At 61.8% G+C, this 114219-nt stretch carries 105 protein-coding genes, 1 tRNA gene and 2 pseudogenes (1 of these 108 running past the window's edge); 38 read left to right on the top strand and 70 right to left on the bottom strand.

Annotation, left to right across the window (positions count from 1 at the left end; all coding sequences use genetic code 11):
* Both BM110_RS07520 and BM110_RS07525 read right to left on the bottom strand, forming a co-directional pair.
* Positions 1-1100, bottom strand: the 5' end (the start) of a protein-coding gene (locus tag BM110_RS07520; protein ID WP_093512991.1) for an ABC transporter permease. 1363 nt of this gene lie to the left of the window's left edge; the window shows 1100 of its 2463 coding nt (coding positions 1-1100); its start codon is at positions 1098-1100; its stop codon lies beyond the left edge, outside the window.
* Between the two features lies 1 nt (position 1101).
* Positions 1102-1770 carry an ABC transporter ATP-binding protein gene (locus BM110_RS07525; RefSeq protein WP_092244575.1) on the bottom strand — a complete coding sequence of 223 codons (669 nt, stop codon included), beginning with the start codon at positions 1768-1770 and terminating at the stop codon, positions 1102-1104.
* Positions 1771-2045: 275 nt separating this feature from the next.
* Between BM110_RS07525 and BM110_RS07530 the strand changes: the two genes are divergently transcribed.
* From BM110_RS07530 to BM110_RS07540, 3 genes are all read left to right on the top strand, one after another.
* Positions 2046-2723 (top strand): lipopolysaccharide core heptose(II)-phosphate phosphatase PmrG, encoded by a 678-nt coding sequence (locus BM110_RS07530; RefSeq protein ID WP_172963369.1) that lies wholly within the window; start codon positions 2046-2048, stop codon positions 2721-2723.
* 174 nt (positions 2724-2897) lie between these two features.
* Complete coding sequence (arnT, locus tag BM110_RS07535) at positions 2898-4553, top strand: lipid IV(A) 4-amino-4-deoxy-L-arabinosyltransferase (protein ID WP_093512996.1); 1656 nt, start codon at positions 2898-2900, stop codon at positions 4551-4553.
* On the top strand, positions 4553-6073 hold the full coding sequence (locus BM110_RS07540; RefSeq protein ID WP_093512998.1) for an ArnT family glycosyltransferase: 1521 nt from the start codon (positions 4553-4555) through the stop codon (positions 6071-6073). The genes arnT and BM110_RS07540 overlap by 1 nt, the downstream gene beginning before the upstream one ends.
* A gap of 8 nt (positions 6074-6081) precedes the next feature.
* Here BM110_RS07540 and BM110_RS07545 read toward each other — a convergent pair whose 3' ends face one another.
* The 3 genes from BM110_RS07545 to BM110_RS07555 form a co-directional block, all read right to left on the bottom strand.
* Complete coding sequence (locus BM110_RS07545) at positions 6082-6795, bottom strand: AAA family ATPase (protein WP_078049345.1); 714 nt, start codon at positions 6793-6795, stop codon at positions 6082-6084.
* Positions 6795-7538, bottom strand: a complete 744-nt coding sequence (locus BM110_RS07550; RefSeq protein WP_093513000.1) for an ABC transporter permease — start codon at positions 7536-7538, stop codon at positions 6795-6797. Before BM110_RS07550 ends, BM110_RS07545 begins: the two co-directional genes overlap by 1 nt.
* 755 nt (positions 7539-8293) lie before the next feature.
* On the bottom strand, positions 8294-14503 hold the full coding sequence (locus BM110_RS07555) for a non-ribosomal peptide synthetase (protein ID WP_093513003.1): 6210 nt from the start codon (positions 14501-14503) through the stop codon (positions 8294-8296).
* Between the two features lie 487 nt (positions 14504-14990).
* On the opposite strand from BM110_RS07555, the gene BM110_RS07560 reads away from it, so the two are divergent.
* Both BM110_RS07560 and BM110_RS07565 read left to right on the top strand, forming a co-directional pair.
* Positions 14991-15782, top strand: a complete 792-nt coding sequence (locus tag BM110_RS07560) for a helix-turn-helix transcriptional regulator (protein ID WP_093513005.1) — start codon at positions 14991-14993, stop codon at positions 15780-15782.
* A complete protein-coding gene (locus tag BM110_RS07565) occupies positions 15782-17233 on the top strand; it encodes an efflux transporter outer membrane subunit (RefSeq protein ID WP_093513007.1) in 1452 nt (483 codons plus the stop codon). The genes BM110_RS07560 and BM110_RS07565 overlap by 1 nt, the downstream gene beginning before the upstream one ends.
* On the opposite strand, the gene hpaA is transcribed toward BM110_RS07565, so the two are convergent.
* Positions 17160-18020 (bottom strand): 4-hydroxyphenylacetate catabolism regulatory protein HpaA, encoded by an 861-nt coding sequence (gene hpaA, locus BM110_RS07570; RefSeq protein ID WP_093513009.1) that lies wholly within the window; start codon positions 18018-18020, stop codon positions 17160-17162. The two genes, BM110_RS07565 and hpaA, sit on opposite strands and share 74 nt — an antisense overlap.
* 128 nt (positions 18021-18148) lie before the next feature.
* Between hpaA and BM110_RS07575 the strand changes: the two genes are divergently transcribed.
* From BM110_RS07575 to hpaI, 8 genes are read left to right on the top strand one after another with little or no spacing between them, the layout of a single operon-like run.
* Positions 18149-18814, top strand: coding sequence for a fumarylacetoacetate hydrolase family protein (locus BM110_RS07575; RefSeq protein WP_092244544.1), 666 nt, complete (start codon positions 18149-18151; stop codon positions 18812-18814).
* Entirely contained in the window at positions 18811-19581 is a 771-nt protein-coding gene (locus tag BM110_RS07580) for a fumarylacetoacetate hydrolase family protein (protein ID WP_093513011.1), read from the top strand. The genes BM110_RS07575 and BM110_RS07580 overlap by 4 nt, the downstream gene beginning before the upstream one ends.
* 5 nt (positions 19582-19586) lie before the next feature.
* The gene (hpaE, locus tag BM110_RS07585; protein ID WP_093124948.1) at positions 19587-21047 is read left to right on the top strand and encodes a 5-carboxymethyl-2-hydroxymuconate semialdehyde dehydrogenase; all 1461 of its coding nucleotides are present in this window, start codon (positions 19587-19589) and stop codon (positions 21045-21047) included.
* Between the two features lie 47 nt (positions 21048-21094).
* A complete protein-coding gene (hpaD, locus tag BM110_RS07590; RefSeq protein WP_093513013.1) occupies positions 21095-21952 on the top strand; it encodes a 3,4-dihydroxyphenylacetate 2,3-dioxygenase in 858 nt (285 codons plus the stop codon).
* Between the two features lie 15 nt (positions 21953-21967).
* The gene (locus BM110_RS07595) at positions 21968-22360 is read left to right on the top strand and encodes a tautomerase family protein (protein ID WP_092244535.1); all 393 of its coding nucleotides are present in this window, start codon (positions 21968-21970) and stop codon (positions 22358-22360) included.
* A 46-nt stretch (positions 22361-22406) separates the two neighbouring features.
* Positions 22407-23711: an MFS transporter gene (locus tag BM110_RS07600; RefSeq protein WP_093513015.1), complete on the top strand. Its 1305-nt coding sequence runs from the start codon at positions 22407-22409 to the stop codon at positions 23709-23711.
* Positions 23712-23722: 11 nt separating this feature from the next.
* The gene (hpaH, locus tag BM110_RS07605; protein ID WP_093513017.1) at positions 23723-24526 is read left to right on the top strand and encodes a 2-oxo-hept-4-ene-1,7-dioate hydratase; all 804 of its coding nucleotides are present in this window, start codon (positions 23723-23725) and stop codon (positions 24524-24526) included.
* Between the two features lie 16 nt (positions 24527-24542).
* Positions 24543-25343: a 4-hydroxy-2-oxoheptanedioate aldolase gene (gene hpaI / locus BM110_RS07610; RefSeq protein ID WP_092244525.1), complete on the top strand. Its 801-nt coding sequence runs from the start codon at positions 24543-24545 to the stop codon at positions 25341-25343.
* Between the two features lie 123 nt (positions 25344-25466).
* Here the strand turns inward: hpaI and hpaR are convergent, their stop codons facing one another.
* A complete protein-coding gene (gene hpaR / locus BM110_RS07615; RefSeq protein ID WP_092244522.1) occupies positions 25467-25889 on the bottom strand; it encodes a homoprotocatechuate degradation operon regulator HpaR in 423 nt (140 codons plus the stop codon).
* Between the two features lie 207 nt (positions 25890-26096).
* Here hpaR and BM110_RS07620 point away from each other — a divergent pair, with 207 nt between their 5' ends.
* From BM110_RS07620 to BM110_RS07630, 3 genes are read left to right on the top strand one after another with little or no spacing between them, the layout of a single operon-like run.
* The gene (locus BM110_RS07620) at positions 26097-27395 is read left to right on the top strand and encodes an NAD(P)/FAD-dependent oxidoreductase (protein ID WP_093124456.1); all 1299 of its coding nucleotides are present in this window, start codon (positions 26097-26099) and stop codon (positions 27393-27395) included.
* A gap of 30 nt (positions 27396-27425) precedes the next feature.
* Positions 27426-27791 carry a cupin domain-containing protein gene (locus BM110_RS07625; protein ID WP_093124459.1) on the top strand — a complete coding sequence of 122 codons (366 nt, stop codon included), beginning with the start codon at positions 27426-27428 and terminating at the stop codon, positions 27789-27791.
* A 13-nt stretch (positions 27792-27804) separates the two neighbouring features.
* The gene (locus BM110_RS07630) at positions 27805-28626 is read left to right on the top strand and encodes a molybdenum cofactor biosynthesis F family protein (RefSeq protein ID WP_093124462.1); all 822 of its coding nucleotides are present in this window, start codon (positions 27805-27807) and stop codon (positions 28624-28626) included.
* A gap of 134 nt (positions 28627-28760) precedes the next feature.
* On the opposite strand, the gene feaR is transcribed toward BM110_RS07630, so the two are convergent.
* The 3 genes from feaR to BM110_RS07645 all read right to left on the bottom strand — a co-directional run bounded on the left by feaR (position 28761) and on the right by BM110_RS07645 (position 31844).
* Positions 28761-29702 carry a transcriptional regulator FeaR gene (gene feaR / locus BM110_RS07635; protein ID WP_092244508.1) on the bottom strand — a complete coding sequence of 314 codons (942 nt, stop codon included), beginning with the start codon at positions 29700-29702 and terminating at the stop codon, positions 28761-28763.
* Positions 29703-29815: 113 nt separating this feature from the next.
* Positions 29816-30382 (bottom strand): DUF3156 family protein, encoded by a 567-nt coding sequence (locus BM110_RS07640; protein ID WP_093124466.1) that lies wholly within the window; start codon positions 30380-30382, stop codon positions 29816-29818.
* Entirely contained in the window at positions 30345-31844 is a 1500-nt protein-coding gene (locus BM110_RS07645) for an APC family permease (protein ID WP_092244502.1), read from the bottom strand. Before BM110_RS07645 ends, BM110_RS07640 begins: the two co-directional genes overlap by 38 nt.
* A gap of 217 nt (positions 31845-32061) precedes the next feature.
* Between BM110_RS07645 and BM110_RS07650 the strand changes: the two genes are divergently transcribed.
* The gene (locus BM110_RS07650; protein WP_093513021.1) at positions 32062-33384 is read left to right on the top strand and encodes an alginate export family protein; all 1323 of its coding nucleotides are present in this window, start codon (positions 32062-32064) and stop codon (positions 33382-33384) included.
* A gap of 32 nt (positions 33385-33416) precedes the next feature.
* On the opposite strand, the pseudogene BM110_RS07655 reads toward BM110_RS07650, so the two are convergent.
* Both BM110_RS07655 and BM110_RS07660 read right to left on the bottom strand, forming a co-directional pair.
* Positions 33417-33896: pseudogene (locus BM110_RS07655) on the bottom strand (flavin reductase family protein); the annotation flags it as partial.
* 57 nt (positions 33897-33953) lie between these two features.
* On the bottom strand, positions 33954-35123 hold the full coding sequence (locus BM110_RS07660) for a p-hydroxyphenylacetate 3-hydroxylase oxygenase component (protein WP_093513024.1): 1170 nt from the start codon (positions 35121-35123) through the stop codon (positions 33954-33956).
* 236 nt (positions 35124-35359) lie between these two features.
* Between BM110_RS07660 and BM110_RS07665 the strand changes: the two genes are divergently transcribed.
* Positions 35360-36847 (top strand): aldehyde dehydrogenase family protein, encoded by a 1488-nt coding sequence (locus BM110_RS07665; RefSeq protein ID WP_093513026.1) that lies wholly within the window; start codon positions 35360-35362, stop codon positions 36845-36847.
* Positions 36848-37021: 174 nt separating this feature from the next.
* Here BM110_RS07665 and BM110_RS07670 read toward each other — a convergent pair whose 3' ends face one another.
* The 6 genes from BM110_RS07670 to BM110_RS07695 form a co-directional block, all read right to left on the bottom strand.
* On the bottom strand, positions 37022-37954 hold the full coding sequence (locus tag BM110_RS07670) for a pyridoxamine 5'-phosphate oxidase family protein (RefSeq protein ID WP_093513028.1): 933 nt from the start codon (positions 37952-37954) through the stop codon (positions 37022-37024).
* A 79-nt stretch (positions 37955-38033) separates the two neighbouring features.
* Complete coding sequence (locus BM110_RS07675) at positions 38034-38918, bottom strand: LysR family transcriptional regulator (protein ID WP_093513030.1); 885 nt, start codon at positions 38916-38918, stop codon at positions 38034-38036.
* Positions 38918-39838: a LysR family transcriptional regulator gene (locus BM110_RS07680; RefSeq protein ID WP_092244481.1), complete on the bottom strand. Its 921-nt coding sequence runs from the start codon at positions 39836-39838 to the stop codon at positions 38918-38920. The genes BM110_RS07675 and BM110_RS07680 overlap by 1 nt, the downstream gene beginning before the upstream one ends.
* Before the next feature lie 91 nt (positions 39839-39929).
* Positions 39930-40550, bottom strand: a complete 621-nt coding sequence (locus BM110_RS07685) for a glutathione S-transferase family protein (RefSeq protein ID WP_092244478.1) — start codon at positions 40548-40550, stop codon at positions 39930-39932.
* A 113-nt stretch (positions 40551-40663) separates the two neighbouring features.
* The gene (gene fetB, locus BM110_RS07690; protein WP_071492141.1) at positions 40664-41455 is read right to left on the bottom strand and encodes an ABC transporter permease; all 792 of its coding nucleotides are present in this window, start codon (positions 41453-41455) and stop codon (positions 40664-40666) included.
* The gene (locus BM110_RS07695) at positions 41452-42129 is read right to left on the bottom strand and encodes an ABC transporter ATP-binding protein (RefSeq protein WP_093513032.1); all 678 of its coding nucleotides are present in this window, start codon (positions 42127-42129) and stop codon (positions 41452-41454) included. Before BM110_RS07695 ends, fetB begins: the two co-directional genes overlap by 4 nt.
* 131 nt (positions 42130-42260) lie before the next feature.
* Between BM110_RS07695 and BM110_RS07700 the strand changes: the two genes are divergently transcribed.
* The 4 genes from BM110_RS07700 to BM110_RS07715 all read left to right on the top strand — a co-directional run bounded on the left by BM110_RS07700 (position 42261) and on the right by BM110_RS07715 (position 45850).
* Positions 42261-43337, top strand: coding sequence for an aldo/keto reductase (locus BM110_RS07700; protein WP_092244472.1), 1077 nt, complete (start codon positions 42261-42263; stop codon positions 43335-43337).
* Between the two features lie 52 nt (positions 43338-43389).
* Positions 43390-43632 carry a hypothetical protein gene (locus BM110_RS07705; protein ID WP_058426121.1) on the top strand — a complete coding sequence of 81 codons (243 nt, stop codon included), beginning with the start codon at positions 43390-43392 and terminating at the stop codon, positions 43630-43632.
* 150 nt (positions 43633-43782) lie between these two features.
* Positions 43783-44979, top strand: coding sequence for a DUF1835 domain-containing protein (locus BM110_RS07710; RefSeq protein ID WP_093513034.1), 1197 nt, complete (start codon positions 43783-43785; stop codon positions 44977-44979).
* A gap of 46 nt (positions 44980-45025) precedes the next feature.
* Positions 45026-45850, top strand: coding sequence for a 5'-nucleotidase, lipoprotein e(P4) family (locus BM110_RS07715; RefSeq protein ID WP_093513035.1), 825 nt, complete (start codon positions 45026-45028; stop codon positions 45848-45850).
* Between the two features lie 16 nt (positions 45851-45866).
* On the opposite strand, the gene BM110_RS07720 is transcribed toward BM110_RS07715, so the two are convergent.
* Positions 45867-46151, bottom strand: a complete 285-nt coding sequence (locus BM110_RS07720) for a hypothetical protein (RefSeq protein WP_092244463.1) — start codon at positions 46149-46151, stop codon at positions 45867-45869.
* A 19-nt stretch (positions 46152-46170) separates the two neighbouring features.
* Entirely contained in the window at positions 46171-46659 is a 489-nt protein-coding gene (locus tag BM110_RS07725; RefSeq protein WP_092244460.1) for an Hcp family type VI secretion system effector, read from the bottom strand.
* 184 nt (positions 46660-46843) lie between these two features.
* Here BM110_RS07725 and BM110_RS07730 point away from each other — a divergent pair, with 184 nt between their 5' ends.
* Positions 46844-47758 (top strand): Ssp4 family T6SS effector, encoded by a 915-nt coding sequence (locus BM110_RS07730; RefSeq protein ID WP_093513037.1) that lies wholly within the window; start codon positions 46844-46846, stop codon positions 47756-47758.
* A 78-nt stretch (positions 47759-47836) separates the two neighbouring features.
* Here BM110_RS07730 and BM110_RS07735 read toward each other — a convergent pair whose 3' ends face one another.
* Positions 47837-49171, bottom strand: coding sequence for an LLM class flavin-dependent oxidoreductase (locus BM110_RS07735; protein ID WP_139220312.1), 1335 nt, complete (start codon positions 49169-49171; stop codon positions 47837-47839).
* A gap of 298 nt (positions 49172-49469) precedes the next feature.
* Here BM110_RS07735 and BM110_RS07740 point away from each other — a divergent pair, with 298 nt between their 5' ends.
* Positions 49470-49847: a c-type cytochrome gene (locus tag BM110_RS07740; protein ID WP_093513039.1), complete on the top strand. Its 378-nt coding sequence runs from the start codon at positions 49470-49472 to the stop codon at positions 49845-49847.
* Between the two features lie 3 nt (positions 49848-49850).
* Here BM110_RS07740 and BM110_RS07745 read toward each other — a convergent pair whose 3' ends face one another.
* The 28 genes from BM110_RS07745 to BM110_RS07880 form a co-directional block, all read right to left on the bottom strand.
* Entirely contained in the window at positions 49851-50285 is a 435-nt protein-coding gene (locus tag BM110_RS07745; RefSeq protein ID WP_093513041.1) for a RidA family protein, read from the bottom strand.
* 11 nt (positions 50286-50296) lie between these two features.
* Entirely contained in the window at positions 50297-51880 is a 1584-nt protein-coding gene (locus BM110_RS07750) for a flavin monoamine oxidase family protein (RefSeq protein WP_092244450.1), read from the bottom strand.
* A gap of 12 nt (positions 51881-51892) precedes the next feature.
* On the bottom strand, positions 51893-52816 hold the full coding sequence (locus tag BM110_RS07755; protein WP_071492149.1) for an ABC transporter substrate-binding protein: 924 nt from the start codon (positions 52814-52816) through the stop codon (positions 51893-51895).
* 18 nt (positions 52817-52834) lie between these two features.
* On the bottom strand, positions 52835-53608 hold the full coding sequence (locus BM110_RS07760; RefSeq protein WP_092244447.1) for an amino acid ABC transporter ATP-binding protein: 774 nt from the start codon (positions 53606-53608) through the stop codon (positions 52835-52837).
* Positions 53601-54566, bottom strand: a complete 966-nt coding sequence (locus BM110_RS07765; RefSeq protein ID WP_092244444.1) for an amino acid ABC transporter permease — start codon at positions 54564-54566, stop codon at positions 53601-53603. The genes BM110_RS07760 and BM110_RS07765 overlap by 8 nt, the downstream gene beginning before the upstream one ends.
* Positions 54567-54582: 16 nt before the next feature.
* Entirely contained in the window at positions 54583-56976 is a 2394-nt protein-coding gene (locus tag BM110_RS07770; RefSeq protein WP_093513043.1) for a TonB-dependent receptor plug domain-containing protein, read from the bottom strand.
* Between the two features lie 1088 nt (positions 56977-58064).
* Complete coding sequence (gene gspD / locus BM110_RS07775) at positions 58065-60176, bottom strand: type II secretion system secretin GspD (RefSeq protein WP_092250485.1); 2112 nt, start codon at positions 60174-60176, stop codon at positions 58065-58067.
* 5 nt (positions 60177-60181) lie between these two features.
* Positions 60182-60700 (bottom strand): general secretion pathway protein GspN, encoded by a 519-nt coding sequence (locus tag BM110_RS07780; RefSeq protein ID WP_092250482.1) that lies wholly within the window; start codon positions 60698-60700, stop codon positions 60182-60184.
* The gene (gspM, locus tag BM110_RS07785; RefSeq protein ID WP_092250479.1) at positions 60697-61299 is read right to left on the bottom strand and encodes a type II secretion system protein GspM; all 603 of its coding nucleotides are present in this window, start codon (positions 61297-61299) and stop codon (positions 60697-60699) included. Before gspM ends, BM110_RS07780 begins: the two co-directional genes overlap by 4 nt.
* Positions 61274-62263 carry a type II secretion system protein GspL gene (locus tag BM110_RS07790; protein ID WP_092250476.1) on the bottom strand — a complete coding sequence of 330 codons (990 nt, stop codon included), beginning with the start codon at positions 62261-62263 and terminating at the stop codon, positions 61274-61276. The genes gspM and BM110_RS07790 overlap by 26 nt, the downstream gene beginning before the upstream one ends.
* Positions 62260-62961: a general secretion pathway protein GspK gene (locus BM110_RS07795; RefSeq protein WP_093513046.1), complete on the bottom strand. Its 702-nt coding sequence runs from the start codon at positions 62959-62961 to the stop codon at positions 62260-62262. The genes BM110_RS07790 and BM110_RS07795 overlap by 4 nt, the downstream gene beginning before the upstream one ends.
* Positions 62958-63527, bottom strand: a complete 570-nt coding sequence (locus BM110_RS07800; protein WP_093513048.1) for a prepilin-type N-terminal cleavage/methylation domain-containing protein — start codon at positions 63525-63527, stop codon at positions 62958-62960. The genes BM110_RS07795 and BM110_RS07800 overlap by 4 nt, the downstream gene beginning before the upstream one ends.
* Positions 63524-63856: a type II secretion system protein gene (locus BM110_RS07805; RefSeq protein ID WP_058427615.1), complete on the bottom strand. Its 333-nt coding sequence runs from the start codon at positions 63854-63856 to the stop codon at positions 63524-63526. Before BM110_RS07805 ends, BM110_RS07800 begins: the two co-directional genes overlap by 4 nt.
* The gene (locus BM110_RS07810) at positions 63853-64278 is read right to left on the bottom strand and encodes a GspH/FimT family pseudopilin (protein WP_092250470.1); all 426 of its coding nucleotides are present in this window, start codon (positions 64276-64278) and stop codon (positions 63853-63855) included. Before BM110_RS07810 ends, BM110_RS07805 begins: the two co-directional genes overlap by 4 nt.
* Positions 64279-64285: 7 nt before the next feature.
* On the bottom strand, positions 64286-64675 hold the full coding sequence (locus BM110_RS07815) for a type II secretion system protein GspG (protein ID WP_010209194.1): 390 nt from the start codon (positions 64673-64675) through the stop codon (positions 64286-64288).
* A 13-nt stretch (positions 64676-64688) separates the two neighbouring features.
* A complete protein-coding gene (gene gspF, locus BM110_RS07820) occupies positions 64689-65885 on the bottom strand; it encodes a type II secretion system inner membrane protein GspF (protein WP_093124534.1) in 1197 nt (398 codons plus the stop codon).
* A complete protein-coding gene (gspE, locus tag BM110_RS07825) occupies positions 65882-67543 on the bottom strand; it encodes a type II secretion system ATPase GspE (protein ID WP_371914786.1) in 1662 nt (553 codons plus the stop codon). The genes gspF and gspE overlap by 4 nt, the downstream gene beginning before the upstream one ends.
* Before the next feature lie 529 nt (positions 67544-68072).
* Positions 68073-68864 carry a Fe(3+) dicitrate ABC transporter ATP-binding protein FecE gene (gene fecE / locus BM110_RS07830; protein WP_092250461.1) on the bottom strand — a complete coding sequence of 264 codons (792 nt, stop codon included), beginning with the start codon at positions 68862-68864 and terminating at the stop codon, positions 68073-68075.
* A 4-nt stretch (positions 68865-68868) separates the two neighbouring features.
* Positions 68869-69837 carry an iron chelate uptake ABC transporter family permease subunit gene (locus BM110_RS07835; protein ID WP_093513052.1) on the bottom strand — a complete coding sequence of 323 codons (969 nt, stop codon included), beginning with the start codon at positions 69835-69837 and terminating at the stop codon, positions 68869-68871.
* Positions 69834-70823 carry an iron-dicitrate ABC transporter permease FecC gene (fecC, locus tag BM110_RS07840; RefSeq protein ID WP_093513054.1) on the bottom strand — a complete coding sequence of 330 codons (990 nt, stop codon included), beginning with the start codon at positions 70821-70823 and terminating at the stop codon, positions 69834-69836. The genes BM110_RS07835 and fecC overlap by 4 nt, the downstream gene beginning before the upstream one ends.
* A 2-nt stretch (positions 70824-70825) precedes the next feature.
* Entirely contained in the window at positions 70826-71740 is a 915-nt protein-coding gene (locus BM110_RS07845) for a Fe(3+) dicitrate ABC transporter substrate-binding protein FecB (RefSeq protein ID WP_371322062.1), read from the bottom strand.
* Between the two features lie 127 nt (positions 71741-71867).
* Entirely contained in the window at positions 71868-74258 is a 2391-nt protein-coding gene (locus tag BM110_RS07850) for a TonB-dependent receptor (protein ID WP_093513056.1), read from the bottom strand.
* Positions 74259-74343: 85 nt separating this feature from the next.
* Positions 74344-75954, bottom strand: a complete 1611-nt coding sequence (locus tag BM110_RS07855) for a gamma-glutamyltransferase family protein (protein ID WP_093513058.1) — start codon at positions 75952-75954, stop codon at positions 74344-74346.
* A 35-nt stretch (positions 75955-75989) separates the two neighbouring features.
* The gene (locus BM110_RS07860; RefSeq protein ID WP_071492168.1) at positions 75990-76769 is read right to left on the bottom strand and encodes an amino acid ABC transporter ATP-binding protein; all 780 of its coding nucleotides are present in this window, start codon (positions 76767-76769) and stop codon (positions 75990-75992) included.
* Between the two features lie 2 nt (positions 76770-76771).
* Entirely contained in the window at positions 76772-77548 is a 777-nt protein-coding gene (locus BM110_RS07865) for an amino acid ABC transporter permease (protein WP_058426249.1), read from the bottom strand.
* 12 nt (positions 77549-77560) lie between these two features.
* The gene (locus BM110_RS07870) at positions 77561-78367 is read right to left on the bottom strand and encodes an ABC transporter substrate-binding protein (protein ID WP_071492170.1); all 807 of its coding nucleotides are present in this window, start codon (positions 78365-78367) and stop codon (positions 77561-77563) included.
* Positions 78368-78432: 65 nt separating this feature from the next.
* Positions 78433-79104: a GntR family transcriptional regulator gene (locus BM110_RS07875; protein ID WP_093513060.1), complete on the bottom strand. Its 672-nt coding sequence runs from the start codon at positions 79102-79104 to the stop codon at positions 78433-78435.
* Positions 79105-79368: 264 nt separating this feature from the next.
* Entirely contained in the window at positions 79369-80259 is an 891-nt protein-coding gene (locus BM110_RS07880; RefSeq protein ID WP_071492172.1) for a LysR family transcriptional regulator, read from the bottom strand.
* A gap of 165 nt (positions 80260-80424) precedes the next feature.
* Between BM110_RS07880 and BM110_RS07885 the strand changes: the two genes are divergently transcribed.
* From BM110_RS07885 to BM110_RS07900, 4 genes are all read left to right on the top strand, one after another.
* Positions 80425-81507, top strand: coding sequence for a 4-oxalomesaconate tautomerase (locus BM110_RS07885; RefSeq protein WP_071492173.1), 1083 nt, complete (start codon positions 80425-80427; stop codon positions 81505-81507).
* Positions 81508-81550: 43 nt separating this feature from the next.
* Positions 81551-82864, top strand: a complete 1314-nt coding sequence (locus tag BM110_RS07890; protein WP_092250441.1) for a dicarboxylate/amino acid:cation symporter — start codon at positions 81551-81553, stop codon at positions 82862-82864.
* Positions 82865-82992: 128 nt separating this feature from the next.
* Positions 82993-84297: a CitMHS family transporter gene (locus tag BM110_RS07895; RefSeq protein WP_092250438.1), complete on the top strand. Its 1305-nt coding sequence runs from the start codon at positions 82993-82995 to the stop codon at positions 84295-84297.
* Positions 84298-84388: 91 nt separating this feature from the next.
* Positions 84389-85642, top strand: coding sequence for an OprD family porin (locus tag BM110_RS07900; RefSeq protein ID WP_093513062.1), 1254 nt, complete (start codon positions 84389-84391; stop codon positions 85640-85642).
* A 540-nt stretch (positions 85643-86182) separates the two neighbouring features.
* On the opposite strand, the gene BM110_RS07910 is transcribed toward BM110_RS07900, so the two are convergent.
* On the bottom strand, positions 86183-87118 hold the full coding sequence (locus BM110_RS07910; protein ID WP_092250429.1) for an AraC-like ligand-binding domain-containing protein: 936 nt from the start codon (positions 87116-87118) through the stop codon (positions 86183-86185).
* A 547-nt stretch (positions 87119-87665) separates the two neighbouring features.
* On the opposite strand from BM110_RS07910, the gene BM110_RS07915 reads away from it, so the two are divergent.
* From BM110_RS07915 to BM110_RS07945, 7 genes are all read left to right on the top strand, one after another.
* Positions 87666-88733 carry an aliphatic aldoxime dehydratase gene (locus BM110_RS07915; protein ID WP_093513064.1) on the top strand — a complete coding sequence of 356 codons (1068 nt, stop codon included), beginning with the start codon at positions 87666-87668 and terminating at the stop codon, positions 88731-88733.
* Positions 88730-89599, top strand: coding sequence for a transporter (locus tag BM110_RS07920; RefSeq protein ID WP_092250424.1), 870 nt, complete (start codon positions 88730-88732; stop codon positions 89597-89599). The genes BM110_RS07915 and BM110_RS07920 overlap by 4 nt, the downstream gene beginning before the upstream one ends.
* A 118-nt stretch (positions 89600-89717) precedes the next feature.
* Positions 89718-91232, top strand: coding sequence for an amidase (locus BM110_RS07925; protein WP_092250421.1), 1515 nt, complete (start codon positions 89718-89720; stop codon positions 91230-91232).
* 80 nt (positions 91233-91312) lie between these two features.
* Positions 91313-91915 (top strand): nitrile hydratase subunit alpha, encoded by a 603-nt coding sequence (gene nthA, locus BM110_RS07930; RefSeq protein ID WP_092250418.1) that lies wholly within the window; start codon positions 91313-91315, stop codon positions 91913-91915.
* Between the two features lie 41 nt (positions 91916-91956).
* The gene (gene nthB / locus BM110_RS07935; RefSeq protein ID WP_071492183.1) at positions 91957-92619 is read left to right on the top strand and encodes a nitrile hydratase subunit beta; all 663 of its coding nucleotides are present in this window, start codon (positions 91957-91959) and stop codon (positions 92617-92619) included.
* Complete coding sequence (locus tag BM110_RS07940; RefSeq protein WP_093513066.1) at positions 92616-93896, top strand: GTP-binding protein; 1281 nt, start codon at positions 92616-92618, stop codon at positions 93894-93896. The genes nthB and BM110_RS07940 overlap by 4 nt, the downstream gene beginning before the upstream one ends.
* Positions 93897-93921: 25 nt before the next feature.
* Positions 93922-95562, top strand: coding sequence for an AMP-binding protein (locus BM110_RS07945; RefSeq protein WP_093513068.1), 1641 nt, complete (start codon positions 93922-93924; stop codon positions 95560-95562).
* Between the two features lie 103 nt (positions 95563-95665).
* Here the strand turns inward: BM110_RS07945 and BM110_RS30075 are convergent, their stop codons facing one another.
* The 11 genes and pseudogenes from BM110_RS30075 to thrS all read right to left on the bottom strand — a co-directional run bounded on the left by BM110_RS30075 (position 95666) and on the right by thrS (position 104650).
* Positions 95666-96103 (bottom strand): methyl-accepting chemotaxis protein, encoded by a 438-nt coding sequence (locus BM110_RS30075; protein WP_371322063.1) that lies wholly within the window; start codon positions 96101-96103, stop codon positions 95666-95668.
* A 99-nt stretch (positions 96104-96202) separates the two neighbouring features.
* Positions 96203-96979 (bottom strand): annotated as a pseudogene (locus tag BM110_RS30080) (PAS domain-containing protein); the annotation flags it as partial.
* Between the two features lie 215 nt (positions 96980-97194).
* Positions 97195-97271 (bottom strand) — tRNA-Pro (locus BM110_RS07955).
* Between the two features lie 90 nt (positions 97272-97361).
* Positions 97362-97718, bottom strand: coding sequence for a MerR family transcriptional regulator (locus tag BM110_RS07960; RefSeq protein WP_010209127.1), 357 nt, complete (start codon positions 97716-97718; stop codon positions 97362-97364).
* On the bottom strand, positions 97699-98001 hold the full coding sequence (gene ihfA, locus BM110_RS07965; protein WP_002553164.1) for an integration host factor subunit alpha: 303 nt from the start codon (positions 97999-98001) through the stop codon (positions 97699-97701). Before ihfA ends, BM110_RS07960 begins: the two co-directional genes overlap by 20 nt.
* Positions 98002-98004: 3 nt before the next feature.
* On the bottom strand, positions 98005-100383 hold the full coding sequence (pheT, locus tag BM110_RS07970) for a phenylalanine--tRNA ligase subunit beta (RefSeq protein ID WP_093513070.1): 2379 nt from the start codon (positions 100381-100383) through the stop codon (positions 98005-98007).
* Positions 100384-100409: 26 nt separating this feature from the next.
* Positions 100410-101426: a phenylalanine--tRNA ligase subunit alpha gene (gene pheS / locus BM110_RS07975; protein ID WP_003192486.1), complete on the bottom strand. Its 1017-nt coding sequence runs from the start codon at positions 101424-101426 to the stop codon at positions 100410-100412.
* A 108-nt stretch (positions 101427-101534) separates the two neighbouring features.
* Positions 101535-101891, bottom strand: a complete 357-nt coding sequence (rplT, locus tag BM110_RS07980) for a 50S ribosomal protein L20 (RefSeq protein WP_002553161.1) — start codon at positions 101889-101891, stop codon at positions 101535-101537.
* 30 nt (positions 101892-101921) lie between these two features.
* Positions 101922-102116 carry a 50S ribosomal protein L35 gene (gene rpmI, locus BM110_RS07985; protein WP_002553160.1) on the bottom strand — a complete coding sequence of 65 codons (195 nt, stop codon included), beginning with the start codon at positions 102114-102116 and terminating at the stop codon, positions 101922-101924.
* A 60-nt stretch (positions 102117-102176) separates the two neighbouring features.
* The gene (gene infC, locus BM110_RS07990; protein WP_169850653.1) at positions 102177-102728 is read right to left on the bottom strand and encodes a translation initiation factor IF-3; all 552 of its coding nucleotides are present in this window, start codon (positions 102726-102728) and stop codon (positions 102177-102179) included.
* On the bottom strand, positions 102728-104650 hold the full coding sequence (gene thrS / locus BM110_RS07995; RefSeq protein ID WP_093513072.1) for a threonine--tRNA ligase: 1923 nt from the start codon (positions 104648-104650) through the stop codon (positions 102728-102730). Before thrS ends, infC begins: the two co-directional genes overlap by 1 nt.
* Before the next feature lie 367 nt (positions 104651-105017).
* Between thrS and BM110_RS08000 the strand changes: the two genes are divergently transcribed.
* Positions 105018-105332 carry a hypothetical protein gene (locus tag BM110_RS08000; RefSeq protein ID WP_016978147.1) on the top strand — a complete coding sequence of 105 codons (315 nt, stop codon included), beginning with the start codon at positions 105018-105020 and terminating at the stop codon, positions 105330-105332.
* A 289-nt stretch (positions 105333-105621) separates the two neighbouring features.
* The gene (locus BM110_RS08005; protein WP_003234260.1) at positions 105622-105834 is read left to right on the top strand and encodes a cold-shock protein; all 213 of its coding nucleotides are present in this window, start codon (positions 105622-105624) and stop codon (positions 105832-105834) included.
* A gap of 73 nt (positions 105835-105907) precedes the next feature.
* Here the strand turns inward: BM110_RS08005 and BM110_RS08010 are convergent, their stop codons facing one another.
* Together BM110_RS08010 and BM110_RS08015 are read right to left on the bottom strand one after the other, a co-directional pair.
* A complete protein-coding gene (locus BM110_RS08010) occupies positions 105908-106228 on the bottom strand; it encodes an I78 family peptidase inhibitor (RefSeq protein WP_092250399.1) in 321 nt (106 codons plus the stop codon).
* Between the two features lie 143 nt (positions 106229-106371).
* Complete coding sequence (locus tag BM110_RS08015; RefSeq protein WP_071492213.1) at positions 106372-106680, bottom strand: hypothetical protein; 309 nt, start codon at positions 106678-106680, stop codon at positions 106372-106374.
* Between the two features lie 170 nt (positions 106681-106850).
* On the opposite strand from BM110_RS08015, the gene BM110_RS08020 reads away from it, so the two are divergent.
* Positions 106851-107063, top strand: a complete 213-nt coding sequence (locus tag BM110_RS08020; RefSeq protein ID WP_010209115.1) for a hypothetical protein — start codon at positions 106851-106853, stop codon at positions 107061-107063.
* 24 nt (positions 107064-107087) lie between these two features.
* Here BM110_RS08020 and BM110_RS08025 read toward each other — a convergent pair whose 3' ends face one another.
* The 7 genes from BM110_RS08025 to BM110_RS08055 are packed head-to-tail and all read right to left on the bottom strand — an operon-like array spanning position 107088 to position 114052.
* The gene (locus BM110_RS08025; protein WP_093513074.1) at positions 107088-108116 is read right to left on the bottom strand and encodes a nucleoside hydrolase; all 1029 of its coding nucleotides are present in this window, start codon (positions 108114-108116) and stop codon (positions 107088-107090) included.
* A 25-nt stretch (positions 108117-108141) separates the two neighbouring features.
* Positions 108142-108546 (bottom strand): D-ribose pyranase, encoded by a 405-nt coding sequence (rbsD, locus tag BM110_RS08030; RefSeq protein ID WP_071492190.1) that lies wholly within the window; start codon positions 108544-108546, stop codon positions 108142-108144.
* Positions 108543-109460, bottom strand: coding sequence for a ribokinase (gene rbsK, locus BM110_RS08035; RefSeq protein ID WP_093513076.1), 918 nt, complete (start codon positions 109458-109460; stop codon positions 108543-108545). The genes rbsD and rbsK overlap by 4 nt, the downstream gene beginning before the upstream one ends.
* Before the next feature lie 23 nt (positions 109461-109483).
* A complete protein-coding gene (locus BM110_RS08040) occupies positions 109484-110506 on the bottom strand; it encodes a LacI family DNA-binding transcriptional regulator (protein WP_092250393.1) in 1023 nt (340 codons plus the stop codon).
* A gap of 3 nt (positions 110507-110509) precedes the next feature.
* Positions 110510-111487: an ABC transporter permease gene (locus tag BM110_RS08045; protein ID WP_017528200.1), complete on the bottom strand. Its 978-nt coding sequence runs from the start codon at positions 111485-111487 to the stop codon at positions 110510-110512.
* Positions 111484-113037 carry a sugar ABC transporter ATP-binding protein gene (locus tag BM110_RS08050; RefSeq protein ID WP_071492193.1) on the bottom strand — a complete coding sequence of 518 codons (1554 nt, stop codon included), beginning with the start codon at positions 113035-113037 and terminating at the stop codon, positions 111484-111486. Before BM110_RS08050 ends, BM110_RS08045 begins: the two co-directional genes overlap by 4 nt.
* Positions 113038-113095: 58 nt before the next feature.
* Complete coding sequence (locus BM110_RS08055) at positions 113096-114052, bottom strand: sugar ABC transporter substrate-binding protein (RefSeq protein ID WP_092250390.1); 957 nt, start codon at positions 114050-114052, stop codon at positions 113096-113098.
* Positions 114053-114219 lie beyond the last annotated feature (167 nt).

A 114219-nucleotide genomic window follows, 5' to 3' on the forward strand; every position in this document is an offset into this window, starting at 1 on the left:
AAGGGCAGGCGCGCCGCCCGCCACAGGCTGCCGGCACCGGCGAGCACCGCACCGAGCAGGCTCAAGCCCAGCCCCGCGCCCCACCACCACGGGCTGAGGCTCAACTGTCCCGGTACTTCAGCGCCATACAAGCCACGCAGGCTGGCGGCCACATCGGGCAATAGCAGACTGGCCAACAGGTAGCCGCTGGCGACGCCCAGCACACCACCGAGCAGCGAGAGCACGCCCAATTCCACGCTCAAGCTCACAATCAGCAGGCGCACGCTGACCCCACACGCGCGCAACGTGCGCAGCAGCCCGCGCCGTTGCTCCAGGGCCAGGCCGATGGCGGCATGCACGATGAACAGCCCCACCACGAAGGACAGGAAGCCCAGCGCGTCGAGGTTCAGGTGAAAGCTCTCGGTGAGGCGAGCGAGGTTATTGTCCTCGCCTTGCTTGAGTTGCAACCCGGCGGGCGGCGTGGGTTGGCTGGCCGCGAACGCCTTGTCCACCAGCAGCCGCGACAGGCGCTCAGGCATCTGCAGCACGGGCTGGGCGAAACCGATGTCGGTGAGCAACAGGCCGGGCGCCATGTCTGCTTGGGCTTGCAGCGGCGGCAGGGGGTGACCGCTCAGGGTGGTTGGTTGCTGGCCTTCGCGCAGCCCCAAGGCCTGCAAGGTCTGCGGCGCGATCCAGGTACGCCCCGGCGGATCAAAAAACGCGAGCATCTGCGCCTGGCTCAAGCGCTGCCCTGCCACGGCGCCGCTGCCGGGCAACGACAACGGATCGATGCCCATCAACTGCAGGCGTACATCCTCCTGCCCCTTGAGCTGTACCCGCCCCTGTACCACCGGAGACACCGGCCAACCAGCGCGGCGCAATTGAGCGAAGACCGCCTGGGGGAAACTCGCCCCGTCCGGCGCACCGAGGCTGGCCTGGGGTTCGCCGCCGATCAATTGGCTGGCGCGGGCATAGCTGTCACGCGCCTGGCTGTTGAGGGCTTGCACGCCGATCAACAGCGCGGTCGCCAGCCAGAGGCCGGTGAGCACGCTGAAAAACTGCACGGGATGCCGTCGCCAGTGGCTGAGCAATGCGCGCAAGGTCCACTGAAATACCGCCATCTCAGGCGGCGCCTGCGGCTAGGACGCGCCCACGCTGCAACACCACCTGGCGGTCCAGTCGTGCAGCGATGCGCGGGCTGTGGGTGACCATCAACAGGCTGGTGGGGCTGTCGCGCAAGAGGTCCAGCAACAGTTGCAGCACTTCGTCGCTGGTCGCCTCGTCCAGGTTGCCGGTGGGCTCGTCGGCCAACAACAGGCCCGGGCGTGACGCCAATGCGCGCCCCACCGCCACCCGTTGCTGCTGGCCGCCGGAGAGTTGTTCCGGGTAGCGCTTGAGCAAATCCCCCAGGCCCAGGCGCTCGACCAATTGCGCCTGCCACTGCGGGTCAAAGCGCCCCGCCAGCCGCGCCTGGAACGCCAGGTTATCCTCGACCCGCAAGCTGCCGATCAGGTTGAACTGCTGGAACACCAGACCGATTTCGGTACGTCGCCAATGGGCCAGTTGCGCTTCGCTCAGTTGGTCAAGGCGCTGCTCGCCCACCTGGATGCTGCCGCCATCCACACGGTCGAGCCCGGCCACCAGGTGCAGCAAAGTGCTCTTGCCGCTGCCCGACTCGCCCATCAGCGCCAGGCTGCTGCGCCGGCCCAGGTGCAGATCGACACCGGCCAACACTGCCAAAGGCCCCTGGGGGGTGGCATAGCTTTTGGTCACACCTTGCACCTGCAACATGACAACACTCGTTTGATGGGCGGCCATCGAGAATAACGGCTACCGCCCAAGGCCACGCAAATTTTTCACATGGATTTCACCGGCTGCCCACCCGCGCCTCTTTAAATTACCCACCAAGCATCACTTGTCGGCAACTTGTTAGTTGCCCTTTTTCACAACTTTTTACATGCAAGGTGTTCAGCGAAAAGACAGCCGTCGTGTGACAGCCTCTGGTCCCACTAAGGACATTCGCTAAAACGTTGCGCCTAACTAATACAACACTGCCAACAATGCCCATGGTGAATGAAGTGGTTGACCTTACCCTGACCAAACCGCGCTCGCCCCGGGACTTTTTCAAGCGTTTGCAACGACTCTGGCTGGGACTTGCGGTGGTTGGCCTGCTGCTGGTTTGCAGCCTGTTCTGGCCGGCGTCGCCACGGGACCTGGGCATCGGCGACCGCCTGCTGACCTCGCAAGTGATGCCGCTGTGGCGCGACGGCGACCTGATCGTACTGGTGCGCCATGAAGAGCGCTGCGACCGCTCCACCAACCCGTGCCTGGGCCCGGTGGAAGGCCTCACAGTGCACGGCAGCCAACAGGCCGAAAAGCTCGGCAACGCCTTTAAATCCATGGGGATGGACACCAGCGATGTGCTTGCCAGCCCGGCTATCCGCACGGCGCAGACCCTACGTTTCATGTTCGACAAAAACGAGCTGACCTCGGGCCAACAGGCCATCTGCGGCACGGCCATGGGCGAGGAATTGCTCAGTCAAAAGACCCCCGGCCGCAACCTGGTGTTCGTCACCCACAGTGGTTGCATCGCCGACTTCGAAAAAACCCAGGGCTTCCCCCATGCCACATTCCCCGAATACGGCAGCGCATTATTCGTGCAGGCATTGCCCAACGGCAAATTGAAGATCCTGGGCATCGTCAACAACCCGGATTGGCCTGCCGCGCTAAAACAGACTCACTAACTTACCCGCCGCCCTGTTCAGCAAAAAGACAGCCCTGTTCTGGCATGTTTAGTTGCGCCTTTTAAATAAGGACATCATGAATATTTTCTGCAATTGCGTGAACGCTGTGACTTTTCCAACTATTAATTCATTACTTGAAACCTACATCACTGAGCGTCAGGGAGCGACGTTTGCATGACCCGACTAAAATCCCTGACGGTATTACTGCTGGCCTTCGTTGCGTTTTACCTGCTGCCCCTGGGCCTGCACGGCCTGTGGACCCCGGACGAAACCCGCTACGCCCAGATCAGCCAGGAAATGCTCCAGAGCGGTAACTGGGTGGTGCCGCACTTCATGGGCATCCGCTACTTCGAAAAACCCGCCGGCGGCTACTGGTTGATTGCCCTGGGCCAGGCGGTGTTTGGTCAAAACCTGTTCGGCGTGCGCATCTCCTCGGCGCTGACCACCGGCTTGAGCGTGCTGCTGGCCTACCTGATCGCCCGTCGCCTGTGGAACGACCCGCGCAAGAGCTTCGCCTGTGCCCTGCTCTACCTGAGCTTCGGCCTGGTGGCCGGGCAGGCGGGGTACTCCAACCTCGATCCGCAATTCACGCTTTGGGTCAACCTGAGTCTGGTAGCCCTGTGGTTTGCCCTCGATAGTGCCACGCTGCGCGGCCGCCTCTGGGCCTGGGTCATCGTGGGCCTGGCCTGCGCCATGGGGTTCATGACCAAGGGCTTTCTGGCCTTGGCGCTGCCGGTGCTGATTGCCGTGCCGTACATGCTCTGGCAGCGTCGCCTGGGCGAGTTGCTGCGCTATGGCCCGTTGGCGATGGTGGTCGCAGTACTGGTGTGCCTGCCATGGGCGCTGGCCATCCACCTTCAGGAACCCGACTTCTGGCGCTTCTTTTTCTGGAATGAACACATTCGCCGCTTCAGCGCCTACAACGCGCAGCATGTGCGGCCCTGGTGGTTCTTCCTGCCGATTATCGCCGTGTCCAGCCTGCCGTGGGCGGGACTGCTGCCGACGACTCTGCGCAAGACCTGGCAGGAAAAGCGCCAGCCGGCGATCACGTTCCTGGCGTTGTGGCTGCTGCTGCCCCTGGGCCTGTTCAGCTTGAGCAGAGGCAAGCTGCCGACCTACATCATGCCGTGCCTGCTGCCCCTGGCCTTGCTGATGGGCCATACGCTGATCGACCTGGTCAAGCAGGGTAAAGCCCGCACGATCTGCCTCAATGGCCTGTTCAACTTCATGATCGGCATGGCGGCCATGATCGGCCTGATCTACCTGCAAATCGCCCGGCCGCTGTACAGCAACAGCCACGCCGAGATGTTCAGCTTGTCCCTGGCCTTCATTGTGCTGCTGGTGTGGATTCTCGCCAACCTGCTGCAAGTGATTCGCCCGCTGACGCTGTGGGCGATGCCTGCACTGGGCATCGGCCTGCTGGTGATCCTGTTGCCGGCGAGCATGCCGTCATGGATCGCGGACAACGAAATGCCCGACCAGTTTGTGCTTGAACACCTGGAAGAACTGCAACAGACCCACGCCCTGCTCAGCAACGAACTGGGCGGTGCCAGCGCCCTGGCCTGGCGCTTGAAACGACCGGAAGTCGCGTTGTATGACACCGAGGGCGAGCTGCGCTACGGCTTGCAGTACGCAGGCTCGGTGCAGCGCAAAGTGGAACTGGACGGGGTCCAGGCCTGGCTCAAGGACGCGCGCCAGCACGGCTCGGTGGGCGTGCTGCTGCGGGTCAACAGCACCAGTGAAATGCGTGAAGCCGGGCAACTGCCGCCAGGCGGTAAACGTTACTACAAGGGTTATCTCGAGCTGATCATCTATCCGAGCCTGCCCTGATGACGACTGTGTGGAAGAGCGAACGCGGCGCCCTGCTGCTATTGCTGGGCGTCACCGCGCTGCTGCTGCTCACCGGCCTCGGCGCACGCGACCTGTGGGGCCCGGAGACCCGCTGGGCGAACATCGCCTTGCAGATGCTGCAAAGCGGTGACTACTTCGACCCCTATCTCAAGGGCACCCCCTATTACGACAAGCCCCTGCCCTCCTACTGGCTGATCACCGCCACGGCCCACCTGATGGGTGGCCTCGGGCCGTGGTCACTGCGCTTGCCCTCGGTGATCGGCGCCTGGCTGAGCGTGTGGCTGGTCTACCTGCTCGGTGAGCAACTGATGCGCAAAGGCACCGGGCTGATCGCCGGCTGGATGCTCGCCACCACCTTCTACTTTCTGTTCTGGGCGCGGGTGGCCACGGCGGATGTGCTGACGGTGTGTGGCGTGCTGGCCGCGGTCTGGTGGTACTGGCGTGGACCAGAGGACACCCGGCTGGGTCGCTATACCGTGTTTTTCCTGTTACTGGCCGTGACCTCGCTGTTCAAGGGCTTGATCGGCTTTGTGCTGCCGGGCCTGGTCCTGCTGCCGCACCTGCTCGGCGAGCAGCGCTACAAGCAGCATCTCAACCTGCGCCTGGTGCTCGCCCTGCTGATCGCCACCGCGGTGTATGCCGTGCCGTTCGTGCTGTCGCATGTCTACGGTGCGCCGACCTATGGGCAAAGCGGCCTGGCCCTGGTATTCCGCGAAAACGTGGTGCGATTCTTCGACCCCTTCGACCACATGGGGCCGATCTACACCTACCTGATCTACCTGCCCGCCTACACCCTGCCGTGGCTGCCGTGCTGGCTGCTCGGCCTGTGGCTGGCGCTGCGGCACTGGCGCCAGACCCCGCCCAACGTGCGATGGCTGGTGTGGGGCCTGGGCCTGTTGTTTGTGTTCTTCACCGCCAGTGGCAGCCGGCGCAGCTACTACGTGTTGCCACTGGTGCCCTTCGCTCAGTTGCTCGGCGCCTGGTGGCTCAGCGAACGCCTGCAAGCCAGGCCCGCCAGCCGGCCGCGCTGGTACAAAGGGTTCGCCTGGGCTGCGGTGTTGATGCTGCTGGTCATTGGCGTGGCCTATCCATGGAGCAACGGTAATGGCGGCGTCACCCGCCTGGCCGAGGATGTGCGTACCGAAGCGGTCAAAAGCGCACCTTGGGATGAGTGGCAAATGGTGCTGGTGGAAGTAGACAACAAGGTGCCGATGTACCTGCAAAACAGTGGCGAGCCGTTCTACTACGTGGCCGAGACCCAGGACTTCCCGCGCCAGGGCGACAGCGCGGCGTTCATGGCCTGGCTGCAGAAAACCAGCGGCAAGGCCTTCGACCCGCAGCGCACGATCATCGTCACGCAGTATTCCAAGGATGATCCGACGCCGTTGGCGTACCTGGGCGCGGATCACCAGGTCATCACCACCCAGCCGGACAATGGCGAGCGTTTGTTTCAAAAACGGCAGGACGGCAACGTGGCGTTCGTTCCCTTGCCTGAATAGAAGCGGTCTTATCCTTTTGGCAGGCTGGCGGCATGGATAAATGCCTCATCCAGGCTTTGGGCGTCGTAGGCGCCCATGAAGCCTTGCGCATCAGTGAAACGGTTGAATCGCCTTTGGCTCAGCATGTAAAAGTCATCGCAATGCGCGACGATTTCATCGACGTTGTGTGATGAAACCAACACCGCGACACCCTCTGCCGCCGCCCCCTCCAGACAACGCCAGATGTGATAACGAAACTCTGGATCCACACCCGCCGTGGGTTCATCCAGTATCACCAGGTCCGCGTTGGCGCAGAGCAGGGACAACGTAAAAAACCAACGCTTTTCCCCATAGCTGCAGAGTGCGGATTTTTTGTTCCAGATCTCGCAGTAACGCTCTGCGATGCCGGGGCTCCATTTTTCGATTTTGTCGAGTGCATGTTGTTGGGTGACCCTGGTGTCGGAGCAAAACAGCATGGTCATTTTGAAGATGTCGAACATGCGAAATACAGGGGGCGTGCTGATGATCTGTGACAGGTACAGCAGCTTGGAAAAGGCGCTGTTTATTTCACCACCCTCTCTTTTCTTCAGGCCGCACAGCACATCAAAAAAGGTGGTTTTGCCGGAGCCGTTTGGGCCAAGAAGGCCTGATATGGAGCCGGCAGTGACTGTCAGAGAAGCCTTATGAAACACGATATGAGTTCCATATCTGACGTCAAGAGAGTCTACGAGAAGCCTTGCCATCAATAACGACTCCAAACAGGATTAATTAATAAATAACGACACATCACTAAAAACAAAAACACAAGTGAAATGGCAACAACCCAGAAAACCAAACCGCATTCAACCACGCCGTCCAACAGAATCTTATTCGCCCACCACATCGGGTTAAAAAAACCGACAATAGCTAAGGCGGGACTCACTGGCCCCATACTGATAATCCCGAGAGCCAACATCGCAAGGGACAAAATTGAAAAGAGGGTGCTCGTATTTTGAAAGCCTAATGGGACAAGCGTCAGCAACAGCGCGGGTATAGAAAAAAGAAGAAAGCAAACATAAAATCGCCCTACGATCACAAGATACTCCGCGACATCAAACTCCCCTGAAAAAATTCGGGTGAGCATATAAAATACGGAGCAATACAATATTGAAACAACTGAATATGCAGAAAACTGCCCAATCAAAAAAACAACCTTCGTACGATCCGTATAAACAAAAGACCGAAGAAAACCACTTTCCCTTCGACCAACTATGTAAAAGGCAAGCCCGAACAGTGCAACATTTGAGGAAACAAAGGCGTAAAACCATGAAGTCTTCGAAAGGTAATCCACAGCCTCACTACTCAGTGGCGCACGCGCGTAGGTAAGCAAATAATAGGTAACCACTGGAGATATCACTGTCCAAAATAATGCAACAGGTTCTCTGAGTTGTTCCTTTATGAATAACGCCGCTAGCAAAGCCGGCCTCGATACGAAATAAAAGTCCATGATTGACCTCACGAAAACGGGACCATCATGCCTAGTCTAGAGCTGAGCATCGACGACTCAAGCTTCTGCGAATACTGAATTTACTTTTCTGTCGATGGAGGCTCTATTATGGAGTTATGGCAGGCCCCGCCTCCCCCATTACACCTGCCGCCCCACCACATCCTCCATTACCACCGCACCCGCCTTGAATGCCTGACGCACCTGCATTACCGGAGTACGGGTTGAACCTTTCTTCACTTTCGAAACTATAAACAAGCGCTCCGAACGTTTCACTGTTCATCTCAAATCTCCAGCTTTGTGCATACATTGACTTTAAGCTGCCCTTCATCAAGCAATAAAACCAAATCTAGTCCAGCGTGAGAATATCGCAACAACAATAAAATCTTATGTGGGAAATATAACTACTAGATTTAGGAAATTTCACTCACGAACTTCGGAAGATCAACCATTGCCAAAAACATCAGGACCCTCACCAACCGCGCTTCAAAAAATCATTCCATGTAAATTTAACACCTTAAAAATTATCCAACTAATCGAAAAATCCAACACCACCGCAGGTATATCTTGCAAAACGGAACTTATTCCTACAGACGTGAAAAAAAGAACCCGACAAACGGCACTGCATAATGCTAAAGACCTGCTCTCTGCGCGACGCTAACGCCGACTTCGCTCATCCATGTAATGACTACAAAAGCAGCGTATCTACGATGCGAAGCGAGTCGCTCTTGATCTTGCTTTCGATCTGAGGCGCCCCGTCAAATCCGCCGCCGCCGCCCCAACTGCGGAATAGCCGCCTGAGGCACCTCCACCCGCTGCACCTGCGTCAACACACACCCAGCCAGTTGCGCCACCGTCGGATGACTGAACAACGCCCGCGCATCCACCTCCACCCCCGCCTTGCGCATCCGCGCCACCAGGTTCACCGCCAACAACGAATGCCCCCCCAACTCAAAGAAATGATCGTGTCGCCCCACCCGCTCCAACTTCAGCACCTCAGCCCAGATCCCGGCCATCAAGCTCTCCACGGCTCCGACCGGCGCGGCATAGGCTCGGCTCACCACCGCCCCCAACCCCGGCTCCGGCAAGGCCTTGCGGTCGAGTTTGCCCGCTGGGTTGAGCGGTAATTCGTCGAGCTGCACAAACGCCGCCGGCACCATGTATTCCGGCAATTGCTCCAGCACATGGGCGCGCAACGCATCCGGGCTCGGCGCCTCGGCACGCGCGGTGAAGTACGCCACCAGGCGTTCATCGCGAATCAACACCGCCACTTCACGCAACGCCGGATGCACCAGCAGCCTTGACTCGATTTCCCCCAGTTCCAAGCGCACACCGCGCAGTTTGACCTGGAAGTCGTTACGCCCGAGGAACTCCAGATTGCCGTCAGGCAGGTAGCGCACCAGGTCGCCAGTGCGATACAGGCGATCACCGACCACGAACGGGCTGTCGATAAAACGCTCGGCGGTCATCTGCTGCAGCCCCAGGTAACCCCGCGCCACGCCGACCCCACCGATGTGCAACTGACCGCTCACGCCCATGGGCGCCGGCGCATCGTGCTCATCCAGCACATACAGGCGCGTGTTGTTGATCGCCCGCCCGATCGGCAACTGCAATGCCGGCACCGGCGCGCCGGGTTCCAGGGTCCAGGCGCTGCTGTCCACCGTGGCTTCGGTGGGGCCGTAGACGTTATGCAGGCGCACCTTGGGCAAGCGCGCCTGCACGCCACGAGCCAGGGCTTCGGTGAGTTCGCCACCACCGCACAGCACATCAGTGAGGCTGGTACACAGCGCTGACTCTTCCAGCTCAAGGAACTGCTGCAACATCGCCGGCACGAACTTGATCACCGTGATCTTCTGCTCGCGAATCAGCTGCGCCAGATAGGCCGGTTCGCGATGACCATCGGGCCGTGCCAACACCAGGCGCATGCCGTTGGTGAGCGGCCAGAACAGCTCCCACACGGAACCGTCGAAGCTGAACGGCGCCCGCTGCAACAGCGCGCCGCCCTCGGCATTGGGGCACAGCTGCGAGCCCCAGTGCATCAGGTTGCCGAGGCCACGGTGTTCGATCATCACGCCCTTGGGCGTACCGGTGGAGCCCGAGGTGTACATCACGTAGGCCAGGTTGGCCCCGCTCAGCCCTGGCACCAGCGGGTTGCCGACAGGTGCCTGGCTCCACGCGCAGTGGTCGAAGTCGATCACCGGGATCGACACGTCACCCGGCACGTCACGGGTGGCGGCGTGTACCAGCAGCGCCACCGGTTGGCTGTCGTGGAGCATGTAGGCCAGGCGCTCGCGCGGATAACCCGGGTCCAGCGGCACATAGGCGCCACCGGCCTTGAGGATGGCCAACAGGCCCACCACCAGCTCCAATCCACGCTCGACGCACAGCGCCACGCGGGCGTCCGGCTGCACACCGCGCTCACGCAGATGGAAGGCCAGTTGGTTGGCGCGTTCGTTGAGTTCGCGGTAGGTCAGTTGCAACTCGCCGGCCTGCACGGCGATGGCATGGGGGATATGCCGTGCGTGGGCTTCGAACAGCGCCTGCACCGTGAAGGTGTCGGGGTAGTCGGTGTCGGTCGCGTTGAAGTCCACCAGCAGGGTTTTCAGCTCGCCGGCGGGCAGTACCTGAACGTCGCGCAAAGGTGTCTGTGGCGCCTGGTCCAGCGTGTCCGCCAAGTTGATCAGTGTGGTTTCGAGGTAGTCGAGCAGCCGACCGGCGCCAATTTGCTGCGGCGCCTTGGCCTTGATCCGGAAACCGTTGACCGTGTCGTCCACGGTCAGCATCAGCGGGTAGCTGAGGATGTCCTCACTGCTGAGCAAGGCAATGCCCGGCACCAGGGTCAGGTCACGCTCGGCGTCGGTGTGGCGGTAGTTGAGCAGGCTGTTGAACAATGGCGACGCACCGCTGCAACGCTGGGCCAGCGCCAGGGAGGCTTGTTCATGGGCAAGCAAGGCACTGAGGCGTGCGTGGGTATGCGTGAGGGCTTCGGTCACCGTGCGCCCGGCCAGGCGCACCCGCAGCGGCAGGGTGTTGATGAACATGCCCAGGGCGCGATCGGCACCCTCGCCCGCCTGCAAACGGCCGAGCAGCACGGTGCCGAAGACCACGTCATCGCGGCCGGCGATACGGCTGAGCACCTGGGCCCAGGCCAGGTGGAACAGACTGGCGGTGCTCACTCCCATACCACGCGCCTGGGCAAGCAAACGTTGATTGAGGCTGTCACTCAAGCCACGTTCGGCTTCTTCGGTGTGCGCCCGATCCGCCTGGCGCTCCTGGAGACCGAAGGCCAGGGTCGGCTCGTCGACATCGCCCAACTGCTCGCGAAAGAACGCCTCGTGCGCCGCTTGACGTGCCGGCGAACGGGCTTGCACCACCACATTGCGATACGGCACCGACGCCGGTAGTTGCGCCTGTTGGCCGAGCAAGTGAGCGCGGATTTCCTGCATCAGGAGGGTGGTCGAGGTGGCGTCATTGACCAGGTGATGGAAACGCAGCCGCGCAACCCAACGCGAGTGCTGCGGCTCTTCGGCATAGTCCAGGGCCATCAGCGGCGCCTGGCGCAAATCCAGCGGCGCGGGGTCCTCGCGCAGCGGTTCAACGCGCAATTGCGCCTGGCACCACACCACTTGCATCGGTTGCTCCAGGGCTTCCCACACCAGGCTGGTGCGCAGGATATCGTGGCGGTTGATCACTTGTTGCAGGGCCTGGGCAAACGCGTCCAACTGCTCGCGCTGCGCAAAGCTGAACAGCGCCTGCTGCTGATACGGATCGCGCTCATCGGTGATGTGGTGGTAGAGCAAACCTTCCTGCAACGGCGCCAGCGGGTAGATGTCCTGCACATTGGCCACGCCGCCGGGAATGCTCGCGACGATCAGATCAAAACTGGCAGGGTCGAGTTCGGCCAGGTCGGGGGCGTCCACATCGCTGAGCTCACTTGCCGCCGCCAGGGCCGCCAGGGTCGGCTGGCCGAACAGCACCTGCACATCGGCATGCAACCCGACCTGGCGCATGCGTTGCACCAATTGCACGGCCAGCAACGAATGCCCGCCCAGTTCGAAGAAGTGGTCGTGGCGCCCAACCTGCTGCACCTGCAACAGCTCGGCCCAGATCTGCGCCAGTACGCTTTCCACGCCGAGGTGCGGCGCCTCATACAAGCGGGTGACGAACGCCTCTTGGGTCGGTGCGGGCAACGCCTTGCGATCAAGCTTGCCGTTGGCGGTCAGGGGCAACGCGTCCAACTGCATGTAGGCGGCTGGCAGCATGTAGTCGGGCAGCGATGCTTGCAGGTGGGCGCGCAAGGCTTCTATCGGCACAGCTTCACGGGGGACGAACCAGGCCAGCAACTGCCCTTCGCGGGCTTGCACCACGGCGTCCTGAATATGCGGATGCGTGGCCAGGGCCGTTTCGATTTCGCCCAACTCAATGCGCACGCCACGGATTTTCACCTGGTCGTCATTGCGCCCCAGGTACTCAAGGTTGCCGTCCGGCAGCCAGCGTACCAGGTCGCCGGTGCGGTACATGCGCCCCTGAGTAAAGGGGTCGTCGAGGAATCGCTCGGCACTGAGCTCGGGACGCTTGAGGTAACCCCGCGCGATGCCCTGGCCGCCCACGTACAGCTCGCCTGCCACCCCGATGGGCAGCGGCCGTTGCTGCGCGTCCAGCACATACACCCTGGCATTGGCGACAGGCGCGCCGATATGCAATGGCCGGCCGACGGCCATGGGGCCGGAGGTGGCGACCACCGTGGCTTCGGTAGGGCCGTAGTTGTTGATCACGGCGAAGGACTGCGCCTGGGAGAAAGAACGCAGTCGGTCGCCGCCGATCAGCAGAGTGCGCAGGGTCGGGTGGTGCAGGCCCTGGCTGAAGGCGTATTCGGCCACGGGCGTCGGCAGGAAGCAGACGTCCAGCGGCTGTGCCCGCCACCAACCGAGCAGCGCGTCGATGTCTTCGGCGCCATCATGGGCGGGCGGCAGGTGCAGCGTGGCGCCCACGCACAACGCCGGCCAGACCTCCCAGGCCATCGCATCAAAACCGAAACCGGCGACGCTGGCGGTGTGGCTGCCGGCATGCAGGTCGAAGGCCCGGCAGTGCCAGTCCACCAGGTTCGAGACGCTGTGGTGCTCGACCATCACGCCCTTGGGCAAACCGGTGGAGCCGGAGGTGTAGATCACGTAGGCCAGGTGAGAGGGGCTGACCGCGACGCGAGGGTTGGTGCCCAGGTGGAAGGTCGGGCGGTCGAGCTGGATCACCGGCACCGTCAACTGAGGCAAACGATGCAGCAAATCGTGCTGGGTCAGCACCACCACCGGGTCGCTGTCTTGCAGCAGGTAATTCAGGCGCTCGGCGGGATGGGCCGGGTCCACTGGCACGTAGCAGGCGCCGGACTTGAGGATCGCCAGCAAACCCACCAGCGTATCCAGACCACGCCGCGCCAGGATCACCACCCGGTCGTCAGGCTGCACGCCGCGCTCCAGCAGTTGATGGGCCAGCGCGTTGGCCTGCTGGTTGAGTTGGGCGTAGCTCAGGTGCCGCCCCTGGTACACCGCCGCCACGGCGTCCGGTGCGCGCGCGGCCTGGGCTTCGATGCGCGCGTGCAGGGTGTGTGGCTGGGTGACAGGCTGGGCGGTGGCGTTCCATTGCTGCAACCGCGCCTGCTCGGCGGGTGTCACCAGGGAAAAATCGCTGATCGTCAGCGCGGTGTCTTCCAGCCCCTGTTCCAGCAGCCAGGTCAGGCGCTGCGCCAGGGCCGCCACTTCATCGTGCTGGAAGTACGCCTCGTTGTAGACGCAATGCAGGCAAGCGGTGTCCTGGTAGCGATTGCTGCGCAGGTGGAGGGCCAGGGGCAGCGGCTCGTGGTGGTTGGACACTTTGACCGCACGGGCCACTGTCGTGCCGTAGCGCAGTTCATGGTCGTCCTGCTCGAAGGACACCGACAGGTCGAACAGCTGGCCGCGGTCGCTGCGACGCAGGCCCAACTCACGGTTCATCTCGCTGAGGGGGAAACGCTGGTGGCGGAAGTCCTGCTTGAGCTGGTCGCGCACCCCACGCACCACCCCGCTGAACGGCGACTGCTCATCAAACTGCAAGCGCACGGCGCTGACCTGGGTGAACAACCCGACGGTGGAGCGGAACCGTGCATTGGAACGGTTGAGAATCGGCACCCCCACCACCCATTCCTCGCGTTGGGCGGTGCGGGTGAAATACACATACAGGGCCGCCAGCAGTACATGAAACGCCGACGCCTGGTAACGGTTGGCCACCTGTTCCATTCGGTTGAGCAGTGCCACCGGAAACGCCTGCGCCAAGGTATTGCTCGCGGCCTTGGCCGTGTGCCGTGGGGTCAGCAGCGGCTCCGGAATCAAGCGGTATTTGTCCAGCCAATAGGCGCGGTCGCGGGCATAACGGGCTGACGCGTGGTAGTGCTGGTCTGCGTCGATAAAATCGATGTAGGAAGGCGCCGGCGAGTCCGGTTGTAGGCCTTGCGCCAGGGCCGTGTACAGCTGCGCGAGGGATTGCAGCATCTGGCCGAAGCCCCAGCCATCGAGGATCAGGTGATGCGCCTGGGTGCCGAGGCGGTAGTGATCGTCGTCGAGCTTGACCAGGAAAAAGCGGAACAACGGCGCACCCTGCATCGCATAAGGCAGGGCCATTTGCGCCTGCATCAGGGCGTGGCTCGCGGCCTGCGGATCGCAAGCCTTGGAAACGTCATGGAGCGCCAGGTCCACAGCCAAGGTGGCAGCGAAGGTCTGGCGAGGCAGGCCGTCGGCGTCGCTGTGCAGTTGCGTGCGCAACGCGTCGTGCCTGGCCACCAGGCATTCAACGGCGCGCTGCATCAGGCCGGGGTCAATGGCGCCGGCAAAGTCCACATAACCACCGATGTTGTACAGCGGCGAGTCGCCTGCGCGCAGTTGGTCGAGCCAGATGTCCTGCTGGGCGGCGGTAAGGGGGAAGCTGGGTGAATGCTTCATAAGATCCTTCTCATGGAGGTCAGGCACTGGCCGCGCAGGGGTGCCCATTACGACGAATGGGCCGGATTGGAGCATGGGGGCCAGGGGCTGTCTGTCACCCTAAACCCGGACATCCGAATGGATAGACCGGGCTTGGCTGATGGTTCATTGCTGAAACGATTAAAGAGTTGTAGGACATTGGCTATATCTGGCCGATGCTTTTTTGTGCGAACGCTTTCTAAAGATAATATTTTACTTATCTATCAAAGAGTTACTTAAACATAAAAATCTCCATTGGCTATTCGTAGTGGGAATTACCTCTCAGAAACGTCGAATTAATGACGTGGTTTTTATGGCAGGTTATGTCCCTCGTTTCCGCTACATACGTAGGACAAATCCACTGGCTAAATACACGTTCGAATACCGACTCTGGTGTGTGAGCAACGGATCGCCCCGCAGAGGCCCAGAGGGTCTGTACACGGTTTTCGATATCAAGGATGAGAAGGCTATGAGTTTGACCAGCAGTATTGCCAACACCCAAAGCCCCCATTTCTACGCCGAAATGGGCGAGTTGATTGCCAGCAGTGGCCACCCGGGCTTTGCCGCCCACATGCTGCACCTGGTGGACAAGTGGGTGCCGATCCACCTGGTGGATCTGAGCGAATGGACCCTCGACGAGCTACGCGACCGTGTGCTCGATATCAAGCTGCTGGGCAGCGCCGGCCAGACGCAGGACCTGCCGCCCCTGGCCCTGAACTCCATGGACGACCATCCGCTGTTGCGCGAAATGCTCGGCATGCAGGACCCGCTGCTGATCCAGTTGAAAGCCAAGGCCAACAGCACAGACCCGCGTGACACCTCACACCAGTGCAATCTGGTGTCGCGCCAGGGCAACCGGCGCTGTGTGATTTCGTTTTATCGCCCGCCGACCCAGCGCGGGTTTTCCCTGGCCGAGTTGTCGTTTCTCAAGTGCCTGTCGGACACCCTGCTGCCGTTGATCGAGTGCCACGCCCAGAGCCTGCGCCAGGCACCGCACACCGAGGTCGAACCGGCCCACACGTTGCTGGAGCAATCGCAATTGCAACGTGAGTTCTACAAGCGCCTGTCCCTGGGCGACATCACCTTGTCGGCGCGCGAGCAAGAGGTGTGCCTCGGCTTGCTGACCGGCGGCACCGTGCCGCAGATCGCGGAGAAACTCAGCGTGAAGAACAGCTCCATCGAAACCTACCTCAAGCGCGCCGCTGCCAAGTTGGGCGTGAGTGGAAGGCACGGTCTGGCCAAGTGGATGGTGGGCGCCTGATGCATAAATTGAGTACCTTTGCGATGGCCTGGATGCTTGGCGGCTGTTCGCTGATCCCGGACTACCACCGGCCTGCGGCGCCCGTGCCTGCGCAGTATCCCCAGGCTGGCGTGTATGCGCTGGCGCAGTCCGGCACATCGGACTGGCAGCAGCTGTTCCACGACCCGGCGCTGCAAGGGTTGATTGGCGATGCGCTGGTCAATAACCGCGACTTGCGCGTGGCTGCGTTGAACGTCGAGGCGTTCCAGGCGCAGTACCGTATCCAGCGTGCCGATCTGTTCCCGGCGGTGTCCGCTACCGGCGCCGGCCAGCGTCGGCGTGTGCCCGGGGACGTGACCGGCACCGGCAAGGCCGCCATCACCTCCAGCTATTCCGCGACCCTGGGCATCAGCGCCTATGAGCTGGACCTGTTCGGCCGCATCCGCAGCCTCAGCGAACAGGCCATGCTCTCCTACCTGGGCACCGAAGAGGCGCGGCGCAGTGCTCAATTGAGCCTGGTCGCCAACGTCGCCAATGCCTACCTGACCTGGCGTGCCGACCAGGAATTGCTGGCCCTGGCGCGGCAAACCCTGGTGGCCAACGAGCATAGCCTGCGCCTCACCAGCCGCAGCAAAACCGCCGGCAAAGCCTCGGCGCTGGACGTGGTGCAAGCCACCACCAGCGTCGAAAGCACCCGCGCCAGCGTGGCCCGTTATGAGCGCCAGGTCGCCCAGGACCTCAACAACCTCGCCCTGCTGGTGGGCGGCCCGGTGGACGAACAATTGCCGTCGCGTCCACTCGCCGCCGACCTGGTGGCCCGCGTGCCGGCCGGCCTGCCCTCGGACTTGCTGCAACGCCGCCCGGATATCCTCCAGGCCGAATACCAGTTGCGCGCCGCCAACGCCAATATCGGCGCGGCACGTGCAGCGTTTTTCCCGTCGGTGAGCCTGACTGCCAACGCCGGCAGCGCCAGCACCGAACTGTCGGGGCTGTTCAAGGGCGGCTCGGGCAGCTGGACGTTCCAACCGCAGATCAACCTGCCGATCTTCAACGCCGGCAGCCTGCGCGCCAGCCTCGACTACGCCAAACTGCAAAAAGACATCGGCGTGGCGCAGTACGAAAAATCGATCCAGACCGCCTTCCAGGAAGTCGCCGATGGCCTGGCGGCGCGGCAGACCTATACCGACCAGTTGGAGGCGCAACGGGATTTCGTCGCGGCCAACCAGCAGTATTACAACCTGGCCGAGCATCGCTACCGCAGTGGCGTCGACAGCAACCTCACCTTCCTGGATGCGCAACGTACGTTGTTCAGCTCGCAACAGGCGTTGATCGTCGACCGCCTGGCGCAACTGGTGGCGGAAGTGAAGTTGTATACAGCGCTGGGCGGCGCGTGGGACGTCAGCGCAAGCCCGACTGCCGCAGCCGATACTCCCCCGGCGTCATCCGCGCATACCGAAGGAAAAACCGGCTGAAATACGCCGGGTCCTTGAAGCCCAGCTGGTAGCAGATCTCGTTGGCGGAACTGCCGGTGAACAGCAACAGGCGCTTGGCTTCCTGCATCACACGTTCCAGGATCAGGCGCTTGGACGGCAGGTCGGCCAGGCGCCGGCACACCTCATTGAGGCGCGCCTCGGTCACGCCAATCCCCTCGGCGTAACGCGCCAGCCGCCAGTGCTCCAGATAGTGGGCCTCGATCAGTTCATTGAAGCGATGGAAGATGCGCAGGTCTTCGTGCCGGGTCGGGCGCGCGGGCAGTGAGTGGGCGCACAGGCGCAGCAGGCGAATCATGATCAGGCGCGTGAGGCTGTCCAATGCGGCGGCGCGCCCTGCCCGCTCGGCGTTGATCTCATCGTTGAGTTCTTCGAACAGCTGATCCAGGCCTTGGTCACCTGCGTTCAGCGCCACGCAGGCTGCGCCGGAGGCCAGGCTGGGATCAGCGTCGATCAATCCCCACACCAACTGCTGGCGCACGGTCAGCACATGCCCATCGGCATCCGCCTCGGTGACAAAGGCGTGGGGCACCGTGGGCGGCGTGAGGAAGAACATCGGCCCGGACTCCACGAACTGGCGGTCATCCAGGTACACCCGTACCGCGCCGCTTTTCACATAATGCACCTGGAAAAACCGGTCATGCCGATGCACGGGCATGTTGCGCCCGAAAAAACCCGCCAGGTTGCCGAGCTTGTCGTAATGCACCTCGGCATCGCTGTAACGCTGGTCGTAGACCTGCCCGATGTTGATGTTGGGGATCGGCTGCACGGTGCCCTCTTCTTGTTGTTTTGATGCTGCCTGATTTTGCCACGCTTGACGGTAGTTAACATATTAATTATAACGTTAACACATTAACGAACTGCCTATGCAGCAGTCGCCACCGCCAGGAGAAACGCATGAGCCGTACCCTGCATGATGTTGCCAGCGGCACCCTGTTCGGCGTTGCGCTGAACTACCAGGGCCTGCTGGACCAGCATCTCGCCGCCTTCCAGCAGGCGCCCTACCAGAAGCCGCCGAGCAAGCCGGTGTTGTTTATCAAAACCCCGAATACGCGCAACGAGCAGGGTGGCGTGGTGCTGCACCCCCAGGGTGAACGCCTGCAACCCGGCCCCGCTCTAGGCGTGGTGATCGGCCAGCTCGCCAGTCGTGTCAGCCTGGAAAATGCCATGGCCCATGTGGCCGGCTATGTGGTGGTGAATGAATTCAGCCTGCCGGAAGACAGCTACTACCGCCCCGCCGTGAAAGCCAAGTGCCGCGATGGTTTTTGTGTCCTCGGACCGCAGTTGATCCCTCGGGACCAAGTCGCCAACCCCGGTCAACTGAGCCTCAAGCTGTGGGTCAACGGCGAACTGCGCCAGGAAAACACCACGGCGAATTGGGTGCGCGATATTGCGCAACTGCTCGCCGAAATCAGCGAATTCATGACCCTGCACCCCGGCGATGTGCTGATCACCGGCACCCCCGAAGGCCGCGTGGATGTGCTGCCGGGCGACAGGGTAGAAGTCGAGATCGACGGCGTGGGCCGTCTGCTCAATCACATTCAAGCGGAGACTCAAGCATGAAACACGCCCGTATCCGCTTTAAAGGTGACGTGCACGCCGTTCAGGTGCAAGCCGACAACGCCGTGCGCCTGAGCGATGGTCGCCTGCTCGCCGAAGACCAGGTGCAATGGCTGCCACCGGCCACCGGCAGCATGTTCGCCCTGGGCTTGAACTACGCCGACCACGCGGCTGAACTGGCCTTCACCCCACCCACCGAACCCCTGGCCTTCATCAAGTCCGTCGGCACCTACACCGGCCACCGCCAGGTCACTTGGCGCCCGGACGACGTCGCCTACATGCACTACGAGTGCGAACTGGTGGCGGTGATCGGCAAGACCGCGCGCAACGTCAAGCGCGCCGACGCCCTGGACTACCTGGCCGGCTACACGGTGTGCAACGACTATGCGATCCGCGACTACCTGGAAAACTACTACCGCCCCAACCTGCGCGTGAAAAACCGCGATGCCACCACCCCGGTCGGCCCGTGGATCGTCGATGTGGCCGATGTGCCCGACCCGGGCAACCTGACCCTGCGCACCTGGATCAACGGTGAACTGCGCCAGGAAGGCAGCACCCGCGACATGATTTTCGACATCCCGTACCTCATCGAATACCTGTCCAGTTTCATGACCCTGCAACCCGGCGACATGATCGCCACCGGCACGCCCGAAGGCCTGGCCGACGTGGTGCCCGGCGATGAAGTGGTGGTGGAAGTCGAAGGCGTGGGCCGCCTGGTCAACCGGATTGTCAGCGAGGCGGAGTTTTTCTCCGCCCGGAAAGAGGCGTGAGCAGCATGATCAAACACTGGATCAACGGCCGTGAGGTCGAAAGCAAAGACACCTTCATCAACTACAACCCGGCCACCGGCGAGGCGATTGGCGAAGTCGCCAGCGGCGGTGCCGAGGAAGTGGCCCAGGCCGTAGCGGCCGCCAAAGCGGCATTCCCGAAGTGGGCCAACACCCCGGCCAGGGAACGCGCACGCCTGATGCGCAAGCTCGGCGAACTGATCGAACAGAACGTGCCGCACCTGGCCGAACTGGAAACCCTCGACACCGGCCTGCCGATCCACCAGACCAGGAACGTGTTGATCCCCCGCGCCTCGCACAACTTCGATTTCTTCGCCGAAGTCTGCACGCGCATGGATGGCCACAGCTACCCGGTGGACGATCAGATGCTCAACTACACCCTGTACCAGCCGGTGGGCGTGTGCGGGTTGGTGTCGCCGTGGAACGTGCCGTTCATGACCGCCACCTGGAAGACCGCGCCGTGCCTGGCGTTGGGTAATACGGCGGTGTTGAAGATGTCGGAGCTGTCGCCGCTGACCGCCAATGAACTGGGGCGCCTGGCGGTGGAAGCCGGGATTCCCAACGGCGTGCTCAACGTGATCCAGGGCTACGGCGCCACCGCCGGTGACGCGCTGGTGCGGCACCCGGATGTGCGTGCCATTTCGTTCACCGGTGGCACCGCTACCGGCAAGAAGATCATGCAGACCGCCGGCCTGAAAAAATACTCCATGGAACTGGGCGGCAAGTCGCCGGTGCTGATCTTCGAGGATGCCGAGCTTGAGCGCGCCCTTGATGCGGCGCTGTTCACCATCTTCTCCCTGAATGGCGAACGTTGCACCGCCGGCAGCCGCATCTTTATCCAGGAAAGCGTCTACCCGCAGTTTGTCGCCGAATTCGCCGCCCGCGCCAAACGCTTGATCGTCGGTGACCCGCAGGATCCGAAGACCCAGGTCGGCTCGATGATCACCCAGGCCCACTACGACAAGGTCACCGGCTATATCAGGATCGGTATCGAGGAAGGCGCCACCCTGCTCGCCGGCGGCCTGGAACGCCCGGCCAACCTGCCGGCGCACCTGAGCAAAGGCCAGTTCATCCAGCCGACCGTGTTTGCCGATGTGAATAACCGGATGCGCATTGCCCAGGAAGAAATCTTCGGCCCGGTGGTGTGCCTGATCCCCTTCAAGGACGAAGCCGAGGCCCTGCAACTGGCCAACGACACCGAGTACGGCCTGGCCTCCTACATCTGGACCCAGGACATCGGCAAGGCCCATCGCCTGGCGCGCGGGATCGAAGCCGGCATGGTATTTATCAACAGCCAGAACGTGCGCGACCTGCGCCAGCCATTTGGCGGGGTGAAAGGTTCCGGCACCGGGCGTGAAGGCGGCCAGTACAGCTTCGAAGTGTTTGCCGAGATCAAGAACGTGTGCATTTCCATGGGCAGCCATCACATTCCGCGTTGGGGTGTTTAACCCCCGCCAAGGCGCTCCAACAACAATAATGAACCTGGAGAATCATCATGGGCGAAGTGGTCCTGGCAGCGAAGATCTGCCACGTGCCGTCGATGTACCTGTCGGAACTGCCCGGCAAGCATCACGGCTGTCGCGAAGCGGCGATTGCCGGTCACAAGGAGATCGGCCGGCGCGCCCGCGAATTGGGCGCCGACACGGCGGTGGTGTTCGACGTGCACTGGCTGGTCAACAGCGGTTACCACGTCAATTGCGGCGAGCGGTTCCAGGGCACCTACACCAGCAACGAGCTGCCGCACTTCATCAAGAACATGGAATACGCCTACCCCGGCTGCCCCGAGCTGGGCGCGTTGATCGCCGCCGAGGCCAACCTGGCCGGCATGCGCAGCATGGCCCATGACATCCCGAGCCTGGAGCTGGAATACGGCACGCTGGTGCCCATGCGCTACATGCACATGGACGTGCCGGAGGATGAGAAATTCAAGGTCATTTCCATCGCCGCCTGGTGCGCCTGGCACCGCCTCGAAGACAGCTTCGCATTCGGTGCCGCCGTACGCCGGGCAATCGAAAAGAGTGACCGCAAGGTGCTGGTGCTGGCCTCAGGCTCCTTGTCGCACCGTTTCTCGGACGACCGCCAGGCGGAGGCGAATATCCACACCTGGACCCGCGAGTTCGACAAGCAAGTGGACCTGCACGTAGTGGAGATGTGGAAGCAGGGCCGCTTCAAGGAGTTCTGCGCGATGCTGCCGGACTACGCCGAGCACTGCTTCGGCGAAGGCAAGATGCACGACACCGCGATGCTCCTGGGGCTGCTCGGTGGGCCGGATTACGCCAGGCCCGCCGAGATCATCACGCCGCCGTTCGGCAGTTCGGGCACCGGCCAGGTCAATGCGATTTTCCCCCTGTAGAACCGGGAGCACCCCATGCCGCACTTTATCGCCGAGTACACCGACAACCTCGAACCACAGGCCGACCTGCCCGGTCTGTTTGAAAAAATCCACCGCGTGCTGGGCGACAGTGGCGTGTTCCCCCTCGGGGGTATTCGCAGCCGTGGCGTACGCCTGGACACCTGGCGCATGGCCGATGGCAAGCACGACTACGCCTTTGTGCACATGACCCTCAAGGTCGGCCATGGCCGCGACCTGGCCACGCGCCAGGCGGTGGCCGAAACGGTGTTCGCGGTGATCACCGCGCACTTTGCCGAGTTGCAGGCGCAACGTTTGCTGGCGCTGTCATTCGAGATGGTCGAGCTGCACCCGCAACTCAATTTCAAGCAGAACAATGTGCATGCGTTCCTGAACAACCCGGCGGGGTAAAACCCGCTGCTCTCCTCACGGCCTCTCAGACAAAAAGTACAACATCATGAGCACAGCCCACTCCACCGCCAGCCGCGTGCTGGCCGAGCACGACCGTACCCATCGTTCAGTGACGTGGCGCCTGCTGCCGCTGTTGCTGGTGTGTTACCTGTTCGCCCACTTGGACCGCATCAATATCGGCTTCGCCAAGATGCAGATGAGCAGCGACCTGCAGTTCAGCGACACGGTCTACGGCTTCGGCGCCGGGCTGTTTTTCATCGCCTATGCGCTGTTCGGCGTGCCGAGCAACATGGCCCTGGACCGCGTCGGCCCCAGGCGCTGGATCGCCAGCCTGATGGTGATGTGGGGCCTGTTGTCCACCGGCATGCTGTGGGTGGAGAGCGCCCGTGGTTTCTACGTGCTGCGCTTTTTGCTGGGGGTGGCCGAGGCCGGTTTTTTCCCGGGCATCCTGGTGTTTCTCAACCGCTGGTACCCGGCTCGCCGCCGCGGCCAGGTCACCGCGTTGTTCGCCATCGCGGTGCCCATGGCCGGGGTGTTGGGCGGGCCGTTGTCCGGGGCGATCCTCGAACACTTCCACGATGTCGGCGGGATGCGTGGCTGGCAGTGGATGTTCCTGATCGAAGGCCTGCCCGTGGTGCTGCTGGGGCTGGTGGTGCTCAAGTGGCTGCCGGACGGCTTCGACGCGGTGCACTGGCTGACCGCCGAGCAAAAACACCAGTTGCGCGACCAACTGCGCAGCGAGGAACAGCGCAAGACCATCACCTCGTTCGGCGCCATCCTGCGCGACCCGCAGGTATGGCTACTGGTAGCGGTGTACTTCGCCGTGATGCTGGCAGTGAACACCCTGGCGTTCTGGATGCCCACCCTGATCCACGGCGCCGGCATCGGCCGCGACAGCCAGGTCGGCCTGCTCAGCGCCGTGCCCTACCTGGCCGGGTGCTTCTTCATGATTGGCTGCGGGCGTTCCTCCGACCGCCATCGCGAACGCCGCTGGCACCTGTGCGTGCCACTGCTGATGGCGGCGGTCGGGATCGCCGTGGCCGGCCTGGCGCCGGGCAATCCGCTGTTGGTGATGGGCGGGCTGGTGGTTGCCGGCACGGGCGCCAGTGCCGCCCTGCCGATGTTCTGGCAACTGCCACCGGCGTATCTATCCACCACCACCCAGGCCGCCGGCATTGCCATGATCAGCTCCTTCGGCAGCGTCGCCGCGTTCCTCGCGCCGTACCTGATCGGCTGGATGCGCGACGCCACCCAGAGCGCCAGCCTGGCGCTGTACGTACTTGCCTTGTTCATCGCCCTCGGCGGCCTGCTGGTGCTGCGCACCCACGCCGCCATCGTCAACCCAGACTAGAGACCGTTGCCATGCTCGACTCCCAGCAGATCCTTGATGCCGCCCTCCGCCTGGACCGCGCCGAACGCAGCCGCGAACAAGTGCGCCAGTTTTCCCTCGACTATCCGAATATCACGATCGAAGATGCCTACACCATCCAGCGCGCCTGGGTCGCACTGAAGATCAAGGGCGGGCGCACTCTCAAAGGCCACAAGATCGGTCTCACCTCACGGGCCATGCAGGTCTCGTCGAACATCACCGAGCCCGACTACGGCGCCCTGCTCGATGACATGTTTTTCGACGAAGGCAGCGACATTCCCTTCGAACGCTTCATCGTGCCGCGAGTGGAAGTGGAGCTGGCGTTTATCCTCGGCAAACCGCTCAAGGGGCCCAACTGCACGGTGTTCGATGTGCTCGACGCCACCGAGTGGGTGATCCCCGCGTTGGAGATCATCGACGCGCGCATCCAGCAGGTAGACCCGCAGACCAACGCGACGCGCAAGGTCTTCGACACCATCTCCGACAACGCCGCCAACGCCGGCGTGGTGCTGGGTGGCCGTGCCGTGCGGTCGACCGAGATCGACCTGCGCAAGGTGCCGGCGGTGCTGTACCGCAATGGCGTGATCGAAGAGTCCGGCGTGTCGGCGGCGGTGCTCAACCACCCGGCCAAAGGCGTGGCCTGGCTGGCGAACAAACTGGCGCCGTATGACGTGACCCTGCTGCCGGGGCAAGTGATCCTCGGCGGCTCCTTCACCCGACCGGTCGCGGCCCGCCCTGGCGATACGTTCCATGTCGACTACGACCTGCTTGGGTCGATTGCCTGCCGCTTCATCTGAACCCTGGAGGATTGCCATGGACCTGCCCATCAACCGCTTCAAACAACGCTTGCACAGTGGCGAGGTGCAAATTGGCCTGTGGCTCGGCCTGGCCGACGCCTATTGCGCAGAGCTGGCCGCCAATGCCGGTTTCGACTGGCTGCTGATCGACGGCGAACACGCGCCCAATCACCTGCACGGCATGCTCGGCCAGTTGCAGGCCATCGCGTCCTACCCCAGCCAGGCACTGATCCGCCCGGTCATCGGCGACAGCGCATTGATCAAGCAACTGCTGGATATCGGCGCCCAGACGCTGCTGGTGCCCATGGTGGAAAGCGCCGCCCAGGCTCGTGACCTGGTACGTGCCATGCGGTACCCGCCCCAGGGCATGCGCGGTGTCGGCAGTGCCCTGGCGCGGGCGTCGCGCTGGAACAGCATCCCCGGCTACCTGGATCAGGCGGACGAACAGATGTGTCTGCTGGTGCAGATCGAAAACCGCGAAGGCCTGGCGAACCTGGATGAAATTGCCGCCGTCGAGGGCGTGGACGGTGTGTTTATCGGCCCGGCGGATTTGAGTGCGTCGCTGGGGCACCGGGGCAATCCCGGGCATGCGGATGTGCAGGCGGCGATCGAGGATGCGATCACACGCATCGTGCAGTCGGGCAAGGCGGCGGGGATACTCAGCGCAGATGAAAACCTGGCGCGGCGCTACATTGAGCTGGGCGCGACCTTTGTCGCGGTGGGCGTGGATACCACTGTATTGATGCGTGGGTTGCAGGCGCTGGCGGGGAAATTCAAAGGCACGCCCACGGCCGGCCACAGTAGTGGCGTCTACTGAGATCTTATGTGGGAGGGGGCTGGCCCCGATAGCAGTGGTTCAGCCAAACATCTGGTGACTGACACACCGCCATCGGGGGCAAGCCCCTCCCACATTTTGCTCGGTGGGGACTCAGCTGTTACCTCAGCGGTTGATGTTCTTCAAGTCATCCAGCAGACCCAGCAGGGTCTGCAACTTCTCTTCGCCAAACTGATCCTGCAACCGCTGGTAGTTGGCCTCCATGCACTGGCTCATCGACTCGAAGCTGGCCTTGCCCTTGTCAGCCAACGTCACCAGTACCCGGCGCTGGTCCTGCTCGGCCTTGCGCCGGTGCACCATGCCGGCGGTTTCCATGCGCACCAGCACGCCGGTCATGCTCGGCTTGAGGATGCAGGCCAGTTCCGCCAACTGGTAAATCTCCAGTTCACCGTATTGCTCGAGGATGCGGATGATCCGCCATTGCTGTTCGGTCAGGCCGTGTTCATTCAGGGACGGACGGAAAAAACTCATGGCGGCTTCGCGGGCTTGCAGCAAGGCCAGGGTCAGGGATTGTCGAGGTTTGGACATAGGGATCAGGGTCACGAAGTATTTAGTTAATAATTTAACGAAACTCTAACATTCCCTGCCGGCGAGCGCGCTATAACTTGTCGAGCGCACCGCCCATGGCGCGCTGAATCAAATGCCTGGGCACGCAGGGTCAAGACTTCCATCCTGCCATGGCACCTAATGGAGGCATCCGCTTCAGAGCCTTCCTTCACTTTTTCAGGCTGCGCCATGATCAACATCGAAACCCCTACGTATTACACCGCCACCAAGAAATACAACCTTAGCTTCCCCACCCTGGAACAGGACATCGACGCCGACGTGGTGGTGATTGGCGGCGGTTTTTCCGGCATCAACACGGCCCTGGAACTGGCGGAAAAAGGCATCACCAACATCGTGGTGCTTGAAGCGCGCTACCTGGGGTTCGGCGGCACCGGCCGCAACGGCGGGCAGATCATGGCCGGTATCGGCCATGACCTGGAGAAGATCAAGAAGGACGTGGGCGAAGACGGCCTGCGCCAGGTGTTCGAGATCAGCGACCTGGGCGCAGACATCATCAAGAACCGCATCGCCAAGTACAACATCGACGCAGACTTCTGCCACGGCTACGGCTACATGGGCTTCAATGCCCGCCAGGAAAAAACCCTGCGCGCCTGGGAAAAGGACTTCAAGTCGATCAACAGCCAGCACGAAATCCGCTTTCTCGGCGGCGCCGACGTGCAACAGATCATCGGCTCCAAGGCCTACAGCAGTGCCCTGCTGCACATGGGCGGCGGACATGTGCATTCGCTCAACCTGCTGCTGGGCGAAGCCACCGCGCTGGCCGGTCATGGCGTGCGGATTTTCGAGAACAGCCCGGCGCTGGAAGTCAGCTACGGCGAACGCATCACCGTGCGCACCGGCCGTGGCTCGGTGCGCGCGAGCAAGCTGCTGTGGGCCTGCGACAGTTTCCTCAACAAGCTGGAGCCGGAGCTGCACCGTTCGACCATCAACACCTACGCGTTCCAGATGATGACCGAGCCGTTGTCAGAGGAGCTTATCCAGCGCATCAGCCCGATTCGCGGGGCCTACAGCGATATTCGCCCGGTGATCGATTACTACCGCGTCACCCAGGAAAACCGCCTGTTGTTCGGCGCGGCCACACCCTTGGTAGAGCATATTCCCGGTGACCTCAAGGCCTGGAACCGTCGACTGATGCTGAAGATTTTCCCCTACCTCAAGGACGTGAAAATCGACCTGGCCTGGGGCGGCCCCATGGCGTGCAGCCCCAACCTGTTCCCGCAGATCGGCACCTTGCCGGGGCGCAGCAACGCGTTTTTCGTGCAGGGCTATTCCGGTTTTGGCGTGACCCCGAGCCACATCATCTGCAAGGTCCTGGCCGAAGGCATGAGCGAAGGCTCGGCGCGCTACGACCTGGTCAGCTCGATTCATCGCCCGACCATCATCGGAAAGGACGCGATCCGCCCCTTGCTGCTGACGGCGGGCAAATCCTGGCACCAGCTTTCCGGTTACTGGAACGGGCGCCGCTAACCGCATTATTTACTCAACTGGAGAACTGCCATGCCCCTTACCACCCTCAAGCATAACGTCCAACTCTCGGAACTCGACCCTTGGGGCACCGTGGCCGACCTCGGCTCCGAGATCCTCGAAGGCCAAGTGCGTGCTTTCGGCAAGATGACCTTCGGCGCGCCCACCGACCCGGTCAGCAGCGCTTACTTCGGCACCACCCAGGGCAAGTTCCGCATGGTCTACCCGTTCGCCGAGCAGGCCACGGTGGTCACCGGCGAAGTGCTGCTCACCGACGAATCCACCGGCCAGTCCACGCGCTACAAGGCCGGTGACAGCTGGTTCGTGACCAAGGGCACGCCGGTGTTGTGGGAAGTGCTCAGCGAAAGCTTCGTCAAACATTACTTCGCCGTCGTGTAAGGGAGGGGTTGGCATGACAAGTTCTCCCGACTGGATCACCGTAGGCGCACTGGCTGACGGTTTCGCCCCGGACGCCTTTATCCTGCCCAACCTGGCCGAGCTGGCGGGCCAGGCCTTCACCTTGTACTTCGCCAATGGCTGGCAGATCGAACACCGTTTCGAGCAGGACCGCCTGGCCTGGCGCGCCGCCGATGGCCACTCCAGCGGCAACGCGCCTTACCGCGCCACCTCGATTCGCCCGGGCCTGTACCTGGTGGACTTCATCAAGCACGAGGCCGGGCATAGCTGGTCGATCAGCCTGGTGCTGGACACACCGAACGCCTCGTTCACTGCCGTGATCGGGCGCCTGCCGGATCAGGCCCAGACCCACGAAGGCCTCTACCACCGCGCCCTGGCCGGCAAGCCACTGAGCTCGGTGGAGGTCGACTTCCTCCACGGCAGCCTCGACCGCCCGTGGCAGGCCGGCCACTGCCTGCATGCGCCCACCGCCGAACTGGTGGGCCTGCGCAACCAATACCGCTACAGCCCCAGCGAAGTCTACGAGCACATCTATCTCAACGAGCGCTTCTACGCCTGGCAATGCCTCAAAGGCGTGGAGCAAGGCCTGTGCGACACCGACCGCTGCCATTACTACAAGATCGCCGACCAGCTGTACCTGTTCGTGTGGCAGGAGAAGATCGTACCGACCCTCGGCCTGGTGCTGATCGACCTGCAGCAGCACCGCAGCGACGGCAAGATTTTCGGCTATGCCGGTGCATCCTTCGATGCGCTGTCGAACTTCCCCATCAGTTCGTATTGCCAGGTGCTCAACCGCACGGAGTATCCCGATGACTGAGCCGCGCACGGTCTAAATGTGGGAGGGGGCTTGCCCCGATAACAGTGTGTCAGTCACCACAGGCTTGGCTGAACCACCGCTATCGGGGGCAAGCCCCCTCCCACATTTGATCTCCTTTGTTTTGAAGATCCCGTTTATGCCCCCACCGCCTGCATCCGGCTTGAGCGGAAATCCTTCGGCGACACCTCGAACTGCTTCTTGAACGACCGGCTGAAGTGCGCCGAGTCGGTAAAGCCCCACTTATAGGCAATCGAGGTGATCGACTCGCTGCGCAGGCACGGGTTGGTCAGGTCATCCGCGCTGCGCTTGAGCCGCGCACGCTGGATGTAGCGGCACACGCTGTCGTCCTGTTCTTCGAACAGACGGTACAGGTGGCGCACCGAGATATTCAGCCGGTTGGCCAGACCGATCGGGCTGAGCCCCGGCTGGCTCAGGGATTCATCGATGACCTTCTGCACATAGCTGCGCAGGTTACTGCCCTGCAACGCTGCCAGGCCCTCGCGACACTCGTCGCCCTGCTCCAGGGCCGAACCCAGCAGTGACACGAAGGCCGTTTGCAGCGCCTCCACTTCACCCGCGCCGTCTGCGGTGTCGTCCTTGCACAGTTGATCCATCAGCACATGCAGCATGCGTCCGCAGGCTTTGGTCGAGGAGATCTTGGCGAAAGCCCGTGCGTCGCCGCCCAGGTGCTTGCACACCTGCGGGCGCGAGAGTGACAACGAGGCGTGTTCGATCAAACCGAAGGGGGTGATTTCGATGGAGCCCACCGAGTCCATCAACAACATCTCGCCAGGCGCCAGGTGCAGGGTCTGGCCGTTCTGCGCGATCTGCGAATAGCCGCTGCGTTGGCTGACCAGGAAACAGTCCTGGTCGTTGTCATGGTCGGCGTGGTGCGCCGGGCGTTTGATCAGCCCGGCATTGGTGCGCAGGATGGCCACGCCGCGCGGCAAGTCTCGGATCTCGCCGATGAACAGCGAGCGGTTGAACGCCAGTTCCGTCTCGAAATAACCGCACGCGGCGCGCAGCTCGCGGTTCCAAGTGTCCAGCCCGTCGTGTGCATGCTGTGGGATGCTCATGGGGTGTCTCCGCAATGGCTTCTTTTTGTTGTTCTGATGCAATAGTTAACATGTTATCTATATGCACGCAACAACAACCTGTGTACCCATTGCGCAAGCACTAATGATGCCAATCAGAGGTTCGACAACACCCGATTCAACCCGACCAGCGCCGCGAGCAAATGACTGCGCTGCACCGGGCTCAGGACGATATAACGCCGAAACGCCGGCAGACGATTGACCACCTCGCTGCCCCCCATATGCTCCAGGCGCACGCACCATTGCCGGTCGTGCAGCTCGATGCGCAAACGCTTGAAATCCAGCGGCATCAGCGCCTGGAACAAGGCCTCGTCGGCCAGCAAGCGTGCCTGCAACTCACGCCCCAGCGCCTGGTTGCCGGCACAGCGCCGCACGCGAATTCCATGGCGCCGGATCGCGCCGCCATGGTGCACCGCGAAGCTCGCCGTGCCCCCCGTTGCTGCCGGTACGCACAGGACAAACTCGGTCAGCACCAGATGCATCAACCATTGCGATTCGGTGCGCTCGACAATCTCGAACCCCACGCCGTCCACTTCAAGCGTTGCCAGCCCAAGGTTGCGCCGCAGGTGCGCCAGGGTCACCCCCGGTCGATATCCCGATGGCGCACGATCGGCACGCCACAGCTCAAACAGTCTTTGCCGCAAAGTCGCCATAACCGTCATCAGCCTGCTCCGGTTGGTTACTGAACTCCTTTGCCAATACTTCCTCCACGGAGGCCGGCTTGAAGGGGTTGACCTTCTGCACCACCAGGGTCCAGAACAGCGCATACGCCGCCGTGCCCGCCAGCATCACGCCAAACGGCACATAGATGTCTGCCGGGTTCATGCCCGGAGGCGTGATGAACCACATGCCCAGCAGGATCCCGATGCTCGACACGATCTGCGGCAGCGGAAACCACGGCGAACGATAGGCCCGTGGCAAGTCCGGCCGACGGATACGCAGGCTCACCACCGAGATCGTCACCAGCAGATAGGCAAAGCTCCACGCACACACCGCCGCCAGCACCAGGTGCATGATGTTGTCGGTGTTGCCCCCCAGGTACAACGCGTGCAGGCAGGGAATCAGCATCGCCACCAGGATGCACAGCAGCGGCGTCTTGAAGCGTGGGTGCAGGTAGGTGAAAACCTTGGGCAACGCGCCGTCCACCGCCATGCCGTAGAGGATCCGTGGCACACCGGCCATCAGGGTGTTGATGGTGGCCGCGCCGGCAAACAGAAAACCGATGCCCAGCCACAGCGGGCCGATCTGCCCCATCACCTGCTCGGCGAACCTGGGGATGGCCATGGGCGTGTCCAGCAGGTGCACGCCTGACGTGGCGTCGAGCACCACGTTTTCCACCTGGCGTTTCATCGCCCCACCATAGATGAACATGCAGGTGGCCACGCCCATCAGCCCCAGCATCATTGCGCGCGGCATCACCTTGGCCGATTGGCGCAGGTCCGGCGCCAGGGGCGTGACGAACTCGCAACCGACAAACATGAACATCGCCATGCCCACCAGCGACAGCACGGTGATCAGGTCGGTGCCTACCAGCGACTCGCCGAACCAGCCGTCCAACTGCACGGCGGGCGCGGCGATCAAGCCGAGCACGCCGAACACCATCAGGGTGATCCACATGCCGAAGGTGAGGATGATTTCCGCTCGGCCAAAAGCACTGACGCCAAACGCGTTCAGCACGCCAAAGACGATCACAAAGCCCACGCCGAGCAACCACGAGCCACCCGCCGATTCCGCCAGGGTGTTGAGATGCTCGAAGTTCACCAGGGCCATGACCCCGGACAGGATGGTTTCGGCGGTGCCGGCAAATACATGCACGATCAGGTACGCCGACAAGGTGCCGGTAATCGCGAAAAACCGCCCCATGCCGCAATTGATGTAGTCGTACACCGAGCCGGTGGTGGGCAGGATCGACGCCGCCTCGGCAAAGGTGGTGGCCTGGGCCAGCATCATCACCACGGCGATCAGCATTGCCAGGGCGAACGCACTGCCGCCGATGCCAAAGCCCATGGTGGCGGTGAGAATCACCGGGCTGGCCATGATCAGGCCAATGGTGCTGGCCAAGGCGGTGGGGAAACCTACCGTGCCCCGGTTGAGGTGCGCGGTGAGTCGGTCGTTGATCGACATGATGGGGTCCTCGAAGACGGTTTTTTTAATGTGTCGGTACTCTGCGCCCCACTCCAATTGCTCGTCTTGCCCCTGTCTGCCGCCGCTTTTGTTGCTCCCTGCCACAGCGGGCGGCGTGGCGGCCACGGTCAATTCCCTGGCACGCAGAGAAAAGACTCAGGCCCCCGTCACTCGCCCTAATGCGCCCTCACTCTTAACCAAGCTGGGGACAATAACAATGGAGCACACACTGAAAAATCGCGGCCTGCGCCAGGCGGTCGGCCTGGGGATTGCGTTGCTGGTGGGCCAGGCCCAGGCGGTCGAGCTGTACGCCGATGCCGACACCCACGTCACCGGCAACTTCCTCGCCGTGTACGGGATGTTCAACAGCCCGAAGAACTACGATGGGCGCAGCGGCGGTTCCACTTGGCGCGAAGCCTTCATCAAGTACGGCCTGAGCGTCGACCAGAGCCTGGGCCGCTTTGGTGGCGTGTATGGCACGGCCAACCTGGTGAGTTCCGGCACCTGGGGCGATGGCGATGCCTCCGGGGTCACCACAGGCAAGGAGCGCACCACCAAGTTCGACGAAGCCTTCGCCGGCTGGCGCTCGGGCGAGCTGTTCCCGGCCTTGGGCAAGGACGGCGTGGACCTGTCGTTCGGTCGGCAGATCATCATGCTGGGCGACGGTTTCCTGATCAACGACGATGGCCCCAATCTCGGCAAGGGCGTGGGTGACGGCGAGTTCAACCGTGGTGGCGCCTACTACATCGCCGCGCGCCATGCCTTCGACAAGACCGCGGTGATCCGCCTCGGCGGCAAGGACGGCGTGCATGGCAGCCTGATGTGGATCAAGTCCGACAACCCCGCCCAGGCCATGACCGAAATGGCCGCCGGCACCCTGGAGTACAGCGCCGCGCCGGGCACTCTGGGGCTCACGTATATTCATGGGATCGATGTGGACGAGCGCTTCGCCAGCGACGTGCAGCGCCAGCGCAAAGGCATGAACCTGTACAGCCTGCGCGGCGCCGGCAATGCCGGTATCGACAACGCGCACTTCGCCTTTGAACTGGCGCGCCAGGACCGCCGCGACAGCCAGGAAAATGCCGGCTACGCCGAAGGCGGCTACACCTTCGTCGACCTGCCCTGGTCGCCGGACCTGACCTACCGCTACGCGCGCTATTCAAAGAACTGGGATGCAATGTTCGCCGGTTTCAACCGTGGCTACGGCACCTGGGTGCAGGGCGAAGTGGCAGGCAACTACTCCGGCCCGTACAACACCAACACCTCCGTGCAACACCTGGCGCTCAAGGTCAAGCCGCTGGAGAACCTCACCCTGGGTGCGCTGTTCTTCGACTACAAGACCGTCAGCACCCGTGGCCAGTTGAACCTGGACGGTCGCGAGCTGGACCTGTACGCCGAGTGGGCGGTGAACGAGCACCTGATCATCACGCCGCTGCTGGGTCTCTACACACCCGACAAGAATGCAGAGACCGGTGGCAACCAGGTCGGTGGCAACGGCACCAATGTCTACAGTCAGTTGGTGGTCGCCGTACCGTTCTGAACCGTCTCGGGCGCGCAGGGACGCAGCGCCTGGACCTCGGCATAGGCGCCCTGGTGATACAACAGCGGCGCACGCCCGAAATCATCGAAGGCCACCACCTTGCCGATCATGATCCAGTGGTCGCCACCGTCCACCTGCTGGTATTTTTCGCAGTGGAACCGTGCCGAACAATCGGCGAACACCGGTGAACCGCCCTCCCCCGGTTCGTACTCGATCAGGGCGAAGCGGTCTTCACGCGGGCGCGCAAAATTGTTGGACAGGTGCACCTGATCCGCCGCCAGCACATTCACTGCGAAGTGACTGGCCTCCTCGAACACTTCGTGACTGTTGGAGCGTTTATCGATGCTCCACAGCACCAGTGGCGGGTCGAGGGACACCGAGTTGAAACTGTTGGCGGTCACGCCCACCTTGCGCCCGGACGCGGTGGCGGCGGTGACCACGGTCACGCCAGTGGCGAAGTTGCCCAGGGCGCGGCGAAAGGCCCGTGGGTCGAAAAGGCTGTTGTCAGGCATGCAAGACTCCCGGACGCCCTCGAACGGACGCCCTGATTGTTGTAGTGGAAGAACGGGTCACACCATGCTCGGGTCCGGCTCCAGGCCCATCAGCTCACGGCCGAGGATCTGCGCGCAGACGTCGTAGTCGGTGTAGGCATGGGCGCCGGTCATATGGGAATCACGGAACAGGCGCTGCATTTCGTTGTGTTCGAACCAGGCATTGCCACCGGCGGCGGCGAACAGGCGGTCCACTGCCTCGATGCACATCTTGGTGGCGTAGGCCTGGTTGGTACGCCAGAAGGCCAGGGTTTCGCGGCTCGGGTAACGCTGGGCGGCGCTGTGTTCGGCGTGGTCCTGCCAGGTCTTTTCAAGGAACGCACGGGCAGCGGCCACCTGGTGGGTGGACTCGGCCAGGCGCATCAACGCCGGCGTTGCCGCGCCCACGGCGGCACCGGTGTAGGCGCGCACGCGAGTTTTGGTTTTTTCGCGGAACACCTCCAGCATGCGCTCGGCCACGCCAAGGCTGACGGTGGAAAAACCACTGGCGAAATACGGCCGGTACGGCGCGTAGAAAATCTGGCTGTCGGGGTAGAGGCCAAAACCTGCGGACTTGCCCTCCATCATGTCCTTGGCCTTCTGGATCCGGTGCTCGGGCACCCAGGCATTGTCGATGACCAGGGTCTTGGTGCCGCTGCCCTTCATGCCGGCGGCGAACCAGTCATCGCGGATCTGGTAGTCACTGCGCGGCAGCACGGCAAAGCAGTAATCCTGGGTGCCTTCGGCGTTCTGTCGGCGGCAGCCGACAATCGCCCACTCGCCATGGTCACAGCCACTGCTCCAGCCCATTTCACCGCTGAAGTGCACACCGCCTTCGCCCTCCACCACGCGCCCGAACGGCGCAATACTGCTGCTGGCGGTGGCATCCGGGTTTTCGCCCCAGATTTCCTGCTGCAACCGGGCCGAAAACAGCGCCAGTTGGTGGCTGTGGGTGCACAGCAGGCTCATGGCCCAGGCGGTGCTGGCACAGCTGCCGGCGAGCAAGGCGATGCAGTCGGCGAACTCGGGCAGCGACAGTTCCAGGCCACCAAAGGCCTTGGGTTGAAAGGCACGGTGCAGGCCGATGCTTTTGAGCAAGGCGATGTTCTCATCCGGCACCTGGCGTTGCTGTTCGGCACGCGTGGCATTTGCCGCAATCTGGGGCAGGAGGGGCTTGAGGTCTTCGAGGAGCGGATTTGGCTTTTTCATGGACGGCCCTGCTTATTATTGGAAGTCCGGCAGCCGCTCCAAGTCGAGGAGCAGCGCTGGATGCAGGGCCAGTATCGAACGGGTCGGGCGCGTGGAAAATGCACGTTCCACAGGCAAGGTTGTACTTTTCACAGGCGCGGCAGCCACAGGCATGACGCCTGGCAGGCACAGTCAAGCCAGGCGCGGGCGGCTTGGATACCCTCGGGTTTTCTTTTGTGAACTGCCAGGAACCCGCCATGAGTGATATCCCGCTGTTGCCTCACGTCGAAGCGTTTTTACGTCGCCCCCATGGGCTGTTCATCGACGGCGTCAACGTCCACGGCCATTCCAGCCAGACGCTGGCGGTGACCAACCCGGCCACCGGTGAAGTGATCGCCCACGTGGCGGAGGCCGACCTGGCGGATATCGATGCAGCGGTGGACTCCGCCAACCGGGGCTTTGAACTGTGGTCCCAGGCTGCGCCGGCGACACGCGGCAATGTGCTGCACAAACTCGCCGACCTGCTGGAGCGCAACCGCGAAGAACTGGCGCAGATCGAGACCTGTCAGTCCGGCAAGATCATCCAGATTGCCCGCGCGTTCGAGGTCGACCAGGCGGCGCACTTCCTGCGTTACTACGCAGGCTGGGCGACCAAGATCAGCGGCCAGACGCTCACCCCGTCGCTGCCTTCGTTCAATGGCGAACGCTACACCGCGTTCACCCTGCGCGAACCGGTGGGCGTGGTGGTGGGCATCGTGCCGTGGAATTTCTCGACCATGATCGCCGTCTGGAAACTCGCCTCGGCACTGGTGACCGGCTGCAGCATTATCATCAAGCCCAGCGAATTCACGCCGCTGACGATCCTGCGCATCGCCGAGCTGGCCATCGAAGCGGGGTTGCCCGCGGGTGTGCTCAACGTGTTGACAGGCGGCGGCCATGTCGGCAAAGGCCTGGTGGAACACCCCGGCACGCACAAGGTGTCCTTCACCGGTTCGGTGCCCACCGGCATCGCCGTGGGCCGCAGCGCCATGGGCGCCGGCCTCACCCGTGCGACCCTGGAACTGGGCGGCAAGAACGCCGCCGGGTTCCTGCGCGACGTGGAGGTGGACAAGGCGGTGGACGGCATCATCGAAGCCGGCTTTTTGCACGCCGGGCAAATCTGCGCAGCGGCCGAACGTTTCTTCGTGCACCGTTCGCAGATCGACGCGGTGCTGGACACACTCAGCCAGCGCCTCAGCCGCCTCACCATCGGTTCGCCGCTGGACGAAAGCACCGAATTCGGCCCGGTCACCCACCATCAGCACCAACTCAAACTGCTCGGCTATTTCAGCCAGGCCCGCGCCGAAAACAACCGGATCATCCACGGCGGCAAACTCATCGACCGCCCCGGCTGCTACGTCGAGCCCACGGTGATCCTCGCCAACAGCATCAACGACACCCTGCTCAACGAAGAAACCTTCGGCCCCATCGCGACCTTCCTGCCCTACGACAGTGAAGAGGAGCTGCTCGCGCTGATGAACAACGGCCCCTACGGCCTCAGCGCCAGCCTGTGGACCAACGACTTGGGCAAGGCCCTGCGCATGGTGCCGGCGATCAAGGCCGGCACATTGTGGGTGAATATGCACACACTGCTCGACCCGGCCGTGCCGTTTGGGGGCAGTCGGTCTTCGGGGGTTGGCCGGGAGTTTGGCAGTGCATTCATCGAGGATTACACCGAGCTCAAGTCGGTGATGATTCGGTACTGAGGGTCAGCTCTTTCAAGGCCTTTGAAAACCGACCATATCTGGCTGATACCCTCCCAATTGGGGCGGACACTGCAACTGTGGCGAGCCCGCTCGCCACAGAAAACCCACCAAAGCAATTGTTCAATCCGGCGGTTCAACATCCCGCAACATATCGGGATCATCGAGGGGTGCTGGCTACCAACTCCCCATCGCCAGACTGAACGGCGAAAACTCCGCGAACTGCCACCGCAACGCCAGCGCCGCCGGGCGCCGCACCACATGTTCCACGGTGACCGTCCACAAGCGCTGGGCGCCCTCGAACAGCGCCACTTGCGGGCCGTCGAGGATCAGTGAAGTGCGCCCGGCCACCTGCAGCACATCCCCCGATTCAAAATCGATGAATAACAACCCCGCCACCGGGTTCACCTGCAGATTGCCCAGGGTGTTGAAGAACAGGTTGCCGGCAAAGTCGGGGATGGTCAGCACGTTGCCTTCGACCCGCACAAAACCCGTATTGCCGCCGCGATGGGAAACGTCCACCGAGCGCTGGCCATCCACCTCGACGTAGCTGGCGACGAAGAAGGTGTCGGCATTGCGGATCAGCGCTTGGGCCGCGTCATCCAGGCTGCTGGAACGTTCGGCCACGCTGCCGGGTTTGCGTGCGATGGCATCCACCGGCCGCAATTGGATGTACTTGGGGCAGTTGCCGAACGTGTGCACCACGTCGACCGAAAAGCCTTCGTGATCAAGCGCACCGATACGTCCGTTCATGCGGTTGCGGCGGCGGGTGTTGAGGTCGATGCCCAGCAGGCCGATGGATGCACCTTCACGCAAAGCGTTGCGGGCCGGGTCGTTGGCCGACGGCAGACTGTCGACCTGCAAGGTCTGCGGGTCCGGCGAGTGGGCAAAGCCCGGGGCGCCTTCAAGCAGCGTCGCCCAGGGAATGCCTTGCTCGTCCACCACACCCAGCATCAGGTACGGCAACAAAGGGTAGAAATCCCGATGCTGTTCGGGCAAATGATCACGGATCACCTTGGGCCCGACCACGGCCATGCGCTCGGCGACCCCCACTGCTTGTTGCATGTGCCGTTCACCGGCATGCCAGGGCGATGGTTCGATCAGGTTCATGGCAAGCACCTCATGTTGGATAGCCCGATGCTGCGCCCTGCTCGCCACCCAGGGAATCACCACGCCAGGCAATCCACTGTTACGCCAGTTGAAATGCCGGGTGTTCACGCAGCGCCGCCACGCAGTGGTCGACAAAGCTGCGCACGCGCATCGGTGCGTTGCGGCCTTCGCGGTACACCACGTGCACGGGCAATGGTGGCTGTTCAAAACCCGGCAACAGGCGACGCAATTGCCCGCTCTGCACATGCTCGTGAACCGGGTAACTCAGGCAGCGAATCACCCCCGCCCCATGCACCGCCGCATTGATCGCGCCCTGCACCGTGGCGCAGCCCAGGCGCGCACGGGCCTTGAGTGGGTAGCCCTGGAAATCCCAATGCACCTGGCCGGCAGTGGCGATCAGCCGATGGCGCTGGAGGTCGTCCGGGCGTTGAGGCTCACCGTGAATCGCCAGATAACCGGGGCTGGCGCAAAGGATATGCCGCACCTGCCCCACCGACCGCGCGATCAACGACGAGTCGGGCAACTCACCGACGAGGATCGCCACGTCCAGCCCTTCTTCGTGCAGGTTGGGATAATAGTCGTGGTAGTGCGCCGCGAGGCCCACCTCGGGATAACGGTCCAGGTAGTCGGCCAAGACCGGCGCCATCACATGAGCGCTGAACAGAAAGGGCAAAAACACCCGCAGGTTGCCCTGGGCCTGCACATGCAAGCCTTTGGCCGAGGCTTCGGCGGCGTCCACGGCGGCGAGCAGGCGCACGCAATTGGCCAGGTACGCGTTGCCGGCGTCGGTCAGGCTCACGCCCTGCGTGCTGCGTTCAAGCAATGGCACGCGCAGGCGCGCTTCCAGGCGGGCCACCGCACGGACCAGTGTCGGCCCGGACACCTGCGCACTGCGCGCTGCGCCGGCCAGGCTCGAGTGTCCGGCCAGTGCGGCGAACAACTGCATATCGCGATAGCGCTCCATCAACCGCGCCGTTTCATCGCAGGGTTCAGGGCGGCGTCCTGGCCCAGGCGATGGCTGAGAAAGTCGACAAAGGTGTTGATCTTGGCCGGCACGCGGCCGCTTTTCTGGAACACCACCTGGATCGGCAACGGCTCAGCCTCATACGCTTGAAGGACGATCTCCAACTCGCCCGCCGCCACCGCCGTTGCGACCTGGTAGGACAGCACCCGCGTCATGCCCCAGCCCAGGCGCGCCAGGTTGATCGCGGCATTGTTTGCCGTAACGACCAGGCGCGGTTCGATGGGCACGGACAAGGGTTGGCCGGCGTCGACAAACTCCCAGCCACTCACCAGCTGGCTCGACGATGACGTGACGATCTTGGCCTCACGCAACTGCGACGGGTGCTCCGGTCGCCCGTGCTGGTCGAGATAGGCTGGCGCTGCACAGACGACCCGGCGCACTTCGCCGACCTTGATCGCCTGCTGGCCCGGCTCGTGCAGATGACCGATACGCACTGCGACATCGACGCCTTCGTCGACCAGGTTGATCACGCGGTCGACCAGCAAGGCATTGATGTTCACCAACGGAAAGCGGTCCAGGTACTCCCCCAGCACCGGCGCCACATACAGCTCGCCAAACAGCACTGGCGCCGTGACCGTCAGGTGGCCGCAGGGGATGGAGTAACTGCCGGCCGCCGCTTCTTCGGCTTCATCGAGGTCTGCCAGGATACGCCGGCAATCCTCCAGGTAACGCTGGCCGGCTTCGGTCAGGTGCACGCTGCGGGTGGTGCGCGCCAGCAGTTGGGTGCCGATACGTTCCTCCATGGCGGCGATGGCCCGGGTCACGCTGGGTGGCGAGGTGTTCAGGCGGCGTGCGGCGGCGGCAAAACCCTCCTCCTCGGCCACCGCCAGGAACACCTGCATTTCATGAAATCGGTCCATCGGCACTCCTCTCGAGCAACTGCATATTGCTATTCCCCTGTGGCAAGCTCGCCTGCCACAACAGGCTCAGTGACCACAACCGGGGTTCGCGTTAGTGGGATTGCAAGCCCACGGCTGTGCGTGGCATGCCGACAAATCCCGGCAGTGCTTCGATGCTGGCGAGCCAGGCACGCACCTGAGGGTAGTCGGCCAGGGACACATTGCCTTCCGGCGCATGGGCGGTGTAGGTGTAGAAAGCGACATCGGCGATGGTCGGTTGCTCGCCGGCCAGGAAGCGGTTTTGGCTCAGTTGCGTCTCCATCAGTTTCAGCAAGGCGTGGGAACGGGCAATGGCGACGCAGGTATCGATGTCCGCGCCAAACACCGTGGCCAACCGCGCCGACGCGGGCCCGACGTGCAGTTGACCGGCGGCGGCCGAGAGCCAGCGCTGCACCCGCGCCTGCCCCACAGCATCACCCGGCAGCCACTGGCCCTTGCCGTAGGTGTTGGCCAGGTAGACCAGGATCGCATTGGAGTCGGCCAACACCACGCCGTTGTCATCAATCGCCGGCACCTGGCCGAAGCTGTTGATCGTGGCCAGATAGTCCGAGGACTTATGGGCGCCTTGCTTGAGATCCACCAGGATAAATTCCGTGGGCAAGCCCAGCAGGGACAACATCAGCTCGACCCGATGAGAGTGGCCGGACAACGGAAAACCATAGAGTTTGATCATGAAAGGCTCCAAGAGAATGGGATGGCAACGCCGCACATGCTCTACCGCTGGCCCCTGACGTTGGAATCACCACGCTCTACAATCGAGCATTTCACCCAGTGAAACAATACCGCTCAGCGTTCCTCGAGTCTGTCCCGCAAAAACCGATGGCTCGCAGAAAACAACCGCTGGTAAGTGAGCAACACCGCCCCCACCGTACCCAACGCCGACGACGCGGCAATCAGGAACATGATCACGATCTGATAGCGCACCGCGTCCACCGGGCTTTCTCCCGCCAGCACTTGCCCGGTCATCATGCCGGGCAGGCTGACGATGCCGACCACCGTCATCTGGTTCAGCGTCGGGATCATCCCGGCGCGCACCGCCTGGCGGATGGCATCCTGCGCGGCCTCCCAGCGTGAGCCGCCGAGGGCCAGGATCATTTCGATGGTGTTGCGCCCCGAGGTCAGTTCCTGGGTCATGCGTTCGATACCCAGGGAGACCCCAGTCAGGGTGTTGCCGAGGATCATGCCAAGGATCGGGATCGCGTATTGCGGCTCGTACCAGGGGTGGATGCGGATCACCGCAAACAGGCCCACGGCGGTGACCAGCCATGAGCTGCCCCATACCGACAGGATGCTGTCGACCCGCTGGCCCCGGTAAGTCCGCCGTCCTCGCCCGGCGGCGGAGAGACCGGCGATCAGGGTCATGGCGCACATCAGCGGCAGCACCACGTACCAATAGGCGAACTCGAAGACCCAGCCCAACAGGTAACCGATGGCCAGCAGTTGCACCACCGTGCGCACCGCCGCCCACAGCAATTGGCGGCCCAGGCCCAGGCGCAACAGCAGCGACAGCGCGCCATTGATCAGGATCAGCGAGGCGGCAATGCCCATGTCCAGCGCGGTGAGGTTCTGGTAATTCATGGCTGGGCCACTCCGTTCAGTACACCGGCGCTCATCTGCAAGTGGATGTCACTCATGCGCCGGGCCTGGTCCAGGTCGTGGGAGACCCAGATGCAGGCACGGGAACTGTCCCCGGCAAACCAGGCGTCGATCAGCGCTTCCACTTCGCGGGACGAGGTGGGATCGAGGGCGGCGGTGGGCTCGTCCAGCAGCAGCACTTCGGGTTTGAGTTGCAGGGTGCGGATCAGCGAGACCACCTGGGACTCACCGCCTGAGAGGTCGGCGGCGTGTTTGGCCAGAAAGTCCGGCGTCTTGCCGGCGTGGCCCAGCAGTGCGGTCACCGTCGCCAGGTCGAAGCTGCGCTTGCGCGAGGTCTTGAGGCTGTAGGGAAAACGCAGGTTGTCTTCCACCGTACCGTCGAGCAGCGCCGGACGTTGGGAGAGGTAGCTGATATGGCAGCGGTAGTGAGGAATCTGCGCGTTGCCGATCGGCTCGCCGTTCCACAGGATCTGCCCGGACGTGGGCGCATCCAGCAACGCCAGTGCGCGCAGGAATACGCTTTTGCCGGAGCCGGATGAGCCGGTGATCGACACCCGGTCGCCGGCCTGCAGGCTGAAATCGGTGGGCTGGAGCAACGGCACCTGGCGACGCTCGTCCAGGCGCGTGAGGGCGCGGGTTTCAATCAGTGCGCTCATGGACGCGGTGTTCCTCTCAATCCGGATGATGCAATGGTGAGGCACACTCGCCAGGATTTCATGCAAAAAATTCAAACTATCGCATCCGGTGTGGCTCAGAGCTTTAGATTCAACGTTACCGAGGAGGCGACATGCAATACCGACAACTGGGCCATTCCGGCCTGCTGGTATCCGAAATCATCCTGGGCACCGTGCCCTTCGGCGGTCGCGCCGAGTTTGAACAATGCGGATCGGTGGACGTCCCCCAGGCCAAACGCATGTTCGATATCGCGTTCGACGCGGGTGTGAACATGGTCGACACCGCCGACCTCTATTCCCATGGCCTGGCCGAGGAAGTCGTCGGCAAAGCCTTGGGCGCCAAACGCAACGATATCCTGCTGGCCACCAAGGGCCGCAGCCCGGTGGACAACAACCCCAACAACTCCGGTTCTTCGCGCTACCATCTGATTCGCGCGTGCGAAGCCAGCCTGAAACGCTTGGGCACCGACCATATCGACCTCTATCAACTGCACAACTGGGACGGCATGACCCCCATCGAGGAAACCCTCGAAGCGCTGCGGCTGTTGGTAGGTTCGGGGAAAATACGCTACTTCGGCACCAGCAATTTCACCGCCTGGCAGATGATGAAGACCCTGGGCAAGGCCGAACTGCACGGCATGCTCAAACCTGTCACCCAGCAGATCTACTACACCCCGGAATCCCGCGAAGCCGAGTACGAACTGCTGCCACTGGCACTGGACCAGTCGGTGGGCACACTGGTGTGGGGCCCGATGGGCGAAGGCCTGTTGACCGGGTCTACCCGTCGGGGTCACAAGCCGCCCGCCAACACCCGCCAGGGCAGCGGTTGGCCGGAACCCTATGTGCATGATCAGGAGCGGGCGCTCGATATCATCGAAACCCTTGCCGCCGTCGGTGACGAACACGGCGTCTCGGTAGCCCGCACGTGTCTGGCGTGGCTCAAGGACCGACCGGGCATCACGTCGCTGATCGTCGGCGCCCGCACCGAAGAGCACCTGCGCGACAACCTCGCTGCGACTGAGTTGACACTGACCCAGGAACAAGCTTCACGCATCGAAGCCGTGACGCGCCGCCAGCCGTTATACCCATACTGGCATCGCTTTACCGCCGGGATCGACCGCTTTGATCCGGCGGAGCAGCCGTTTTTGGCTGAGCATCAAAAGACCATGGATGCGCGCAAGGACAAGTAATGCCTTGGCAGCCTTGCGCCAAGGCTGCCTTTTCCCATTCAAGGAGCCCCCCGTGATTGCCCAAATCATGATCGCCGCCCTCGGCGTCGTTGCCATCTGGTTCAGCCAAAGCAAACGCTTGAAAGTGCGCCGCTACGCCTGCCTGTTCGGCATGGCGGGCCAGCCGTTCTGGTTCTGGTCATCCATCAATGCCGAACAGTGGGGGATTGTATTGCTGAGCTGTTTCTACACAGTGGCGTGGGCGAAGGGGATCAAGACCCATTGGGTTGATCACACGCCAGACGCGCAACACTGATTTGCAAACGAGCGCGGCACTGCCTATATTTCCCGCCTGGCGCTCTCTACGCCACCTTCCGCGGAAAGGGCTGCGCCCAGGACACTGCAAAACCCTCTTTTTCTACGACTCCCCACCTTGAAGCGGAAAAGGTTTGTGCAAGGAGATCGTATGTCACAACCACTCAACACCGATGGCCGTCTCAACCTTGAGCAACAGCGCAAGCGTGCCAAGGAACTGCTGCCACGCCTGAAAGCCGAAAACCCGAACGCTACCCTGTCCCTGGCCCAATGGGAAATCGCCAGGCAGCTGGGTTTCAGCAGTTGGCCAAAGCTCAAGGCCCATATCGATGCCATCGACTTCGCCGCCCGCCACCCCGACTTCACCGCCAGCGATGAAGCCCGTACCACCCATTGGCGCTGCGGCAATGACATTGCCCACAGCCTGCAACTGGCAGGGTTCAAAGGGCAGTTCCGGATGCTCGCCGACCCGCTGTGCATGGGCCCGGTCCGCGATTTGCCCCGCCAGGCGTTCCGCGCCCTGCGCAGTGCCTTTATCAGCCAGGCCTTCGCCATCGATGACGCCGATGCAGCTCGTCGCGTCGACGTTGAATATGACCACCTCGACGCATTGGCCAGCGCCGACCACAGTGTGCTGTGGTGCGAAGCGGATGCCTATGACCAGCTGTTCCTGATCCGCGCACTCGCCGGTCTTGAACAGGTGCCGCACAAACTGGAGCTCATCGAGGTGGACCGCATTCCCGGCGTGCAGCGTTTTATCGGCATCGGCCAACTGGCGCCGGATGTATTGGCGTGGCTATGGCCGCAACGGCGCTTGCTCGAGGAGGACGCCGTGCAACTGGCCAAACAGGCCTGGTCGGCGTACTGCGACAGCTCGCCAGTCAGATGGGCGCAAATAGCCCACGACAGCCACACCGCCTTGCCGTTGCTTGCCCCGGCGTTGTTGCGTCAATTACAGGAATTGCCCGGCCTGCACGACGGCCTGTCGCTGACCGAGCGCCTGGCCCTGACGTACCTCGCCGAAAACGGGCCAACGCCATTCGGTCGGGTGTTTGCCGAACTGATGGCCAAGCGTGAACCGCTGCCGTTCCTGGGGGACATGATGTTTCATGCGCTGTTGCGACCGCTGATCGATGGCGACAACCCTTTACTGACAGCCACCGAGACGCACCTGGAATGGCCACGCCAGGTGCTGGCGTTGACTGCGCTGGGGCAGGCCGTGTTGAACGGTGACGCCAACTGGCTGGATCACGCCAGCCATGTGCGATGGGTGGGTGGCATATGCCTGCGACCTCGCCAACCCCACTGGGCGATTGATGAACACATCATGCCTGTATGGCGCCCGTGATTACGCTAACGTGCTGCCCATTCAACCCTCACTTGCGAGACTGCCCATGCGCAACCTGATCTTCGCCAGCCTGCTTCTGCTGGCGGGCTGCCAACAAACGCCGCCGGCCAATGACCAACTCGATGCCGTGCTCTGGACCCAGACCTCCATCGAGCATGAGTTGATTTACCGCCAGCTCTTCGCCAATGCCACCCGTCAACTTGACGTGGCGTTGGCCGATCCCACCTGGGATGCCCTGCCCTTTCCCCCGCGCAATCTGAACGGGTTACCGCCGGCGGTGGTGGTCGATATCGATGAGACGCTGCTGGACAACGTACCGCTCAACGCCCGCGATGTGGTCAACAACCAGGTCTATTCCTACGACCGTTGGAATACCTGGGTCGACCAGGCCAGGGCCCAGGCCTTGCCCGGTGCCGTGGCGTTCCTGCAGGCGGCCCGGCAAAAAGGCATCAAGGTGTATTACCTGACCAACCGCGAACACAGCCAGGTCGCCGCCACCGTAAAAAACCTGCGCCTGCGCGGTTTCCCGGTTGAAAGCGACCAACAGGTCCTGGCCGCCAGCACCCCCACCGGCCACTGCGAAAGCGCCGGCTACGGCAAGAACTGCCGCCGCCAATGGGTCGCCGCCCATGCCCGCGTGTTATTGATGGCCGGGGATTCCCTGGGGGATTTCGTGCAGGCCGAGCACAACACCCTCGCGGATCAGCGCAAGGCGGTGGAGCCCTATGTGAACTGGTTGGAGCAACGCTGGTTCTTGTTGCCCAACCCGACCTATGGCAACTGGTACAGCGCGCCGTATGGGGATGATGAGAAGCTGCCGTTCGAGCAAAAGCGCAAGCTCAAGCAGCGGGCGTTGCAGTTGCAGGAGTAGCGATGGTGCCTGGATATCAACGTTTTTTGGGGCGCTCGTTTTTAGACATCGCCCTGGCGGCCCAAGCCATACCAAGGGTCAGAGCAATGAATACGGCTTCACATACTACGTTCCAGATGATCGTGAACCAGAACAGCTTCGGCTGCCCTACAAGCGTGTAGGTGATGGAAGGCCCCACGCGACTGTAAGAAATCGCCACACCGCGAATTAACCCGTCGACAATGAGATAGCCATGAAGCCCTACAACAAAGATGAGAGCGGCTGTGATACACCAAAGCGATCGGCTGTCCGACAGCCTCATAGCATTTCTCCTAGAAGCCTCAGACCTTGACGTTCTGCCGGATATTCCAACCGAACTTCACTGGGCCACCGTCCTTGGCACCATCGGCTTTCTGTGGCTGGTAGCTGACGTCGACGGTGGCAAAATTCAGCGCAACTCTGTCGTAAAGCACATCATCCTTATTTCCGGCACTCGTGCCGTAGGACACCACCATCACTTCCTTCAAGGTGATCACCAGATACTCCACAGGGCTGGAACCACCCGCCTTGCGCACCACAAGCCGTGCTTCGGGGTAATGCTTGCCGCTAGCGCAGGCCATCATCAAATTTGGGCTGGATTTATCCAGCGGCTTGGTCAGATTGAGGTTGGCAAAATCGGCCTTGCCGGCGCCGCCACCTCTCCCGGAGTGCATCGATCCTGCCTGAGACACTCCCCACGCCCACTCGGTGATATCGATCTCGTCGAGATGAGCGTGGTCGCGTGATTCACCCTTGATATCGCCCAGTTTCAAAAACATATCGACGGCCATATTGGCTCCTTGTCCTTGTCAGCGTCGGAAGTGACGCGGGGCGAACTGTTCCTTATTCGACAAAGGGCCGACAAGGTTGAAAACCGGTATTGGGACGCGCCTGTCTCGAAAAGACGAAACATCCGACATCAATTTGCGCAACCGCGTCTTTACTCTCTCGACTCCCAAAACCAGGAGTTAAGGAATGACGGCCTCACTGCTCAAGGATGGATTTCCCTCGGCCCATCGCACCACACGGCAACGTATTGAAAGCAGCATTGATCTGCCTCGATTGTTCTCAGCCATCGACGCCGACCCGTCAGTGATTGGTGCTGGCGTGGTGTATATCGATGCGGAGTTCAATGTCGTGGTCCTGCGTGAGTTTCAGGCGGTTTGCAGGGTACAGCCGATCAAAATAGTACTGCGGGAGGCGCCAAGGTACGTGGGGCCAGTGGAGTTCAAGCGGATGCTGGAACATGAGACGCGGGAGTCCAGGTTGGTCGCGGAGGCGACCAACACCACAATGACTTGTGCAGGGGCATTATTGAGTTGGGTGGTAGTCTGGAGCGGGATTGCGTTCATGCCCTTCACTGCGGGAGCAAGTGCAGTGATTTCCTTTGTAGGAAAGGCTGCTGCAGTAGCGAGTACAGTTCAATGCATCGCTGGCACTGTTCGAACGGCATTTGAGGTTTACAGCCCTCAATCTAACGATAATCTGGACAATGAAGCTTGGTACCAGGCGGCAATGGTGGTGTTGGATAGCATTGCGCTGCTAGGTGTAGTTACTTCAACACTCGTGACAATCAGAGCGGTTAGCACTGCTACGCGAGTGACAGGAAAATCACTGCGCCAAGTCCTGCGAGGTCTTTCACGACCAGAGCGAGCACAACTGAACAACGAGTTACTCAGAATCCGTGACCCTCGACTCACAACGAAACTGCTCAAATTGGAACAGGCGGCAGGCCGGCTGCCCAAACGCATCAGTGCTACAGAAATGCATCAGACCACCCTTCACCACCTAACGGAGAGCTTGGCAGCAACTCTGAGCTTTACCAGTAGCGCTATGTCCGGAAACGTCAAAACACTTGCGATCGGCCTTTACGAAGAGTTGATCGATTGAACAAGCAGAAAAAACAAGAGGTATGAAAAACCTAAGCGACCCTGAAAAAACAGGGTCGCTGGAAGTGGTGGTAACCCGTCATGCCGCGACGTCACGTGCCGCCGTATGCCGATTCACCGGCACCGGCAACCCCAGGTGCCCGCGCAACGTGCTGTGACTGTACTCACTGCGAAACAACCCGCGCTCGCGCAACAGCGGCAATACCTTATCGGTAAACCGCGCAAAGTCCTCCGGCGCGCCCACATGGATGTTGAACCCATCCACCGCGCCCTCCACAAACCAGCGCTCGATCTCATCCGCCACGGTCTTGGGCGAGCCGACGAAACTGGAAAACGGCTTGGCAAACCGCAGCGCCGCCTGACGCAACGTCAGACCCTGTTCACGGGAAACTTGCTTGATGTTTTCCGCATGCCCACGATAGCCATTGCTACCCAAGTCACCCAACTCCGGGAACGGCTCATCCAACGGATATTGGCTGAAGTCGTGGTAATTGAATGGCCGGCCTAACTGCACCAGCGCTTTGTGCAGATCCAGCTCGCCATTGCGCTCGCGGTCGATGGCCTGGGCCTGCTCATCGGTATCCGCGATGATTGGAGAAATACCCGGCAGGATGGTTACGTGGTCAGGGTTACGTCCAGCGGCGGCGGTGCGTTTCTTGATGTCGCTGTAGTACGCCTGGGCATCTTCGAAATTGCCCACGCCGGCAAAAATCCCCTCGGCATAGTTCGCCGCCAGGCTGCGCCCGGATTCGGAGATTCCCGCCTGGAAAATCACCGGTTGGCCTTGGGCTGAACGGGCTATATTCAACGGTCCGGTGACCGAGAAAAACTCGCCGTGGTGATCGAGGCGGTGTTGGCGCTGCGGGTCGAGGAACACCTTGGTTTGCTTGTCACGCACAAAGGCGTCGTCTTCATAGGAGTCCCACAAGCCCTGCACCACCTCCAGATGTTCGGCCGCGCGGCGATAGCGCTCGGTGTGGTCGATGTGTTGCGCGCGGCCAAAGTTACCGGCCGCGCCTTCCAAGCCGGTGGTGACCACGTTCCAGCCGGCGCGGCCGCCACTGATGTGGTCCAGGGACGCAAACTGCCGCGCCACGTTGAAGGGTTCGGTATAGGAGGTTGTGAGCGTCGCCACCAGGCCGATTTTCGAGGTCGCCCCGGCGATGGCTGAGAGCAGCGTCAAGGGCTCCAGGCGGTTGAGGAAATGCGGCGCGGAATCCGGGGTGATGTAGGGGCTGTCGACGATGAACACCAGGTCGAACTTGGCCGCTTCTGCCTGTTGGGCCTGGGCGCGGTACCAGTCGATATCCACACTGGCATCGCCGGGGATCTGCGGGTGCAGCCATTCGTTTTGTGCAGTGCCTACACCGGTGAGAATGGCGCCGAATTTGAGTTGCCGGGGTGAGGTGGGCATCAGGGTATTCCTCCGTGGGTGGCCGCGGTGCTGGCCTGTAGAGATCGACGTTAATGCCCGCGAGCGGGGCTTGTGAAAGGCTTTGTAGATATATGCTAATTATTAAAATTACTGATATAAACCAAGAAAAAAAATCCGCAACAGGCATAAAAAACAACAGCGCTGTCGCGGGCCGTTGAAGCGGCTTTGGACACGGTCATGAGAAAACAAGGAGAATGGCGACCTTTCAAACTCAACGCGCTGGCATCAGGTTATTCCCTCGATCCCAATCTGATTCAAGCCACAAGGTCATATGGATATGAAACGGGCACTTATCGCTTGGCTCAGCCTGTTATCGCTGACCCAACCCTCACTGTCCTTCGCGGATAACCTCAACGGGAAAACTCTCTTTTCCCAGCGGTGTGCGATGTGTCACGGCGCCGATATCAAAGGCACTGGCCCCCTGGCCAACAAGAGCAATCCCCCCACACCTGACCTGACCACCGCCGCGTTCAAAAAACGCCTGAATGACTACCCAGGCGTTATCGTCTCTTCAATCATAATTCGCCCCAATGGCGACCTGATCCCAAGGACGTTGCGAGAGAACGGCGTGAAGCTAGCGCCGTTCGCATGGAGGGTTAGCGACTTCCGCGATTTGAATCAATACATGAGCGGTGTGATTGCCAAGACTCGTTGAGCCTCACACCGCTCTTGCAGCAACCGCCTCGACCTCAATCAACGCACCAGGCAATGGCAACGCCACCACTTGCAGCGCCGTACGTGCCGGCTTGTTCGGTTGCTCAGGTGTACCGAAGAACTGCGTGTACCCCGCCTGCAAGCCGGCGAAATCCAGCTTGCCGCCTGTCTCTTCGGCCCCTACCAGGAACACCCGCAACTGCACGATATCGCCCAGGTCCAGGTCCTGCTGGCGCAGGATCTTGCGCAGTTTGTTGAACACCGACACCGTCTGCACTTCGGTATTGCCATAGGCCGCCGGTGTGCCCGCCGGGGCGCTGGCATCGTGCAGGTCGGGCAAGGTGCCGCTGATGAAGATCAGGCTGGCGGATGCCGGCACCGTGACGGTCTGGGAAATCGGGAAATCGCCGACGCTGGTACGTTGAATGCTGTCGCTCATGATGAATCTCCTTATGAAGCGGCCAATGCCGCGCTATGACGGTGTTGAGTCACCCGTTCAGCCAGTTGCCCCACCACATGGCGCGCCGAGTTGGCCGCCGATTCCTGCCAGATACCCACGCCGCTTTGAACCAGCCCGTCGCCGGCGAAATACACCCGGCCATGCCCGGCTTCAAGCAAGGCGCTGGCGTCGGCTGGGAAATGCTCGCGCTGCAGCCACGGGCCTTCGCTGTAGGGAATCTGCTCCCAGGACACCGCCAGCGGATTGCGCAGGTGCTTGGAATACCCGGGATGCAGCAGTTCCACGGCCTCCCTGGAGGTGGCGTACTGTTTGTCGAACGGTTGCGCGCCAAACACATCGGCGCCCTCCCCGGTCACATAGCCCGCCACCAGCAGGCCTTCGCGAGTGTTGAGGTCATTGCTCGGGTACCACAGCAGGCGCGCCGGGTGTTCGATCCACGACAGGCCGCCGTAGGTGCGGTAGTCGGTCTCCCAGAAGCGCGGCGACTGCCACGCCACTTTGGTCGCCTGGTCGCTGCGGGTGCTGAGCAGGGCGGCCTTGATCGGGTCGTTGAAGTCGGTGTCGAGCCTGGCCAGCAACGGCAGCGGCAACGTCGAGATCAGGTAGTCGGCGCGCACGACCTGCTCGCGGCCGCTGCGCTGGTCGTGATAGGTCACCGCCACGCCGTCTTCCAACTGGCGGATACGGCGCACCTGGGCGCCCAGTTGTACATGACCGCTGACGCGCTGGTAGAAGGCGTCGGTGATGCGGTCCATGCCGCCCACCGGTTGGAACATGGTGGCAGAGAACTCCGGGAATTCGGTGTGCAGCAACGCGCCCCACAGTTCCGGATGCAGCAGTTGGTCCAGCGCCAACGGGCGGCGGCTGGCGGGCAAGGCGCCGGGGTGCGCTGGCGATTCCAGGTGCCCCGAACGGATCGTGCCCTCGAAAGCCAGCTCCTGGGACAGGTCGCCATACACCCGCAGGAACGCCAGCAAGCGCGTACGCTCTTCACCGCTCAACAGATCATCGAGGGCATCGCGCTGCACAGCTTTGGCGAGCAAGCCGGACAGGTGCCCGCGCGCATCGTTGATGGCCTGGCCGACCGTGAATGCAGGCTTGCCCACATCAGGCCGTACCTGGGCGCCATGACTGCTGTTGACCAGCACTTCCAGCGGCACGCCCAGCTCATTGCAATAGTCGAGAATCGTGCGGTGCTGGCTGGGAATCCGTGCCGGCCCGGCGTTGAAGTAATGCCCCGGGTCGAATGCTGCAGTTTGCGTGCGGCCGTCCTTGTAGTCCACGCGGTCGCCGTTGCGGATCGTCCAGGTGCGGCCGCCCACCCGCTCACGGGCCTCCAGCACTTGCACCTCGAAGCCGGCGCGGGTCAGTTCCAGGGCTGTGACCAGCCCCGCGATCCCCGCGCCCAGCACCAGCACACGCGTGCCCTGCCCCAGGCCTTCCTTGAGTTTCAACGGTTGCGGACGGCGGTGTGACGACGGCCCCAGGCCCAATGCCGCCAGCGCGTCCTTGACCGCCAGCTCGCCCCCTACCGCAGCGATGCTCGACAGCGCTTCACGTCGTGTCAGTCCCATGCTCGATGCTCCTTAATCCGGCAGGCCCGGTGGGTTGATCAGCGACGTGTCGACCCGCTCGATGTCCAGGCCCCAGCGTTGCAGCACCTGCTCATATTGGCCGCCGGCAATCGCACCTTCCAGGGCGGTGTGGATCGGCTTGACCAGGCCGTTGTCCTTGCGCGTGGTCACCGCGATATCGGCCTTCAACGGCCAGCCACCATTCACCGTGCCGACGAGCTTGATACCGCCGGTGATTGCCGCCGAATAGGCATACACCGAGTTAGGCCCGAACAGCGCATCGCTGCGCCCGGACTGCACGGCCAACTGGGCGGCAGCCTGGTCGTCGAAGTATTGCAACAGCGCCGGCTTGCGCCCCTCCTTCTCGTTGGCCTCGTTCCAGGCCAGCAGGACTTTTTCCTGGTTGGTGCCGGAACCGACGATGATCTTCAACCCGGCGATGTCCGCCGCCTGCTTGATCTCGCTGATCTTGCTGGTGCTCTTCACGTAGAAGCCGAGCACATCCTGGCGGTAGGTGGCGAAGTCAAAGCGCTTCTTGCGCGCCTCGGTCACGGTGACGTTGCTGATCACCGCGTCGTACTTGCCCGAACTGACACCCAGGGGCCAGTCCTCCCAACTGGTCTGCACCACATTGAGTTGCAGGCCCAAGCTATCGGCAACAAGCTGCGCGGTGTCAGCCTCGCTGCCGATGGTGGTCTTGTCGTCGCTGGCCAGCAGCGCCAGGGGCGGCCCGGCCACGCCGGAGACGGCCACGGTGAACTTGCCCGGCTGGGCGAACTTGAAGCCCGGCGGGATCTGTGCGATGGCCGCCTCGTTACGCGGCACATGGATGCGCGGGCGGTCGGGGCTGAGGTCGACCTGTTGCACGGCGAATGCGTGTTGCGCGGTGCTGACGGCAAGCGCCAGCAGGGCCACGCGGGCAGTAGAGATAAACATGGGCAGTCACTCCTTGAACTACAGCACCTTGCCGAGAAAGGCCACAGTGCGGGGATGTCGCGGTTGGCGGAAAATCTGTTCGGGCGGGCCTTCTTCAATCAACTGGCCGTCGCAGAGGAACACCACGTGGTCGGCCACCTCACGGGCAAAGCCGATCTCGTGGGTGACGATCACCAGGGTCACGCCCAGTTGGGTCAGGCCCTTGATCACGTCGAGCACTTCGCCCACCAGTTCCGGGTCGAGGGCCGAGGTGGGTTCATCGAACAGCAGCACTTTGGGGTCCAGCGCCAGGGCACGGGCGATGGCCACGCGCTGTTGCTGGCCGCCAGAGAGCTGGCGCGGATAGGCATCGACCTTGTCCGCCAGGCCGACCTTGGCCAGCAACCCGGCCGCCTTGGCCTGGGCCTCGGCCTTGCTCCAGCGCTTGTGGGCCAGGGGCGCTTCGGCGACGTTTTCCCAGGCGGTGAGGTGGGGGAACAGGTTGAAGTTCTGGAACACGAAACCGACGTCGATACGGCGCTTGAGAATCTCCCGTTCTTTGAGTTCGTAGAGCAGATCGCCCTTGCGACGGTAACCGACGTATTCACCGTCAATGGTGATATGCCCGCTGTCGATCTTTTCCAGGTGGTTGATGGTGCGCAGCAAGGTCGACTTGCCCGAGCCGGACGGCCCGAGGATCACCGTGACCTTGCCCGGGTCGATGGTCAGGTCGATGTCTTTCAACACCTGCTGGTTGCCAAAGCGCTTGCCCACGCCCTGGATCTGGATGCGCCCGGCGCGTGCTTCAGCCATGGGTCTTCTCCTTGATCCAGCCGCGAATGCGTTGCAGCGGCGTGGGTGGCAGCACCCGTGCGGTGCCCCGCGCAAAGTGGCGTTCGACGTAGTACTGCGCGCTGGTCAGCACGGTGGTGATGATCAGGTACCAGACCGTCGCTACGATCAGCAGCGGGATCACCGCCTGGGTGCGGTTGTAGATGACCTGCACGGTGTAGAACAGCTCCGGCAGGGCCAGCACATAGACGATGGACGTGCCCTTGACCAGGCCGATGATCTCGTTGAAACCCGACGGCAGGATCGAGCGCAGCGCCTGGGGCAGGATGATCCGGAAGATGCGCCGCGAGGCCGGCAGCCCCAGGGCCGCGGCGGCTTCATGCTGGCCGGCGTCGACGCCGATCAGGCCGCCACGGATGATCTCCGCCGCATACGCCGCCTGCATCAGGCTCAAGCCCAGCACGGCCACGGTGAACTGGCTGAGCACATCCACCGTCGACCACTCGGCGAACACCACGCTGGTGAACGGCACACCGAGCACGATGTGGTCATACAGGTAGGCAAAGTTGTAGAGGATGATCAGCACCAGCAACGCCGGCATCGAGCGGAAAAACCAGATATAGCCCCAGGCCAATGCCGCCAGCAGCGGCGAGCCCGACAGCCGCGCCAATGCCAGCGCGGTACCAAGGATGATGCTGAACAGCGTGCTCAGCAGGGTCAGCAATAGCGTCTGCCCCAGACCACGCAGCACCGACGGCGAAAAAAACCACTGGCCGAATACGCCCCACTCCCAGCGCGGGTTGGTGGCCAGCGAATGCACGATGGCCAGCAGCACGAGCGCCGCAAAGATCGACCCGGCCCAGCGCCAGGGATGCCGGGCGGGCACCACCTGCAGGGCCTTGATCGGCGTGGAGACACGGGCCTGGCGCACCGGACTGGGCGCGTCGATCAGGTCATAGGGTTTGGCGACGATAGGCATGGTGTATTCCTCGGCCTCAGAAGGCATAGGTCAAGCGGGTGTAGTAGTACCCGCCGGTAAAACCGTAGGGCGAATAGACGCCATAGCTGCTGACCATGGTGCTGCTCGGCACCCCTTGTTTCTTGGGGTAGATGTCGAACAGGTTCTTGGCGCCGACGGCGATGTTCAGGTCTTTGGTGAGGTTGTAGCCAAGGTCGAGATCGGTGATCCACTTGGCGCTGTAGATGCGGTCCAGGTCGCGATTGGCCGATGAGTTCACTTCCTTGTAGGAGCCGTAGCGCGTCAGGGCCAGGTTGAGGTTGAAGCGATCGATGCTCCAGTCGCCGCCCAGGATCAGCTTGGTGTTGGGCTGCACGCCGGTGATCAGGTTGCGCGCCTCGCGGTTCATCAGCTCGTAGGAGGTGCCGAGGATGTGGGTGGATTCCTTGTAGTTGAGGATTCTGGTCTGGTTCCAGTTGAATGCTGCGGTCCATTTCACCGAACCGTACCGGCCGAGGTCCTGGCTGTAGTTGCTGACCAGGTCCAGGCCTTTGGTACGGGTGTCGGCGCCATTGATGAAGTACTGCCCGCCGGAGGTGGAGTGGATGCCATTGTTCTGCAATACCTGGGTGATCTCGGGGCCGAGCAAGGTGCCCGTGAGGGTGATGCGGTCGCGCAGGTTGATCACGTAGGCGTCGGCGGTGAAGCTCAGGCGGTCGGTGGGCGTGAGGGTGAAACCCAGGCTGAAGTTGGTCGAACGCTCCGGCTTCAATTGCTGGGCACCGAGGGCTTGGGCCGCGGCGGAACCCACGGGCAACACGCCGTAGTTGATCGACTGGTACACGCCGTCCACCACCCCATAGGTGGTGGAGCGTGCGCTGAACAGGCTGTTGGCCAGGGACGGCGCTCGGAAACCGTTGCTGACAGTGGCGCGCACGGCGAACTGCGGGGTGAAGTCATAGCGGGTGGTCAGCTTGCCGCTGCGCGTGGCGCCGACGCCCTGGTTGTAGTGCTCGTAACGAAACGCCGTGCCGACGTACCAGTCCGGCACCGGGTTGAAGCCCACGTCGACGTAACTGGCCAGGCTGTTGCGCGAGGCGCTGCTTTCTTCGTCCGGCGAAATGCCGTTGGTGACCTGCGCGCCCGACGACGCGCAATTGCCCGGCGCCACGCAGTAGCCGCCGTTGGCATAGGATTCATAGTCACCGGCCTGCACCTCATAAGTGTCGCGCCGATGCTCGAAGCCAACGCTCAGGTCCAGAGGCTTTTGCAGGCCGATGTCGAAGCCGCGCTTGAAGTCGAGGTTGGTGGTCAGCTCGGTGGCGATCCAGGTACCGGAGGTAAAGTGATTCGGCGTGGCCTCCCCCAGGGACGGGTTCTGGTTATGGGTGGTGCCCTGCTCCGCCTCGTTGCGCCCGTAGGTGGTGGACAGGTCCCAGTCCCACTCGCCCACCGTGCCTTTGCCGCCGAATGCCGCCTGGAAATCATCCTCGTCGATAAACCACGTCGGCGTGTAGCCGCCGGGATAACCGTTGGGCCCGGTGGTGATGGTGTTGGTGATGGTCGGCAGGCGGAAGTTCTGCCCCTGCTCGGCCTTGCGCCGTGAATAGGTGGTGAAGGAATACAGGCTGAGGTTGTCGTCGATCGGCAACTCGGCGTTGTAGCCCAGGGTCAGCAGGTTGGTCTTGGGCGTGCCATAACCGCCGTACGTCGACCGCCCGGCCTGCTCGTAGGCCTGGGCATAGGTGTAGCCGTTGGCGCTGGCCTTGTTGTCATCGTTCTGGCTGCGCGCGTCGAGGGCGAGCTGCACGATGCCGCCGTCGCCGATCTCGAAACCCTTGTTGAGGCTTTGCTGCACCGTCTGTTTCTTGCCGTCATAGCCCTGGCCGATATTGGTCAGCGCGGTGCCGCTGGTGTCGGCCTTGAGGATCACGTTGATCACCCCGGCGATGGCATCGGAACCGTACTGGGCGGCGGCGCCGTCGCGCAGGACTTCCACATGGTCGATGGCGCTGATGGGGATCAGGTCGAGGTCGGCCGGGGCCGCACCGATATTGATCCCGTTGATGTTCAAGGTGGCGGCGGTGTGACGGCGCTTGCCGTTGACCAGTACCAGCACCTCGGCGGCACTCAGGCCACGCAGGTTGGGGGCTCGGGCAATACCGCTGGCGTCCCAGCCGGTTTTTTCCGGCAGGGTCAGCGAGGGGATCACTGCGCTCAGGGCCTCCATGAGGCCGGGCTTGCCGGTGTTCTGCAATTGCTTGGCGCTGACCACATCGATCGGCACCGGGCTGCTGGTGACGGTACGCTGCTCGGCGCCGCGGTTGCCGGTGACGACCACGGTGGACAGGGTGCTGTCGTCCTGGGCGTGTGCGGTGTTGGCCAGGATGGCCAGGGTGAATGCGGCGGTGGGTTGTAGCACTCGCTTCATAGGGGTTCCTGCGTTTCCAAATCGCGAAGTCGGGCCGTCACGCGGGTGGGCGCGGTGCTCGGTTTTTTTCTGGGGTGTCAGGGCGATTTGGGGCTAGGTGTGGGGCGAGGTTTGAATTGGCAACATACGTTGAACTCCCTTCCAACGGTTCTGCTGCGGGGTGGCAGCGCAGAATCCGAGTCTAGATTGGTACCATCCGAGGTCAGGGGTAGGCTGTTGAGTTCAAACATAACGGAATGGGTTTTGAAAATATAATGCTATTTGGGTATAAGCTAATATTCTTGTATTTCATTATTTATGAATTTTGTTATTCATATAAGTAATGTTTTTTGCGATTTGGGGATTGGGGCATATCCGTTATTTGGGTCACGGCGGCTTATGGTTCCGCCCTTACGGCGGGTCACTTTTGAAAAGAGCCCAAAAGTAACCAAAAGGCTCTTGCCCCAACACTCGGCACCTCGCCTAGGCTCGGTGTGCCCGTAATCCGACAGTGATTTGGGGGGCCGCCTAAGATCAAAATCAAAAGCCAGATCAAAAGCAGACGGATATCTGACTGCTGTATGGAGATCAAACTGTGGGAGGGAGCTTGCTCCCGATAGCAGTGAAGCAGGCACAGATGCATCAACTGACAGACCGCTATCGGGAGCAAGCTCCCTCCCACATTTAACCGAGATCGACAGTAAAATACCGGCCACTCTGGGCTGAGGAATCAACCAGCTCTGCTTTTGATCTACACCACTCAGGTCGGCTACCAGGCCGCCGTGCTCTTGCTCTTGCTCTTGCTCTTGCTCTTGCTCTTGCTCTTGATCTGGGGCGCCCCGTCAAACACGCTGGCCGAACGCAGGCTTGAATCCGTGGGTAACCCGGCAGGACGCCGGGTTAGCCGCCCCGCGCCATGGATGGCGCGTGGCGGCGGCCCACGGATTCAAGCCGGAGTGAGGGCACACCGAGCCTAAGCGAGGTGCCGAGTGTTGGGGCGAAGGCCTTTTGCTTACTTTTGGCTGGGCCGGCTTCCGGCCTTTCCAAAAGTGAGCCGCTGTAAGAGAGGAACCATAAGTAGCCGTTACCGAAGAAACGGATATGTACACCTACCTACCCGGCCGCAACAACTGCATCTGCTGCCGATAATCATCCGTCACCTGCCGCGCCTGCCCACTACTGGTAATCACCCTGGGCGTAATCAACACAATCAACTCCGTCCGATCCTTGGACTTACTGGTACTCCCAAACAACCAGCGCAACCCTGGGACCTTTCCCAGATACGGTACGGCACTGACACTCTCCCCGTTGTCCTGCTTGATCAACCCTCCCAGCAACACCGTCTGCCCACTCTGCACCGCCACCTGCGTCGACACCGAACGCGTCGAGATACGCGGATTCACCGGCGTATCGCTAGTACCACTCTGACTCTCGGCATCACTGACCTGCTGCTGGATATCCATGTATACCAACCCCCCCGGATTGATCCGCGGCACCACATCCAGGATCACCCCGGTCTGCACATACTCGACACTGCTCAACGTGGTATCGGCGTCCCCGGTGTTGACGGTGGTCTGGCTGATGGGAATGTTGTCCCCCACCTGAATCTGCGCCGGCTGGTTGTTCATCACCACCAGCGACGGCGCCGAGAGCACCTGGGTGCGTCCATTGGTTTCCAGCGCATGCAACGCCACCTGCAGATTCGAACTGACAAATGAGTAGAACAACGAGTCCGTCGCCCCCAGCCCTGCCCCGCCACCGCCCAGCGCACCCTGGCTGCCGGAGGCATTGGCCACCGTGGTGCTGCCGGAATTGCCCGCCAGCCGCCCTAGATACCACTGCACACCCAGGTCCAGTTCACCGGTGAGCTTGACCTCAAGAATCCGTGTCTCGATCTGCACTTGCAGGGGCGGATTGTCGAGACGCTTGATCGCCGCTTCGATCTCTTTCCACTGCGCGGGACGGGTGCGCACCAACAGTTGGTTGCTGCTCTTTTGTGCGGTGATACGGGTGCCGGCTTCCAGGGCGTTGGTGGCGGCGACCGGCTGCTCTTGCGGCTCGGGTTCTTCAGCGGCAGGCGGGTTGTTCTGCAAGTCACCGGTATTGAGTGACGACAGGGTCGTCGTGCGCAGGCCAGGTGCAACCTTGGCCGGCGTGTCGTCCTTGATCGCGCCGGTGCCGTAGATCTGCCGCAGGTACTTGGCCAGGTCGGCGGCCTTCATGTTGCGCACGTCGTAGACGTACATCTGTGGCTCGTTGCCGCCGCCTTCGTCGATGGTGCGAATCCAGTCGCCGACTTCGCTGAGGTACTGGGGCTGGGAAGAAATCGCTACCACCGAGTTGGTCCGTTCAATCGGCAGAAAGCGCAGCATGCCCGCCAGGGGCATGCCGCTGTCCGGGCCGAACAGGCTTTGCAGCTGAGGCATCAACTCGGCCACCGACGCGCGTTGCAGGCCGAACACGCCCACCGACATGCCCTTGAGCCAGTCCACGTCGAAGGTGTCGATGGTGTCCTGGTAGTTGGCCAGCTCATCCGGCGTACCGGCCAGGCTCAGCACATTGCGCGCCGGGTCGACCAGCAGAAACGCATTCTCGCGGGCGAAGGGCTTGAGCAGTTTCTGCATCTCGGTGGCGGAGATGTAGCGCAGCGGAAACAGCCGCGCCGACAAGCCGCTGGAAGGTTGCGCCACGCTCATCTGCGGCACCAGCTTGCCCGCCACCGCCTGGCTGGCCGGCAGGATCACGTAGCGGTCACCCTGCTTGATCATCGCGTTGTCGGTCCAGGACAGCAGGGTTTCGAGAATCGACAAGGCCTGCTGCTTGTCCACCGGCCTGGAGGTGGAAAAGCTGACGTTGCCCTTCACGCCCTGGGCGATGCTGTAGTTTTCGTGCAGCAGGTCGCCCATCACGCTGTTGATCACCGCTTCGATGGGTTGGTCGGCGAAGTTGAACACGATGTCGCCGCCCTCTGCCTTCACACCCGGCGCGGTCGCCGGCGGACGCACGAACTGCCGGTTGCCCCGAATCAACTGGCGCTGCGCGGGGGACTTGACCAAGGGCCGGGCAACTTCCACTGGGGGCGCCTCGCCGGGCGGGCGTTGCGAGCCAGTGCCCTGCATGGCCTCGTGCAGAAGCTCATCATCCGGTTCGAGACGGTCGGGGAAGCTGCCACAGCCGCCCAGGGCAAGGGCGGTGGCCAGGCATAACGTGGAGGTGCGCATGTCGATCAAGGGAGGGGCTCGCGGGGCAAAGTAAGGGGGGGTCGCTTGGACGGTGGCGGCAAGCGCTTGGCGTAGAAGCTCAAGGTCTGGGTGCGACCGTCCAGGCTGAAACGGGCGGATTGCGGAGTGAGGTGTTCCAGGCGCCAGCCGTTGGGCAGGGTCTGGCCCAGGCGCACGGTCAGCAGCGGGCCGTCGACCTGCTTGAGCATGGCCATCTGCAGGTTGCCGGTGATCATGATGCCGCTGAGGGTGAGATGGGCCAGGCTGCTGACCTGTGCCTTGCCCACCACACGATCCGGGCTGCGATCCGGGCTGAACAGCGGCGCTTGCCACGTCGCGGCCAGGTTGTCCAACGGCACACTGGGCAGCCCTTGTACTCGAGGAGCAGGATGGGCGCGCGCAGGCGCTTCGGGCAGCCATTGCGGTTCATCACCGAGGCTGCTGAGGATCACCGCCATCAACACGCCCAGCAACCCCGACAGGCCGAGCAAGCCCCACTCCACGGGACGCAACCGGCTCATCATGGCGTCACCCGCGACGGTTGCAGGTAGCCGCGCACCAGCAGGTGCACCACCAGCTTGCCCGCACCACCATTGGCCGGCGCCTGCTGACTGCGGCGGATGCGCAACTCATCCACAAACAGGAACGGCGGCTGGTACTCCAGCTCATGCAGCAGCGCTTCCAGGGGTTCGATGGCGCAATCGAGTGTCAGGCTGACCTTGACCTGGCGATAAGGCTCGCCATCGTCCTGCTCCGCGGTGATGGGCTTGCGCTGGGTCAGGCTGCACCCGCCGCCGAGGTTGGCGTGGCTATTGATCAGGTCAGCGAGACGCTGCATCAGATCAGCGGCGACCACGTCCGGGTCGTCCCCCGGCAGCAGGCTGGTGCTGCTGGCGGGGTCCTGGCGGGCTTGCTCAAGCTGTTGGCGCAACGCATCGCGTTGGCGCAACACACCGGCATAACGTTGCTGTTGCTCGCGCAGTTGTTCGGCCTGTTCGCCCATGTCACGCAAGGGGCCAGCAAACCAGCTGTCGACCAACAGCCAGTAGGCCGCGCCGACCACCACGGCCAGTAGCAGCAAGGCCGCGCCGCGACGTTCACGGGGTGTGAGGGGTCGGCGCATCGGCGGCCTCCTGGCGTAGGTGGGCACGCAAGGCAAACTGGTCCTTGCCGGTGCGCGCATCGGGCTGGATCACCCCTTCGAACTGGGCGTTTTCCAGGCTGCGGCAGCCCTTGATGCGGGTGATCAGCGCGCTGGCCTTGGCACTCTGGCCGGAGATGGAAATTTCACCATCCTTCACGTCCAGTTGATCCAGCCAGGTGTCGGCGGGCAGGCAGGTGGTCAGGTCGTTGAGCAGCGCCGCCAGTGGCGGTTGCGCCAGTTTGCGCCGGGTGAGGTACTGCGCGGCGCCGCGGGTATTGAGCAGTTGCTGGCGCAGCGCGTGCACCTCGGCGACCTCGGCTTTTTGCCGTTGGACGCTGGCGTGCATCACGTCGATAACGCGCTGGCGGTCGTTGAGCCAGAGCAGCATCGCCGCGATCAGCAACGCCCCGCACAGCCACGGCAGGCTGCGTTGCAGGCCCATGCCGGTGGGCCGCTGCGGGCGCAGTGGCGCGGGCAGCAGATCAACGCCGAGGTCGGCCGCATCCACGCGGTGGGGATGCAGGCCGAGGGTGGCACAGTCGGCAAGCATCCGGTCCAGGCGCTCGCGCAGGATCGCCACCACTGTCACCTCAAGGTGGGTGGGCGTGCGCCGCTCCTGACGCGCCACAAAGTAGAGCTGGTCCGCCTCGAATGGCGTGTAGCGGTCCAGCTCATAACCGACCACGGCACTGAGGTTGCGCGCGGCCGCCAGGGGCAGTTGTACGGTTTGCACCAGCACAGCGTCGGCGCCGAGCATCAGCACCTGGCGCGTGCTGGCTGCTGCGACCGGCGCGCTCAATGGCCAGTGATGGATCTGCTCGGGCGGCTCTTGCCACGCCAGCCACGCAGGTACACAGGCGCGCAACTCCGCGATCCATGCCTGCCAACCCTGTTGCAGCAGGCTGCCGCGCCAGTGCCGGGCGATGGGTTCCAGTCGATTCATTCTTGCCAACGCAACACCCGGTAGGGTTGTGCGCTGTCCTCCGATGGGCTCAATAAAACGGTGACTTGAAGCCGCGCCTGATAACCGCCGGGCCGCTCGGCGCGGCTGTCCACCACCAGCACTTCGCCGGGGTCCACGCCTTCGGCGTCCTGGCGCGGCAGGTTCAGCGCCTTGCGCATCAGCGGGCTGGCGAAGGCGGGATCGGGGCGGTCCAGGTCGCTCCACAAGGTGATTTCGGGCAGCAAGCGGCTGTAGAGGGTTTGCGTCATGCCGGGCAACTGGCGTACTTCTTCCAGCACCCGCAACGGCGCCAGGCCCTGGTTGCGTCGTGCTTCGAGGGCCGTGGCCAGTTGCCTGGCCTGGGTCGGCGTAGCGCCACAGGCCAGGGCCAGGCGCGTGAAGTCCTGGGCATCAGCGTTGATCAGGTAGAGCTTGCCGCGCTCGCTGCGCAGGCTCACGTGCAAGATGGCGTCGTCAAAGCTCAGGGGGATATCGCGGCCATCGGCAACCCAGTGCCGCTCGGCCATGACCAGCGCGATGCCGGCTTCGGCGGCCAATACGGTCTGGGTGTGCTGGCGCAGCCACAGGGCCTGGCGACTTTCCAGCTGTACCCAGCCAGCCAGGCCGCCGAGCAACACGCTGAGCAGCGCCAGTACCCACAGCACCAGCAGCAACGCTGCACCGCGTTGGCGCCTCATTCTTCAACGCTTCCGCTGGACAGGTTCAGGCGCAGGGCAATCACCTGGGTGACCCAGGGCACCGGCCCCGCCACGCTGGCAGCGATACGCACGGCCGAAGGCAAGCGCCTGGGCCAGGGCCATTCACTCACCCAGCCGGTGGGTTGGCCCAGCGGCGACTCACCGCGATAGCTGAACTGCAACGCCTCAATGTTGTTCAGCAGCACCTGGGGTTCACGTTGAGAAAACCCCACCTGCAACGCCTGTTCGACCCGTTGCAGGCTGAACCGATGGATCCCGCCACCGAGCACGCCGGGCAAGGTCGAGACGAACTCCAGGCGCTGCGCCGTGCCGACAAAGAAACCATCGCCCTCGCCCACCGCCAGCGGCAACGCTTCGCTGATCGCCGTGCGCAAGAACTGTTGGGCGGCACGCACTTCATCCAGGTTCACTGTGTATGCCTGGGCCTTGGACACGGCACGATTGGCCCCCAGCAATGCACCGCCGACCAGCACCAGCAACACGCCGAGCAAGCTGAGCACCACAAGGATTTCCAGCAAGGTGAAGCCCTGTTCACGGCGCTTCACAGGCGCGCCTTCAAGGTGCTGAAGCGGGCCTGGTGCGAGCCTTCGCTGAGGACCAGGTCGAGGCGCACAATCCGTGCCTGCTGCCGGGTGCTGGTCAACTGCCAGTGGATGCCGTCGAGTTCGCCCTGACTGACGCCGTTGCTCAAGCGCCCCGCCGCTTCCTGGTCGAAAATCGTCAGCGCTGCGTGGGTCAACCGGTCGCTGTGGGCCACTTGGGACAACGAGCGCGCACTCTGGCCAAACGCAACCAGCAGCACCGTGCTGCACACCGCCATCAGCGTGAGGGCGGCGAGCATTTCCAGCAGGGTGAAACCGGCCTGGCGCTTCATGGCAGCGCCTTGGATTGCACGCTGCCGGTGAGCCAGCCGATATCGATGCGCCAACGCCGGGCGCCACTGGCCACCAGAAGATTGCCGCCGGTGGAGCTGCCGTCGGGGTAGAACTCGACGCCAGGGCCGACCTGTTCGGCGGTGTGCAGCGTGACATGCAACCGCGACGGCCACCGTTGCAACGCACGCCCCGGCGCCTGGAACGTACGGTCGCTCAGATCGAATACGGTACGCGCAGGCTGCCCGCTGACAATCGCCCCCGCCCGCGTGGTACGCAGCGCCTCCACCATCTGCCCCACCGCACGGCGTTCCTGCGCCACCTGCAAGCCCTGGCGCACGCCCAGCCCCAGCACGCTGGCAGCCAGGCTGATCAGCAGGATCACCACCAGCATTTCCAGCAGGGTGAAGCCGCGCTGCAACATGGCGGCCCTACTCCCAATTGCCCAGGTCGGCGCTGTAGCCTTCGCCGCCCGGCTGGCCGTCCTGGCCATAGAAGATCAGATCGAACGCGCCGTGTTCGCCGGGAAAGCGATAACCGAAGGCGTGCCCGAACGGGTCCTTGAGGTCCGACGGCTTGGCATAGCCACCGGGCCTGTCCACCAGCTGTTGCAGGCTGGTGGGCGGTGCACCGACGTCGAGGGCGTAGCTGTCGATCTTCATGCTCAGGCTGGCCAACTGGGCCTTGCCCGCACCGTACTTGCCCTTGTCCACATTGCCGCCGACCTGGCGCACGACGATGGTGGCGACGATGCCCAGCAGCACGATCACCGCGAGCATTTCCAACAGGGTGAAACCGCCTTGGCGGCGTGGTTTTCTCATGGGGTCAGCTCCTTTATAGATTGCTGGTCAGGCTCATCAGCGGCAGCATGATCGCCAGCATGATCACCGCCACCAGCACCGCCATGACAACTGTCAGGGACGGCACCAGCGCGGCCAACAGGCGGTCGATGCCGCGCTTGGCTTCGACGTCGAAGATGTCGGCCATCTTGAGCAACATGCCGTCGAGTTCGCCGGCCTGTTCGCCGACTTCAATCATTTGCAGGGCCAGTTCGGGCAACAGCGGCTGGCTGCCGAACGCGCTGGCGAGGGTGCCGCCGCCTTTTACCGATTCCGCCGCACGCCCGACCTGCGCCTGCAACGCGTGGTTGGTGCAGACTTGCCGCGCAATCACCAAGGCCTGCAGCAACGCCACGCCATTGCTCAGCAGCGTGCCGAGGGTGCGTGCCAGACGCGCCGCCTCGACGCGTTGCAGCAACGGGCCGACCACGCGAATACCGAGCAGCCGCCGGTCGCAATGCTCGCGAAACAGCGGATCGCGCAAGCGCGCGGCCCCCAACCAGACGATCACGATCAACCCGGCCAACAGCGCCAGGCCATAGGCGCCGAGAAACGTTCCAAGGGCCAGGATCACCTCGGTGATCAGTGGAATCGGCACGCCCAGGTCCTGGAAGATCGGCACGAACTGCGGCACCACATACGCCAGCAGCAACGCCAGGGATCCCAGCACGCCCACCACCAGGAACGCCGGATAGATCAGCGCATTGATCACTTCGCCACGCAGCAGTTGGCTGCGTTCCAGGTAATCACTGAGTTGGCGCAGGGTTGCTTCCAGCGCGCCACCGGCCTCACCGGCGCGCACCATGCTCAGGTACAACGGCGAGAACGCCGCACCCTCTTCCTCCAGCGCGGCGGACAATGGCTTGCCGGCCTTGACGCGGTCGCGCAGGCGCTCGATCAGCGCACGTACCTGGGGTGGGCCGGGCTGCTTGAGTAGCAGGCTCAACGAGCGCTCAAGCGGCTGGCCCGCTCCCAGCAGCGTCGCCAATTGCTGGGTAAAACTCACCAACGCCTGGCCCTTCAACGGCCTGTGTGCCGTGCGCAGGCCAAGGCTGCCGGCCGGTTCGATGTGCAACAGCAGCCACCCTCGCTTGTGCAGGACCGCCACCGCAGCGGTTTGATCGGTGGCCTCCAACGTACCGTTCTGCGGCGTGCCCTGGCTGTCCAGGGCGCGGTATCTGAACAGGCTCACGCATCCTCTCCACGGGTCACGCGCAGCACTTCTTCCAGCGAAGTAATCCCCGCCAGTGCCTGGCGCAAACCTTCTTCATACAAGGTGCGCAAACCGGCGCGGCGCGCGGCCTGCTCCAGGGTCGAGGCATCGGCGTGGCGCATCAGCAGGCTGCGCAGTTCGTCGTTCATCACCAGCAGTTCGGTGAGGGCGCTGCGGCCGTGATAGGCGCCGCGATAGAGCAGGATCGGGCGTTGTTCGGTGAGGCGATCCAGGCCGTGTTCGGCGATCAGTTCGGGCGGCGCTTCGAAAGCGACACGCGTGGCCGGGTCCAGGCGCCGCACCAGGCGCTGGGCGAGGATGCCGCTGACGGTCGAGGCGATCAGGTAGCTTTCCACGCCCATGTCCAGCAGCCGCGTGATGCTCGCGGCGGCGCTGTTGGTGTGCAGGGTGGAGAGCACCAGGTGCCCGGTGAGGGAAGATTGGATGGCGATGCGGCAGGTTTCCAGGTCGCGGATCTCGCCGATCATGATCACGTCCGGGTCCTGGCGCACGATGGAGCGCAACGCCCCGGCGAAGTCCAGGCCGATGGCGGGCTTGACCTGGATCTGGTTGATGCCTTCGAGCTGGTACTCCACCGGGTCTTCCACGGTGATGATCTTGCGCTCGGCGGTGTTGAGCCGCGACAGCGCGGTGTAGAGCGTAGTGGTCTTGCCGGAGCCGGTGGGCCCGGTGACCAGCAGGATGCCGTGGGGCCGTTCCAGCAGCTCGAGGAAGGCGGCCAGCCGCTGGCCGTCGAAGCCCAGGCTGGGAAAGTCGAACTGCACGGTTTGCCGGTCCAGCAGGCGCAGCACCACCGACTCGCCGAAACTGGTGGGCACCGTGGACACCCGCAGGTCCAGTTCCTTGCCCTGGATACGCAACATGATGCGCCCATCCTGCGGCAGCCGGCGCTCGGCGATGTCCAGCCGCGCCATGATCTTCACCCGCGAAATCACCGCCGCCGAGGAACTGGCCGGCGGCGCTTCGGCGTCATGCAGCACACCGTCGATGCGGTAGCGCACCTTGAGCTGGTGTTCGAAGGGTTCGATGTGGATGTCCGAAGCACGTTGCTCCACGGCGCGTTGCAGGATCAGGTTGACCAGGCGGATCACCGGCGCTTCGGAGGCCAGGTCCTTGAGGTGTTCGATATCGTCCTGGGCGCCGCCCTGTTCATCGAGGTTTTCGATCAGCGTGCCCATGGCCGAACGGCCCTGGCCGTAGTAACGCTCGATCAGTGTATCGACCTCAGTGCGCGGACCGATGGCCAGCCACACCGGCACCTGGCATGCATAGGCCAGGGCCTGGAACGGATAACGCAGCGCCGGGTTGGCGGCCAGCACGCGCAGGCCACCCTGGGTCCAGCCCATGGGCGCGACCTGGTAATGGCGCATGAAGCGTTCAGTCAGGGCAGGCAAGGGATCGAGCAACGGCGGCGCGGCGTCCGCCAGCAACAGCGGCGCACCGAGCAACGCCGCCCAGGCGCGGGCCAGTTCGATATCGGAAACCAGGCCCAGGCGGGTCAGCAGGCTTAGCAGGTCATCCGACGGCAAGCGCCGGGCGCGCTCCAGGTCCACCGTTTTCAGCCCAGCATGCTGCATCAGCCACGCACACACCTGGTCGGTGTGCGGGATCTGCATCTGGCAGGCATCGATAGGCGCTGACGACATAAGGTTGAGGTATCTAGTATTGCGAGAAAGTATGGCTATTTGGAACTACTTAAACATGCCATTAGTTAGCCATAACCCAAGCGAGAGCAAGCCGGGGTTATCGACTGGAAGTTATAGCGCTAGTTCCTGAAAGAGGGGAATAAAATAAACACAATGACCAAGAACCCCGTGACAGAGCCTTAGCAGCTAATAGCCACTACTTCGCTAGTTGCAATTAGCCACTTGTGCGCTTTCCCACAATTAAACGGCAGCCCGATAAATTCACAGAACTTACTTCACCTGTGACGCGGAGCACACTCGCACTTTCGAGTGGCCGTTCACCAGGATTATCGAGCGTTGAAATGTGGGAGCGCGCTGATTGGATTGCGTGACTGTTTTTGGGGCTGCTTCGCAGCCCAACGCGGGGCAAGCCCGCTCGCCACAGCAGGCCGGCCCACCACAGCAGGCCGGCTACACAGAACAAAAACCGTATCCACGATGCGAAGCGAGTCGGTCTTGATCAGGCCTTGGCCCGAGTGCTTTTTTCAACCAGGCACATCGGCGTGCCAGCGACCGGCTCTTGCATCACCTGCACCTGCACCTCAAATACCCGCCGCATCAACTCGGCACTGACCACCTCCGCCGGTGCGCCATCAGCGACCAGTTTGCCGCCGTGCATCACCGCCAGGTGATCGGCATAACGGCAGGCCTGGTTGATGTCATGCAGCACAGTGATGACGGTCTTGCCCTCGGCAGCCAGTTCGCCCATCAGGTCGAGCAGTTCGACCTGATGGCTGATGTCGAGGTAAGTGGTGGGTTCATCCAGCAGCACCACCGGCGCATTCTGCGCCAACACCATCGCCAGCCAGGCACGCTGGCGCTGGCCGCCGGACAGGTCCGCCAGGGCGCGATCAGCCAGCACGTCCAGTTCCAGGCGCTGCATGGCTTGGCTCACGTGAGCTTGATCACTGCCGCTCAGGCGTCCCCACAGCGAGTTATGCGGGCTGCGGCCATAGGCAACCAACTGGCGCACGCTGACGCCTTCCGGCACCGGCAACACTTGCGGCAAGAATGCGATGTGCCGGGCCAACTGGCGGGCAGACAGGCTGGCATAGGCCTGGCCATCCAGGGTCAGCTCGCCCTGAGTCGGCTTGAGGATGCGCGCGAAGGCCTTGAGCAAGGTGGACTTGCCGCAGCCATTGGGGCCGATCAACGCGGTGACCTTGCCGGCGGGCGGTGCAAAGGACAGACCTTGCACGATACGGGTGGCGCCGTAGCCGATGTCCAGCTCACGTGCCTGGAGAATACTCATGTCATCAACCCCTGAACCGTGCCAGCAACCAAAGAAAATACGGCGCGCCGATCACCGCTGTAAGCACCCCGGCGGGGATTTCGCTGGGCGCGATCAGCGTGCGCCCCAGCGTATCGGCGAGCACCAGCAGCAACGCACCGATCAGCATCGCCGCCGGCAGCAGGTACTGGTGATGCCCGCCCACCAGCCGGCGCGCCATGTGCGGCGCGACCAGGCCGATAAAGCCAATCGGACCGATCACCCCCACGCCCAGGCTGGTGAGCAACACCGCGCAGGCCATCGCCGACCAACGCGTACGGCTCAGCGCGGTGCCCAGGCTGTGAGCCGCCTCATCGCCCAAGGCGATCAGGTTGAGCGGCTTGGCCAGGCACAGGCCCACGGGGATCAATACGAGGAACGGCAACACCAGCGCCACATGGTGCCAGTTGCGGCTCCACAGGCTGCCGGTCAGCGCGAGCAGCGCGGTGTTGATATCCAGGGGATGAGAGAGGATCAGAAACTCGGTGACACTGGACAAGGTCACCGCAATCGCCACCCCGGACAACGCAAAGCGCACCCCGGAAAAACTCACGCCGGTGTTGTACAGCGCCAGCAGCAACGCGCCGCCGGCCCCGCCCAGGCAAGCCACCAGCGGCAGCCAGGCAATCGGCAGGTGTGGCCAACTGATGATCGCCACGGTCAGCGCGAGCCCGGCGCCCTGGGTTACGCCGAGGATCTCCGGCGAGGCCAGCGGATTACGGATCACGCCCTGCACAATCGCCCCGGCCAGGCCGAAGGCCGCACCGGCGAGAATCGCGATCAGGCTGCGCGGCAGGCGGTGGTTCCACACTTCGAAGTCAAGGACGTCGTGGGCCAGCAGGCGTTCGAAAACGGTTTGCGGCGTGAGCCACAGGGTGCCGGCGCTGAGGCTGACAAGGGTTGCCAGCAGCAACAACCCGAGCAGCAGCCACAGGCGCAGTCGTGGTCGGATCATAGAGCACGCCTGGCAAGAAAGAGGAAAAACGGCGCGCCGATCAGCGCGGTGACCACTCCCGCCGGCGTTTCCACCGGGAAGGCAACAGCGCGGCTGAGCAGGTCGGCCCCCAGCACGATCACCGCGCCCAATGCGGCGCTCAGCGGGATCAGCCAGCGGTAGTCATTGCCCAGGAACTGGCGCAGGATATTCGGCGCGATCAGCCCGACAAACCCGATCGGCCCCACCGCACACACGCTGGCGCCCACCAGCAGCAAACTGGCGACAAACACCTGCAGACGCAGGCTGGCGATGCCGACGCCCAGTGAGCGTGCGGCGTCTTCGCCGAGGTTGATCAGGTTCAGGCGCGGCGCGCACCAGAGTGCCCACAGGCCGCCGATCAAGGCGCATGGCCAGAGCACTTGCACCTGCGCAGCGCCGACATTGGCCAGTGAACCGGCCAGCCAGTTGAGCACGCTTTGCGCCTGGGCCTCGACCAGGATCACTGCGAGCCGGGTCAACGCGGCGCACAACGCCGCCACGGCCACGCCAGCCAAAACCAGACGGCCCTGGGCCGTGGTCGGCGACCAGGCACCGCCGAGGCTGAACACGGTGATCCAGGCCAGCGCGCCGCCCAGGCAGGTCATCAACAGCGCACCGCCGGCAAAGGGCGGCGCGACCAGGCCGGTGGAAAACAGGGCCAGTCCCAGCGCGGCGCCCGCCGTCACGCCAAACAGCGACGGCGAGGCCAGACGGTTGCGCGTAATGCCCTGCATCAGCGCCCCCGCGAGGCCCAGGCAGGCACCGACCAACGCGGCACACACGGCCCGTGGCACACGCAACTGGGCGACGATATAGGCCATGTTGCCGCCGACGCGGCCCTGGTGAACCAGGCCATTCCACGCATCCGTCGCTGTCAGGGTGAATGGCGACCAGCTGTACAGCGACAGCCAGAACAACCCGGCACCCGACAGCAGAATGCCAATGGCGGCGAAACTGCGTTGCACGGTTATTGGCTCAATACGGCTTTGCCGCCCTTGAGAATCGCCAGCGCATCCTCGGCGATCTGCTCCGACGCCAGCACGCCACGGTTGCGCGCCCAGCTGTCGCCATCCACTTCGGCCACATGCTTATTGCGCACGGCGCCGAGCACTTGCCACAAGGGCTGCTTGCTCCAGCTGTCGACGATGCTGGGGCGACGGTAATGACCGACCAGCAACCAACCCGGGTCGAGGGCCAGCAACTGTTCCAGGCTGACGAACTCGGTGGGCGCGGCGTTGGCGCGTACCGATGGGACTTTCAGGCCGATGGCCTCAAGCACGCTGCCGGCGTAGGAGTCCGGGCCATGCACGGAGAAGCTGTCCTCACGCGCCACACCGAACAACACGCTGGCGCCGGCCGGAATCTGTTGCGCGATGGCCTTGAGGTTTTCACGGTTCTTCTGGATGCGCGCCTCCATCTGCGCGCTCTTGCCGAGGGCCTTGCCAATCAGTTCGGCGGATTTGAGGCTGCCCTGGTAATCCTCGCCACGGGACGGCAACAGCAAGGTCGGCGCGATGCTCGCCAGGTCGCTGTACAGCGCCTGGTGGCGATTAAGGTCGGCCACGATCAGATCGGGCTTGAGCCGGGCGATCTCCTCGATGCTCGGCTGCGAGCGCAGGCCCACCGACTGCCATTGGCCGATGGCCTGGCGTACGCGGGGCAACACGCGGTTGGCATCGCCATCATCGGCGGCGCCGACCGGGGTGACGTCAACGGCGGCCAGGCTGTCGAGAAAGGAGAATTCCAGCACCACCACGCGTTTGGGGGCATCGGGCAGATGCACGGCGTGCTGGCCGTCGTTGAGGTCGATGGGGGCGGCGCTCAGCAGGCTGGACGAGAACGCCAGGACACAGGCGGCCAGGGTGGGGATGGAACGCAGCATTCGCATGACAAGGACCTCGGCGTTAAAACACCCCGGCTAGGCAGGCCGGGGAAAACGGCGGGTACTATTCCATATCGGCGCGGCGTGATCAAAAAACATTCTCATTTATAACCTGCACGGCCCAGTGTCAGAAGTCGACGGTGGCCGACAGCAGGTAGGTGCGCGGCGTCGACAGGGTCAGCCCCGGCTCGCTGTCATCCGATGCACCGGCCGAGCTCCAGTAGCGTTTATCGGCGACGTTCTCCACATTCGCCCGCAGGGTGATGTGCTTGTCATCCACCTTGAAGCCATAGCGCGCACCCACGTCGAGGCGGTTCCAGGCGTCGATTTCCTTGACGTTGGACTGGTCGAGGTACTGCGAGCTGGAGTAGATGCCACGGCTGGTCAACGTCAGGCCTTCCAGGCCCGGCACGTCCCATTCGGCGCCGAGGTTGACGTTGTACTTGGGCGTGGCCGGCGCACGGTTGCCGTCCCAGGTGCCATTGGTGGTGTCTTTGAGTTTGCTGTCGATGTACATCACCCCGCCCAGCAGGCGGAAGCCCTTGAGCGGTTCGCCGAACACGCTCAGTTCCACACCGGCATTCTCGCGCTTGCCGTTGGGGCCAAACAGCCGCGTGGTCGCATTGGTTTCATAGGCCGGTTGCTTGATGCGGAACACGGCGGCGGTCACCGCGAAGGCACCGGCATCGTACTTGGCGCCCACTTCCACCTGGCGGCTGATGAACGGCGGGAAGATCTCGTCTTCGTTTCTCGAGGTCGACGGCGCGATCTTGCCCTGGCTCAGGCCCTCCATGTAGTTGGCGTACAGCGACAACTTGTCGGTGGCCTTGAACAGGATGCCGCCCGACGGCGATACCTTTTCTTCGTCATAGGCGGTGTCGCCTTTGATCCCGTCGCTCCAGTCAGTCACCTTGACCCGCTGCCAGCGCGCACCGAGGGTGAGCAACAGGCGGTCGTCGAAAAAACCCAGGGTGTCGGACAAGGCCACGCCGCTGAATTTGTTTTCGGTGTAGACCTTGGGATCGAAGCGCGTCGGCCGTGACGGCGTCGGCGACTGCACCGGGTTGTAGAGATTGCTCGACGGCGCCGTATACCGCGCACCGCCGTTGGTGAAGTCCATGTCGAAGTAGCTGGCGGCCAGGTTGACCTCATGGCTCACCGGCCCGGTATGGAACCAGTTGCGCACGCCAGCGGTGTAGGTGCGCACGTTTTCATCGCGGGTGAAATCCCGCGGCTGCACGCTGAAATCGCCGGCCGCATTGGTCACCGAAACCGCGTGGCGCAGGAAGTCGTGGTTGCTTTTGCGCGCGCCCACGCCACCGTAGAGCATCACGTTGTCACTGAGGTCGTACTCGGCGTTGACCGTACCAAAGGTGTCATTGGTGCGAGCCTTGCTCCACGACTGCGCATAGTTGCGGCGCACATCGCTGGCACTCGGCACCGGCGCAGCGGCCGCCACCTGCACGCGCTCCTGGGGGGCATCGGTGTCGCGCTCGGTGTGGCCGATATCGGTGGAAAGGCGCAGGCGCTCGCCGCGAAAATCCAGGCCCAGCACGGCCATTTCGCGGTCGACGCTCTGGTGGTCCCAGGCGGTGTCGCCGGATTGCTTCACGCCGTTGAAGCGAATGCCGTACTGGTTGTCCTCGCCAAAGCGTCGGCCAATGTCGACCGCACCGCCGGCCTGGCTGTCGGACGCCCAGTTGCCGGTAAACGAGTTGATGTCCTTGTCGGTCGCGCGCTTGGGCACCACGTTGATCCCGCCGCCGACGCTGCCACGCGGCGAAATGCCGTTGATCAACTGGCTCGGGCCTTTGAGGATGTCGACGCGGTCGGCCATTTCCATGTCGATGGTGTACGTCGGCAGCACGCCGTACAGGCCGTTGTAGGCCACGTCACTGTTGAACAGGCTGAACCCGCGAATGGTGAATTGCTCGTAGCGCCCACCGGCCGGGTTGGTGGCGCGCACCGAGGGGTCGGCGGCGATCAGGTCGCCGAGGGTGCGTGCCTGCTGGTTTTTCACCGCCTCCTGGGTGTAGGTGGTGATGCTGAACGGAGTCTCCATGAAATCCCGCGTGCCCAGCATGCCCTGCGCCGTGCGGCGCGCCACCTGGCCACCGGCGTAGGTGTCGCCGTCGTACAGGCCGGTGGTGCCGAGGATCGACGTGGGCGCCAGCTCCAGGCTGCTGCCCTCCGGCACCGGCACCAGCATGTAGGCCTGCTCGCCCATGGCTTGCAGTTGCAGGCCGGAACCTTGCAGCAGGCGGGCAAAGCCCTCCTCCACGCCGTATTCGCCGGACAAGCCAGTGCTGCTGCGCCCGCTGACCAGCGCCGGGTCCACCGACAGGTTGACCCCCGACAGCCCGGCAAAACGCGTCAGCGCCGCGCTCAGGCTGCCCGCCGGCACTTGGTAGCTGCGCCGCGCGGCGGTGTCTTCGGCGTAGCTGACGGCGGCGAAAAACGGGCTGGCGCTGAGGCTCAGCATCAGGCTCAGTTTGAGCAAGGGGCGGACTGCGGGCATTGGCGGAAGCTCTCGATATTGTTCACTTGCCTGGAATGACAGGCGAGGTGAAAAAAAGGGACAGGCTTCAGCCAATTTTTTTCGCTTACCACACTGCGATCGTTGAATCCGTCCTTGGCTCCGTTCCGCCGCACAATACACCACTGACCGGATCACGCAGGATGATCTGGCCACGCCCGTAGTCGGTGAGGTCGCTGGCGATCTGCACCTGGTGCCCGCGTCGCGCCAGGGCATTGGCCAGGTCACTAGAGGCACCGTGTTCGATGCCGACCTTCATGTCGCCCAGCCATTGCCAGCGCGGCGCGTCCAGGGCCGCTTGCGGGTTGAGGCCGAAGTCCACCAGGTTCATCACCATCTGCACATGGCCCTGGGGCTGCATGTAGCCGCCCATCACGCCGAATGGCCCGAGGGCCTGCCCGTCCTTGGTGAGGAAGCCGGGAATAATGGTGTGGAAGGTTTTCTTGCCCGGTGCCAGGCAGTTGGCGTGGCTCGGGTCGAGGCTGAATTCCTGCCCACGGTTCTGCAGGGCGATGCCGCTGTCGGGCAGCACCACGCCGGAGCCGAAGCCGTGGTAGTTGCTCTGGATGAACGAGACCATATTGCCCTCGGCATCCGCCGTGGCCAGGTACACCGTGCCGCTGGCATGGGGGTCACCGGGCTTGGGCGGTTGCGCCTGTTCGCCGATCTGCCCACGGCGGCGGGTGCTGTAGGCATCGCTGAGCAGGTCGGCGACGGCCACGCGCATGTGCAACGGGTCGGTGATGTGGTGCAGGCCGTCGCTGTAGGCGAGTTTCATCGCCTCCAACTGGCGGTGCCAGGTCTGCTGGCTGTCGCGGTGATCGAAGCTGAAGCCTTCAAGGATTTTCAACGCCATCAGCGCCACCAGGCCCTGGCCGCTGGGCGGGATTTCCCAGACGTCCACCCCTCGGTAGTTGACGTGGATCGGGTCCACCCATTGGGCGCGATAATCCTGGAGGTCGCTGGCGCGCAGGTAACCGCCACTGGCCCTGGAATGCGCATCCAGGCGTTCGGCCAGGGCACCGCGATACAAGCTTTCGCAACGGGTAGCGGCGAGTTCTTCCAAGGTACGTGCCTGGGCCGGGTTGCGGAATATCTCACCCGCCCGGGGCGCACGGCCGTCGATCAGGAACGTGTCGAACCAGGCGTCCAGGGCCGGGTCACGATGGGGGCCGAATTCATCCAGCGCGGCCTGCCAGAGCTGGGCGATCACCGGCGACAACGGGAAGCCGTCACGCGCCAGGCTGATGGCGGGCTGCAGCAACTCGGCAAACGGCAACTTGCCGAAGCGCTCGGACAGCTCGGCCCAGGCCGAGGGGCAACCGGGCACGGTGACCGGGGTCCAGCCATACAGCGGCATCCGGTCGTGCCCCGCCGCCTTGACCGCCTCGATACTCAAGGCCGCCGGCGCGTGGCCATTGCCGTTCAGGCCGTGCAACCGGCCCTTGCGCCAGACCAGCGCGAACGCGTCGCCGCCCAGGCCACAGCCGGTGGGCTCCACCACCGTCAGCGCGGCCGCCGTGGCAATCGCCGCATCAATGGCGTTACCGCCCTGTTGCATGATCTGGATACCGGCCTGGGCCGCCAGGGGCTGGGACGCCGCAACCATGCCGCGACGGGCAAATACGCTTTGGCGCTGCGAGGGATAGGGGTACTCGTGAGCAGAAAATTTCAACATGGCTAAGACTCGTCAACACAGGGTGATGGAAAGACTCACAACACACGACTGAGAAAGGCCCGGGTACGGGGATGGCTGGGGCGGCTGAAAATCTGTTCCGGCGGCCCTTGTTCGATGAGTTCGCCCTGGTCGAGCACCACCACGCGGTCAGCCACTTCACGGGCAAAGCCCATTTCGTGGGTGACCACCACCATGGTCATGCCCTCCTCGGCCAGCTCCTTCATCACCTGCAGCACCTCGCCGACGGTTTCCGGGTCGAGGGCGCTGGTGGGTTCGTCGAACAGCATGGCCTGGGGTTTCATCGCCAGGGCGCGGGCAATCGCCACCCGCTGCTGCTGGCCGCCGGAAAGCATCGACGGGTAATGGCTGGCCTTGTCCGCCAGGCCGACCCGCGCCAGCAATCCACGGGCTTGCTCCAAGGCTTCGGCGCGAGATGTGCCGAGCACCTGGATCGGCGCTTCGATGATGTTTTCCAGCGCGGTCATGTGGGGGAACAGGTTGAAACGCTGGAACACCATGCCGATGTCGCGGCGTTGGCGCGCGATGTTGCGCTCCGAATCGCGTACCAGGCTGCCATCGCTGCGCTCGCGATAGCCCATGGCACGACCGTTGACGCGGATGCGCCCACTCTGGATGTCTTCCAGCAGGTTGATGCAGCGGATAAAGGTGGTCTTGCCCGAGCCGGAGGCGCCGATCAGCACCACCACTTCGCCGCGCCGCACTTGCAGGGAGATGCCCTTGAGGATCTGCAGGGTGCCGAACGACTTGTGGATGTCCAGCGCCTCGATGATCAGTTCTTCACTCTGGTGCGCCATGGTTATCGTCCCCTCAGCAGTTTCAAGGTGCTGCGCCCGAACATGCGGCTGGACGCCGGTGGCGGCGCGGATGGCCGGTCGGACTGGCCAAAGCGCGCCTCCAGCCAGCGCTGGAAAAAGCCCCACAGCGTGGTAAGCATCAAAAAGTAAATCGCGACCACCAGGTACAACTCGAACACGCGGAACGTCGCCGAGGTGACCATCTGCGTGCTGAGCAGCAACTCCTGCACGCCGATCACGCTGACCAGGGTGGTGTTCTTGAGCATCACGTTGAACTCATTGCCCAGCGGCGGCACGATCACGCGAAACGCCTGGGGCAGCACGATGCGCCGCATCAGCTTGGCAAAGCCCATGCCCAGGGAACGCCCGGCTTCGTATTGGCCCTTGTCCACCGCGCCGATGCCGGCGCGGATGATCTCGGCCATGTACGCGCCTTCGTTCAAGCCCAGCGCGATGATCGCCGCCTGGATATTGCCGGGGATGACCAGGCCGAACAGCGCGATGTCCTCGAAACGGAAAATCCCACCCGCCGCCAGCGCGGTGTACAGGAATACGATCTGCACCAGCAGCGGCGTACCGCGCATCAGCCACACATAAAAGCGTACCGGCAAGTGCAACAGCGGGTTCTTCGACAAGCGCAGCAGCGCCGCCGCCAACCCCAGCACGCAGCCCAGCAGCATCGCCGACACCGCGATCAGGCAGGTCAGCCACAGCCCGGTGAGGTACACCCCGCTCGGCTGCAACAGGTACTGCCAGAACACATCCCAATTGAAATTCATCGCCGGTGTGCCTCAGTCGAGTGTGTCGCTGCTGACATGCCATTTGTTCAGCAACTGGACGTAGCTGCCGTCGCTGCGCATGTCGCTGATCACCTGCTGCACGGCGGCGGTGAGTTGCGGGTCGTCCTTGCGCATGCCCAAACCGGTGAGAATGCGGCTGAACGCTGGCACGCCTTCCTGGAACAGGTCCGGGGCCATGGCGGCGTAATAGCCGGCCGTTTCCACGGTGGTACCGTAGGCGTCGACTTGGCTGATGCGCAGAGCCTGGAAGGCGTCGGTGTCGGTGTTGTACACCACCAGTTTCATCGGCGGTTTGCCGGCCTTGGCCAGGCTGTCGTTCTGCGCGTCCAGCAGGGTCTTGATGGTGGAGCCGTTGAGCACCGCGACCTTGTGTCCGGACAAGTCATCCAGGGTCTTGATGCCCTTGGGGTTGCCCTTGGGCACCACCACCGATTGGCTGGAATACATGTAGTTGACGATGTCGATCACCTGGCGTCGCTCAGGCTTGTCGAACAGTTGGTCGACGATCATGTCGCACTGCTGGGCGAGCAATGCCGGCACCAGGCCAGAGAACGGAATCACTCGCCACTGCACCTGCTTGTCGCCCAGGCGCCTGGCGATCTCCAGGCCCAGGTCGATGGTGAGCCCGCGGGGTTTCTGTGCTTCATCGAAGGACACCAGGGGCGGTGAATCCATCCCCGAGCAGTAGATGAGTTTGTCGACGTTCTTCAGGCGCTCCGGCACCTGGGGCGCGGCAACGGCCCATTGGGTACAGAGGCCGAGGGAGACAGCCACCAGCAAGGCGCGGTGTTTATGCATGACCAGACACTCCAGTTCGTTGATTAACGGGGCAGGACTCAACGTCAACACACAGCAGGTGTTTCTTATTGTTGTTCGGTTTGCAGGAACTGGATCAGTGCCGGCACGGTGCCTTCGATGTGTTCGCGCACCACGGCCTCGGCGCGGGCGGCGTCACCGGCACGGATCGCGTCGAGGATCACCGCGTGTTCCTGGCGGGCACTGAGGGTTTTTTCACCGTGCTGCAACCACAGGCGCATGGGCGCTTCGACCAGTGAGTACAGCGCCGAAATCTGCTTCATCAGGCGTGGGCGGCCACTGAGGCTACACAGGTATTCGTGGAAAGCGCGGTGCCGGCTGACCCAGGCGGCACTGTCATCGCGGTAGTCGTCCATCGCATCGAGCAAGCGCTCCAGCGCGGCCAACTGGCGCTCGCCGATACGCCCCACCGCGACGCGCACTGCCAGGCCTTCGAGGGCGCTGCGCATTTCGAACACTTCGTGCAGTTCATCGATATCCAGGCCGCTGACGATGGCGCCGCGATTGGGCCGCAAGGTCACCAGGCCCTGGGCGTCCAGGCGGCGAAAGGCTTCGCGCACCGGCATGCGGCTCATGCCGATTTCGCTGGCGATATCTTCGGCGATCAGACGGTCGCCTTTGCGGTAGCGGCCGCCGCAAATGGCATCGAGCAGGAAGTTGTAGGCCTCCTCCTCGGCGGTGAGGGGCTGGCGGTCAACGTAAGCGGGGGCAAATTGCATCGGCAGCACCTTTTGAATTTTTGTATCCAATTATCCATGGATACGAAAAAGCAGGAAGCGTGCCAAATCACGGCGCTATGACCCAAGCGCTTGATTCAAATGAAATAGGCCCATTGCATCAGCGGAAACCGTGAAGGGATCGTGCACAAGCTTGCTACCTGACCGCTCAGAAAACGCCCCCTCAGTGGGCAGAAGTAACAACTCAGAGCATGCCCACCTCGCATTCATGACGATGACCGCCGGCGAACGGCAACACGCGGCCGGTCACTGTGGCCATTGCTCAAGCAGTATCGAGACGAATTTTTCCGCCGCCGGCGAAAGCGAGGACCCTCGGCGGTAAACCAGGCCCAAAGAGCGGTTCACCACGGGCTCGATCAATGGAACGCTGACCAGGGTGGGATGATCATCAGCCGGCATGGCCAGGCTTGGCATCGCCGAAACCCCCAGGCCGGCCTCCACCAGGCCCAGTGAAGTCGAAAGGTGCTGGACTTCATAGAACCATTGCGGCCGCCAACTCAAGCCCGATAGAGCGTGGTCGAGCAGCATGCGGTTGCCGCTCAAACGCCCTACCCCGATAAGGCGGTAATCGCTCAATTCAGACCAGGTGACCGAACTGCGCCCTGCCAGCTCGTGATCACGCCGGCACGCCAATACAAAGGGCTCACTGACCAATGGCACGAACTCAATGTCCGGATGCTGGCCACTCATCATGTTGATACCGAAGTCGGCTTCCCCGCGCAGCACCGCTTCAAGCCCCTCATTCGCACTCAAATCCAGCAGACGGATCCGGATTTTCGGGTAGCGCTCGTTGTACAGACGGATCACTGAAGGCAGGAAATAGAACGCGGCGGTAGGGATACACGCCAGGGTTACACGGCCGATCTGGCGTTCGGCCAGTTCACGGATATTAAGAATCGACTCGTCGAAGTCATCCAGCAACCGGCGCGCCTTGGGAAGAAAGTCACGCCCGACGCTGGTAAGGCTGACTTTGCGGGTGGTGCGATCCAGCAACGCCGTGCCCAGCCCCTCTTCGAGTTTTTTTATTCGCCGGCTGAGTGCAGGTTGAGACAGATGCAAAGCATCGGCCGCTTCGTGAAAGCTACCCAATTCGGCGATTTTCACGAAAGATCGGATGTCATTCAGCTCATAGTCCATGTCCAGTCTCGTCAACCAAGGAAATTGGGAAGTTGTTTGGCGCACATTTATCATTCGCCAAACGCAATAATAACGTCAATTTTTGCATTGGAAACATTTTTCAAAGCTTGAGACTCTTGCTCACAGAGCATCAATTACCTCGATTGATCAACAAGAGTCAGTATTATGCAAAGAATCCCCTGTGTGCTGATGCGCGGTGGTACCTCCAAAGGTCCGGTTTTTCTCGACTGGGATTTGCCGTCGTCCATCGAGGCCCGCGACGAACTGCTACTCAACCTGATGGGCTCCGGTCATGAACTGGAGATCGACGGAATCGGTGGTGGCAGCCCGCAAACCAGCAAGGTTGCGATTGTCAGCCCTTCGCTGCACCCGGATGCGGACGTCGATTACTTGTTTGTCCAAGTGATGGTGTCTCAGCGCAGAGTCGACAGCGCACCCAATTGCGGCAACATGCTGTGTGCGGTTGGCCCATTCGCCATCGAACAGGGCCTGGTCAAAGCCACCCCCGGACGCACCCGCGTGCGCATTCGCAACGTCAACACCGGGACCTTCATCCATTCCCAGGTGTACACACCGGATGGCAAAGTCAGTTATGAGGGCGATACCGCCATTGATGGCGTGCCCGGTACTGCGGCGCCGGTGCAACTGACCTTCCTGGATGCAGCCGGCAGCAAGACGGGCAAGCTCTTTCCCACCGGCAACACGCAGGACGTCTTTGATGGCATTGCAGTGACCTGTATCGACATGGCGATGCCCATGGTGCTCGTCGAAGCCAGCCAACTGGGCAAGCGAGGCGATGAGAGCCCAGCGGAACTGGACGCCGATAAGGAGTTCCTGCGACGCCTGGAGACACTGCGGCTCCAGGCCGGCCTGGCCATGGGCCTGGGCGATGTCAGCGGCAAAGTGATTCCCAAGCCGGTCCTGGTCTCGCCCGCGAAAGCTGGCGGTACGATTCAGGTTCGCTATTTCATGCCGCACAACTGCCACCGCGCGCTTGCCATTACCGGCTCGATTGGTCTGGCCACCGCGTGCGTGATAGAAGGCAGCATCGTCGCGCAGATGCTTGGCGGGGTCAGCACGCCGCGTCGTGAAGCGGTGCGTATCGAACATCCAAGCGGCGGGATTGATGTCGTATTGTCCTACACCGGCAGCAATGGTGAGACAATTCAAGCGTCCGTCGTACGCACCGCGCGCAGGCTTTTCTCCGGTTACGTCTACGCCACTGAGTCACAGCGCCTCGCCGGATAATTCCGGCGGTCGTTGGCATTTTTGCATCCGCACAATTCTAAAAATGGGTGATGCCATGAAAGTTGTTAAATCGCTCTACTTCCAGATTCTCTGCGCCGTGGTGCTGGGCATTGTGGTCGGGCATTTCTGGGCTCAGCAGGCCATCGCGCTCAAGCCGTTGGGTGATGCGTTCATCAAGCTGATCAAGATGATGATTGCCCCCGTGGTGTTCTGCACCATCGTCACCGGCATCGCCGGAATGAGCGACAAACGCTCGCTCGGACGCCTGCTCAGCAAGACCATGCTGCTGTTTTTTGGCCTGACGGTGATCAGCCTGGTCATTGGCCTGGTGGCGGTATACGTGTTCCAGCCGGGCGTCGGCATGAACATTGATCCCACCCAACTGAGCACCAAAGGCTTGGCCCAGTACACCGAGTCGGCGGCAAAGCTTGGGGTTGTGGAGTTCTTCATGCACATCATCCCCGAAACCTTCGTGGGTGCCTTCAGCAAGGGGGAAGTGCTGCCGGTGCTCTTTATCGCGGTACTCTCCGGATTTGCCTTGTCATCCCTGGGCGAGCGTGGCAAGCCGGTACTCGACGTACTCGAAGCCGCTTCGCAGATGGTCTTCAAGATCTTCGCGTACCTGATGCGTTTTGCCCCGGTCGGAGCCTTCGGCGCCCTGGCGTTCACCGTGGGTCAGTACGGCATCACTTCGCTGGGTTCGCTGGCGAAGTTGATCATGACCTTGTACATCGCCTGCGGCTTCTTCGTGTTCGTGGTCCTGGGCAGCATTTGCCGTAGCAACGGCTTCAGCCTGTGGAAACTGTTGCGCTACTTTCGCGAAGAATTCCTGGTGGTGCTGGGCACGTCCTCCACGGAACCGGTCATGCCACGCATGCTGGAAAAACTCGAAGCGCTGGGCTGCAAAAAAGGCGTCGTAGGCCTGGTACTCCCCACCGGCTACTCGTTCAACCTGGACGGTACGGCCATTTACCTGTCGTTGGCGGCGATTTTCATCGCCCAGGCCTGCAACATTGACCTGAGCCTGACGCAAATCATCACCATGCTGGCGATCATGCTGCTGTCCTCCAAAGGTGCCGCCGGCGTGACGGGCAGCGGGTTCGTCGCGCTCGCCTCGACCTTGACGGTCATTCACGACATCCCGTTGGCCGGCCTGGCGCTGCTGATCGGGGTTGACCGCTTCATGTCCGAAGCGCGCGCCCTGACCAGCCTGGCCAGCAACGCCGTCGCGACGGTAGTGATTTCCCTATCTGAAAATGCCTGCCATCGCGAAACGCTGCACCGGATGCTCGACGCAAAACCCTCTGCGACGCCGGTAGAAGCCTGGGAAGACCTGAAAGTCCCCAAGCGCGTTTAACAATAACCGGGCAACGCCCCTCCCTGACTTGACCCCTCCTCCGCCAGGCGCCCTTGGCCGCCCGGCGGATCAGGGCGCGTGCGCCTCGGCGTCAGCCACTATTACGATAACAACAAGAGAATCGTCCTATGCTCGCTTTCCTTGGCCTGGCCATGGTGGTCGTATTCACCGTCCTCATCATGACGAAGCGTTTGTCGCCCATCGTCGCGCTTACCGTTGTACCTATCGTCTTCGCGGTGCTTGGCGGTTTCGGCGGCACCACCGGCAAGATGATGCTCGACGGCCTGAAAATGGTCGCCCCGTCTGCCGCCTTGCTGTTGTTTGCGATCCTGTTCTTCGGCTTGATGATCGACGCAGGCTTGTTCGACCCGCTGATCCGCAAGATCCTCAAGCGGGTCAATGGCGACCCGATGAAGATCGCGGTCGGCACTGCCCTGCTCTCGTTGCTGGTCGCACTCGACGGCGACGGCACCACGACCTACATGATCACCTGTGCGGCAATGCTGCCGCTGTATAAGCGCATCGGCATGAACCCGATGATCCTGGCGACCATTTCCATGCTGTCGCTGAGCATCATGAGCGGCATGACCCCCTGGGGCGGCCCCGCGACACGTGCTATCGCCGCGCTGGGCCTGGATGCCGGCGAATACTTCGTGCCGTTGCTGCCGACCATGATCGGCGGCGCCCTGTGGGTGATCTTCACCGCCTTCCTGCTGGGGCGCGCCGAGCGCAAGCGGATCGGCAACGTCCAACTGCAGAGCGGTGGCGGCGATTGCTATATCAACGCGATTCTTGAAGACACCCCCCACAAGCGTCCGAAACTGGCCTACGTTAACCTGGTGCTGGTCATTGCGGTGATGGCGGCCCTGGTGATGGGGTTGATGCACTCCGCGATCCTGTTCCTGATCGGCTTTGTGCTCGCGCTGATGATCAACTACCCGCAATTGGACATTCAGAAAGAACGCATCCTGGCGCATTCGGGCAATGCCATGACCGTGGTGTTGCTGGTATTCGCCGCCGGGATCTTCGCCGGGATTTTTTCCGGCACAAAGATGGTGGACGCCCTGGCGCAGACCCTCGTCGACTGGATCCCGCCATCCTGGGGCCACCTGTTTCCATTGGTGGTGGCGATCACCAGCATGCCGCTGACGTTCGTGCTGTCCAATGACGCCTACTATTTTGGCGTGGTGCCGATCCTGGCCAATGCCGCCGCGGCGTATGGCATCGACCCGGTTGAAATCGCACGCGCCTCGATCCTGGGGCAACCCGTCCACCTCATGAGCCCGCTGGTGGCCTCGACTCTGTTGCTGGTGGGCATGGTCGATCGCGATATCGGCGACTTCCAGAAGGCCACCGTCAAATGGGCAGTGCTGACCTCGCTGGTCGTCACCGCGCTGGCCTTGTTGACCGGGGCCATCAGCCTGTTCACCTGATCCACCCACAACCTCTGCTGTCTTTCAGCGCGCCTCGCTCACGGGGCGCGTGTCGCTCTGCACCCCAAATAACAACAAAGAGTCATTTGCCATGAACCATGTGTATGCCCATCGGGCGTTGTTTTGCGCGTTTGCCCTGGTACCGGTCGCAAGTGCGAACGCCGAAGGTTTTATTGACGACAGCAAACTCAAGCTGCAACTGCGCAATGTGTATTTCAACGAGAACTTTCGCGACGAGCACGGCTTGAGTGCGCGAGCCGCCAGAACGGCAAAAAGCGAGCGTACCGAGTGGGCCCAGGGATTTCTGCTGGACTATCAGTCCGGATTCACGCCGGGCACCCTTGGCTTTGGTGTGGACGCCCTGGGGCTCTATGGCGTAAAGCTCGATTCGGGGCGCGGTCGCAGTGGCACCGGGCTCATGCCGGTGCATGACGATGGGCAGGCAGCCGACGAGTTCGCCAGCGCCGGCGCTACCGCGAAGGCCAGGTTCGCCAAAACCACCGTCAAGTACGGCACCTTGCTGCCCAAGACGCCGGTACTGATTTACAACGATGCACGCTTGTTGCCCCAGACCTACCAGGGCACCCAGGTCAGCAGCACCGACATCGACAACCTGACCGTCACCGGCGGGCACCTGGACCGCTTCAAGTTACGCGACTCCACCAACAGCGTGCCGATCGTGCCCGATGGCTACAGCGGGGAAAAATCGGGGGATTTCAACTACGCGGGGGCTGAGTACAAATGGGGCAAAAACCTTCGCTTGAGTTATTTCTATGGAGAGCTCGAGAACTTCTACCGACAGAATTTCGCCGGTATCCAGCACGACCTGCCACTGGCCGGTGGGGTGCTGACCAGCGACCTGCGCTACTTCAACAGTGTCGATAGCGGCTCTGCCTACGCAGGCAAAATCGACAACGACATGTTCAGCGGCCAGCTGTCCTACGTGATCGCAGGCCATACCGTCGGCGGCGGCTACCAGACCCTTCGCGGAGATGCCGGTCTGCCCTACATCAGCGGCGCCACCGTCTACTCGTTCAGCAACGCCGGCATCGGCAAATTCATCGAGGAGGACGAGAAGACCTGGATGCTCAACTACGGCTACAACTTCGCCGCCGTCGGCGTGCCCGGCCTGACCTTTTCAACGCGCTACCTGAGCGGCAATGACGGTAAGTCCGCAACCACCGTCAAGGAATGGGAGCGTGATACCGAGTTGGCCTACGTGGTGCAGGCCGGCACGTTCAAGGGGCTGGGGGTGCGCATGCGCAACTATGTCTATCGCTCTGAATTCTCCCGGGGCCGCGACAGCAACCGCCTTTACCTCACCTATGACATTGCCCTCTGGTAAGTCGACGATTGCGGCCCTTGCGGCCGCTTTCCTTAAGGTTCAGGTGAGGACATCCGAACATGCTGTTCAAGAACAAAGCGCTGATCCTGGTGCTGTTGTTTACGGTGCTGGCACTGAGCACTGGCGCCAACCTGCTGGCAAGCGCAGAGCAGGAATATTCGGGGCCCTGATCAATTAGGTATAAAGGTTGTTCAGATTGAAAATGATGGCCTATTGGCACTTCTTGAAGGCGCACAGGTCAACAGTTCATCACTACCCACGTTAGTACGTCATCATGCACAGCTGGAAGAAAATATCGCTGACCGAGGGTCTGGAGCGGAGCCTGCCAGGGCACAAGGTCGATTGCGTTCTGATCAATGGCTGGACTGCTACCGTCTTTGTCAGGTCGCCAGAAACTGAATCAATGTTTTGCACCACGGGTATCAACCTGGCCAAGCTTGCAGACCGCTCGAGCGTGCAGCAGCTTGCGGACGAGATAACGTTTGAGATTGACATGTCCAGGAACAGGAGCGCCGGCTAGCGCTCCCCCTGCTTGATCATTCAATTTCGCTGCAACAGCGTGTTAGGCGCGACGCCGAACGCTTTGCGGAACGCATGGCTGAAATGGGAGAAGTCAGAAAACCCGAAGTCCAGTGCGGCTTGCGAGATACTGCGCACCTGGCCGCGCTCGATCGCTTCACGGCTGGCATTCAGGCGTTCCCTCCAGATTTCTGCGGCGGGGGTTTTCTGGTGCCGCGCGAAGGCGCGCGTGACGGTGCGGGTCGACACATTGTGGGCTTGGGCGATGACCTCAATCGACAGGTCCGGCTCGGCCAGATGCCGTTGGATGTACTGCATGATGCGGCCGTAAAGATCCAGTTCCTGGTGAGTGGCCTTCAGGTCCTGGAGTTCCAGGCTGATCACCAGAAGGTCGAGCAACGCCCCTGAATAGCGACTGGAGATGTGCTGATCCTGTAAGGATGCCGGCGTAATCGCTGCTTGGCGCAGCATTTCCCGCAAGGGAATCACGCCAGGCCGCCGATCATCCAGGACCATCGCGGTGTGCTCCGCAATACGCGGCAGGCGTTCGGTCAGCAATGCCCGCGGAATACGCACCAGGTGGTTTTCGGTACCACCGAGGCTGAATCGGAACGGTTGCGTTGCGTCATAAAGAAACAAATTGCCCGTTGCCAGGCTGGCTTTTCTTCCGCTCTGTTCGATCTGTCCATAACCGTTTCGGGCAAACCCCAACCATAGATCGTCGGCCGGACCGCTGCGCAGATGCTGCTCGGAACGCTCCCAGTAATGCAGGGGCGATGACAGGGAACAGAGATCGAGAGCGCCCACGGAATTGACCGCAAGAACGCCATCGAAACTGCTCTGGGACAGGGGTTTGCTATCGGCCGCCAGGCAATGGCGACAGACCACTTCTTTCCAGTAATCAAATCGACGTGGTGCAGCAACGGCAAGGGTCGAATACTGAGTGCTTGGATTCATGGCACTGACCTCGGTACAGCTATGCAGTATGAACTCGAAAAGGTGTTACCGGCTTTTCAGCGCTAGCAATTAACAGGCCAGGCACATTGACGCTCGCCCTCACGTACGCCTATCGGTTTCCTGCACTCAAGCGTGGCTTTCAACGCCCTCGTCGTCCCCAATAAGAGGCACAGAGGCCTGAGCTTTCGACACGGGCGCACCAACGCCGATCACCCGTGGAGTCCCCTCCGGCGTTGTCTCTTCCAACCAAACGGTTGTCTCGACGAACCAAGCGCCGCCTTGCCGTCACGCCTAATTTCCACCTCACAGCAGCTCACCCCCCCCCCCACTGATGAGGCACGCCATGCATCGACACTGTTCACACCCTTCGGCTGATGCCTCCTGGCTCTTGCAGAGGCGCGACCTCGTGCCTGAAGAGTCGGCTTATTGGTTGATTGAGTGGGGGGCCATGAAGCTGCTGCGCCGACGACAGACCGCCAAGCGCGACCCGTCGCCCCAGCACTGATGCCCACCCGCAGACCTGAACGAAAATAACGAGGAGCGCAACATGGAATCTGCAATCGACACACATCTCAAATGCCCACGCACCCTGTCTCGCCGTGTGCCCGAAGAGTACCAGCCCCCCTTTGCCATGTGGGTTGCACGCGCCGACGAGCAATTGGAACAGGTGGTGATGGCTTACTTCGGCGTGCAGTACCGAGGGGAAGCGCAGCGCGAAGCCGCGCTCCAGGCCATGCGTCACATCGTTGGCAGCTTCAGCCTCGTCGATGGCCCGCAGAACCATGACGTGACCCACCACACCGACAACAGCGGCTTCGATAACCTGATGGTGGTCGGCTACTGGAAAGACCCGGCAGCTCACTGCCGCTGGTTACGCTGCGCACCGGTCAACGACTGGTGGGCCTCCCAGGATCGCCTCGACGACGGGCTGGGCTATTTTCGTGAAATCAGCGCACCGCGCGCGGAGCAGTTCGAGACGCTGTACGCCTTCCAGGACAATCTGCCCGGTGTCGGCGCAGTCATGGACAAGACCAGCGGCGAAATCGAAGAGCACGGTTACTGGGGCTCGATGCGCGACCGCTTTCCGATCTCCCAGACCGACTGGATGAAGCCTACCAGTGAGCTGCAAGTGATCAGCGGTGATCCTGCCAGGGGCGGACGGGTGGTGGTGCTGGGGCATGACAACCTCACGCTGATTCGTTCCGGCCAGGATTGGGCGGACGCCGAGGCGGATGAGCGCGCGCTGTACCTCGACGAAATTCTGCCAACCTTGCAGGACGGCATGGACTTCCTGCGTGACAACGGCCAGCCGTTGGGCTGCTACAGCAATCGGTTCGTGCGCAATATCGACCTGGACGGCAACTTTCTCGATATCAGCTACAACATCGGCCACTGGCGCTCGGTGGAAAAACTCGAGCGCTGGGCCGAATCCCACCCGACCCACCTGCGTATTTTCGTGACGTTCTTCCGCGTGGCCGCCGGTTTGAAAAAGTTGCGGCTGTACCACGAAGTGTCAGTGTCAGACGCCAACAGCCAGATCTTCGAGTACATCAACTGCCATCCGCACACCGGAATGCTGCGCGATGCCGCCGCCGCACAAGGAGAACGGCCATGAAAGTGAGTCGACTCGTGCTGGTGCTGGGGATGTTGCCATTTGCCAAAAGCCAGGCCCTTGAAGTCGCGCCGGGGGATTTCGAGCCGCTGCCCGCCGGGGCCGATGCGGTGCTGTTTTACTACCAGCACACCGACCGGTCCGAGCTGTATCAGAACGGCCATCGAACCTCGGACAACGCCAAGCTCAGCTCCGACGTAGGGATCCTGCGTTACATCCATGCCGTAGGCCTCGGCGAAAACCTTTCATGGGAACCGCAGATATTGCTGCCGTTCGGCTACATGAACGCCGCTGGCGATGTCGGCGCACTGGGCGATGCCCACGGAGTGGGCGACCCGATTCTCACCGCCCCGCTCAAGTGGACACTGCCCACCGCCAACAAAGATGTATTTGCCCTGGCCCCCTACCTGTACATCCCCGTGGGCAGCTACGACAAAAACGATGCCTTGAACCTGGGCGAGAATCGCTGGCGGGCGACGCTACAAGCAGCCTATATCCACCACTTCTCAGCGCAGTGGGCATTGGACACCGTAGCAGACGTGTCCTGGGTTTCGACCAATCACGACTACGGCGCCAGCAGCGCAAAACTCGAAGAAAACACGCGCTACGAGTACCAGGCCGCCGTGCGCTACAACTGGACCCCAAGCACCACGTTCGCCCTCGGCGGAGGCTATGTCACCGGGGCCGCAACCAGCGTCGACGGCGTTGACCAGCACGATGGCGTATCGACGTCCTATGCACGTTTCACGGTCACGCACTTTATCGATCCAACCTTGCAGGTCCAGGCGCAGCTCGGCAGGGATATCGAGGTGGAGCAAGGCTTCAGGGAAGGTGCACGCCTGAATCTGCGCGTCTTGAAAGTGTTCTGAGTGGCGCTGTCCTTTTCAGCCAAATGCGTGTCCTGCTCAACCATGCGAACACAGTGATAGAGGCCTAATTTGGTGTCCATTGCTACCCGGACTGAATCGATAAAAAGACAGGAAAATCATGGCCATTACTCGTCCCACGCTTGATCAGCTGTTAGCCATTGCGGCCCAGTTGAACATGCAACTGACCCACGAACAGGCGGCGTCCTACCTGGACCTGATGCAACCGAGTTTCGATGCATACGACCTGGTCGACGAACTGTGTGATTTCGTTCCGCCGATACGTTACGAGCGCAGCTCAGGCTATCGTCCCTCGGCCAAGGAAAACCCGCTCAACGCGTGGTACTACCGGACTGAAGTAAATGGCGCCCGTAGCGGCCTGCTGGCCGGTAAAACCGTCGCGCTCAAAGACAACATCGCCCTGGCCGGCGTCCCGATGATGAACGGCGCCGCACCGCTGGAAGGGTTTGTGCCGGGCTTCGATGCCACCGTGGTCACGCGTTTGCTCGATGCCGGCGCGACCATCCTCGGCAAAGCCACTTGCGAGCACTACTGTCTGTCGGGCGGCAGCCATACCTCTGACCCAGCCCCGGTACACAACCCCCATCGCCACGGGTATGCCGCCGGCGGGTCTTCATCGGGCAGCGCGGCATTGGTCGCCACTGGTGAAGTCGACATCGCCGTGGGCGGCGATCAAGGCGGCTCCATCCGCATCCCGTCGGCCTTCTGCGGCACCTACGGCATGAAACCCACCCATGGCCTGGTGCCCTACACCGGCATCATGGCGATTGAAGCGACGATCGATCATGTCGGCCCCATTTCCGCCAACGTGCACGACAACGCGCTGATGCTGCAGGCCATGGCCGGTTCCGATGGCCTCGACCCACGCCAGGCGGCGCCCCAGGTCGATGACTATTGCAGTTACCTGGCGCGGGGCGTGAGCGGGCTCAGAATCGGCGTGTTGCAGGAAGGGTTCGCGCTGGCCAATCAGGACCCGCGCGTGGCGGACAAGGTGCGCGACGCTATCGCCCGTCTCGAAGCGTTGGGCGCCCATGTCGAGCCGGTGTCCGTTCCCGAACACAACCTGGCAGGTTCGTTGTGGCATCCCATCGGTTGCGAAGGCTTGACCATGCAGATGATGCACGGCAACGGCGCGGGCTTTAACTGGAAAGGCCTGTACGACGTCGGCCTGCTGGACAAACAGGCCGGTTGGCGCGACCAGGCGGACCAGTTATCCGCGTCGCTCAAGCTGTGCATGTTCGTCGGCCAGTACGGCCTGACCCACTACAACGGGCGGTATTACGCCAAGGCACAGAACCTCGCCCGCTTCGCCCGGCAAGGCTATGACAAGGCCTTGCAGAGCTATGACCTGCTGGTGATGCCGACCACGCCCATCACCGCCCAGCCCCACCCGCCAGCGGGCTGTTCGATCACTGAATACGTGGCGCGCGCCCTGGAAATGATCGGCAATACCGCGCCACAAGACATCACCGGGCATCCGGCCATGTCGATTCCCTGCGGCCTGGTGGACGGGCTGCCCGTCGGGCTGATGCTGGTCGCCAGGCACTACGGCGAAGGCACGATCTACCAGGCCGCGGCGGCGTTCGAAGCCACGGTGGACTGGCGCACGCTCTGAGCGCCCAACCTGGAAAACAATAAGAAACACCGGCACGTTTCAACCACTCCACAACCGCGTTGACTGATAGGAGATACCCCATGAGTCCATCCAATTCCACGCCTGCGGGCACTTCAACCCCAGGTGAACGGGCCTGGGCATTGTTTCAAGTCCTCAAGAGCAAGGACCTTATCCCGGAGGGCTACGTCGAGCAGCTAACGCAATTGATGGAGCACGGCTGGAGCCCGGAGAACGGCGCCCGTGTGGTCGCCAAGGCCTGGGTCGATCCGCAATTCCGGGCGCTGTTGCTCAAGGACGGCACCGCTGCGTGTGCCCAGTTCGGCTATACCGGACCGCAGGGCGAATACATCGTCGCGCTGGAAGACACGCCGCAGGTGAAGAACGTCATTGTCTGCAGCTTGTGCTCCTGCACCAACTGGCCGGTGCTCGGCCTGCCGCCCGAGTGGTACAAGGGCTTCGAGTTCCGTGCACGCCTGGTCCGGGAGGGGCGCACGGTGCTGCAAGAACTGGGGACGGAGCTGCCAACCGACGTGGTGGTCAAGGTCTGGGATACCAGCGCCGAGACCCGCTACCTGGTGTTGCCGGTAAGGCCTGAAGGTTCCGAGCACATGAGTGAGGCGCAGCTTCAGGCACTCGTGACCAAAGACGTGCTGATCGGCGTCGCCCTGCCCCGCGTTGGCTGAGAAAAACCACGCATCATCGTTCAACTCCCGGAGTTTCTATTATGGATGGCTTTCACGATCTCGGCGGTTTCCAAGGCTTTGGCAAAGTCCCTCACACCATCAATAGCCTGGACTACAAACAGGTATTCAAGCAGGACTGGGAGCACCTGGCCTACAGCTTGATGTTCGTCGGGGCCGATCATTTGAAGAAGTTCAGCGTGGACGAAGTGCGTCATGCCGTCGAACGCCTGGACGTTCGCCAACATGTCGGCACCCAGTACTACGAACGCTACGTCATCGCGACCGCCACCCTGCTGGTCGAAACGGGCGTCATCACCCAGGCGGAGCTCGACCAGGCCTTGGGTTCTCACTTCAAGCTGGCAAACCCGGCACAGGCTGGAGGTCGTGCGGCGATTACCGGTCGAGCGCCGTTTGAGGTCGGTGACCGCGTGGTCGTGCGCGACGAGTACGTGGCCGGGCATATCCGCATGCCGGCCTATGTGCGTGGCAAGCAAGGCGTGGTGTTGCATCGCACGTCGGAAAAATGGCCGTTCCCGGACGCGATCGGCCATGGCGATACAAGCGCGGCGCATCAGCCGACCTACCATGTGGAGTTTGCCGTGAAAGATCTGTGGGGCGATGCGGCAGACGACGGCTTCGTGGTGGTCGATCTGTTCGAAAGCTACCTGGACCGCGTCGATGCCCCTCGAGCGGTGAACGTATGATGGACGGCACCCAGGCGGGCCGACTGCCGGTAACGGTGCTTTCCGGCTTCCTCGGTGCCGGCAAGACCACCCTGCTCAACCATATCCTGCGCAATCGCGAAGGCCTGAGGGTGGCGGTCATCGTCAATGATATGAGCGAGGTCAATATCGATGCCGCCGAGGTGCAGCGCGACGTGTCGCTGCACCGTGGTCGCGATGAGCTGATCGAAATGAGCAACGGCTGCATTTGCTGCACGCTGCGCGCCGATCTGCTCGAACAGATCAGTGCCCTGGCGCGTCAGCAGCGTTTCGATTACCTGCTCATCGAATCCACGGGCATCTCGGAGCCAATGCCGGTCGCCGAGACGTTCGCCTTCCTTGACGCTGAAGGCTTCAGCCTCAGCGAACTGGCACGGCTCGACACCCTGGTGACGGTGGTCGATGGCAGCCGTTTCCAGGCATTGCTCGCGTCACCGGACACCGTGGCCCGCGACGATACACAGGAGAACACCCCTGCGCGTCCTCTGGCGGACCTGCTGATCGAGCAGGTGGAGTACGCCAACGTCATTCTCGTCAACAAACGGGACCTGATCGACGAGCCGGGTTATCAGGCTGTGCGGGCGATTCTCACAGGCCTTAATCCGACTGCCCGGATCATGCCAATGGCCCACGGCCAGGTCGAGTTGACCCGCCTCCTCGACACCCATCTGTTTGACTTGCCCAGCCTTGCGGCGTCGCCGGGCTGGATGAGGAAAATGGAGGTTGAAGACGCTCCGGCCTCCGAGTCGGACACCTACGGCGTGACGTCCTGGGTATACCGCGAACGCGCGCCCTTCCATCCACAACGCTTGCTCGATTTCCTCCAACGGCCCTGGAGCAACGGCCGCCTGTTACGCAGCAAAGGGTATTTCTGGCTGGCCAGCCGACACTTGGAAACCGGCCTGCTGGCGCAGAGCGGCGCGCAGTTCCAGTGGGACTACGTCGGGCACTGGTGGAACTTCATCGAGCAGTCGCAGTGGCCCCGGGATGAATACCGGTTGCAGAGCATCATGGCCAAGTGGGACAGCATCGTCGGCGACTGTCGGCAGGAGTGGGTGTTCATCGGCCAGGATCTCGACACCCATGCTTTACAGCGTGAACTCGACCACTGCCTGCTCAGTGCCGAGGAAATCGCCGCCGGGCCGTCGGCCTGGCGAGCCCTGCCGGGGGCGGCTGCCTTTGACGCACAGGCCCTGTCGGCCGCCTTGCAGGCTGGGGCAACCTCCCCCCCGCACCATGGGCGTGGGCAAAGCACCTAATCCAACAATTACAATCAGGTACGTTATGCGCGATTACGACTCAGCAGTGAACTCCTTCGATTTTTTACGCCTGGCCGCGCAGGATTTGCAGGGCGAGCTGAATGCCTTGAATGCCTGCGTCGAATGCTGCGACCGCCACGCCGACGCAAATGCCGTGGCGTTGTATTGCGAAACGCGGGATGGCCGTGCCACGCATTACCGCTTCAGCGAACTGCAGGCCCACGCTGCGCGCTTCGGCAATTTTCTGCGGGAACAGGGAGTCAAGCCCGGAGAGCGTGTCGCGGGTCTGATGCCACGCACGGTTGAACTGTTGATCGCCATCTTGGGCACCTGGCGTATCGGCGCGGTCTACCAGCCGCTTTTTACCGCATTCGGTCCCAAGGCGATCGAGCAGCGATTGGGCTGCTCCAAGGCACGCTGGATCGTGACCGACGCGCACAACCGTTCCAAGCTGGATGACATCCCGGACTGCCCAGGCATCCTGGTGACCGGCGACCATGCACGGGCCCCAGGCGATTACGATTTCTGGAGTGCACTGGGTCATCAACACACCGAATGCGCACCCGAGTTGCTGGATGCCAGTGCGCCTTTTCTGCTGATGTGCACCTCGGGCACCACCGGGCCGGCCAAACCGCTGGAAGTGCCTTTAAGCGCCCTCCTGGCCTTCAAGGGCTATATGCGTGATGCAATCGACCTGCGTGAGGACGAGCCATTCTGGAACCTCGCCGACCCTGGCTGGGCGTATGGCCTGTACTACGCGGTGACCGGTCCATTGGCATGTGGCCATGCCACATTGTTTTATGACGGGCCGTTTTCGGTGGAGAGTACCTGCCGGATCATCGCCAAATACGGCATCCGCAACCTGGCCGGCTCGCCGACAGCCTATCGCCTGCTGATCGCGGCAGGAGCCGAGTTCGCCGACGCCGTGCGCGGCCATCTGCGTATCGTCAGCAGCGCCGGCGAGCCGCTCAACCCGCAAGTCATCCGTTGGTTTGCCGAACAGCTCGGCGTGGTCATCCACGACCATTACGGCCAGACCGAAATCGGCATGGTGCTGTGCAATCATCATAGGCTACGCCACCCGGTACGTGAGGGCTCGGCCGGCTATGCGGTGCCGGGATACCGGATTGTCGTGCTGGATGACGCCCACCAGGAATTGCCGACTGGCCAGCCTGGCGTGCTGGCGGTGGACCGCGAGCGTTCGCCGCAGTGCTGGTTCAACGGCTACTTCGCGATGCCGACCAACGCCTTCGTCAGCCGCTATTACTTGAGCGGCGATATCGTGGAGTTGAATGACGCCGGCAGCATCAGCTTCGTCGGCCGTAACGACGACGTGATCACCACCTCGGGCTATCGCGTCGGGCCTTTCGATGTCGAGAGCGCGTTGATCGAACACCCGGCGGTGGTCGAGGCCGCGGTGATCGGCAAACCCGACCCGCAGCGCACCGAACTGATCAAGGCGTTTATCGTATTGCATGGCCAGTATTCGCCCAGCGCCGAATTGGCGGAAGTCCTGCGCCTGCACGTGCGAGAGCGCCTGGCTGCACATGCTTACCCGCGGGAAATCGAATTCGTCGAACAAGTACCCAAGACACCGAGTGGAAAGTTGCAGCGGTTTATTTTGCGCAACCAGGAAATAGCCAAACAGCAGGCACTCGACACATGACTCAGGGGCGGATGGTTCCTGTGCTGAGCCGGCCGGCGTTTCAGCGCAGGGCCGTGTCCAGGCCCCCATCCTTGATGACAGCTGTGGCGCGCCCTTTCGCTCCCTAAGCCAACTGGGTCGCAAACCTGCCCACGGCGTCGACTACTTGCTTGGCACCGTCCTGGATTTCAACAATCACCTGGCCTGCCTGAGTGGCAAGTTCCAGGCCTTGCTCGGCTTGGGACTTGCTGTTGGCCATCTCAGCGACGGTCTCATCGACCAACTTCTGATTCTGCAAGACAACCGACGCGATTTCTTCAGTCGCCGTGCTGGTTCTGCCCGCCAATTGTCGAACCTCATCAGCCACAACGGCAAATCCTCGACCTTGTTCACCTGCGCGAGCCGCTTCAATCGCAGCATTCAAAGCAAGAAGATTGGTTTGCTGCGCGATGCTGCTGATCGTCTGAATAATCGAGCTGATCAACAATGACTGTTTGCCCAGCGCTTCTACTCCCCCGGAGGCCGCCTGCATATCAACGGCGATCTTACGCATGGTATGCATCGTATCGTTGACGACGACTGCGCCTCGTTGAGCGCTGACATCCGTTTGCTGAGAAATTTCAAATGCCGTCTGGGCGGCCCCGCTTACTTCTTGCTCACGGGCCACTTGATCGGTCACTACCGTGGCGAACTTCACCACTTTGCAAAGATTGCCTTCGGTGTCGTAAACCGGGTTGTAGGTCGCTTCCAGCCACACCGTTTGGCCGCGACTGTCTATACGTTCGAACCGGCCGGCAACAAATTCACCTCTGTTCAGCTTTGCCCAGAAGTCCTTGTACGCCTGGGACGAAGTCAGCTCCGGTTTACAGAAAACACGGTGATGGCTCCCTTTTGCCTGTCCCAGGTTGTAGCCCATGGCTTGTAGAAACTGATCATTCGCCATCAGTACATGCCCGGAGAGATCAAACTCGATCACCGCAGTAGAACGTAATAACGCCTCAATGAACGACGCATTTTCCGAGGCTTTTTCCACTCGGGAGGTAATGTTCGTCGCGTAGCACGTGACATGACTCAACTGGCCGCTCGCGTCCATGATTGGCTGCCAATGTGCATGAATCCACACCAACGAACCATTGGCATGAAGGTATCTGTAATCGTCGCTGATTGACTTACCCGCGGCCACCGCCGCTCGAAAGTTATGAAAGCACGGCAGTTTGGAGACATACGAGGGAACAATCTCGGCCATGGCGCGACCGACAAGCTGATCCGGAGCGTAGCCCAGCGTATTTCCAAAGTTTTCGTTGCAGGCCGTGATGTTAAACGACGAGTCGATACTCAACGTCAGCATTTCACGGTTCAGGCCATCACGCAGTTGGCGAAGCTCTAACAGTTCACTGGTCTGAGATTGAAGCTGTTTCTTAAGGCTTGCATTGAACATAGGACATCGCCTCTTGGGTCATACCTATCGTATCGGCGTCTCATGGCGCAAATTGAGGGCATGACCAAGAACTATCAGCGGGACCCATGGGGAAATCATCTGGTCCGAGGCAGTTCCGGATCTGAACATCAGCGAAATCAACGAGAAGTTTTGTGCAGGCACAAAAAAGCCGATCTATCTGATCGGCTTAAGAGTCTGATTTTACTCAGGAATAATGGTCGGGACGGAGTGATTCGAACACTCGACCCCTAGCACCCCATGCTAGTGCGCTACCGGACTGCGCTACGCCCCGACTAGGCGTGTTACTGGGTTTGCTTCTTGACGAAGCGAACCGGAATATACCGCAAGCTTTTGAAATGTGGAAGTATTTTAAAAGCCGGAATTACTTTTTCAGAACCACCAGCACATCTTCGAGTTCGGCAATCATCTGGCGGATCATTTGTTTGTATTGGGTGGTGTCGTCTTTGGCTTCATCACCGGACATACGCTGACGCGCGCCGCTGATGGTGAACCCCTGATCGTAGAGCAACGCTCGGATCTGTCGGATCATCAGCACATCCTGGCGCTGATAATACCGACGGTTCCCGGTGCGTTTGACGGGGTTGAGCTGAGGAAACTCCTGCTCCCAATAGCGCAGCACGTGCGGCTTTACCGCACAAAGCTCGCTGACTTCACCAATGGTGAAGTAGCGTTTGCCTGGGATGACGGGTAGCTCGTCGTTATGACTTGGTTCCAGCATAAGCCTCAACTCGGGCCTTCAACTTCTGCCCTGGACGAAAGGTGACCACACGGCGAGCCGTGATCGGGATTTCTTCTCCCGTTTTTGGATTGCGGCCAGGCCGCTGGCGTTTGTCCCGCAGGTCAAAATTGCCGAAACCGGACAATTTGACCTGTTCGTTGTCTTCCAGAGCGTGTCTGATCTCTTCAAAAAACAGCTCGACCAATTCCTTGGCCTCGCGCTTGTTCAGACCCAACTCTTCGTACAGACGTTCCGCCATCTCAGCTTTCGTCAAAGCCCCCATACGTCACTTCCTTAACGTGGCGTTCAACCTTTGTTCGAGCGAGGTGAGGATATTTTGTGTCGTGGCATTCACCTCATCGTCATTAAGAGTGCGCGATGGATGCTGCCAGGTCAAGCCAACTGCAAGGCTTTTTCTATGCGGATCAATACCTTTACCCTGATAGACGTCAAATAGCCTGAGGTCTGTCAGCCATTCCCCTGCATTTTCACGGATTACATCCAGAACGGCAGTGGCAGCCACGTCACGGTCGGCAATCAGCGCCAGGTCACGGCGCACTTCAGGGAAGCGCGACAGCTCGCTGAATTTAGGCATTTTGCCCGAAGCCACTTCAGCCAGGACCAGTTCGAACACAAACACCGGACGATCAAGGCCGAGGGTTTTCGACAGTTCAGGGTGAAGGGCACCGACGAAACCTACCAAACGCCCTTCGCGCTCGATGCGTGCTGTCTGGCCTGGGTGCAACGCCGGATGGCTGCCTGGTACGAAGGTGAAGGCGTCCAGTGCACCGGCAAAGCCCAGCACCGCTTCCACGTCAGCCTTGACGTCGAAGAAGTCCACGGCATCGCGGCCCTGCGCCCAACCTTCCGGCAGGCGGCTACCGCACACCACGCCAGCCAGCATTGGCTCTTGCTTCAGGCCATCGAGCTGGCCAACGAAACGCAGGCCGCTCTCAAACATGCGCACGCGGTCTTGCTGACGGTTCAGGTTATGGGAAAGTGCTTTCACCAGGCCTGGCCACAGGGACGAACGCATGGCCGCCATGTCGTTGGAGATCGGGTTCGCCAACAACAGCGGCTCGACGCCAGGGTTGAACAGTTCGAACTGCTTGGGATCGATGAAACTGTAGGTCACCGCTTCCTGGTAGCCACGGGCAACCAGCAGGCGACGCAGCTCAGACAGGTGCGCACGCGCCTCGGCCTTGGGTTGCGGCGCCAGGCGCGCTTGCGGGTAACGAACCGGCAGGCGGTTATAGCCGTAGAGGCGGGCCAGCTCTTCGATCAGGTCGACTTCCAGGCTGATATCGAAGCGATGGCTTGGTACTTCAACGCTCCACTGCCCTTCCCCACCGGCGGAAATGCCCAGGCCGAGGGCGGACAACAGTTGCTCGATTTCAGCCGGTTCGATCACCAGGCCAAGCATCTGCTCAACACTTTTGGCACGCAGGGTGATCGGCGCAACCGATGGCAGGAACTGCTTGTTGACGGTTTCGGTGATCGGGCCGGCTTCGCCGCCAGTGATTTCCAGCAGCAGGCCAGTGGCGCGCTCCATGGCTTCACGGGCGAGGTTCCAGTCCACGCCGCGCTCATAGCGGTGCGACGCGTCGGTGTGCAGGCCATAGGAACGGGCCTTGCCGGCGATAGCGATCTGGTCGAAGAATGCGCTTTCGAGGAATACGTCGCGAGTGGTAGCGGATACGCCGCTGTGCTCGCCACCCATCACGCCGGCAATCGCCAGGGCGCGGGAGTGGTCGGCGATAACCAGGGTGTCTGCGCGAAGGTTGACTTCCTGACCATCGAGCAGCACCAGCTTCTCGCCGTCTTCCGCCATGCGCACACGGATGCCGCCGTTGATTTCGGCAAGGTCGAACGCGTGCAGCGGTTGCCCCAGCTCCAGCATCACGTAGTTGGTGATGTCGACGGCAGCGTCGATGCTGCGCACGTCAGCGCGGCGCAGGCGTTCAACCATCCACAGCGGGGTGGGCTTGGACAGGTCGACGTTGCGGATCACCCGGCCCAGGTAACGTGGGCAGGCGTTGGGGGCCAGCACGTCGATCGGACGTACTTCGTCGTGCACAGCGAGTACAGCTGCAACGACCGGACGAGTGACCGGGGCGCTGTACAAAGCGCCCACTTCACGCGCCAGGCCAGCCAGGGACAGGCAGTCGCCACGGTTCGGGGTCAGGTCGACCTCGATGCTGGCGTCTTCCAGTTCCAGGTAAACGCGGATGTCCTGGCCCACGGGCGCGTCGGCCGGCAGTTCCATCAGGCCATCATTGCCCTCGCCGACCTGCAGCTCCGCCTGGGAACACAGCATGCCGTTGGATTCAACGCCACGCAGCTTGGCCTTCTTGATCTTGAAGTCGCCCGGCAACTCGGCACCGATCATGGCGAACGGGATCTTCAGGCCCGCGCGCACATTGGGCGCTCCGCACACGACCTGGAAGGTTTCCGCGCCATTGCTCACTTGGCATACGCGCAATTTGTCAGCGTCGGGATGCTGCTCGGTGCTCAGCACCTCGCCTACCACCACGCCACTGAAAACACCGGCGGCCGGCGTAACGCTATCGACCTCAAGACCGGCCATCGACAGACGCGCAACCAGCTCGTCGCGACTAACCTGCGGGCTTACCCAGCCACGCAGCCATTGTTCACTGAATTTCATCCTGCTCTCCTAAAGATTCGTTACGACTAGCGAAATTGCGCGAGGAACCGCAAGTCGTTGTCGAAGAACAGACGCAAGTCGTTCACGCCGTAACGCAGCATGGCCAGACGCTCTACACCCATGCCGAAGGCAAAGCCCGAGAATTCTTCCGGATCGATACCGGACATGCGCAGCACGTTGGGGTGAACCATGCCGCAGCCCATCACTTCCAGCCAGCCGGTCTGTTTGCAGACGCGGCAGCCTTTACCACTGCACATCACGCATTCCATATCGACTTCAGCGGACGGCTCGGTGAACGGGAAGAACGATGGACGGAAACGTACCGCCAGCTCCTTCTCGAAGAACACCCGCAGGAATTCTTCGATGGTGCCCTTGAGGTCGGCGAAGTTGATATCGCGATCAACCAGCAGGCCTTCGACCTGGTGAAACATCGGCGAGTGGGTGATATCGGAGTCGCTGCGGTATACACGGCCTGGGCAGACGATGCGGATCGGCGGCTTGTTCGCTTCCATGGTGCGGACCTGTACCGGCGAGGTATGGGTGCGCAACAACATGTTCGCGTTGAAATAGAAGGTGTCGTGCATCGACCGGGCCGGGTGGTGGCCTGGGATGTTGAGCGCCTCGAAGTTGTGATAATCGTCTTCGACCTCAGGGCCTTCGGCGATGCCGTAGCCGATATGGGTGAAGAACTGTTCGATACGTTCCAGAGTCCGGGTGATCGGATGCAGACCGCCCGAGGCCTGACCACGGCCAGGCAGGGTTACGTCAATGGACTCGGCGGCGAGCTTGGCCGCAAGATCGGCCTCCTCGAGCGACGCCTTGCGCGCATTGAGCACCTCTGTGACACGCTCCTTGGCGACGTTGATCAGCGCACCGACTTGCGGGCGCTCTTCAGCCGGCAAATTCCCCAGGGTCTTCATCACCTGAGTCAATTCACCTTTTTTGCCAAGGTAGTGAACCCGGATTTGCTCCAGGGCATTTACATCTTCAGCGCTTTGCACAGCCTCAAGGGCTTGAGCGACGAGCGCGTCCAGGTTTTCCATGTACAGACTCCAGATACAAAATAGGGGAAGAGCTTGAAGGCTCTTCCCCTATTTATGACGTTTAACACCTTGGGCTACAGCGTAACCCAGGGTGACTGTCGGGGGTACTTAAGCCAAGGTGGCTTTAGCTTTCTCGACAATCGCAGCAAACGCCGCTTTTTCGTTCACTGCCAGATCAGCCAGAACCTTACGGTCGATCTCGATGGACGCTTTTTTCAGGCCAGCGATGAAACGGCTGTAGGACAGACCGTTAACACGTGCACCAGCGTTGATACGAGCGATCCACAGAGCGCGGAACTGACGTTTTTTCTGACGACGGTCACGGTAGGCGTATTGGCCTGCCTTGATTACCGCTTGCTTGGCAACACGGAATACGCGTGAACGCGCGCCGTAGTAGCCTTTAGCAAGTTTCAGAATTTTTTTGTGACGCTTACGGGCAATGACGCCACGCTTTACACGAGCCATGAGTTACTTCCTCTATTCTTGATCCAAAAATTAACGAAGGCGCAGCATGCGCTCGACTTTTGCCACGTCAGACGGATGCAGCAAGCTGCTACCGCGCAGTTGACGCTTACGCTTGGTCGACATTTTGGTCAGGATGTGGCTCTTGAAAGCGTGCTTGTGCTTGATACCGTTAGCAGTTTTCAGAAACCGCTTAGCAGCACCACTTTTAGTCTTCATCTTTGGCATGTTCGGATACTCCGCATTCAGTTGATAAACATAATCAGAAGGCCTGCCGTGCCCTGTTGATTACTTCTTCTTTTTCGGGGCGATGACCATGATCAGCTGGCGTCCTTCCATCTTAGGATGCTGTTCGACCGAACCGTACTCGAGCAGGTCAGCTTCAACCCGCTTGAGGAGTTCCATCCCCAGCTCCTGGTGGGCCATCTCACGGCCGCGGAATCGCAAGGATACCTTGGCCCTGTCCCCATCACTCAGGAAACGTACCAGGTTGCGCAGTTTTACCTGGTAATCCCCTTCCTCCGTCCCTGGACGAAACTTGATTTCTTTTACTTGAATCTGCTTCTGGTTCTTCTTCGCCGCAGCAATCTGCTTCTTCTTTTCGAAGATCGACTTGCCGTAGTCCATCACCCGGCAAACAGGCGGGACTGCGTCGGCGGAGATTTCCACCAGGTCCAATTTGGACTCTTCAGCGATACGAAGCGCTTCATCAATCGAGACGATGCCAATCTGCTCGCCGTCAGCGCCAATTAACCGAACCTCGCGTGCCGAGATATTCTCGTTGATCGGGGCTTTCGGTGCAGCTCGTTTATCTTGTCTCATTTCACGCTTAATAATAATTACTCCGAATCTGGGCGACCACGCCGGGAAACCGCTTGCGCGAGGAACTCAGCGAACTGGGCGACGGGCATCGAGCCCAGGTCAGCACCTTCACGAGTACGCACAGCGACAGTCTGCATCTCGACTTCCCGATCTCCGATAACCAAAAGATAGGGAACCTTGAGCAAAGTATGCTCGCGGATTTTAAAGCCGATCTTTTCATTTCTCAAGTCGGACTTGGCACGAAATCCGCTTTCGTTGAGTGTTTTTTCAACTTCAGCGGCAAAATCTGCCTGTTTATCAGTGATATTCATGATCACTGCCTGGGTCGGAGCCAGCCACGCAGGGAATGCACCCTCGTAGTGCTCGATCAGGATCCCGACGAACCGTTCGAACGAGCCAAGGATCGCCCGGTGCAGCATAACCGGGTGCTTACGGCTGTTGTCTTCGGAGACGTATTCGGCTCCCAGACGGATCGGCAGGTTAAAATCGAGCTGCAGGGTACCACACTGCCAGACGCGGCCAAGGCAATCTTTCAGCGAGAACTCGATCTTCGGACCGTAGAAAGCGCCCTCGCCCGGTTGCAGGTCGTACGCAAGGCCCGCACTGTCGAGCGCAGCGGCCAGTGCCGCTTCGGCGCGGTCCCACAGTTCGTCGGAGCCGACGCGTTTTTCCGGACGAGTGGACAGCTTCATCTCGACTTCGGTAAAGCCGAAATCACGATAAACGTCCATGGTCAGCTTGATGAACGCGGCGGATTCGGCCTGCATCTGCTCCTCGGTGCAGAAGATGTGGGCGTCGTCCTGGGTAAAACCACGCACGCGCATGATGCCGTGCAGCGCACCCGATGGCTCGTTACGGTGGCAGGCACCGAACTCGGCCAGGCGCATCGGCAACTCGCGGTAGCTCTTCAGGCCCTGGTTGAACACCTGCACGTGGCAAGGGCAGTTCATGGGCTTGATGGCGTAGTCGCGGTTTTCCGACTGGGTGGTGAACATGTTGTCGGCGTAGTTGGCCCAGTGCCCGGACTTTTCCCACAGGCTGCGGTCAACGACCTGAGGTGTCTTGATCTCCAGGTAGCCATTTTCGCGCTGAACTTTGCGCATGTATTGCTCGAGCACCTGGTACAGGGTCCAACCGTTCGGATGCCAGAACACCATGCCCGGCGCTTCTTCCTGGAGGTGGAACAGGTTCAGGCGCTTGCCGATCTTGCGGTGGTCGCGTTTCTCGGCTTCTTCGATGCGCTGGATGTAGGCCGCCAGTTGCTTCTTGTCAGCCCAGGCAGTGCCATAGATCCGCTGCAGTTGCTCGTTCTTCGCGTCCCCACGCCAGTAGGCGCCGGACAGCTTGGTCAGCTTGAAGGACTTGAGAAAGCGTGTGTTCGGCACGTGCGGGCCACGGCACATGTCGACGTATTCTTCGTGGTAGTACAGGCCCATGGCCTGCTCGTCCGGCATGTCTTCCACCAGGCGCAGTTTGTAGTCTTCGCCACGGGCGGTGAACACGTCGATCACTTCGGCGCGCGGCGTGACCTTCTTGATCACGTCGTAGTCTTTTTCGATCAGCGCGTGCATGCGTTGTTCGATGGCAGCCAGGTCGTCCGGAGTGAAAGGACGCTCGTAGGCAATGTCGTAATAGAAGCCTTCTTCAATGACGGGACCGATCACCATCTTCGCGGTGGGGTACAGCTGCTTGACCGCATGGCCAATCAAGTGCGCGCAAGAGTGGCGAATGATCTCCAGCCCCTCTTGATCCTTGGGCGTGATGATTTGCAGGCTGGTATCGGAGGTGATCAGGTCGCTGGCATCGACCAGCTTGCCGTCGACCTTGCCGGCCACAGTGGCCTTGGCCAGGCCTGCACCAATGGATGCGGCGACCTCGGCTACGGAAACCGGATGATCGAATGAACGTTGACTGCCGTCGGGAAGAGTAATAGTTGGCATGGCGCCTCCTCTCCTAGTGGTGACCCCTACCAAAGGTCACGTGGGTTGGGATGAGCCAGTACAAGATCCAACACCAGGCCGTTCAATGATGAACGCCTGCCTTACAGCGGCAGGAGCCTTTCGGCCAACCGATAATCGAACCAGAGTGACTGGAGTGAGCTAAAAAGAACCTGGCAAGGCGGCAATTGGCACGCCTGGAAATAGCCAAGCGCAAGATGCTAGCACAGATGAACGGTCATCGCGGCGCTGCTATCTTGCGTTACGACAAAATCCGCCATTTATAGCTGCAAAAGTGAACTTGAGCTGTACGCAATGCCTCAAACCCACTGAGAATCGCCGTTCGTCCTCGACCCAAAGGAGCATCCTCATGATGCGTTTTACCTCTACCCTCGCTCTCGCCGCTTCCCTGACCCTTCTTTCCCTCGGTGCACAGGCGGCCGCTCCGTCCAACTGGCCAGCCGGTGCCCGTGACAGCTTCGTCAGCGATTGCAGCGCAGCCGCCAGCCAGAACGTAGACGTCAAAACTGCCAAAGCCCACTGCGAATGTGGCGCCGACAAGATCAACGCCGAATTGAGCACCGCGGAAATCAAAGAGCTCATGACCAACCAGAACGCCAGCCCGGAGCTTAAAAACAAAGCAGTCGCGGCTATTTCGTCCTGCAAAGTCGTGAAGAAAAAGTAAGATCCGCCACAGATCAGACGATTTTTTTACCGGTAAAACGGCTGTAAAACTGCCATTTCTCACAAATTACGCAGCTTCTACGGCTTTTTTTACCAGTTGATATTTCGGGCGAAAGCCCCGTGGATCGGGGCTTTCAGCCGGAACAGGGACTAAACGCAACGCTATTGATTAGCAAACAATGCCTTGGGGGGGCTCCCAAGCCGAACATTTCGACTATGATAGCCCGGTGTGCCCAGTTGGCCTGAGCAGCACAGCACTACTGAAAATATATGTTTCTTGGAGATACACCATGTCTAATCGCCAAACCGGCACCGTTAAATGGTTCAACGATGAAAAAGGCTTCGGCTTCATCACTCCTCAAGGTGGCGGTGACGACCTGTTCGTACACTTCAAAGCTATCGAAAGCGACGGTTTCAAAAGCCTGAAAGAAGGCCAAACCGTTTCCTTCGTGGCTGAGAAAGGCCAAAAGGGTATGCAAGCTGCACAGGTTCGCGGCGAGTAATTCTCCGCTGAGCTAAAAAAACCCCGTCCATGTGACGGGGTTTTTTATGGGCACTGCAAAAGCCTTGAGAGACTTAGCCGCAATTGACCCGCGTGATCACCAGGTTGTCATCGGTGTTCAGGTTGAGGCGGTCGGAGCGGTACTCCAGGGTGATCATGTCATTCGGCTTGAGGATCCGCGCGTTCTGCGCACCGGCACGGGTACGCGCCTGCTCCAGCAACTCGGGCGAGGCTTTCTGGCCGATCGTGAATTCGGCGGCCTTCGACTCACAGCGGCTATGACCGGCGTCGGTCACGGTGGCGTCTTTGCCTGGCTCAGAGGCACCCGGGGTGCTGCAACCCGCCAACGCAAGTGCCGCCAACAAAGTACCGAATGATGCGAGCTTCCAAGGCATGAAGCCTCCTATGATAAAAATGGACAGAGATCGTGCGACAGCGATTGTGCGGATTGGTTTCAAGACGTAAACCGCCGCCGGGCAAGTTTGCCTGAGTCGGGACAGGCATTCGCCCGCTCAATCGTGACCGGATATGAATGTGCTCAATAGATGTCGATGTAGTCGAACGCAGGCTTCGGCCAGTTTTCCTTCAGTGCATTGAAGATCTGTGTCACCCAGACTTCATCACTGGCGGCCACATTCCCTACGTATCCGGAACCCTTGGCCCAAGTTTCCAGCCGGAACAGCAGCCCATCGATATCCACGCCACCGACAACCCTCCCTGAAGAGATATAGGCAATTCCGGCCTTGGTCACCCGCAATTGGGCATGTTCATCGTCACTGGCACTGGCGAGGAGCTGGCGCACATTCGCCAGCGTCAGGTTTTCGGGGTTGTTCAAATCGATCTGCACGTGGTGTCCCCGGCAATTAAACAGGCGGACAGTGTCGCACAGCAGCAGCGTCATGCCGAATCGACTCATGCCTAAGTATCAGTGCCAAACGCGATGCAAAATGGTTAACTGGCCCGGTAAGAATCGCGTTCCAGCGCATTGCCCAGTACTTTCAGCCCCGTGAGACCTACATGACCACCGTAACGCTCCAAGCCGATATCAAAGCCAAGTGGCCCCAAGGACAAAGCTCCTACAGCCCCGGCAGCCCAGAGGAATTGGCAATCATCGGCATCGACCTGCTGGTCAAGGAACTGGGTACGCAGGCAGCCCAAGCGTTCATCGGCCAGATATTCGAGAAATACCCGGCCGATCACATGGGGGCACATGACCCCGAGCGCGAATAAGAACCGACTGGACCGGTCAACCCATCACTTCAGACGCGCCAGGCGCTCGGTCAGCAGATCGAAGAAGCCCTGGGCATCACCGTTCTCCACCCAGAACGCGTTCTTCGGTTGTTTCAGGCCGTCGTACCAGTCGACAATGGTCTGGCCGAAGGTTGGGCCTTCACGGCTGTCCACCACCACGTTGACCTCACGTCCGCTGAACAGCGAAGGCTTGAGCAGGTAGGCAATAACGGTTGCATCATGCACCGGGCCGCCGGGAATACCGTAGTGCTCCATGTCGCCCTTGACGTATTCATTGAGAATATCGCCAACCACCTTGCTCGCGTTGTTCTTGAGGTCGGCGATCTTTTTCAGGCGCGCTTCGCTGGTCAGAACCTTGTGGGTCACGTCCAGCGGCAGGTAGGTCAGCTTGACGCCGCTCTTGAGCACAATCTCAGCCGCGACCGGGTCGGCGAACAGGTTGAACTCCGCCACCGGCGTGATATTGCCGCCGTTGAAGTGCGCGCCGCCCATTACCACGACTTCCTTGATGCCCTGAGTGATTTCCGGCGCCTGGGTCAGCGCCAGTGCCAGGTTGGTCTGCGGGCCGAGCATCGCGATGGTGATGCTGTGCGGCTTGGCAGTGCTGAGGGTATTGATCAAGTAATCAACGGCATTGCCGTCCGCCAGGCCCTTTTTCGGCTCATGCACGGTGACGCCGGAAATGCCTTCCTTACCGTGGATATTCTCGGCGTAGATCGGCGTGCGCAGCAGCGGTGCGGGCGCACCGGCGTACACCGGGATATCCTCGCGCCCCGCCCATTCACGGGCCAGGCGTGCATTGCGGGAGGTCTTGTCCAGGCGCACGTTGCCGGCGACGGTGGTGAGCGCGCGAATGTTCAGCTCATCCTCGGAGGCCATGGCAAACAATAATGCCACCACATCATCGGCGCCTGGGTCGGTGTCGATGATCAGGTCGATTTTTTCCGCCGCCTGGGCGCTTGCAGCAGTGAGTGCAGACAAAAGCAGAACACTCCGGAACAGGTTTTTCAGGGTGGGAAGACCATATTGCATAAAACACTCCTTGTCGTTGAGAACGCTAGAACGTTACGCCGGACACCAGCGCGATATTGCAGTAAGGCTGGCATTCACCAGTGCGCACCACCGCGCGCGCCTTGTGGCTGAGCTGCTTGAATTCGTCATGGCTGACCAGGCGCCGCTCACCGAGGGCCGCCTGCTCTGTGAGCGCATTGAGCTCGACCAGCGCCGGTGGTTGCTTGAGCAGGATTTCTTCCGCCAGCACATGGCGTTCAACCTGCATCTCGCTGAGCACGATACGCAAGGTGCTGATGAAATCCGGGATGCCCTGGGTCAATGCCAGGTCGATCAACTCGACACCCGGCGGCACCGGCAGGCCAGCGTCACCGATCACGAGGATGTCACCGTGCCCCAGGGAGGCGATCACACGCGACAGGGCAATATTGAGCAGAGGTGTCTTTTTCATGAGGGCACAAAACCTTGTACGTCGTGCAGCGTTGGAATAGAGGGCTGCGCACCGGCGCGGGTGACCGACAATGCCGCCGCGACCTGGCCAAAACGAATGGCCTCGGCCTCGCTCTTGCCGTTGGCCAACGCCGCAGCAAAGCCACCGACGAACGTATCACCCGCTGCCGTTGTGTCTACCGCCTTGACCTTGGGCGCATGCAGGTGCTCGAAATTCTGGCCGTCGGTAAACAGTGCGCCCTGAGAGCCCAGGGTGACGATGACTTTGCCGGCGCCCGCCAGGATCAGTTGGGTGGCCGCGGCCTTGGCACTGTCAATGGAGTCGACGGCCACACCACTCAGTGCGCCAGCTTCGCTTTCATTGGGGATCAGGTAGTCGATCGAGGCGTACCACTCGGCCGGCAACGGCGCGCTGGCCGGTGCAGGGTTGAGGATCACCGTCTTGCCCAGCTCACGACCGCGCTTGAGGGCATAGCCTACCGTATTCATCGGCACTTCCAGCTGGCAGACGATCACCTCAGCCGTCTGCAGCACCGCATCAAACGCCTGCAATGAGGCTGGCGTCAGTTCGCCGTTACTGCCCGCCACGATCACAATCGCGTTCTGACTGCTGTCGTCGACCACGATCAAGGCCACGCCACTGGAACCGTCCACGGTGCTGACGGCCTGGCAATCGATGCCTTCCACCACCAACGCATCGCGCAACTGGATGCCATAGGCATCGCTGCCGACACAGCCGATCATCGACACATCGGCCCCCAAGCGTGCGGAGGCTACCGCCTGGTTCGCACCCTTGCCGCCAGGTACGGTTGAGAATGTCTGGCCGATCAAGGTTTCACCGGCACGGGGCAAACGGCTGGCACGGGTGACCAGGTCCATGTTCAAGCTGCCTATTACCACTACTTTTGCTGGCATACATCAGTACTCATCAATTCGGTTCAGCGGTATTGGGCGAACGTACCGGAGACAGGTGCCGTCGACTCACGCAACACGATGCTCGGCGTCACGATGCGTTGATCGAATGGCATTTGGGGTGTTGCAATTCTTCGCAGTAAAAGCTCGGCGGCCGTCTCGCCCAGTTGCACGATCGACTGCCCGACCGTGGTCAGCGCCGGGTAGACGTAACGGCTCATTTGAATGTCATCGAAACCGATCACCGACAGCTCGCCGGGTACGCGAATATTGCGCTCTGCCGCTGCACGCAATACGCCGAAACCTATCATATCGTTGCTGGCAAAAATCGCACTGGGCGGGTTTTGCGCCAGCAATTGCACAGCGGCGGCATAACCGCCCGTGCTGGTGAAATCGCTTTCCTGGGTGCGGTTGGCGGCCACTTCGGCACCGGCCTCGCGCAGCGCACGGTAAAAACCCGCCAAACGCATTTGCGCGACACGGGTATGGGCAGGGCCGCCAATGCAAGCAATGTCGCGATGGCCCAATTCGAGCAGGTGCCGGGTCGCCAGGTAGGCGCCCTCCTCGTGATCGATGCGCACCAGGTCCACATCAATGCCATCCAGCGCCCGGTCGACGATCACCATGGGCGTGCGCACTGCGCTCAAGCCGGCGGCGAGGCCACTGTCATCGCCGCCCACCGATGTGACGATCAAGCCGTCGATGCGCTTTTCCAGCAACACGCGCAAATAGTTGCGCTGCTTTTCAGCGTTGTCGTCGGAGTTGCACAGGATGACGCAGTAGCCGTTACGCTCGCAGTAATCCTCGATGCCGCGAGCCAGTTCTGCAAAATACGGGTTGAGGCTGTTGGGCACCAGCAAACCGATGGTGGCCGTGGTCTTGGCCTTGAGTGAGCGCGCGACGGCACTGGGCACGTAGTCGAGCTGCTTGATCGCCGCTTCAACCTTGATACGCACCGGCTCACTGACCGGGCGGGTCTTGTTCACCACATGGGACACCGTGGTGTAGGAAATACCCGCAAGCGCTGCCACATCCTTGATGGTTGCCATGGTTCAACCCCGCCGACTGGCGCGCCGGCTGCGGTAGGTATCGAGTACCACGGCAATCACGATCACGGCACCGGTGATGATGCGCTTGGTCGGTTCCGTGGCACCGATCTGCGCCAGGCCAGCCGCCAGTACCGAAATAATCAACACACCAAAGAAAGTACTGATTACCGAGCCGCGCCCGCCCATCAGGCTGGTGCCGCCGATCACCACAGCCGCAATCACTTGCAGCTCCAGGCCGGAGCCGGCGTTCGGGTCCGCCGCTTCCAGGCGCGAAATCTGGAACAGCGCCGCCACGCCGGCCAGCAGGCCCATGAGGCTGAACACCAGGATCTTGTAGGGCTTTGGATTGATCCCCGCCAGGCGCACGGCCTCTTCGTTGGTGCCGATACCGATCAGGTAACGACCAAACACAGTACGGGTCAACACCAGCTGCGCGACGATGATCACCAGCAACGCGATGATGAACGACGGCGAGATACCAAAGGCAATCGGGTTGGACAGCCAGGCAAATGAATCCCCGATGTAGGCGGTGCGCGAGCCGGTCATCTGGTAGGCGACGCCCCGGGCCATTTCCAGCACGCCGAGGGAGACGATAAACGACGGAATGCGCCAGGCCACGGTGATCGAGCCGGTGATGGTGCCGGCCAAGGCCGCACAGCCCATGCCCAGTACGGCAGCCGGCAACACGCTCCAGCCCCAGCCGAGGATCGCCACGCTGACGGCCGATGCAGCCAGTGCCAGCACCGAGCCCACCGACAGGTCGATCCCGCCGATGATCAGGATGAAAGTCATGCCCACCGCCAGCACCATGAGGTCCGGAATCTGGTTGGCCAGGGTACTGAAGGTGTCATAGGACAGGAAGTGATCGCTGAGCACCGAGAACAGCGCAATCATCGCCAGCAAGGCACCCGCAAGACCCAGGTAGGTACCCAGGCCATAGAAGTTGCCGCCGGTCTTGCCAGGGGAGGTTGTGGTTTTCATGGGGTATCCCTAAGCACTGCGTCGTTGAGCAGCGCATCACGTTTCTGATAGCCGGCGAAGGCGGCGGCGAGCAATTCATCCTGGGTCCAGCTGTCGCGCTCGAACGTCTCGATCAAGCGCCCGGCGGACAATACACCGATGCGATCGCAGATCAGCATGAGCTCACGCAGGTCGCTGGACACCACCACCAGCGCTTTGCCCTGGCGGGTCAACTCGCCCAGCAAGGCATAAATATCGAACTTGGCACCCACGTCGATGCCGCGGGTTGGCTCGTCGAACAGCATCACCGAGCAGTCGCGCTCCAGCCAGCGGCCAATCACCACCTTCTGCTGGTTACCGCCGGACAGTTCGGAGACCAACTGCGCCGGACTGGAACTGCGGATGCGCATGGCGTCAATCTGACGCTTGGCCAAGGCGGTTTCGTCGCGGCTGTTGACCACCCCACCGCCAGAGATTTCCGGCATATTGCCCAGGGCGATGTTGGCGCTGATGGACTGGGTCAGCAGCAGCCCTTCACCCTTGCGGTCTTCGGTGATCAGGGCAATGCCGTGGCCTACCGCGTCCACGGGCGAGCGGATGCTCACCACCTGGGCCGGCGAACCGAGCGCCACGGTGCCGCTGTCGGCCAGGTCGGCGCCGAAGATCAGGCGCAACAATTCAGTACGGCCGGCACCGATCAGGCCGGAGATGCCATAGATCTCGCCCGCACGCACTTCAAAGGACACGTCGCGGACCTTGTCCGAGCGGGTCAGGCCTTTTACGGTCAGCGCCGGCCCCCCGATGGTTCGCGGGCCCAGGTCGATGTGCTCGCCCAGCTCGCGCCCCACCATCAAGGTGACCAGTTGCTCGCTGTTGTAATTGGCCATCGGCTCGACACAGACCAGCTTGCCGTCGCGCAGTACCGCAATGCGCTGGGCAACACGGGCAAGTTCTTCCAGCCGGTGCGAAATATAGATGATCGCCACGCCCCTGGCCTGCAGACGGGTGATCTGTTCGAACAGCATCTCGACTTCACGGGCCGTGAGCATGGCCGTGGGTTCGTCAAGGATCAGTACGTGACAATCGCCGATCAGGTTGCGTGCGATTTCGACCATTTGCTGATGACCAATGCCCAGGCTGCCAACCAGAGTGTCAGGGTCGATAGCGTCCAGCCCGACCTGGGCCATGGCCTCGACCGCCGCCTTGCGCAGTTGCTTGCGGCTGATCCAGCCGCAGTGGCTGGGCAGGTTATCCAGGAACAGGTTTTCGGCAACGGTCAGCGTCGGCAGCAGGTTGAGTTCCTGCATGACCATGCGCACGCCCAGCTCTTCAGCCTGGGTGCGGCTGCCAGGGCGATAATCCTGGCCGTTGAACTGCATCTGCCCGGTGGTCGGCGTGACCAGCCCGCCGATGATCTTCGACAAGGTACTTTTGCCTGCGCCGTTTTCACCGGTCAGCGCCAGCACTTCCCCACGATTGAGCGTCAGGGTGATGTCGGACAGAACCGGTTGGGCATAGGTCTTGCCGATACCGCTGACCGAGAGGACAGCGTTCGGGGCGGAAGATGACATAGGAAAATCTCCAGGCGCCCGCCCAGGACGAGCGGGCGCTGTTGGGGTATTGCCGGAATTACTTCTTGAGGACGAGTTCGACCGGGGTCTCGATCACGCCGTCCTTGGCATCGACTTTCTCACCCTTGACCAGCTTGAGCGCATTCTGGATACCGAACACGGCTTGCTTGGCAGCGGCCTGGTCGGCGGTCGCCAGCACACGACCGTCCTGCAGCATCGGCTTGATGGCTTCGATGTTGTCATAGCCTACGACCAGCACCTTGCCGGCTTTGCCTGCCGCACGCACGGCGGAGACCGCGCCCAGGGCCATGTTGTCGTTACCGGCCAGCAGGGCCTTGAGGTCCGGGTATTCGCTCAGCATGGCGGACGCCACTTTCTGGCCCTGGTCGATTTCCCAGTTGCCGGATTGAGTGGACACAATCTTCATGCCGGCAGCGTCCATCGCATCCTTGTAGCCTGCGGTACGTTGCTGGGCGTTGGTGGTGGTCGGCACACCTTCGATAATGCCGACCTTGTCACCCGAGGCCAGTTGCTTGGCCAGGTAGTCACCCACCAGTTTCGAGCCTTTACGGTTGTCCGGGCCTACGAATGGGATATCGAGGTTCTTGCTTTTAAGCACATCCGGGTCGAGGCGGTTATCGATGTTGACGACCTTGATACCGGCATCGGAGGCCTTCTTCAGCACGGTGACCAGTGCCTTCGAATCAGCAGGCGCGATCACGATGGCGTTGACCTTGGCGAGGATCATCTGGTTGACGATATCGATCTGCGCGCTGGTGTCGGTTTCGTTCTTGATCCCGTTGGTGATCATGTCGAAATCGGCGGCGTGCTCTTTCTGATACGTCTTGGCACCGTCCTGCATGGTGACGAAGAATTCATTGGCGAGGGATTTCATGACCAGGCCGACCTTGGGTTTGGCGGCGTCATCGGCAAATGCAGAGGAGAGAGGCAGGGCAGCGGATGCGGCGGCAAGCACAGCGACAGCAAGAAGACGTCCAGCGAATGGCAGCTTCATGGTTTCACTCCGATCTTATGATTATTGTGAGCAACGCTTGCACCGAAGACCCCTTCGGCAGCCTCCCACCCGGGGGACTGATACGAGCTATCACGATACTCAATGAGTGCTTCGTGAAACATCTCGCAAACGTTTGCGTTGTTCAAACTATGAGAACCTTGTCGAGA

Source organism: Pseudomonas sp. NFPP28, assembly GCF_900115535.1.
Taxonomy (GTDB): domain Bacteria; phylum Pseudomonadota; class Gammaproteobacteria; order Pseudomonadales; family Pseudomonadaceae; genus Aquipseudomonas; species Aquipseudomonas extremorientalis.

Excerpts from the sequence above, each read along its gene's own strand:
- BM110_RS07760 (WP_092244447.1), bottom strand. The coding sequence starts at position 53,608 with ATGGCTGAAGCACGCGCCGGGCGCATCCAGATCCAGGGCGTGGGCAAG.
- BM110_RS07725 (WP_092244460.1), bottom strand. The coding sequence starts at position 46,659 with ATGGCCGTCGATATGTTTTTGAAACTGGGCGATATCAAGGGTGAATCA.
- BM110_RS07575 (WP_092244544.1), top strand. The coding sequence starts at position 18,149 with ATGAGCCGTACCCTGCATGATGTTGCCAGCGGCACCCTGTTCGGCGTT.
- BM110_RS07710 (WP_093513034.1), top strand. The coding sequence starts at position 43,783 with ATGTCACAACCACTCAACACCGATGGCCGTCTCAACCTTGAGCAACAG.
- BM110_RS07795 (WP_093513046.1), bottom strand. The coding sequence starts at position 62,961 with ATGAGGCGCCAACGCGGTGCAGCGTTGCTGCTGGTGCTGTGGGTACTG.
- BM110_RS07865 (WP_058426249.1), bottom strand. The coding sequence starts at position 77,548 with ATGAATTTCAATTGGGATGTGTTCTGGCAGTACCTGTTGCAGCCGAGC.
- BM110_RS07540 (WP_093512998.1), top strand. The coding sequence starts at position 4,553 with ATGACGACTGTGTGGAAGAGCGAACGCGGCGCCCTGCTGCTATTGCTG.
- BM110_RS08040 (WP_092250393.1), bottom strand. The coding sequence starts at position 110,506 with ATGGCAACCATCAAGGATGTGGCAGCGCTTGCGGGTATTTCCTACACC.
- BM110_RS07640 (WP_093124466.1), bottom strand. The coding sequence starts at position 30,382 with ATGACGGTTATGGCGACTTTGCGGCAAAGACTGTTTGAGCTGTGGCGT.
- BM110_RS07770 (WP_093513043.1), bottom strand. The coding sequence starts at position 56,976 with ATGAAGCGAGTGCTACAACCCACCGCCGCATTCACCCTGGCCATCCTG.
- arnT (WP_093512996.1), top strand. The coding sequence starts at position 2,898 with ATGACCCGACTAAAATCCCTGACGGTATTACTGCTGGCCTTCGTTGCG.
- BM110_RS07735 (WP_139220312.1), bottom strand. The coding sequence starts at position 49,171 with ATGCCCACCTCACCCCGGCAACTCAAATTCGGCGCCATTCTCACCGGT.
- BM110_RS07945 (WP_093513068.1), top strand. The coding sequence starts at position 93,922 with ATGCGCGATTACGACTCAGCAGTGAACTCCTTCGATTTTTTACGCCTG.
- hpaR (WP_092244522.1), bottom strand. The coding sequence starts at position 25,889 with ATGTCCAAACCTCGACAATCCCTGACCCTGGCCTTGCTGCAAGCCCGC.
- BM110_RS08020 (WP_010209115.1), top strand. The coding sequence starts at position 106,851 with ATGACCACCGTAACGCTCCAAGCCGATATCAAAGCCAAGTGGCCCCAA.
- BM110_RS08010 (WP_092250399.1), bottom strand. The coding sequence starts at position 106,228 with ATGCCTTGGAAGCTCGCATCATTCGGTACTTTGTTGGCGGCACTTGCG.
- BM110_RS07600 (WP_093513015.1), top strand. The coding sequence starts at position 22,407 with ATGAGCACAGCCCACTCCACCGCCAGCCGCGTGCTGGCCGAGCACGAC.
- ihfA (WP_002553164.1), bottom strand. The coding sequence starts at position 98,001 with ATGGGGGCTTTGACGAAAGCTGAGATGGCGGAACGTCTGTACGAAGAG.
- thrS (WP_093513072.1), bottom strand. The coding sequence starts at position 104,650 with ATGCCAACTATTACTCTTCCCGACGGCAGTCAACGTTCATTCGATCAT.
- BM110_RS07845 (WP_371322062.1), bottom strand. The coding sequence starts at position 71,740 with ATGCTGCGTTCCATCCCCACCCTGGCCGCCTGTGTCCTGGCGTTCTCG.
- BM110_RS07670 (WP_093513028.1), bottom strand. The coding sequence starts at position 37,954 with ATGAACCTGATCGAACCATCGCCCTGGCATGCCGGTGAACGGCACATG.
- BM110_RS07940 (WP_093513066.1), top strand. The coding sequence starts at position 92,616 with ATGATGGACGGCACCCAGGCGGGCCGACTGCCGGTAACGGTGCTTTCC.
- BM110_RS07750 (WP_092244450.1), bottom strand. The coding sequence starts at position 51,880 with ATGGGACTGACACGACGTGAAGCGCTGTCGAGCATCGCTGCGGTAGGG.
- BM110_RS07650 (WP_093513021.1), top strand. The coding sequence starts at position 32,062 with ATGGAGCACACACTGAAAAATCGCGGCCTGCGCCAGGCGGTCGGCCTG.
- hpaE (WP_093124948.1), top strand. The coding sequence starts at position 19,587 with ATGATCAAACACTGGATCAACGGCCGTGAGGTCGAAAGCAAAGACACC.
- rpmI (WP_002553160.1), bottom strand. The coding sequence starts at position 102,116 with ATGCCAAAGATGAAGACTAAAAGTGGTGCTGCTAAGCGGTTTCTGAAA.
- BM110_RS07745 (WP_093513041.1), bottom strand. The coding sequence starts at position 50,285 with ATGAGCGACAGCATTCAACGTACCAGCGTCGGCGATTTCCCGATTTCC.
- fecE (WP_092250461.1), bottom strand. The coding sequence starts at position 68,864 with ATGAGTATTCTCCAGGCACGTGAGCTGGACATCGGCTACGGCGCCACC.
- BM110_RS07870 (WP_071492170.1), bottom strand. The coding sequence starts at position 78,367 with ATGCATAAACACCGCGCCTTGCTGGTGGCTGTCTCCCTCGGCCTCTGT.
- pheS (WP_003192486.1), bottom strand. The coding sequence starts at position 101,426 with ATGGAAAACCTGGACGCGCTCGTCGCTCAAGCCCTTGAGGCTGTGCAA.
- hpaH (WP_093513017.1), top strand. The coding sequence starts at position 23,723 with ATGCTCGACTCCCAGCAGATCCTTGATGCCGCCCTCCGCCTGGACCGC.
- BM110_RS07920 (WP_092250424.1), top strand. The coding sequence starts at position 88,730 with ATGAAAGTGAGTCGACTCGTGCTGGTGCTGGGGATGTTGCCATTTGCC.
- BM110_RS07915 (WP_093513064.1), top strand. The coding sequence starts at position 87,666 with ATGGAATCTGCAATCGACACACATCTCAAATGCCCACGCACCCTGTCT.
- BM110_RS07755 (WP_071492149.1), bottom strand. The coding sequence starts at position 52,816 with ATGTTTATCTCTACTGCCCGCGTGGCCCTGCTGGCGCTTGCCGTCAGC.
- gspM (WP_092250479.1), bottom strand. The coding sequence starts at position 61,299 with ATGCGCCGACCCCTCACACCCCGTGAACGTCGCGGCGCGGCCTTGCTG.
- BM110_RS07680 (WP_092244481.1), bottom strand. The coding sequence starts at position 39,838 with ATGGACCGATTTCATGAAATGCAGGTGTTCCTGGCGGTGGCCGAGGAG.
- BM110_RS07720 (WP_092244463.1), bottom strand. The coding sequence starts at position 46,151 with ATGAGGCTGTCGGACAGCCGATCGCTTTGGTGTATCACAGCCGCTCTC.
- feaR (WP_092244508.1), bottom strand. The coding sequence starts at position 29,702 with ATGAGCATCCCACAGCATGCACACGACGGGCTGGACACTTGGAACCGC.
- BM110_RS07740 (WP_093513039.1), top strand. The coding sequence starts at position 49,470 with ATGAAACGGGCACTTATCGCTTGGCTCAGCCTGTTATCGCTGACCCAA.
- BM110_RS07675 (WP_093513030.1), bottom strand. The coding sequence starts at position 38,918 with ATGGAGCGCTATCGCGATATGCAGTTGTTCGCCGCACTGGCCGGACAC.
- BM110_RS07835 (WP_093513052.1), bottom strand. The coding sequence starts at position 69,837 with ATGATCCGACCACGACTGCGCCTGTGGCTGCTGCTCGGGTTGTTGCTG.
- BM110_RS07630 (WP_093124462.1), top strand. The coding sequence starts at position 27,805 with ATGACAAGTTCTCCCGACTGGATCACCGTAGGCGCACTGGCTGACGGT.
- BM110_RS07595 (WP_092244535.1), top strand. The coding sequence starts at position 21,968 with ATGCCGCACTTTATCGCCGAGTACACCGACAACCTCGAACCACAGGCC.
- BM110_RS07645 (WP_092244502.1), bottom strand. The coding sequence starts at position 31,844 with ATGTCGATCAACGACCGACTCACCGCGCACCTCAACCGGGGCACGGTA.
- hpaI (WP_092244525.1), top strand. The coding sequence starts at position 24,543 with ATGGACCTGCCCATCAACCGCTTCAAACAACGCTTGCACAGTGGCGAG.
- rplT (WP_002553161.1), bottom strand. The coding sequence starts at position 101,891 with ATGGCTCGTGTAAAGCGTGGCGTCATTGCCCGTAAGCGTCACAAAAAA.
- BM110_RS07545 (WP_078049345.1), bottom strand. The coding sequence starts at position 6,795 with ATGGCAAGGCTTCTCGTAGACTCTCTTGACGTCAGATATGGAACTCAT.
- BM110_RS07555 (WP_093513003.1), bottom strand. The coding sequence starts at position 14,503 with ATGAAGCATTCACCCAGCTTCCCCCTTACCGCCGCCCAGCAGGACATC.
- BM110_RS07810 (WP_092250470.1), bottom strand. The coding sequence starts at position 64,278 with ATGTTGCAGCGCGGCTTCACCCTGCTGGAAATGCTGGTGGTGATCCTG.
- BM110_RS07860 (WP_071492168.1), bottom strand. The coding sequence starts at position 76,769 with ATGGCGCACCAGAGTGAAGAACTGATCATCGAGGCGCTGGACATCCAC.
- BM110_RS07780 (WP_092250482.1), bottom strand. The coding sequence starts at position 60,700 with ATGATGAGCCGGTTGCGTCCCGTGGAGTGGGGCTTGCTCGGCCTGTCG.
- BM110_RS07890 (WP_092250441.1), top strand. The coding sequence starts at position 81,551 with ATGGGTGATGCCATGAAAGTTGTTAAATCGCTCTACTTCCAGATTCTC.
- BM110_RS07900 (WP_093513062.1), top strand. The coding sequence starts at position 84,389 with ATGAACCATGTGTATGCCCATCGGGCGTTGTTTTGCGCGTTTGCCCTG.
- BM110_RS07620 (WP_093124456.1), top strand. The coding sequence starts at position 26,097 with ATGATCAACATCGAAACCCCTACGTATTACACCGCCACCAAGAAATAC.
- BM110_RS07805 (WP_058427615.1), bottom strand. The coding sequence starts at position 63,856 with ATGAAGCGCCAGGCCGGTTTCACCCTGCTGGAAATGCTCGCCGCCCTC.
- gspE (WP_371914786.1), bottom strand. The coding sequence starts at position 67,543 with ATGCAGATCCCGCACACCGACCAGGTGTGTGCGTGGCTGATGCAGCAT.
- BM110_RS07530 (WP_172963369.1), top strand. The coding sequence starts at position 2,046 with ATGGTGAATGAAGTGGTTGACCTTACCCTGACCAAACCGCGCTCGCCC.
- BM110_RS07885 (WP_071492173.1), top strand. The coding sequence starts at position 80,425 with ATGCAAAGAATCCCCTGTGTGCTGATGCGCGGTGGTACCTCCAAAGGT.
- BM110_RS07625 (WP_093124459.1), top strand. The coding sequence starts at position 27,426 with ATGCCCCTTACCACCCTCAAGCATAACGTCCAACTCTCGGAACTCGAC.
- rbsD (WP_071492190.1), bottom strand. The coding sequence starts at position 108,546 with ATGAAAAAGACACCTCTGCTCAATATTGCCCTGTCGCGTGTGATCGCC.
- BM110_RS07715 (WP_093513035.1), top strand. The coding sequence starts at position 45,026 with ATGCGCAACCTGATCTTCGCCAGCCTGCTTCTGCTGGCGGGCTGCCAA.
- BM110_RS08005 (WP_003234260.1), top strand. The coding sequence starts at position 105,622 with ATGTCTAATCGCCAAACCGGCACCGTTAAATGGTTCAACGATGAAAAA.
- BM110_RS07665 (WP_093513026.1), top strand. The coding sequence starts at position 35,360 with ATGAGTGATATCCCGCTGTTGCCTCACGTCGAAGCGTTTTTACGTCGC.
- BM110_RS07765 (WP_092244444.1), bottom strand. The coding sequence starts at position 54,566 with ATGCCTATCGTCGCCAAACCCTATGACCTGATCGACGCGCCCAGTCCG.
- BM110_RS07790 (WP_092250476.1), bottom strand. The coding sequence starts at position 62,263 with ATGAATCGACTGGAACCCATCGCCCGGCACTGGCGCGGCAGCCTGCTG.
- BM110_RS07660 (WP_093513024.1), bottom strand. The coding sequence starts at position 35,123 with ATGAAAAAGCCAAATCCGCTCCTCGAAGACCTCAAGCCCCTCCTGCCC.
- BM110_RS07925 (WP_092250421.1), top strand. The coding sequence starts at position 89,718 with ATGGCCATTACTCGTCCCACGCTTGATCAGCTGTTAGCCATTGCGGCC.
- BM110_RS07875 (WP_093513060.1), bottom strand. The coding sequence starts at position 79,104 with ATGCAATTTGCCCCCGCTTACGTTGACCGCCAGCCCCTCACCGCCGAG.
- BM110_RS08000 (WP_016978147.1), top strand. The coding sequence starts at position 105,018 with ATGATGCGTTTTACCTCTACCCTCGCTCTCGCCGCTTCCCTGACCCTT.
- BM110_RS08045 (WP_017528200.1), bottom strand. The coding sequence starts at position 111,487 with ATGAAAACCACAACCTCCCCTGGCAAGACCGGCGGCAACTTCTATGGC.
- BM110_RS08025 (WP_093513074.1), bottom strand. The coding sequence starts at position 108,116 with ATGCAATATGGTCTTCCCACCCTGAAAAACCTGTTCCGGAGTGTTCTG.
- BM110_RS30075 (WP_371322063.1), bottom strand. The coding sequence starts at position 96,103 with ATGCATACCATGCGTAAGATCGCCGTTGATATGCAGGCGGCCTCCGGG.
- BM110_RS07550 (WP_093513000.1), bottom strand. The coding sequence starts at position 7,538 with ATGGACTTTTATTTCGTATCGAGGCCGGCTTTGCTAGCGGCGTTATTC.
- BM110_RS07695 (WP_093513032.1), bottom strand. The coding sequence starts at position 42,129 with ATGAGCGCACTGATTGAAACCCGCGCCCTCACGCGCCTGGACGAGCGT.
- BM110_RS08055 (WP_092250390.1), bottom strand. The coding sequence starts at position 114,052 with ATGAAGCTGCCATTCGCTGGACGTCTTCTTGCTGTCGCTGTGCTTGCC.
- BM110_RS07565 (WP_093513007.1), top strand. The coding sequence starts at position 15,782 with ATGCATAAATTGAGTACCTTTGCGATGGCCTGGATGCTTGGCGGCTGT.
- rbsK (WP_093513076.1), bottom strand. The coding sequence starts at position 109,460 with ATGCCAGCAAAAGTAGTGGTAATAGGCAGCTTGAACATGGACCTGGTC.
- BM110_RS07855 (WP_093513058.1), bottom strand. The coding sequence starts at position 75,954 with ATGTTGAAATTTTCTGCTCACGAGTACCCCTATCCCTCGCAGCGCCAA.
- nthB (WP_071492183.1), top strand. The coding sequence starts at position 91,957 with ATGGATGGCTTTCACGATCTCGGCGGTTTCCAAGGCTTTGGCAAAGTC.
- pheT (WP_093513070.1), bottom strand. The coding sequence starts at position 100,383 with ATGAAATTCAGTGAACAATGGCTGCGTGGCTGGGTAAGCCCGCAGGTT.
- nthA (WP_092250418.1), top strand. The coding sequence starts at position 91,313 with ATGAGTCCATCCAATTCCACGCCTGCGGGCACTTCAACCCCAGGTGAA.
- BM110_RS07910 (WP_092250429.1), bottom strand. The coding sequence starts at position 87,118 with ATGAATCCAAGCACTCAGTATTCGACCCTTGCCGTTGCTGCACCACGT.
- BM110_RS07850 (WP_093513056.1), bottom strand. The coding sequence starts at position 74,258 with ATGCCCGCAGTCCGCCCCTTGCTCAAACTGAGCCTGATGCTGAGCCTC.
- BM110_RS07815 (WP_010209194.1), bottom strand. The coding sequence starts at position 64,675 with ATGAGAAAACCACGCCGCCAAGGCGGTTTCACCCTGTTGGAAATGCTC.
- BM110_RS08050 (WP_071492193.1), bottom strand. The coding sequence starts at position 113,037 with ATGTCATCTTCCGCCCCGAACGCTGTCCTCTCGGTCAGCGGTATCGGC.
- BM110_RS07525 (WP_092244575.1), bottom strand. The coding sequence starts at position 1,770 with ATGTTGCAGGTGCAAGGTGTGACCAAAAGCTATGCCACCCCCCAGGGG.
- BM110_RS07960 (WP_010209127.1), bottom strand. The coding sequence starts at position 97,718 with ATGCTGGAACCAAGTCATAACGACGAGCTACCCGTCATCCCAGGCAAA.
- BM110_RS07685 (WP_092244478.1), bottom strand. The coding sequence starts at position 40,550 with ATGATCAAACTCTATGGTTTTCCGTTGTCCGGCCACTCTCATCGGGTC.
- fetB (WP_071492141.1), bottom strand. The coding sequence starts at position 41,455 with ATGAATTACCAGAACCTCACCGCGCTGGACATGGGCATTGCCGCCTCG.
- BM110_RS07880 (WP_071492172.1), bottom strand. The coding sequence starts at position 80,259 with ATGGACTATGAGCTGAATGACATCCGATCTTTCGTGAAAATCGCCGAA.
- BM110_RS07730 (WP_093513037.1), top strand. The coding sequence starts at position 46,844 with ATGACGGCCTCACTGCTCAAGGATGGATTTCCCTCGGCCCATCGCACC.
- BM110_RS07580 (WP_093513011.1), top strand. The coding sequence starts at position 18,811 with ATGAAACACGCCCGTATCCGCTTTAAAGGTGACGTGCACGCCGTTCAG.
- BM110_RS07895 (WP_092250438.1), top strand. The coding sequence starts at position 82,993 with ATGCTCGCTTTCCTTGGCCTGGCCATGGTGGTCGTATTCACCGTCCTC.
- hpaD (WP_093513013.1), top strand. The coding sequence starts at position 21,095 with ATGGGCGAAGTGGTCCTGGCAGCGAAGATCTGCCACGTGCCGTCGATG.
- gspD (WP_092250485.1), bottom strand. The coding sequence starts at position 60,176 with ATGCGCACCTCCACGTTATGCCTGGCCACCGCCCTTGCCCTGGGCGGC.
- BM110_RS07560 (WP_093513005.1), top strand. The coding sequence starts at position 14,991 with ATGAGTTTGACCAGCAGTATTGCCAACACCCAAAGCCCCCATTTCTAC.
- BM110_RS07700 (WP_092244472.1), top strand. The coding sequence starts at position 42,261 with ATGCAATACCGACAACTGGGCCATTCCGGCCTGCTGGTATCCGAAATC.